This window comes from Streptomyces zhihengii (assembly GCF_016919245.1).
Lineage (GTDB): Bacteria > Actinomycetota > Actinomycetes > Streptomycetales > Streptomycetaceae > Streptomyces > Streptomyces zhihengii.
On record NZ_JAFEJA010000001.1, the window covers coordinates 2447672 to 2563014 of the forward strand.

Below are 115343 nucleotides of genomic sequence, written 5' to 3' on the forward strand. Positions count from 1 at the left end.
TGATGGGCTGTCGCTCATCCCCCCATTGTGGACGCAGAAGCTGTCCGTCCCGACAGGGTGTCCCCCGCTCGTGGGACCGGAATGCTACGTACTGCCGGATCCCGCGTCGGTGAACTGCTTCCACTGGGCCTCGACGATCTCCCGCGGGACGCCTCCGACGTCCTTGGTGCCCAGGTAGTCGGCGCGGAAGGAGAGGGTGGTCGGGCCGGACCGCACGACGGTGAGGTATTCGTACAGCCTCCGATCGCTCTTCACGTCCTCGATCGTGATGCGGAAGGCCTTCGCCTCGTCCCCGAGGGCGGGGGCCTCGGCCGGTTCGACGGAGAGCACCTTCGCGCGGGCGAGGGTGCGCACCTCGGTGAAGCCGCCGGCGCAGGACTCCCCCGCGGCGGCGAGGTCGCGCAGGACGGCCGCCGCGCCGTCGCCCTCGTAGGTGCGCAACTGGACGAGGACGCCGATGCCTGCGGCCTCCTCGGGGATGTCGGCCTGCCGGTGGGCCTCGGCGACGGGGTCGTGGGCGGTGGCGCCCCGCGCGAGGCTGACCAGCGGCTGGCAGGAGGCGGGGTCGGCGGTGTAGTTCTCGCTGAACGGGGGCTCGTCGGGCGCGCGCACGGCGTAGGGGCCGATGCGCCGTCCGTCGGCGAGCGCCGCGTTCTCCAGGCCCTGCGCGGCGGGCGGGGCCTGGTCGGGGGCGGGCGCGGAGCCGGCCGGGCGCTCGGGCTCCGGGCCGCCGCCGTCGCCGCAGGCCGCCGTCATCGCCAGCATCCCGGCGACGGCGACGCCGGTCACCCGGCGGCCGGTCCGGGCCGTTCCCCTGCCGAACATCCGTGCCCCGTTCCCCTGGTGTCCCTGGTCGTCCGGCGTCACCGCGAGGTGATCGCCGGACGATTGTGGGCCACCCGCCCTCAGGCCCGCCAGGCTTTCCGCAGATCCGCGAAGGCGTCGTGGAAGCCGGGGAAGGTCTTGCGCACACAGCCGGGGTCGTCGTACGTGATGCCGGGGGTGCGCAGTCCGGTGACCGCGAAGGACATCACGATGCGGTGGTCGCCGTGGGTGGCGATCTCCGCGGCGCGCGGGGTGCCCGGCTCGGTCTCGATCCAGTCGGGGCCGGTGCGCGCGGTGACGCCGAGCCGGGTCAGGTTCTGGGCGCAGGCGTCGAGCCTGTCGCACTCCTTGACCCGGGTGTTGGCGACGTCCTCGATGCGGACCGGCCCGTCGGCGAAGGGCGCGATCCCGGCGAGGGTGGGCATCGTGTCGGAGATGTCGCGCATGTTGACGGTGAGGCCGGCGAGCCGCTCGGGGCCGCGGACGGTGGTGGCGTCCTCGGTGATCCGCACCTCGGCCCCCATCCGGCGGAGCACCTCGGTGAAGCCGATGTCGCCCTGGAGGGCGCCGGTGCCGAGACCGGGGACGGTGACCTCGCGGCCGGGCGTCAGGGCGGCCGCGGCGAAGAAGTAGCTCGCCGTGGAGGCGTCCGGCTCGACGGCGTACGTGGTGGCGCGGTATCCGCCGGGCGGCACGGTGAACACGTCGCCCTCGCGCGCCACCTCGACGCCGAAGGCGCGCATCATCGCGAGGGTGATCTCCACGTAGGGCGCGGACACCAGGTCGGTGACGGTGATCCGCAGGCCCTCGGCGGTGAGCGGGCCGAGCATCAGGAGCGCGGTCAGGTACTGGGAGGACTGGCCCGCGTCCAGGGTGAGTTCGCCGCCCTCGATGCCGTGGGCGGCGATGGTCAGCGGATGGTGTCCCTCGGCGCCCTCGTGGCGCAGGTCGACGCCGAGGGTGCGCAGCGCGCCGGTCAGCGGCCCGAGGGGGCGGCGGCGCATCTGGGCCGAGGCGTCGAAGCGGTAGGTGCCGGACGCCCCGGCGGCGGCGAGGGTGGGCAGGAAGCGGGCGGTGGTGGCGCCGTCGCGGCAGTGCACGTCGGCCTCGGCGGCGGCCGGCCCCTCGGGCCTGCCCTCGATGTGCCAGGCGCCGGGTGTGCGTTCGATCCCGTACCCGAGTGCGCGCAGTCCTTCGGCGAAGCCTTCGGTGTCGTCCGAGGCCAGGGGCCGCAGCAGCGTGGTGGTCCCGTCGGCGGCCGCCGCGAGGAACAGCGCGCGGGCGGTGACGGACTTGGAGCCGGGGATGTCGATGACGGTCACGTGCGCCCATGCTGCCGTCTCGGGCGCACGCGGGCGGGGCGCGTCCAGTGTGTGGACGCGCCCCGCGCGGTGGCCCCGGTGTCCGGGGGGCGGGGCCGGACGGCCCCGGCGGTCAGGGGATGGGGCGGTGGACGTTCTCCCGGGCGGAGGGGCCGGGGGTGGCGTCGGCGATCCAGGGGCCCTCGCTGCTGGGGTCGACGATGCCGGCCTCCAGCCAGGTGTAGGTGCCGGACAGCACGCCCTTGACGATTCGGTGGTCGATGTCGTCGGTGTTGGACCACAGCCGGCCGAACAGCTCCTCGGTCCGCAGCCGGGACTGGCGGCAGAACACGTCGGCGAGCTGGTACGCCTCCCGGCCGTGGTCGCCGCCGGCGCGCAGGTGCTCGGCCCGCACGCAGGCGGCGCTCATCGCGAAGAGCTCGGCGCCGATGTCGACGATCCGGCCGAGGAAGCCCTGCTTGGTCTCCATCCGGCCCTGCCACCGGGACATGGCGTAGAACGTCGAGCGGGCGAGCTTGCGCGAGGTGCGTTCCACGTACCGCAGATGGGCGGCGAGGTCGGGGTGCCCGGAGGGGTGGAACTCGCCGTAGGTGCCGGGGAGCTGCCCCGGCCCGGCGACGAGCCTGGGCAGCCAGCGGGCGTAGAAGGCGGCCGCGTTCGCGCCGGCCCTGGCCTTGTCGGCCATGGGCTTGTCGGGGTCGATGATGTCCCCGGCGACGGCGAGGTGGGCGTCGACCGCCTCGCGGGCGATCAGCAGGTGCATGATCTCGGTGGAGCCCTCGAAGATGCGGTTGATCCGCAGGTCGCGGAGCAACTGCTCGGCGGGGACGCCGCGTTCGCCGCGGGCGGCGAGCGATTCGGCGGTCTCGAAGCCGCGTCCACCGCGGATCTGGACCAGTTCGTCGGCCATCAGCCAGGCCATCTCGGAGCCGTACAGCTTGGCGAGGGCGGCCTCGATGCGGATGTCGTTGCGGTCCTCGTCGGCCATCTGCGACGAGAGGTCGAGGACGGCCTCCAGGGCGAAGGTGGTGGCGGCGATGAAGGAGATCTTGGCGCCCACCGCCTCGTGCCGGGCGACCGGCCTGCCCCACTGCTCGCGTTCCGCGGACCATTCACGGGCGATCTTCAGACACCACTTGCCGGCTCCGACGCACATCGCGGGCAGCGACAGCCGGCCGGTGTTGAGGGTGGTGAGGGCGATCTTCAGGCCGGCGCCCTCGGGGCCGATCCGGTTGGCCGCGGGCACCCGGACCCGGTGGAAGCGGGTGACGCCGTTCTCCAGTCCGCGCAGGCCCATGAAGGCGTTGCGGTGCTCGACGGTGACGCCCTCGCTCGACGCCTCGACGACGAAGGCGGTGATGCCGCCCTTGTGTCCGTCGGACTTCGGCACCCGGGCCATCACGACGAGGAGGTCGGCGACCACGCCGTTGGTCGTCCACAGCTTCACGCCGTCGACGATGTAGTCGTCGCCGTCGGGGACGGCGGTGGTGGCGAGCCGGGCGGGGTCGGAGCCCACGTCGGGCTCGGTGAGCAGGAAGGCCGAGATGTCGTGGCGGGCCAGGCGGGGCAGGAAGGCGTCCTTCTGCTCCTGGGTGCCGAACTGCTTGAGCGGCTGGGGCACGCCGATGGACTGGTGCGCCGACAGCAGCGCGCCCACCGCGGGGCTCACCGAGCCGACCAGCGCGAGGGCCTTGTTGTAGTAGACCTGGGTGAGGCCGAGGCCGCCGTACCGGGGGTCGATCTTCATGCCGAGCGCGCCGAGTTCGCGCAGTCCGTCGATGACGTCGTCGGGGATCCGGGCGTCCCGCTCGATCCGCGCGCCGTCGATCCGCGTCTCGCAGAAGCGGCGCAGCCGGGACAGGAACTCCTCGCCGCGCCGGGTGGCCTCGCCGGTGGGCAGCGGGTGCGGATGGATCAGGTCGAGCCGGAAGCGTCCGAGGAAGAGTTCCTTGGCGAAGCTGGGCTTGCGCCAGCCCTGTTCGCGCGCGGCCTCGGCGACCTCGCGTGCTTCGCGTTCGGAGACCTTGGGCGCGGCGGGGTCCTTGTGGGCCGCGGTGCCCGGGGCGGTGTCGATCGGCTTGTCGGGTGGGGCGGACATGAGGGTCACCTCGCCGCGAGTCGGGGGATCTGCCGGGGCGTCGATCAGTCGGTGCTACTCGTTCGTACTACCCGAATACGGGCACCACCACCAGCCTGCCTACGGCACCCGGGGCATGCCGGAGCGGCCGGAGCCCCCGCACATCGGGCTCCGGCCGCTCCGGCAGTCGGGGTGTCGCGTCCTACAGCGCCAGGCCGGTGAGGACCAGCACCCGCTCGTAGGTGTAGTCGTCCATCGCGTAGGCGACGCCCTCGCGGCCGACGCCGGACTGCTTGGCGCCGCCGTAGGGCATCTGGTCGGCGCGGTAGGAGGGGACGTCGCCGATGATCACGCCGCCGACCTCCAGGGCGCGGTGGGCCCGGAACGCGGTCTGCAGGTCGTGGGTGAAGACGCCCGCCTGGAGTCCGTACGGGGAGTCGTTGACGGCGGCGAACGCCTCGGCCTCGCCGTCGGCCCTGGCCACGCCGAGGACCGGCCCGAAGACCTCCTCGCGGGCGAGGGTGGTGCCGGCCGGGAGGTCGGCGAGGACGGTGGGGGCGTAGCTCGCGCCGTCGCGGGTGCCGCCGGTGAGCAGCTTGGCGCCGTCGCGCACGGCCTCGTCGACCCATGCCTCGACGCGCCGGGCGGCGTCCTCGCTGACCAGCGGGCCGACGTCGGTCGCGGCGTCCGACGGGTCGCCGGTGACCTGGGCCTCGACGGCGGCGACGATCTTCGGGAGCAGGCGGTCGTAGACGCTCGCGTCGGCGATGACCCGCTGCACGGAGATGCAGGACTGGCCGCCCTGGTAGTTGGAGAAGGTGGCGATGCGGCTCGCCGCCCGGTCCAGGTCGTCCTCGCTCGACCAGTCGGCGAGGACGACGGCCGCGCCGTTGCCGCCGAGCTCCAGCGTGCAGTGCTTGCGCGGCACCGAGTCCATGATCGCGTAGCCGACCGGGCCGGAGCCGGTGAAGGAGATGACCGGCAGGCGCTCGTCCTGGACGAGGGCGGGCATGCGGTCGTTGGGGACCGGGAGCACCGACCAGGAGCCGGCGGGCAGCTCGGTCTCGGCCAGCAGCTCGCCCAGGATCAGCGCGGAGATCGGCGTGGCCGGGGCGGGCTTGAGGATGATCGGGGCGCCGACGGCGATCGCGGGGGCGACCTTGTGGGCGCTGAGGTTCAGCGGGAAGTTGAACGGGGCGATGCCGAGGACGACGCCCCTGGGGACGCGGCGGGTCAGCGCGAGGCGCCCTTCGCCGCCGGCGTCGGTGTCGAGGCGCTGGGCCTCTCCGCCGTTGAACCGGCGGGCCTCCTCGGCGGCGAACCGGAAGACGGACACGGCACGGCCGACCTCGCCCCTGGCCCACTTGACGGGCTTGCCGTTCTCCGCCGAGATCAGCAGCGCGATCTCCTCGGTGCGCTCCGCGAGCCGCTTCGACACGTGGTCGAGGGCGGCGGCACGCACGTGCGCCGGGGTCGCGGCGAACTCGTCGAGCACGGCGTGCGCGGCCGCGACGGCCTCCTCGACCTGGGCCTCGGTGGGCACCGAGACGCTGCCGACCAGGCGGCCGTCCCAGGGGGAGGTGACGTCGAAGGCGGTCTCGCCGGTGGCCTGGCGGCCGGCGAGCCAGAAGGCGTGGGTGGAAGTCATGTCGCGGATTCCGGCCCTTCCATGGGGTGGGGAGTGTGCTGTCGCGTCGTTCACTGCACACGGTAGGGCCGGGACCGGGCCCGGTCGTTTGTCCGGGGTGGAGTGGTCACGGCCCGGGCCTGGCCCGATTGGCACGTCCGGGGGCGACCGCACGCACACGGCGGCGGCCGGTACCGGGGCACACCCCGGTACCGGCCGCCGCGCGCGGGGTCAGCGCCTGCCGAGCAGGGTCCGCCACCAGGAGCGGCGGGGCGCGGGCGCCGCGACGGGCGGCGGCACCGGCACGACCGGCGCGGTCGCGGGCAGCGGCTGGGCGCGGCCCGGCGCGGCCGCGGGGTCCGCTCCCTCGCCCCGGCGTCCGACGGACCGGGGGGTGAACTGGGCGGGCAGGTTGTTGAGGCGGCTGGAGATCAGCGACTGGGTGATGCTCAGGTCGGCCTCGGAGACCGCGAGCCGGAGGTCGGGCAGGCGCGCCATCAGGGTGTCGATGCCCGTGTCGGCGATGGCCCGGCCGATGTCCTGGCCGGGGCACTCGTGGGGACCGCTGCTGAAGGCGAGGTGGGACCGGTTGCCGTGCACCGGCGCGCCGAGGTCGGGGCGGATCTCGGGGTCGACGTTCCCCGCGGCCAGGCCCAGCATGACCAGGTCGCCGGCCTTGATCTCCTGCTCGCCGAGCCGGGTGTCCCGGCGGGCCCACCGGGCGGCGCCCACGGCGAGCGGCGGGGCGTCCCACATGACCTGGTCCAGGGCGTCGGGCAGGGTCATGGTGCCGCCGGACAGGTTCGCGCGGAACCTGCGGTCGGTCAGCAGCATCCGCAGCGTGTTCGCCACGAGGTTGGTGGTGTTCTCGTGGGCGGCGACGATCGCGTGCCGCAGGTGCTCCATGACCTCTTCGTCGCTGAGCGCCGACTCGTGGGCCAGCAGCCAGCTCGCGAAGTCGTCGGCGGGCTTCTCCTTGCGGCGCTTGACCAGGTCGGACATGACGGTCAGCACGTACTGGTTGCTCTGGAGCGCGGTCTCGGTGCCCTTGACCATGTCGCGCACGGCCGCGCCGAGCGGCAGCGCGTCCTCCTCCGGGACGCCGAACTGCCGGGCGAGCACCAGGACGGGCAGCTTCTGCGCGAAGTCCGCGACCAGGTCGGCGCGGCCGGCCTTGGCGAACTCGTCGACGAGCTGGTCGGTGTAGCGGACGACGTAGCGGCGCACCCCGTGGCGGTTGAACCGGGCCAGGCTGTCCGTCACGGCCGCGCGCAGCCGGGCGTGCTCCTCGCCGTCCGCGAAGACCAGCAGCGGCTGCCACGCCGTGACGGGCAGCAGCGGCGAATCGGCGGACAGGCGTATGTTCCATATCCGCGAGTCGCAGGACCACAGCGACGGCGTGCGCATCACCTCCAGGTTCTCCCGGTGGCCGAGCACGAACCAGGCCCGGACGTCGCCGGGGAGGAGCACCGGCGCGACCTGGCCGTGCTCCTTGCGGAGGGTCTCGTAGAGGGCGTACGGCATGTCCGCCTCGGGCCCGTACATCCGCCGCGGCCCGGCTCCCCCGGCGTGCGCCGGGCACCCCGGCGGCGGGAGGGTGTCGCCGTAGGGGCCGGCGGGGTCTGACATGGGGGTGGACACGAGGCCTCCAGGAAGCAGCAACGTGGACATCGGCGATCGCCTGCCGACCGGGTGGACACCCTCCGGCCGGTCCGTGACCACCGGCCGGCTGCCCGAGGCCCCCGGTACGGGACAAGGGGGTGCCCGCACACGCCGTGTGCGCGATTCTCGTGCACACGATCGAGAAGCAGGAGCGCCCGCAGCATACCCACCCGCGGCGGCCCCGCGGTGATCGGCACTGTCCCGAACTGCTGCTCCCGGATGGCCGGTTGTCGACCGCACCGGCGGCGCCGCGGCGGAAATCCCCTACGACGCGCTCCGGTTCGCGTCCGCCCCCGGCGGGGCGCGGGGAACGGCGGCGGCGCCCGGGTGCCGACGACCGGACGGAGCCCGGCCACCAGCGCGGCACCGTCCACCGCGATCGGCCGGGCCGGCGGCTCGCCGGGGACAGGTGAGCCGTGCGGCACGGGGTCGACGGGGTCGACGGGGAGCGGGCCCGCTGTCAGCGGGCGGGGCGGGCGTCCTGGGACGACTTCAGGGCGAGCCAGAGCTCCATCCGGACGTCCGGGTCGTCGAGGGAGCGGCCCAGGATCTCCTCCACACGGCGCATCCGGTAGCGCAGCGTATGGCGGTGGACGCCGAGATCGGCGGCAGCCGCGTCCCACTGCCCGTGCCGGGAGAGCCAGGCCCGCAGCGAGGCGACGAGATCGCCGCGGCCGGTCGCGTCGTGCTCGTACAGCCCGCGCAGCATGCCGTCGGCGAAGGCACGCACGGCGTCGTCGGCGAGCAGCGGCAGCAGGGAACCGGCCGCCAGTTCCTCGTGCTCGACCAGGGTGCGGCCCCGGCGGCGGGCCACCGACAGGGCCTGCTCCGCCTGCCGGTACGCCCCGGCCGCGGCCGGGGCTCCGGTGGGCGCGGACAGCCCGGCGACGACGCCGGACTCCTCGGCGTCCGTCTCCCCCCAGGCATCGGCGCAGTGGGCCGCCACCGCTCCCCCGTCGGCCGCCAGCACCACCAGGCGGCCGTCGAGCTCGGGCACGGCGAGCACCGGTTCCCCGGACCGCGCCGCGGCCGACTCCAGCGCCTCGGCGAACGCCTGCACCGGCGGCCCGGCGGCGTCGGGGGCGGGCGGCTCTGCGGGCGAAGGCTCGGCGACCAGCACCCGGAAGGGCGCGTCGAGCAGAGCGCCGTACAGATCGCCGGCGACCGCGCGGGCGATCTCCTCCTGCCCGGCGAACAGCAGCCGCAGCACCGCGGCGCCCAGCCGCTGCTCGGCGGCCTGGAGCGAGCGCGAGCGGGCGGTGGTCAGGGTGAGCAGGGCGACCGCCGAGTGCACGGCGTAGCGCTCCGCGGTGCCGAGCGGCGCGCCCGTCCCGACGGCGAGCGCCCCGCGCACCCGCCGTCCGGTGCCCAGCGACTGGAGCTCGACCCGGTCGTCGCCCTCGTCCCCGCCGCCGACGACGGCGCTCGCGGGCGCGGTCCGCTCCCGCAGCCGCGCCACGTCGCCGGTGAAGCGCAGGGCCCGCCGCGCCGCCCACTCCGGGGCGGCCGCGACGACCGCGCCCGAGGCGTCGTACAGCGCCGCCCAGCCGTCGAGCTGGGTCGCGAGACGGGCCACCACCGCGGCCGGGCCCTCGGCGAGCGCGGCCCGGGTCATCTCCCGCTGCGCCTCGAACCCCGCCGTCACCGAGCGGTACTGGTCGGCGGCGATGGCCGCCGACACGGCCTTGGAGATCGCCAGGAAGGGAGTGCGGCGGGGCACGGCGAGCAGCGGCAGGCCCTCCGCCTCGGCCGCCGCCACGAGCGCTTCGGGGATGTCCTCGTAGTAGACGCCGATGCCGAAGCCCAGCCCCACCACGCCCGCCCCGACCAGGCGGCGCACATAGCGGCGCATCGCCTCGGCGTCCTCGGCGTCCAGGGTCATGGCGGTGACGAGCAGCAGCTCCCCGCCCTCCATGTAGGGCACCGGGTCGGCGAGCTCGCTGACGTGGGCCCAGCGCACCGGTGTCTCCAGCCGGTCCTCCCCGGCGCGCACGGTGAGCTTGAGCGCCGAGTGCTGGACGAGCGAGGCGAGGGTGGGCGGCATGGGACCTCGTGACCTTCGAGGGGGTGCGCGGGAGCACGCGGATTGCGCCGTCCCGTAGGAACGGCCTCCCCCGATTCTGCCAGGACGTAGCAGTCGCGGCGTCCGGGCCGGGACGGCGCGCTCGGCGCCGTCGCGCGTCCGCTCCCGGCCCGGCCGGACGGCGCGGTCGGCGCGTCCGCTCCCGGCCGCGGTCAGGTGCGCAGATCCACCAGGAGCGGCGGGGCGTGCTCACCGCCCACGCTGGTCAGCGACAGCACCGCGTGCCCGGCGGGCACCGCGTGGGCCAGGTCGGACGCGGACCAGCGGGCCCGCTCGACCTCGCGCACGGTGACCGCCTCGGCCGTCGCGGCCCGCCCGGTGACCAGACGGCGCATCATGTGCAGCGCCTTGGTCAGCGGCTCGTCGGAGATGATCTGCCGGTTGGTGACGTCCCGCGTCTGCACCCATTCGGTGCCCCAGGTGTCCGCGAACCGGTTGCCGTCCCAGGGGGCCAGGCCGGCGAAGGCCATCCGGCAGCCGACGGCGCCCAGCAGCGGCCCGCGCAGCGGCTCCGGAACGTCCTCCAGCGAGCGGAGCGCGAACACCACCCCGGCGTTGGCGGTGCGCAGCCGCTGCACCGAGCGCACGCAGTCGGCGGTGACCGTGTACGAGGCGTCGTCCAGCACCAGGCAGGCGAAGAGCGACCGGTCGTCGCGGGTGAGGGCGGCGTCCGTGAACTGGGCGAGCACCAGCCGCGCGATGATCCGCGACGCCTCCGCGTGGCCCCGCTCGGGCAGGTCGACACGGACCCGCAGCGGGTGCTCGATGGCCCTCAGGGAGAACCGGCGCCCGCTTCCGTCCGTGCGGAAGAAGCCGGAGAAGGCGGGCCGGTCGAGGAAGGCGATCCGCTCGGCGAGCAGGACGCCGATGTCGTCGCCGCGGGTGGACTGGCGCTCGCGGGCGTCGAGTTCGCGCAGTTGCGAGGCCTCCCCCGCGTCCCGCAGCGCGGTGCGCAGCGCGTCGAGCGCGGCGGGCGCGCCGCCGAGCAGCTCGCGCAGGTCGGGAATGCCGGGGAAGTGGCCGTGGACGCACCGGTAGGGCCCGATGAGCTGGGCGAGCGCGGTGGCGGCCCGGCGGCTGTCGCCGCCCGGCAGCGTGGCGGCGAGGTCGCCGACGAGCGCCTCGGCGAGTGTCCGGGCCGCCTCGTCCGGGTCCTCGGCGCCACCGTAGAGGTCGAGGTCGTGGGTGGTGTCCGGGCGGCCGACGGAGACCACGAGGTCGAAGGCGTCGTCGGGGGCCACCGCGGAGCCCTGGGCGGTCACCGCCACCACGGCGGCCCGGTTGGCGAGCGCCAGCAGGCACAGCGACTCGACCACGGGCCGCACCAGCCGCACGCTCTTGCCCGACCCGGAGGGGCCGACGGCCAGCAGCGAGGTGCCGAGCAGCGCGGGCTCCAGGGCGACGCCGGTGGTGCGCCGGGCGTAGGGGTTGCGCGCGTCGTCGACCGCGGTGCCGATCCTGACCTGGCCGGTGGCCAGGTCGTGGGTGGCCGTGCGCAGCGGGAGGTCGCGCAGCCCGGAGGGGTGGGCGCAGGCGGCGGGGCCGAGCCTGCGGACGGTGTCGGAGAAGGCGGCGAGCCGCTCGGGCCGGGCGTGGACACCCTGCCAGGCGCGCCGGATCCGGGCGTAGTCCACGTCGCCGAGCGCCCCCGAGCGGGTGGCCTCGCCCAGCACCGCGGCCGCATCGGCGAGACCGGCCCGGTGGATCTCGGGCCACTCGGCCGGATCCGACTCGGGCTCGGGCAGCGGGGCCGCCCCGTCGCGGGCGTCGAGCCGCCGCCGCACCGCGGGCCAGGTGCCCACCCGGCCGACGGCGGCGACGACGGCGGCCACCAGGAGGACGTAGTAGACGTTGGACACCCAGGTCAGCCAGGACGTGCGCGGCATCTCCCGCCACACCCCGGGCAGCAGCACGAACAGAGGCCACAGCAGCACCCCGTACCGCTGCCAGACCTCGCGCCAGTTCCCGACCCGGCCGAAGGCGTGGGCGAGCAGGGCGAGGACGAGGGCGTTGTAGAGGTAGGTCGCGGCGACGTACAGCTCGACGTAGGAGCTGGTGGCGGACCGCCAGTCCTCGGGGACGAGCCACAGCATCGGCAGCAGCCACCACTCGTCGACGAAGATCCACCAGCCTTCGAGGTAGCCGTTCCAGAGCAGCGACCACACCAGCCAGCCGCACAGGTACGCGATGAAGGCGCCGCTGAAGAGCTGGCGTGCCGGGACGAGTTCGGGCGCCTCCTGGGGGCGCTCCTTGTGTCCGAACCGCCAGATGCCCGGTGCCGCCGCGGGCCGCGGGGTGCGCAGCCACTGGGCGACGGCCGGGCGGGTGAGGGGGGCGTGGGCGGGGCGCGCGGGGGCGCCGGGGGGCCCGGGCGGGGCCTGGGGCGCGCCGGGTGCCTGCGGCGGCGGGCCGGCCGGGCGCGGCACGGGGTTGCGTGTGCCGCGCGCGTCGAATGTGCCTTCGGATTCCATGAACCGCTGCCCCCTGACCAGCCAGGCCCGCTCTCTGTGCACGGCCAATCTAGTGCCCATCGGCGGGGAGTTCACCGATCTCGGGGGCGGGGGTGGGTCGGCCGGGGTGTGGGGCCCCGCGACGGCCGGGGTGTGCGGCCCCGCGGCGCCCGGTGGTCGCGGCACGGCCCGCGGCCGTGTCCCACGCGCCGGACGGGCCGAACAGCCCCTTGGCCGTCGCGGACAACGACGCGGACCGCAACACTCCCGATCGGCGCATGCCCCCGCCCCCTCGGCGCGCCTAGCCTGCGGAGAAAGAGACAAGCGTCCGGATACACCCCCCAGGAGCCCCGCATGACCGCTATCCCGCAGGAGCGCCGCGTCGTCACCGCCATCCCCGGCCCGAAGTCGCAGGAGCTTCAGGCCCGCCGTACGGCCACGGTCGCCGGCGGTGTGGGGTCCGTGCTGCCCGTGTTCACGGCCCGCGCGGGCGGCGGGATCATCGAGGACGTCGACGGCAACCGGCTGATCGACTTCGGCTCCGGCATCGCCGTGACCTCGGTGGGTGCCTCCGCCGAGGCCGTCGTGCGCCGCGCCTCCGCGCAGCTCGCCGACTTCACCCACACCTGTTTCATGGTCACCCCCTACGAGGGCTACGTGGAGGTCTGCGAGGCCCTCGCCGAGCTCACGCCGGGTGACCACGCCAAGAAGTCCGCGCTGTTCAACTCCGGCGCCGAGGCCGTGGAGAACGCGGTCAAGGTGGCGCGTTCGTACACCGGCCGCCAGGCCGTCGTCGTCTTCGACCACGGCTACCACGGCCGCACCAACCTGACGATGGCGCTCACCGCGAAGAACATGCCGTACAAGCACGGCTTCGGCCCGTTCGCGCCCGAGGTCTACCGCGTGCCGGTCGCCTACGGCTACCGCTGGCCCACCGGTGCCGAGAACGCCGGCGCCGAGGCGTCCGCGCAGGCCATCGACATGATCAGCAAGCAGGTCGGCGCGGAGAACGTCGCCGCGATCATCATCGAGCCGGTCCTCGGCGAGGGCGGCTTCATCGAGCCCGCGAAGGGCTTCCTGCCGGCGATCGCCGAGTTCGCCAAGGAGAACGGCATCGTCTTCGTCGCCGACGAGATCCAGTCCGGCTTCTGCCGCACCGGCCAGTGGTTCGCCTGCGAGGACGAGGGCGTCGTCCCCGACCTGATCACCACGGCCAAGGGCATCGCGGGCGGTCTGCCGCTCGCCGCCGTGACCGGCCGCGCCGAGATCATGGACGCCGTGCACTCCGGCGGCCTGGGCGGCACCTACGGCGGCAACCCGGTGGCCTGCGCCGGCGCGCTCGGCTCCATCGAGACGATGAAGGAGCTCGACCTCAACGCGAAGGCCCGGCGCATCGAGGAGGTCATGAAGGGCCGCCTCGCCACGATGCAGGAGAAGTACCCCGCCATCGGCGACATCCGCGGCCGCGGCGCCATGATCGCGATCGAGCTGGTGAAGGACCCGGCGACCAAGGAGCCGGACGCGGCGGCGGCCGGCGCGCTGGCCAAGGCGTGCCACGCCGAGGGCCTGCTCGTGCTGACCTGCGGCACCTACGGCAACGTGCTGCGATTCCTGCCCCCGCTCGTCATCGGCGAGGACCTGCTGAACGAGGGACTGGACATTCTCGAGCAGGCGTTCGCGGGCGTCTGACCGGGGACGACGGGGACCGACTGTGAAGAACGTGTGGGGGGCCGATGGCGGGATGGGAATCCGTCTGTCGGTCCCCCCGCGCTCTGCCGTACGGTCGGTGCAGATGAGAGAAACACCCGCCTCGCGGGAGACCGCGGGCGGTGCCGGGCCGGAGCCTCCCCAGCCTCGACCCGGTCGTGCCATCGCGCACACCGCTGGAGCCTCACGCTCCGGAACTCCTCACCGATCGGATGGCCGCCCGCCCCACACCCCCCGGGGCGCGCGGCAAACCGGTCCGGCCGGCCGCACCGGAACCACCCCCCCTGTTCCGGTGCGGCCGGCCTCTCGGCGTTCCCGGGCGGCGGTCGCCGCCGTCTGCGGCGCCCTCTTCGCCCTGATCACCTGGCAGGTGGTGGCCCACGGCCCGCTGCGCGACGCCGACGAGCGTCTGGGCCGGGCCGTCTTCCGTGTCGTGCCCGACGCGCTGACCCAGCCCCTGGCCGATCTGGGCGGCATGGCCGTCGCGCCGCCCGTGCTCGCGCTCGCCGCCGGCTGGGTGCTGTGGCGGGGCCGCGAGTGGCTGCGGGCGGGCGCGGCGCTGCTGGCGATGGCCGCGGTCCCGGCGCTGGTGGCGCCGCTGAAGCTGCTGATCGCGCGGCCCGGGCCGCTGGAGCCCGGCACCGGGTGGTACCCCTCGGGCCACACGGCCACCGCGATGGTCGCCTACGTGGCGGCCGCGATGCTGATCTCCCCGTACACCCGCCGGCGATGGCCGATGCCCGTCGCCGTGGTGCTCACGGTGGCGACGGGCATCGGGCTGGTGCTGCGCGGCTATCACTGGCCGCTGGACGTCCTCGGAAGCTGGTGCCTCTTCGGTGCCGTGCTGGTGGTGCTCGGCTCCCTGGGGAGCGGCTCCGCCGGGGTCAGCTCCAGCGGTAGGCGTCGAAGTTCTTCGAGAACTCGTACTGGTTGAAGCGGTCCCAGTTGATGGACCAGGTCATCAGTCCGCGCAGCGCGGGCCAGGTGCCGTGGGTCCGGTAGGACCCGCAGTCGGTGCCCTTGGTCAGGCAGTTGAGCGCCTTGTTCACCTCGGCCGGGGTGGTGTGCCCGTTGCCGGCCTGGGTGGACGCGGGCAGGCCGATGGCGACCTGCTCGGGGCGCAGGGCGGGGAAGACCCTGCTCTGGTCGCCCGCCACGGGGAAGCCGGCCAGCAGCATGTCCGTCATGGCGATGTGGAAGTCCGCGCCGCCCATGGAGTGGTACTGGTTGTCGAGGCCCATGATCGGGCCCGAGTTGTAGTCCTGGACGTGCAGCAGGGTGAGGTCGTCGCGCAGGGCGTGGATGACCGGGAGGTAGGCGCCGGCGCGCGGGTCCTGGCCGCCCCAGGGGCCCGAGCCGTAGAACTGGTAGCCGAGCTGGACGAAGAACGTCTCCGGGGCCATGGTCAGCACGAAGTCGGAGCCGTAGCGCGCCTTGATGGTCTTCACGGCGGAGATCAGGTTGACGATCACCGGCGACGTGGGGTTGCGGAAGTCGGTGTCGCCGGTGTTCAGCGACAGCGAGTGGCCCTCGAAGTCGATGTCGAGTCCGTCGAGTCCGTACTCGTCGATGATCTTCGACACGGAGGTGACGAAGGCGTCGCGGGCGGCGGTGGAGGCGAGCTGGACCTGGCCGTTGGCGCCGCCGATGGAGATGAGGACCTTCTTGCCGGCGGCCTGCTTGGCCTTGATCGCGGCCTTGAACTCGGCCACCGACTCGACGTTCGGGCATTCGCTCACGGGGCAGAGCGAGAAGCGGATGTCGCCCGAGGTGGCGGAGGTCGGCTCGCCGAAGGCGAGGTTGATGACGTCCCAGGAGTCGGGCACGTCGGACATGCGGGTGTAGCCGGAGCCGTTGGCGAAGCTGGCGTGCAGATAGCCGACGAGGGCGTGGGCGGGAAGCTCGGCGCCGCCGCCGTCCCCGCCGCCCGTCGCGGTGGTGACGCTCACGGCGGCCGACTTGGCGGACTCGCCCGCCTCGTTGACGGCGGAGACCTGGAAGCTGTAGGCGGTGGCGGCGGTCAGGCCGGTGACGGTCGCGGAGGTCCCCGTGACGGTGGTGACCCGGGTGCCGTTGCGGTAGACGTGGTACGAGCCGGCACCGGAGGACGCGTTCCAGCTCAGCGGCACGGAGGTGGTGCCGGGGGTGCCCGCGCGCAGGTTGCCGGGCGCGGCCGGGACGGTCGCCGGGTCGCCGCCGGGGCCCACCAGCGAGATGTCGTCGGCGTGGTAGGCCGGGGTGCCGTACCAGCCGTGGGTGTAGAGGGTGACCGAGGTGGTCGAGGGGCCGGTGCGGAAGGTGGTCGTCAGCCTCTGCCAGGTGGACGCCGAGGGGGTCCAGGTGGAGACGTCGGTGGTCCCGGTGCCGGAGGCGCCGAGGTAGACGTAGCCTCCCTGCACCCAGCCGCTGAGCGTGTAGGCGGAGTCGGGCTTCACGGTGACCGTCTGGGAGCACCGGGCGTTGTCGCTGCCGGCCGGGGTGGCCTTGAGCGCCGAGACGCCGCCGTGGACGGGTGAGGAGACGGCGGCGCCGCTGCCGGCGGTGCAGCTCCAGCCGGTCAGGCCGGCTTCGAAGCCGCCGTTGCGGGCGAGTTCGGCATCGGCGGCGGTTGCGGACGTCGCCGTGGCGACGAGCGCCGACGCGGCGAGGGCGGCTGCCGTCAGGGCAGCACTGAGTCTGGTGCGGTGCACAACTGCCTCCGGACATGGGGGTGATGGAGAGGTGCGGCGGCCACAACATGGTCCAGACCAATCCGGTTGTCAAGACCTCTGGCAGCCGCCCCTCACCGTCCCCCGTCCGTGTCGCGCTCCGCGCGGGCCACCACGGCGGCCGCCTCGTGCATCGCGAGCTCCAGCAGCGCAGGGTCGTTGAGCGTGCCCGATCCGTCCGGCACGACCAGCCAGCGCACCTTGCCCACGCTGCGCCCGGGGTACGGCACGACGATCCAGGTGCCGCGGCCGGCCGTGCGGATGCCGGTGCCCATCCAGCGGCCCGCCGTGCCGGGCGGGACGAAGAAGCCGAGGCGCGATTCGCCGAAGTCGGCGAGCACCGGCCCCGGCCTGCCGACCAGCCGGTTCAGCACGTCGAGGGTGGGGTGGCCCAGCCCGCCGGGCAGGATCAGGACGTCCCAGCGCCTCCCGGCGGGCAGCAGCGTGATCCGGTGGGGGCTGCGCTTCCACTCCCGCAGACAGGTCTGCGGGTCCGGCGCGGCTCCCGCGAGCCACTGAGCCGCGTTCCTGGCGCCCGAGCCACTCATCGTGGTCTCCATTCCGTGGGGGGACGGTGTTTCCACCCAGGGAGAGCGCGCCGGGCCCCGGCTATGACGCGACTTCCGCGCGCTCTTCGGAAAAGATCGGCGGCGAAACGGAGCACGTGTGCGCGCCGGGGAGCCCGGGAGGCCGTACGAGCACGGGCAAGGGGAGCCCCGTCAGCCGTACGAACCCGGGCCGGGAGCCCGTCAGCGGTGCGAGCCCGGGCCCGGGAGCCCCGTCAGCCGTCGGAGCGCGGGCCCGCGAGCCCCGTCAGCTGTCGAAGCCCAGGCCGAGCCGGTCCATGGCCTTCAGCCACAGGTTGCGCCGGCCGCCGTTGGCGTCCGCCCGGGCCAGCGACCACTTGGTGAGTCCGATGCCCGCCCAGGCGACCGGTTCCGGCGGGAACGGCAGCGGCCTGCTGCGCACCATCTCCAGCCGGGTGCGTTCCGTCGGCCGGCCGGCGAGCAGGTCGAGCATCACGTCGGCGCCGAACCGGGTGGCCCCGACGCCGAGCCCGGTGTACCCGGCGGCGTACGCGACCCGGCCGCCGTGGGCGGTGCCGAAGAAGGCCGAGAAGCGTGAGCAGGTGTCGATCGCCCCGCCCCAGGCGTGCGAGAACCGGACCCCTTCGAGCTGCGGGAAGCAGTGGAAGAAGTGCTCCGCCAGCTTGAGGTAGGTCTCCGGCCGGTGGTCCATCTCCGCGCTGAGCCGGCCGCCGTACGGGTACACGGCGTCGTAGCCGCCCCACAGGATGCGGTTGTCCGCGGTGATGCGGAAGTAGTGGAACTGGTTGGCGCTGTCGCCGAGCCCCTGGCGCCGCCGCCAGCCGACCGACGCCAGCCGCGCGGCGTCGAGCGGCTCGGTCGCCAGCGCGTAGTCGTACACCGGCACGGTGTACGGGCGCACCCGGCGGACCAGCGACGGGAAGACGTTGGTGCCCAGCGCGACCCGGCGCGCGAAGACCCTTCCGTAGGGGGTGCGGACGGCCATCCCGGGCCCCGAGCGGACCAGTTCGAGGCCGGGGGTGTTCTCGTGGATCCGGACGCCGAGGTCCAGGCACGCCCGCTTCAGGCCCCAGGCGAGCTTCGCCGGGTGCAGCATGGCGACGCCGTGCCGGTCCCACAGGCCGCCGAGGAAGGTGGGCGAGTCCACCTCGGCGCGCACCTCGTCCCGGTCCAGCAGCTCCATGCCGCCGAGGCCGAGGCGGGTGGCCGCGTCGTGCAGTTCCCGCAGTTCGCCGAGGTGGTGGGGCTCGGTGGCCACGTCGATCTCGCCGGTGCGCTCGAAGTCGCAGTCGATGCCGTGGCGGGCGACGGTGTCCTCGATGGCGTCGAGGTTGCGGGCGCCCAGGTCCTCCAGCACGGCCAGCTCACCCGGCCAGCGGGCCAGCCCGTTGCCGAGACCGTGGGTGAGGGAGGCCGCGCAGAAGCCGCCGTTGCGGCCGGACGCCGCCCAGCCCACCTCGCGGCCCTCGATCAGCACCACGTCCCGTGCCGGATCGCGCTCCTTGGCCAGCAGCGCGGTCCACAGGCCGCTGTAGCCGCCGCCCACCACGAGGAGGTCGCAGTGCTCGGTCGCGGTGAGCGCGGGCAGGGCGGCGGGCCTGCCGGGATCCTCCAGCCAGAAGGGGACGGGCTGTGCGTCCGCCAGGGACGCGGCGAAGGGCATGGCTGCTGGGGCCATGGTTCCCACTCCTCGTGAGCGATGCGGTGTGCGGTCGGGCCGGCGGCCTCTCGTCCGGATCCTGACGGGCCGGTCCGCCGGAATCCAGGCGAAACGCCCCGGGCCTGCCGTCCGGATCCAGGCGAAACGCCCGGGGCCTGCCGTCCGGATCGGGGCGATCGCGTGCCCCGGTCCGGACGGAGCTGCTTTCGCGGCACGCCCTAGCGGGCGGTCTTCCTCCGGCGGTTGCCGATGAGCTGTCCGGCGACCACGACCAGGACGGCGACGGCGAACATGGCGGTGCCGATCACGTTGATCTGCACCGGTGTGCCGCGCTGCGCCGAGCCCCAGACGAACATGGGGAAGGTGACCGTGGAGCCGGAGTTGAAGTTGGTGATGATGAAGTCGTCGAAGGAGAGCGCGAAGGCGAGCATCGCGCCGGCCGCGATGCCGGGCGCGGCAATCGGCAGCGTGACCCGCAGGAAGGTCTGCACGGGGCCCGCGTACAGGTCGCGCGCCGCCTCCTCCAGACGTGGGTCCATGGACATCACCCGGGCCTTGACGGCGACCACGACGAAGCTGAGGCAGAACATCGTGTGGGCGATGAGGATGGTCCAGAAGCCCAGCTCGACACCGAGGTTGAGGAAGAGTGTGAGCAGCGAGGCGGCCATGACCACCTCGGGCATCGCCATCGGCAGGAAGATCAGCGAGTTGACGGTGGAGCGCGCCCGGAAGCGGTAGCGGACCAGCGCGAAGGCGATCATCGCGCCGAGGACGGTGGCGCCGATCGTCGCCCAGAGGGCGATCTGCAGCGACAGGGCGAGCGAGGCGCACATGTCGGCGACGCCGCACGGGTCCGTCCACGCGTCGGTGGAGAACTGCTGCCAGGAGTAGTTGAACCGGCCGGCCGGCTTGTTGAACGAGAAGACCATCACGACGATGTTCGGGACGATCAGGTACGCGAGCGTGAGCAGGCCCGCGACGACCACGACGTTGCGCCTGAGCCAACGCATCAGACCAGGTCCTCCGTTCCCGCCCGGCGGATGTAGACGGTGACCGTGACCAGCACGACCGCCATCAGGATGAACGACAGCGCGGCGGCCGTCGGGTAGTCCAGGACCCGCAGGAACTGCGACTGGATGACGTTGCCGATCATGCGGGTGTCCGTCGAGCCGAGGAGCTGGGCGTTGACGTAGTCGCCGCTCGCCGGGATGAACGTGAGCAGGGTGCCCGAGACGACGCCCGGCATGGACAGCGGGAAGGTGACCTTCCGGAAGACCGTGGAGGGCCGGGCGTAGAGGTCGCCGGCCGCCTCGTGGAGGCGGGGGTCGATCCGCTCCAGGGAGGTGTAGAGGGGCAGGATCATGAACGGGAGGAAGTTGTAGGTCAGACCGGTGACGACGGCCAGCGGCGTGGCCAGCACCCGCTCCCCCTCGGTCATCCCGAGCCAGCTCGTGATGTCGAGGAAGTGGATCGCGTTGAGGAACTCCACCACCGGGCCGCCGTCCGCGAGGATCGTCTTCCAGGCGAGCGTGCGGATCAGGAAGCTGGTGAAGAACGGCGCGATGACCAGCACCAGCAGCACGTTGCGCCAGCGGCCCGCCCGGAAGGCGATGAGGTAGGCGAGCGGGTAGCCGAGCAGCAGGCAGAGCACCGTGGCGGTGCCCGCGTACAGCAGCGAGCGCAGGAACTGCGGGTAGTACTCGGTCAGCGCGTCCCAGTAGGTGGCGACGTGCCAGGTGACCTCGAAGCCCTTCTCCAGCGAGCCGGTCTGCACCGAGGTCGACGCCTGGTAGACGAGCGGCAGCGCGAAGAAGACGAGCAGCCACAGGATGCCCGGCAGCAGCAGCCAGTACGGCACGAGCCGGCGGCGCATCGACGTCCGGTGGACCACGGGCTCGGCGGGGGCCGCCGGCGGGGCCTCGGTGACGGTCACGGCGTCTCCTCCACCGACTCCGTGCCGGCCGTGATGTCCTGGGCGGCGTCGAGGCCGAAGGTGTGCTCCGGGTCCCAGTGCAGGACCACCTCGGCGCCGGGCCCGAGGCCGGTGTGCTGCCCGGTGTTCTGGGCGTAGACCTCGATGGCCTTGCCGGCCGGGCTCTCGACGAGGTACTGCGTGGAGACGCCGATGAACGAGGAGTCCACGACGCGGCCGGTGACGGTGTTGCGTCCGGCGGCCACGGCGTCCTGCTCGCCGGCGGGCGCCAGGGAGATCTTCTCCGGGCGGACGCCCACCAGCAGGCGGCCGCCGGCGCGCGTGCCCTCGGGACAGCGTCGCCGCGGCAGCCGCAGCGTGGTGCCGCCCGCGGAGGCGAGCACCTCGTCGCCGCCGGCGGCCGCGACCTCGGCCTCGATCAGGTTGGAGGTGCCGAGGAAGTTGGCGACGAACGTGGTCTGCGGGTTCTCGTAGAGGTCGGCGGGGGCGCCGAGCTGCTCGACCCGGCCGCCGTTCATCACCGCGACCGTGTCGGCCATGGTCATGGCCTCCTCCTGGTCGTGGGTGACATGCACGAAGGTGATGCCGACCTCGGTCTGGATGCGCTTGAGTTCGAGCTGCATCTGACGGCGCAGCTTGAGGTCGAGGGCGCCGAGGGGCTCGTCGAGCAGGAGCACCTGCGGGTGGTTGATCAGGGCGCGGGCGACGGCGACGCGCTGCTGCTGTCCGCCGGAGAGCTGGTGGGGCCGGCGCTGGGCGAAGTCGCCGAGCTGGACCAGGTCGAGCATCTCCCCGACCTGCTTCTTCACCGAGGAGACGCCGCGGCGGCGCAGGCCGAAGGCGACGTTCTCGTAGATGCTCAGGTGGGGGAAGAGGGCGTAGCTCTGGAAGACGGTGTTGACCGGCCGTTTGTGGGGCGGCAGGTCGGTGACGTCCCGCGCGCCGAGCGAGACGGTGCCGGTGCTGGGCTCCTCCAGGCCGGCGATCATGCGCAGGGTGGTGGTCTTGCCGCAGCCGGAGGCGCCGAGCAGGGCGAAGAACGAGCCCTGGGGGACGGTGAGGTCCAGGTGGTGCACGGCGGTGAAGGAGCCGTAGGTCTTGCTGATCCCGGCGAGGCGGACGTCCCCGCCCGCTGTGTTGTCAGTCATGGGTCGCGTCCCAGGTGGTGTCGGGTCGGTGGCGGTCAGGCGCCGATGAGCTTGGCGAACTTCTCCTCGTACGCCGTCTCCTCCTCGCTGCTGAGCGAACGGAAGGAGTGGGACTTGGCCGCCATGGCCTCGTCCGGGATGATCAGCGGGTTCTTCGCGAGCTCCGGGTCGATCTTCGCGAGCTCGGGGCCGACACCGGCCACCGGTGTCACGTAGTTGATGTAGGCGGCGAGCTGCGCCGCGACCGGGAGTTCGTAGTAGTAGTCGATCAGCCGGGTGGCGTTCTTCCGGTGCCGGGCCTGCGCCGGGACGAGCAGGTTGTCGGTGGCGGTCATGTAGCCGGCCGCCGGGATCGAGAAGCGGATGTCCGGGTTGTCGGCCTGGAGCTGGATCAGGTCACCGGCCCAGGCGACGCAGGCGGCGATGTCGCCCTTGTCGAGGTCGGAGGTGTAGTCGTTGCCGGTGAAGCGGCGGATCTGCTTCTTGTCGACGGCCTTCTGGAGCCGGCCGATCGCGGCGTCGTAGTCGGCGTCGGTGACCTTCTCGGGGGACTTGCCCATGTCGAGCAGGGTGAGGCCGACGGTGTCGCGCATCTCGGTGAGCAGGCTGACCCGCCCCTTGAGCGCGGGGTCGTCGAGGAGCTGGGTCATGGAGTCGACCTTGCGGCCGCCGGTGGCCTTGACGTTGTACGCGATGACGGCCGGGATACCGGTCCACGGGTAGCTGTAGGCGCGGCCCGGGTCCCAGTCGGGGCTGCGGAACTGCTGGGACAGGTTGGCGAAGGCGTGCGGCAGCAGCGAGGCGTCGAGCTTCTGCACCCAGCCGAGCCGGATCATCCGGGCGGCCAGCCAGTCGGTGACGTTGATCAGGTCGCGGCCGGTGTCCTGGCCGGCCGCGAGCTGCGGCTGGATCTTGCCGAAGAACTCGACGTTGTCGTTGATGTCCTCGGTGTACTTGACCGCGATGCCGGTGCGCTTGGTGAAGGCGGCGAGGGTGGGCCGGGTCTTCCCGTCCTCGCTGGTGTCCATGTACTCGGTCCAGTTGGAGAAGGTGAGCCGCTTCTCCGCGTCCGAGTGGTCGTCCGAGGCCGCCGCCCCGTTCTCGCGCTTGGCGGGCGGGATGCCGCAGGCGCTCAGCAGCCCGGCGCCGCCGGCGGTGAGCGCGCCGATGCCCGAGGCGCGCAGCAGCGAACGGCGGGAGAGCGCGCCCCTGCCCCCCGTCAGACTGCGCCGCATCGCGGCGATCTGGGCCGCCGAGAGGCGTTCGGCTTCGTAACTCTCCATGACGCTCTGCCCTTTCGGGTGGTTTCGGCCGCGGGTCGGGCGGCCTGACGGCTATCGGTCCCCGAAGACGGTGCGGTGCCAGTCCTTCCGGACAGCCGCCGTGTTGTCGTACATCACATGCTTGACCTGCGTGTACTCCTCGAAGGAGTACGACGACATGTCCTTGCCGAAGCCCGACTGCTTGTAGCCGCCGTGGGGCATCTCGCTGATGATCGGGATGTGGTCGTTGATCCAGACGCAGCCCGCCTGGATCTCCCGGGTGGCCCGGCCGGTCCGGTAGACGTCGCGGCTCCAGGCGGAGGCGGCGAGGCCGTAGGGGGTGTCGTTGGCGAGGGCGATGCCCTCGTCGTCGCCGTCGAAGGGCAGCACCACGAGCACCGGGCCGAAGATCTCGTCCCGGACGATCTCGCTGTCCTGGGCCGCGCCGGTGATCAGGGTCGGCCGGTAGTAGGCGCCGCGCTCCAGCTCGCCGCCGGGGGCCTCGCCGCCGGTGACGACCGTCGCGTAGCCGCGGGCGCGGTCGACGAAGCCGGCGACCCGGTCGCGCTGTGCGAAGGAGACCAGCGGGCCGAGGTCGGTCGCGGGGTCGAGAGGATCGCCGAGCCGGACGCCGGCCATCAGGTCCGCGACCGCGGCGGTGAACGCCTCGTACAGCGGCCGCTGGACGTAGGCGCGGGTGGCGGCCGTGCAGTCCTGGCCGGAGTTGATGAGGGAGCCGGCGACCGCGCCGTGGGCGGCCGCCTCGACGTCGGCGTCGTCGAAGACGACGAAGGGCGCCTTGCCGCCGAGTTCCAGGTGGAGGCGCTTGACGGAGGCGGTCGCGATCCGCGCCACCCGCTTGCCGACCTCGGTGGAGCCGGTGAACGAGGTCATGGCGACGTCCGGGTGGCCGACGAGGTGCTCGCCCGCGTCCCGCCCCGCGCCGCTGACGATGTTGACCACACCGTCGGGCAGACCGGCGTGGCCGGCCGCCTCCGCGAAGAGCAGCGAGGTGAGCGGCGTGATCTCGGCCGGCTTGAGGACGACGGTGTTGCCGGCGGCGACGGCCGGGAGGATCTTCCACGCCGCCATCTGGAGCGGGTAGTTCCACGGTGCGATCGAGCCCACGGCCCCGACGGGTTCGCGCCGGGTGTAGGAGGTGTGGTCGGCGCTGTACTCACCGGCCGACTGCCCCTGGAGATGACGGGCGGCCCCGGCGAAGAAGGCGGTGTTGTCCACGGTGCCGGGGACGTCGAACTCGGTGGTGAGCTTGATCGGTTTGCCGCACTGGAGGGTCTCGGTGCGGGCGAGTTCGCCGGCCCGTTCGGCGAGGACGCCGGCGAAGCGGTGCAGGGCGTCCGAGCGCTCGCCCGGGGTCGCGCCGGCCCAGCCGGGCAGCGCGGCGCGGGCGGCAGCGACGGCCGCGTCGACGTCGGCGGTCCCGGCGAGCTCGTAGCCGAGCACCGTCTCGCCGGTCGCCGGGTTCACGATGTCCTGGGTGCGTCCGGAGGTGCCCGGCCGCAGCCGGCCGCCGATGTACTGCGTGCCGGCGGCGAAGCGGTCCTTCACATGATCGGGGATGGCCATGACGCTCTCCGTTGCTCCAGCTCGATTTGAGTGCCGATCCTGACAGAGGGTGACCTACGCAACAAGGGATTCCGTTGTTGCCTTTTGATTACGCGACGGATTCGGTCGACCATGTGTCGGGTCCCGGGCCGAATACCGCTACGCACTGTCGGTGGCGGCTGCCAGACTCGCGTGCATGGGGAAGGAAGAGCTCGTCGAACGGGCCGCCGCAGGGCAGAGAATCAAGTACCTGCACTTCTGGGGGCACGCGCCACGCCGGGACGGCCGGATCGGGCCGAGCTGCCTCAGTCAGTGGTGGCCGTCGCCCTTCGAGGCCGGCGGCATACGCTACGCGACGGCGGAGCACTGGATGATGGCCGCCAAGGCCCGCCTCTTCGGCGACGCCGAGGCGGAGCGGCTGGCGCTCGGCGCCCGCACGCCCGCCGAGGCCAAGAAGGCCGGGCGCACGGTCCGCGGCTTCGACGAGGCCGCCTGGAAGCGGGAGCGCTTCGGCATCGTCCGCGAGGGCAGCGTGCACAAGTTCGGCCAGGACCCGGAGCTGGCCGCGTTCCTGCTGGCCACCGGTGACCGGGTGCTCGTCGAGGCCAGCCCCCTCGACCGGATCTGGGGCATCGGGCTGGCCGCCGACGACGAGCGGGCCGGGGACCCGGCGCGGTGGCGGGGCCTGAACCTGCTGGGATTCGCGCTGATGGAGGCGCGCGAGGAGCTCAGGACGCGGGGCTGAGCCCCCACGAGGAAGGCGGGGCCCGGAAGGGCCCCGCCTGGGGGACGACGCTCAGCGGGTGACGCTCAGCGGAGCTGGCCGACGACGACGCCGGGCGAGGCGCCCTTGGAGTCCCACGGGGAGTAGTCGTCGTTCGAGGCGTCGACGACCACGGCCACCAGGAGCACCAGCCCCAGCACCAGGCCGACCACACCGCAGACGATGCCGGTCACCGCCTGGCCCGGGTTGTCGGCCTCGCCCCTGCGGACCCTGCCGCGGCCCACCGCGCCGAAGATGACCGCCAGGATGCCCAGCACGATCGCCAGCGGCCACAGGCAGAACAGCGCGGTCGCGATGATGCCGAGCACCATGCCCGCGATGCCCAGGCCGTTGGCAGGCTGCTGCCCCCAGCCCTGCGGCTGCCCGCCGTAGGGCGTCGCGTAGCCGGGGTAGGCCGATCCGTACGGGTCGGCGGGGGCGCCGAAGCCGCCGGAGGTCCCGCCCGCGGGGGGCGGGGGCATGGTGGCGCCGGGGTAGCCGTAGCCGGCCGTGCCCGGGTAGCCGTACCCGGGCGCGCCGGGCTGACCGGGGGCCGGACCGCCGGGGGCGGTGGGAGGCGGCGGGACCTGCCCGGGCTCACCGGAGCCGGGCGCCCCCGGCATGTCGATCATCGTGGGCTGGTCGTGCACGCTCGGCGGCTGCTGGGGCGCGGTCCACGGCCTGTCCAGCGGCACCCGGTCCTGCGAGCTCGCGGCCGGCGGCGCCCAGGGGTCGTTCGGCTGCGGCGCGCCCGAGGGCTCCTGGTTGTCAGACATGGTTCTCCCCCAACGGTTGTCCGGCCATGCTACGGCCTCGGTCCGCCGCCCCTCCCGGCGCCTGCGATGATCTCCTCACAGGAGCGGCCCATCGCACACGGAGGAACCCGATGACCGATCTGCATCCCTTCATCGCGGGACTGCCCAAGGCCGAACTGCATGTGCACCACGTCGGCTCGGCGTCCCCGCGCATCGTCGCCGAACTGGCCGCGCACCATCCGGACTCCAAGGTCCCGACGGATCCCGAGGCCCTCGCCGACTACTTCACCTTCACGGATTTCGCGCACTTCGTCGAGGTCTACCTCTCGGTCGTCGACCTGATCCGCACCCCGGAGGACGTCCGCCTGCTGACCTTCGAGGTCGCCCGTGACATGGCCCGGCAGAACATCCGGTACGCGGAGCTGACCGTCACACCGTTCAGCTCCACCCGGCGCGGCATCGAGGAGAAGGCCTTCATGGCCGCCATCGAGGACGCCCGGCTCGCCGCCGAGCGGGAGCTCGGCGTGGTGCTGCGCTGGTGCTTCGACATCCCCGGCGAGGCCGGGCTCGAAGCCGCCGCGGAGACCGCCCGGCTGGCGGTGGACCTGCGCCCGGAGGGCCTGGTGTCGTTCGGGCTCGGCGGCCCGGAGATCGGCGTGGCGCGCCCGCAGTTCAAGCCGTACTTCGACCGCGCCATCGCCGCGGGGCTCCACTCGGTGCCGCACGCCGGGGAGACGACCGGACCGCAGACGGTCTGGGACGCCCTGCGGGAGCTGCGCGCCGAGCGCATCGGCCACGGCACCAGCTCCGTCCAGGACCCGGCGCTGCTCGCGCATCTCGCGGAGCACCGCATCCCGCTGGAGGTCTGCCCGACCTCCAACATCGCCACCCGCGCGGTGGCCGACCTCGACGCCCACCCGATCCGGGAGATGGTCGCGGCCGGGGTACTGGTCACCGTCAACAGCGACGACCCGCCGATGTTCGGCACCGACCTGAACAGCGAGTACGCGGTCGCGGCCCGGCTGCTGGAGCTCGACGAGCGCGGTGTCGCCGGCCTCGCGAAGAACGCCGTGGAGGCGTCCTTCCTCGACCCGGCGGGCAAGGCCAGGATCTCCGGCGAGATCGACGCCTACACGGACGCCTGGCTCGCCCGGTGAACGGGGGCGTGGAGCGGGCGGTGCGGCGGGTGACCGTCGTCGGCCACCGCGGCGACCCCTACCGCTTCCGGGAGAACACCCTCCCCTCGGTGCGGTCGGCCTACGAACGCGGCGCCGACAGCGTCGAGATCGACGTCCGCCTCACCCGCGACGGCGTGCCCGTGCTGCTGCACGACGACTCGCTGAAGCGGATGTGGGGGCTCGACCGGCCGCCGGGCCGGCTGACCCTCGCCGAGATCGAGTCCGCCACCGGCGGCGGTGTGCCCACCCTGCGGCAGGCGCTGGCGGAGGCGGGCGCGCACCGGGTGATGCTCGACCTGCCGGGCGCGACGACCCGTTCGGTGCGCCGGGTGGTGGACACCGTCCGCGAGTGCGGCGCGGGCGAGCGGGTGTACTACTGCGCGGGCGCGTCCACCATGCTGGCCGTCCGCGAGGCGGACCCGTCGGCCGAGATCGCGCTGACCTGGACGACCCTCGCCCCGCCCCGCCCGGTGCTGCTGGACGCGCTGCGCCCGAAGTGGCTCAACTACCGCTTCGGCCTGGTCTCCCGGGACACCGTCGAGCGCACCCGCGCCCAGGGCCTGCTGCTCTCCGCCTGGACGGCGGACACCCGGCGCACGATGCGCCGGCTGGAGGCCGCGGGCGTCGACTCGATCACGACGAACCGGGTGGACGTGCTCGGCAAGGTGCTGGACGGGGCGGCCCGCGAGCGCTGACGGCGGACCGGAACGACGGGCGAGGGCCCCGCACCCCTGAGGTGCGGGGGCCCTCGCCGTTCGTGCCCGCCCGGGCGCGGCTGCCAGTTCCTGGACACGTGTCTATGATGACTGGACAACCGTCCAGAAAGTGAAGGTGCCCGCGTGAACGCCGTCGCCACCGTCCTCGTCGCCCTGATCGCCGCGCTGCACGTCTGGATCCTCGTGGTCGAGATGTTCCTGTGGGAGCGCGGTCCGGGCCGCTCGCTCTCCGGCTTCGACGCCGGAATGGCCCGCGCGACCGCGCCGCTCGCCGCCAACCAGGGCCTCTACAACGGCTTCCTGGCCGCCGGGCTGGTGTGGGGGCTGATCGCCGCGGACCCGACGGGGTACCGCGTGCAGGTGTTCTTCCTGAGCTGCGTGGTCGTCGCGGGCGTCTACGGCGGGCTCACGGCGAACCGGCGCATCCTGCTCGCCCAGGCCCTGCCGGGCGCACTCGCGCTGGCCGCGGTCCTGGTGGCCGGGTGAGCGCGCGGCGGAGCACGGGCGGGGGCTCGGCGCCGGGCGCCGGGGGCACGGCGGGCGGCGCCCGGACCGGGCGGGGCGACGCACCCGCCGGGCGCACCGGCCCCGGCGACCCGCACGCCGAACGGAACACGGCCGGGGATCCGCCGACCCGGCGCACCGGCGCCGGCGACCCGCGCGCCGAGCGCACCCGTTCCCGGCTGCGGGCCGCGCTCTTCGAGGAGTGCGCGGGGCGTCCGCTCGACGAGGTGGGTGTGGCGGCCGTCGTCCGCCGGGCAGGGGTGGGGCGCGCGACGTTCTACCTCCACTACGGCGGCCTGGAGGAGCTCGCGGTCGACGCCTGCGCCGAGGTCGTCCGGGAGGCGGTGGACGCGCTGCACGCCTGGCGCGGCACACCGGACCCGGCCCGGCCGCCGGAGCCGCTGACCGCCTTCTTCGGGGAGCTGGCCGAGCGGGCCGCCCTCCACCGGGGTCTGCTGCGGGAGGGCGGCGGCGGCCCGCTGGGCGACCTGCTCCACCGCGAGCTGCGCGAACGCAGCCGCCGGGAGCGGGAACTCGCGGGCGCGCCCGCCCCGGAGCTGGTCGCATCGGCGGTGGCCGCGACCTTCACGGCGCTGCTGGCGGACTGGCTGCACGGCCGGATCGACGCCGACCCGGCGGCGATGGCGCACGCCGCCTGGCGCCTGCTGATCTCCCTGCACCGCACGCCCCTGCCGTGACCTGCCCGCCGGGCACCCCGCACCGGGCCGCGGCCAGGACCCGCACCCGAACGGCCCCCGCCTCCTGCGCGCGGCTCCGTTCCCGCCGGTCTCCCAACAGGCGTGCGCACAGGGCATGCTGGTCTCCGCACGGACCGCGGACACCCGGCGCACGGCGCGCCGGCCGGTCGCCTGCGGTGTGGACTCGATCACCACCAACCGTGCGGACGCGCCCGGGCCCGTCCGCACGGCGGGGGAAGGAACTCGGCACGTGACCGCACGACTTCGCACCGACGTGGCGCACAACGCCCGTGTCTGGAACTACTGGCTGGGCGGCAAGGACAACTACCCGGTGGACCGCGCGGTCGGCGACCACGTCACCGGTCTCTATCCCAGCATCGGCGAAGTCGCCCGCGCGGACCGGGCCTTCCTCCGCAGGGCCGTCACCCACCTGGCGGGCGATGCGGGCATCCGGCAGTTCCTGGACGTCGGCACCGGACTGCCGACCGCCGACAACACCCATGAGGTCGCGCAGCGCATCGCGCCCGACGCCCGGGTGGTCTACGTGGACAACGACCCCGTGGTCCTCGCCCACGCCCGTGCCCTGCTGACCGGGTCGCCCGAGGGCGCCACCGAGTACGTGGACGCCGACGCCCACCGCCCCGAGGAGATCGTCGCGGCGATGACGGGGACCCTCGACCCGTCGCGGCCGGTCGCCGTGATGATGCTCGGCATCCTCAACTTCGTCCTCGACACCGACCGGGCGCGGACGATCGTGCGCACCTTGATGGACGCCGTCCCGCCGGGCAGCCACCTGGTGCTGACCCACCCGACGCTCGAACTGGGCGGCGAGGGCAACGCCGAGGCGATGGCCTTCTGGAACGAGAACGCCAAGCCGCCGATCACCGCCCGCTCACGCGAGGAGTTCGCCTCGTTCCTGGAGGGGCTGGAGATCCTGGAGCCGGGCATCGTCGCCTGCTCCCGGTGGCGGTCCGACGGCACGGAGCCGGCGGTGGCGCAGTTCGGCGCCGTGGCCCGCAAGCCGTAGTGGGCGGACGGGGCGGGACGGAGCGGGTCCGGGGGCTCTGGGCCAGGGCGCGCGCGCTCGGCACGGCGTACCCGTGGAGCGTGGACATCGGGGTGGCGCTGATCGTGCAGGCCGCGGTGACCATGCCGTTCGTGGTGCCCCGGCCGGCCGACCAGCCGCCCGCGACCTGGGCGGCCTACGGGCTCACCACGCTGACGGTGCTGCCGCTGGTGTGGCGCCGGCGCTTCCCCCTGTCCGTGCTGGCGGCGGTGCTGGCCACGGCCGGGCTGTACAAGGTCGCGGTGGAGGGGCCGGGACAGCCGCTGCCCTACGCGGGGCTGGTCGTCGTCCACTCGGTCGCCGCCCTGTGCCCGCCGCCCCGCCGGCTGGTCGTGCTCGCGCTGCTGCCGCTGATCACGGGGGTGTCGGTGTGGCTCAACACCCGCTCGCTGCGCGAGCTGACGTTCTCGCTCTTCGTGCTGGGCGCCGCGTACGTCTCCGGGCGTCTGGCGGACGTCCGCCAGGCGTACGTCGCCGCCGTCGAGGACCGGGCCGCCGAGCTGGAGCGGGCCAACCGGATCGAGGCCGAGCAGGCCGCGGCCCGCGAACGGGCCCGTATCGCCCGCGAGATGCACGACGTCCTGTCGCACGCGGTGAGCCTGATGGTGGTGCAGGCGGAGGCGGGACCGGTCGCGGTGCGCACGGCCCCGGAGCGCGCCGAGGCGGCCTTCGACGCCATCTCGGAGACGGGCCGGGACGCCATGGCGCAGCTCCGCAGGATGCTCGGGGTGCTCAGGGACGGCGCCGACGATCCGGCCCCGCATCAGCCGCAGCCGGACGTCGACCAGCTCCCCGTCCTGGTGGAGCGGGTGCGGTCGGGCGGGCTCGACGTCTCGTACGACGTGGTCGGCGGCGCCCACCGGCTGCCCGGGGCGGCGGGGGCGACGGCGTACCGGGTGGTGCAGGAGGCGCTGACCAACGTGGTCCGGCACGCGTCCGCGCGCCGGGTCGCGGTCCGGCTCGTCAACACGGCCCACTCCTTGGAGATCACCGTCACGGACGACGGCCGGGGCCCGGCGGGCGGAGCGGCCGCCCCGCCGGTTCCGGGGCCGTCCGCCGCGGCGCCGGCGGGCCGGACGACGGCGGGGCACGGCCTCACGGGCATCCGGGAGCGGGCGGCCGCCCACGGGGGCACCGCGAGTGCGGGCCCCGGGCCGGGCGGGCGGGGCTTCGAGGTGCGCGTGGTCCTGCCCAGGGACCCCGTAGGCTCCGGCGCGGAGGTGGGGAGTTGACCCTGCGAGTGGTGGTGGCCGACGACCAGGAACTGGTCCGCAGCGGCTTCGCGATGATCCTCGACGCCCAGCCCGGCATCGAGGTGGTGGCCGAGGCGGGTGACGGGGCCGAGGCGGTCGCGGCGGTGCGCCGCCACGCCCCGGACGTGGCGCTGCTGGACATCCGGATGCCCGTCATGGACGGCATCGGGGCGTGCCGCGAGATCACGGCGGCGGGCGGCTGCCGGGTGGTGATGCTGACGACCTTCGACATCGACGAGTACGTGTACGAGGCGCTGCGCGCCGGGGCGAGCGGCTTCCTGCTGAAGGACGTGCGCCGCGACGATCTGGTGCACGCGGTGCGGGTGGTGGCGCGGGGCGACTCGCTGCTGGCGCCGTCGGTGGCCCGACGGCTCGTCGAGCAGTACACCCGTCAGGGGCAGGGCGCGCCCGGTGGCGTCCCGGCCGGTGCGGGTGCCGCCGCCGGGGCGTCGCGGCTGGACGTCCTCACGGCGCGGGAGCGGGAGACGCTGCTGATGCTGGGCCGGGGGCTGTCCAACGCGGAGATCGCGTCCCGGATGACGGTCAGCGAGCACACGGTGAAGACCCATGTGGGCAACGTGCTGGCGAAGCTCGGTCTGCGGGACCGCATCCAGGCGGTCATCTGCGCCTACGAGACCGGTCTGGTCACGGTGCCGGCTCCCCCGCTCGGGTGAGAGGGGTCGCCCGACTCCCCCGCGCGGGCGAGGAACTGACGGGGTGAAGACCGCTCGCTCCGGCGATCCGCGGGCGGCCGCGGATCAGCAGGATGAAGGTGTCAGAACGACACCGCACGGCACCGCCCCCGGATCGCGTCATGGGTCCGCCGGTGCCGCCCTCTCCTGGAGCACCCGCCATGAACGTTCGCACCGCTGTCGCCGTCTCGCTGGCCGCCGGTCTCGTCACGGGGATGTCCGTCCTCCCCGCCGCCGCCCACTCCCCCGTGTCCGCCCTCCCGGTCGCCGCCACCGCCCAGCAGCAGAGCGGCCGCGTCCTGCCCTCCCCGGGCACCGACGCGCTGTCCGCCCCGTCCGCCCCGTCCGCCCCGTTGGCCCGGTCCGCCCCCGACGTCGACGCCCTGCGGGCCGCGGTCGGCTCCGTGCGCGATCCGGCGGCCTCCGGTGCCACGGCGGCGCTCGTCCGGGTCGGCGGTGACAGCAGATGGCACGGCAGCGGAGGGGTGCACGACCTGCGGTCCGGCCGCCCGGCCGATCCCGGCGCGCGCTTCCGCGCCGGTTCGGTGACCAAGGTCTTCACCGCGGCCGCCGTGCTCCAGCTCGCGAGCGAGGGCGCCGTCGACCTGGACCGTCCCGTCCGGGCCTACCTCCCGGATCTCATCCCGGCGGCCTACGGCGGTGTCACCGTGCGGCAGTTGCTCGACCACACCAGCGGGATACCGGCCCCCGACTTCCCCGGCTCCACGGTCGAGGACTGGTACGAGAACCGCTTCGCACTGCATGACGCCCGTGCCATGGTCCGCTCGGCGACGTCCAAGGAGCGCGAGTTCGCCCCCGGCGCCCGGCAGCACTATCTCAACATCGGCTACACGATCGCGGGTCTGCTGATCGAGCGCGTCACGGGCGACACCTACGAGGAGCGGATCGCCGAGCGGATCCTGCGCCCCCTCGGCCTGCGCGACACCTATCTCCCGGGGCGGAGTCCGCGTATCCAGGGCCCCCACAACCGGGGTTACCAGATATTCGGCCTCCCGGACGGCTCCACCGAACTGCGGGACGTGAGCGTCTGGGGTGCGACGGACGGCTGGGCCGCGGGTGACATCATCTCGACGACCGCCGATCTGGAGCGCTTCACCCGGGCCCTGTTCGGCGGCCGTGTGGTGCGCGGCCCGCTGCTGGAGGAGATGTTCACCCTCCCGCGGCTGGCCGAGGGCACGGCGAGTTACAGCGTGGGGCTGACGCACTGGCGTCTCGGCGGCCGCGACGTGTGGGGCAAGACGGGCGGCCGCTGGGGGTACAACGCGGGCATGGGCGGCACCCGTGATCTGACGACCACGCTGGTCTACAGCGTCAACTCGACCGACGCCAAGGGCCAGGACCGCAGCGCGGTGGTGATGGGGCTGATCACGGGCACCTTCGGCGCACCCGACGAGGGATGACTCCCGCAGCGGGGGTTCAGGTTCCCGCGACGGCCGCAGCGGGGGCCGGCCCGGAGGCCGCCTCGCCCAGCGCCTCCAGGCGCTTGATCCTGCGGCGGACGATCTGGAGCGGGATCACCCCGAACACCCCGAAGGACATGTCGACGACCGACCACCAGAAGGGAATGCCGCGCAGGGGGCCGCAGATCAGCGCGAGCGGGATGATGCCCGCGCACGCGATCATCCCGAACTCGATCACCCAGATGTTGCGTACCGGGTCGCGGTAGGGGCCGTAGAAGGCGACGGCGATCACCAGGTGGGCGAAGGCGAGCCAGTCGGTCCCGTACAGCACGAACGGATACCGCTCGTCGGTGACTTCGAGACCTTCGCGGACTCTCTCGACCCACTCCATCAGCCCCGGCAGGTGCTCGGGCACGGGCGACACCGAGGAGCCGAGCAGCCCCTCCACCCACCGCATCTCGGTGACCAGCGGAAACGCCGTGGCGCCGCTGAGCACCAGGCAGACGACGAAGAAGACCAGCCAGACACGTATCCCCCGCACGAGGGCTTGCCGCTCGCTCATGCCCTGACCCTACGCCAGATATGAACATGTTCAAAAGTGGGTTCGCCGTATCGCGTCACGAGCGGCGCGGGCGTCACGGACGGCGTGGGCGTCACGGACGGTGCGCGGCGCGCGGGCGCCGGGGACGGCCGGCGTACGCGCCCCGCACCCGCCCGGACACACGACAGGCGGGGCGGGGGCTCCTCGCCCCCGCCCCGCCTGTCACGGGCCGCACCGCGCGCCGGCCGGGCCGCACCCCGGCCGGCCCCGGATCCCGGCCGGCGGCCGGACCTCAGCCGTCGAGCGACGTCATGACGTGCTTGATCCGGGTGTAGTCGTCGAAGCCGTAGGCCGACAGGTCCTTGCCGTAGCCGGACTTCTTGAAGCCGCCGTGCGGCATCTCCGCCACCAGCGGGATGTGGGTGTTGATCCAGACGCAGCCGAAGTCCAGCGCCTTGGACATGCGCATCGCGCGGGCGTGGTCCTTCGTCCAGACCGAGGAGGCGAGCGCGTACTCGACCCCGTTCGCCCACTCCAGCGCCTGCGCCTCGTCGGCGAAGGACTGCACGGTGATCACGGGGCCGAAGACCTCGTTCTGGATGATCTCGTCGTCCTGCTGCAGACCGGAGACGACGGTGGCGGCGTAGAAGTAGCCCTTGTCGCCGACGCGCTGCCCGCCCGCCTCGACCTTGGCGTGCGCCGGAAGCCGGTCGATGAAGCCGCTGACCTGGGCGAGCTGGTTGGCGTTGTTCAGCGGGCCGTAGAGCACGTCCTCGTCGTCCGGCGCGCCGGTCTTCGTCTCGGACGCCGCCTTGGCGAGCGCCGCGACGAACTCGTCGTGGATGGACTCGTGCACCAGGACCCGGGTCGCGGCCGTACAGTCCTGGCCGGCGTTGAAGAAGCCCGCCACGGAGATGTCCTCGACGGCCTTGGGGATGTCGGTGTCCTCGAAGACGACGACCGGCGCCTTGCCGCCCAGCTCCAGGTGGACGCGCTTGACGTCCTTGGCGGCGGAGGCGGCGACCTGGATGCCGGCGCGTACCGAGCCGGTGATGGAGGCCATCGCGGGCGTCGGGTGCTCGACCATCAGGCTGCCCGTGGTCCGGTCGCCGCAGACGACGTTGAAGACGCCCTTGGGCGCGATCGCGCCGATGATCTCCGCGATCAGCACCGTGGACGCCGGAGTGGTGTCGGACGGCTTCAGCACCACGGTGTTGCCCGCGGCCAGCGCCGGCGCGAACTTCCACACGGCCATCATCATCGGGTAGTTCCACGGCGCGACCTGCGCGCAGACGCCGACCGGCTCACGGCGGACGATGGAGGTCAGGCCCTCCATGTACTCACCGGCGGAACGGCCCTCCAGCATCCGCGCGGCACCCGCGAAGAACCGGATCTGGTCCACCATCGGAGGGATCTCCTCGGTGCGGGTCAGCTCCAGGGGCTTGCCCGTGTTCTCCGACTCGGCCGCGATCAGCTCCTCGGCGCGCTCCTCGAAGGCGTCGGCGATCTTCAGCAGCACCTTCTGGCGCTCGGCCGGCGTGGTGTCCCGCCAAGCGGGGAAAGCGGCCGCCGCAGCGTCCATGGCCGCGTCGACGTCGGCCTGTCCGGACAGCGGCGAGGTCGCGTACACCTCGCCGGTGGCGGGGTTGACGACGTCGATCGTCCGGCCGTCGGCGGCGTCCTTGAACTCCCCGTTGATGTAGTTGCGCAGACGACGCAGCTCGGTGGTCACTGTTGCCACCCCTCCTTGAGATGTCCGATGGGTGAGACACTCCACCCTAATCCGTTCTCGGACGTTTTCAACAGGCCTGACCCTCGCCAACTTCGGATTCAGTACGATCCGACGCCTTGAACGACGAATTTCATCGCTCATGACTTGCCAGACCGACGAGTCCCGGTGCAGAGTGAGCTCGTGGCCAGCCGTAGCGCAGACATCAGGAACGGGAGCGGCGGCGGACCGTCGCCGACGATCGACGCGGTCTCCCTCGCGATCATCGAGCAGCTCCAGGAGGACGGCCGCCGTCCGTACGCCGCGATAGGCAAGGCCGTGGGCCTTTCCGAGGCGGCAGTCCGGCAGCGCGTCCAGAAGCTCCTCGACCAGGGCGTGATGCAGATCGTCGCCGTCACCGATCCCCTCACCGTCGGTCTGCGGCGCCAGGCGATGGTGGGCATCCGGGTCGAGGGCGACCTCGATCCGGTTGCGGACGCGCTCACAGCCATGGCCGAATGCGAGTACGTGGTGATGACCGCGGGCTCGTTCGATCTGATGGTGGAGATCGTCTGCGAGGACGACGACCACCTGCTCGAAGTGATCAACAAGCGGATCCGCGCGCTCCCCGGCGTGCGCTCCACCGAGAGCTTCGTCTACCTCAAGCTCAAGAAGCAGACCTATATGTGGGGAACCCGATAGCCGTGAGCCAGGACCGCAGCGACCTCTCCAAGTCCGCCTACGACCACCTGTGGATGCACTTCACCCGCATGTCGTCGTACGAGAACGCACCCGTGCCCACCATCGTGCGTGGTGAGGGCACCTACATCTTCGACGACAAGGGCAAGCGCTACCTGGACGGCCTCGCCGGCCTCTTCGTGGTGCAGGCGGGTCACGGACGGCACGAGCTCGCCGAGACCGCGTACAAGCAGGCCCAGCAGCTGGCCTTCTTCCCCGTCTGGTCCTACGCCCACCCCAAGGCCGTCGAGCTCGCGGAGCGCATCGCCCACCACGCCCCCGGCGACCTCAACAAGGTCTTCTTCACCACCGGCGGCGGCGAGGCGGTCGAGACGGCCTGGAAGCTCGCCAAGCAGTACTTCAAGCTGACGGGCAAGCCCACCAAGTACAAGGTCATCTCGCGTGCGGTCGCCTACCACGGCACCCCGCAGGGAGCCCTGTCCATCACCGGTCTGCCGGGCCTGAAGGCGCCCTTCGAGCCGCTGGTCCCCGGCGCGCACAAGGTGCCGAACACCAACATCTACCGCGCCCCGATCCACGGCGACGACCCCGAGGCCTTCGGCCGCTGGGCCGCCGACCAGATCGAGCAGGAGATCCTGTTCGAGGGCCCCGACACCGTGGCCGCCGTCTTCCTGGAGCCCGTGCAGAACGCGGGCGGCTGCTTCCCGCCCCCGCCCGGCTACTTCCGGCGGGTCCGCGAGATCTGCGACCAGTACGACGTACTGCTCGTCTCCGACGAGGTCATCTGCGCCTTCGGCCGCCTGGGCACGATGTTCGCCTGCGACAAGTTCGGCTACGTGCCGGACATGATCACCTGCGCCAAGGGCATGACCTCGGGCTACTCCCCGATCGGCGCCTGCATCGTCTCCGACCGGCTGGCGGAGCCCTTCTACCAGGGCGACAACACCTTCCTGCACGGGTACACCTTCGGCGGCCACCCGGTCTCCGCCGCGGTCGGCCTCGCCAACCTCGACCTGTTCGAGAAGGAGAAGCTGAACCAGCACGTCCTCGACAACGAGGACGCCTTCCGCGCCACACTGGAGAAGCTGCACGACCTGCCGATCGTCGGCGACGTCCGCGGCAACGGCTACTTCTACGGCATCGAGCTCGTCAAGGACAAGCACACCAAGGAGTCCTTCAACGAGGAGGAGACCGAGCGCGTCCTGTACGGCTTCCTCTCCAAGGCGCTGTTCGACGCCGGCCTCTACTGCCGCGCCGACGACCGCGGCGACCCGGTCGTCCAGCTCGCCCCGCCGCTCATCTCGGACCAGCGGACCTTCGACGAGATCGAGCAGATCCTGCGCTCGGTCCTGACGGAGGCCTGGACCAAGCTGTAGCGGCACCCGGCCCCGGGCCGCCTCCCCCGGCCCGGCCCCCCGCACGTCCCGGCACACGGCCCGGGTGCATCCATCCGAGTGAGATGGACGGCACCCGGGCCGCGTGCTTCCCCGGACCCCGCCACTCGACTCCCTAGCGTGCCCAGTGACCGATCGGCCCTGACTTCGTTCCCCCGTACGGGGGTCCGGAAATCCGATCAGAACCGAGGAGTACGCATGGTCGCCCCGCCGGACAACGATGTGATCTGGGCTCGTTCCCTGCACCACGCCCATCGCGGCTCGCCGGCGCTCGTCGGCGTCTCGCTCGGAGTGCGGGAGGGCGAGATCCTCGCCGTGTGCGGTGCGCGCGGCAGCGGCAAGACCACCCTGCTGCGCTGCCTCTCCGGCCAGCTCGTCCCCCAGCAGGGCGAGGTCTGGTTCAACAGCTCGCCGGTGCACACGATGCCCCCGCTGCTGCGCGAACGGATGCGCCGCGACCGGTTCGGCTGGATCGACCCGGAGCCGGTGCTCGTCCCCGAGCTGAAGGCCTGGGAGAACGCCGCCCTCCCGCTGCTGCTGAGCGGTGTCCCCCGCCGGGCGGCCAAGACCACCGCCCTGGAGTGGATGGAGCGGCTGGACATCGGCGCGGCCGCCCAGAAGCGCCCCCACGTCCTGCTCCGCGCCGAGCAGCAGCGCGTGGCCGTGGCCCGTGCCCTGGTCACCACCCCGTCCGTGCTCTTCGCCGACGAGCCGACCGCGACCCTGCACAGCACCGACGCGGCCCACGTCCTGCGCACGGTCACCGCCGCGGTGCGCTCGCACCGGGTGACGATGGTCCTGGCCACCCACGACCCGGACACGGCCTCGGTCGCGGACCGTGTCATCACCCTCGGCGACGGCCGCCGCACCGGCACGGCGACGGTCACCGACGCGGAAGGCCGGGCCGCGTGCTCGCTCTCCGTCTAGCCCGTGGCGCCCACCCCCTGGTGCAGCTCCGCCGCCTGATGGTGGCGGCGGCGTCGGCCGGGGTCGGCTTCCTGCTGCTGTGCGCGCTGTCGTACGCGCTGTCCCATCCGGCCGACTCGGGGGCCGCCACGCTGCGGCTGCTGTGGTGCCTGGTCCCGCTGGCCGCGACGGTGTACTTCGCCGTGTCCGTCGCCCGCTCCGACCCGGGCACCCGCCCGCGGGCGGGGCTGTCAGCCGCCGGCCTCGGCCCCGCCAGGCTGGGGGTGACGGCCGCGGTGACCACGGCCGTGGCCGCGACCCTGGGCAGCGCGGTGGCCCTGCTGTTCTTCCTGCACCTGCGGGGGGACATCACCGGGCTGCCGTTCGACGGCGCCGCCGCCGACCTGCTGGCCGCAGAGGAATCGCTTCCGCTGGGCGCAGCCCTGATCCTGCTGGCGCTGGTCCCGCTGACGGCCACCGCCGCCGCCGCGGTGGCGCTCCGCCCCCGGCCCGAGGAGGCGGAGGGCGACGACGAGGCGCCCGCGCCCACACCCGCCGGGCTGCCCTGGGGCGTCGCGCTCGTCGCGGCCGGCCTCGCCGTCGAGACCTACGCGGGCGGCCGGGACTCCGGCGGCACGCTGCCGCTGCCCGGCCAGGGCGCGGGTCACCCGGCCGGCGTGCTGGTGGGGTGGACGCTGACGGCTGCGGGGCTCTGGCTGGCGGGTCCGGCGCTGACGCATCTGTGCGGTCGCCTGCTCCAGGCGTTCCGGCCGGGCGCCACCCGGCTGCTCGCGGGCCGGATCCTGATGCAGGAGGCACGCCGTGTCGGCCGCCCGCTCGGTGTGGTGTGCGCCGTCGGCTCGGGCGCGGTGGCGGCCCTCGCCGTGTACGGGGGCGTTCCGCGCCCGTGGGGGCCGCTGACGGTCCTCGGGGCGGTGCTGGTGGTGACGTGTACGACGACCGTGCTGGTGACGGCCGTGGTGGAGGCGCGGCGGGCCCGGGCGGGCATCACCGACGCGCTGCTGCGGATCGGCACCCAGGCCACCGCGCTGCGCAGGGCGGCCGTGCTGCGCGCGGTCGCGCTGCTGGTGGTGTTCGCCCCGCTCACCTGGGCGGTCGCCACGCTCGCCGCCGCGCCGCTCAAGGGCTGAGCGCACCAGCGCGGGCGCCGGCCCCGTGCCCGAAGGCCCGGGTAGGGACGGGCCCGGGCGCGGACAAGGCCGGACGCGGGCGGTCAGGCGCGGTCCAGCACCACGACGTCCGCGGGGTCGAAGGCCACCCCGACACCCGCGCCCTCGGCGGGCGCGTCCCGCAGCGGGCACTCGGCCTCCAGCACGGGGCCGTCCGCCGGGCGCAGGCGCACGGCGACCCGGCTGCCGCGGAAGGTCATCGACTCGACGACCGCGGCGAGGCCCTCGCCGGCCGGGGTGAGCCGCACCCCCGACGGCCGTACGAGCAGGGTGCGTTCGCCCTGCGGCGCGCCGTCGGGGACGGGGACCTTCCCCCAGGCGGTGGCGGCGGCGGTGCCCGTGACGGTGGCGGGCACGACGTTGTCGAAGCCCAGGAAGCGGGCGACGAACTCGGACGCCGGCCGCTGCCACACCTCCAGCGGGGTCCCCGCCTGGGCGATGCGCCCGTCCCGCATGACGACGACCCGGTCGGCGAGCGCGAACGCCTCGCCCTGGTCGTGGGTCACCGCGAGCACCGTGGTGCCCAGCCGGCCGAACAGACCGCGCAGTTCGACGACGAGGCGCTCCCGCAGACCCCGGTCGAGCTGTCCGAGGGGTTCGTCGAGCATCAGCAGCCGGGGCTCCGGGGCGAGGGCCCTGGCCAGGGCCACCCGCTGCTGCTCGCCCCCGGACAGGGACGCCACCGGGCGCCGCTCCGCGCCGGGCAGCCCGACGAGGTCCAGCAGCTCCCCCGTGCGGCGGGTCCGCTCGGCGGCCGCCGCGCCGTGCATGCGCAGCCCGAAGGCGACGTTCCCCGCGACGTCGTGCTGCGGGAAGAGCTGGTGGTCCTGGAACATCAGGCCCACGCCGCGCCGGTGGACCGGCACCCGGGTCTGGTCCGTCCCGCCGAGCAGGACGCGCCCCTCCCCGGCGGACTGGAGCCCGGCGACCACCCGCAGCAGCGTGGACTTGCCGCTGCCGCTCGGTCCGAGGACGCAGACGATCTCGTGCTCCTCGACCGCGAGGTCGACCCGGTCGAGCACGGCGCGGTCGCCGAACCGCACGGTGACGCCCTCCAGGTGCAGCAGCGTCATCAGAACTCCCCGGAGGTCTTGTCGGGACGGATGCGTTCGAGGGCGAGCAGCGCCACGGCGCAGACCGCCATCAGCACGGTGGACAGGGCCATCGCCTGCCCGTAGTTGAGCTCTCCGGGCCGTCCGAGCAGCCGGGCCACCGCGACGGGCAGGGTCGGGTTGTCGGGCCGGGCGATGAAGACGGTGGCGCCGAACTCGCCCAGCGAGACGGCGAAGGCGAAGCCCGCGGCCACCAGCAGCGCCCTGCGCACCAGCGGCAGGTCGACCTCGCGCCACGCGCGCAGCGGGGACGCGCCGAGCACGGATGCCGCCTCGCGCAGCCGGGCGTCCACGGCGCGCAGCACCGGCAGCATGATGCGGACGACGAACGGCACTCCGACGAGCGCCTGGGCGAGCGGCACGAGGATCCAGGAGGTGCGCAGGTCCAGGGGCGGCTCGTCGAGCGCGATCAGGAAGCCGAAGCCGACCGTGACGGCCGAGACGCCGAGGGGCAGCATCAGCAGCGCGTCGAAGCCCCGCACCAGCCGGCCGGCCCGCCGGGTCAGCGCCGCGGCGGCCAGCCCGCCGACGACGACGGAGATCGCGGTCGCCGCCGCCGCGTACTCCAGGGAGTTCCGGATCGCCTCGACGGGCGGGACGAGGAAGGTGCCGCCCCGGGAGTCGACCACCGTCAGGGCCCGGTAGTAGGCGAGGCCGTAGCCGCCGGGGGTGTCGAAGGACCGCTCGACGAGCACCGCGAGGGGCGCGACCAGCAGCACGAGCACGGTCGCGACGACGCCCGCGAGGAGCGCCCACTGCCCCGCGCCGCGCGGTCTGCGCGCCGTGCGGGCCGGATCGACGAGGCGCAGGGTGCTCTCCCTGCGGCGCACCGTCCGGGCGTGCACGGCGAGGATCGCGCCGACGGCGGCGAACTGGATCAGGGTGAGCACGGCGGCCGTGGGCAGGTCGAGCAGGTCGGCGGTCTGCCGGTAGATCTCCACCTCCAGCGTGGAGAAGGTGGGGCCGCCGAGGATCTGCACCACGCCGAAGGAGGTGAAGGTGAACAGGAAGACCATCAGCGCGGCCGCCGCGAGCGACGGCACCAGGGCGGGCAGAGTCACCCGGCGCCAGGCGGTGAACCGGCCCGCGCCGAGCACCCGCGCGGCCTCCTCCTGGCGGGGGTCGAGCTGCGCCCACAGGCCGCCGACGGTGCGGACGACCACGGCGTAGTTGAAGAACACATGGGCCAGCAGGATCGCCCAGACCGTGGTGTCGAGGCGCACGCCCCACAGTTCGTCGAGCAGCCCGCCCCGTCCGATCAGGGCGAGGAAGGCGGTCCCGACGACGACGGTCGGCAGCACGAACGGCACCGTCACCACCGCGCGCAGCAGCCGTCTGCCGGGGAAGTGGAACCGGGCGAGGACGTACGCCCCCGGGAGGGCGATCAGCAGGGTGAGCGCGGTGGAGGCGAGCGCCTGCCAGGTGGTGAACCAGAGCACCCGCAGGATCTCCGGCCGGCCGGCCACCTCGGCGACGCGGCCGAACTGCCACGCACCGCCGTCGTGCAGGCCGCGGCCGACGATGGCGGTGACGGGGTAGGCGAAGAAGACGGCGAAGAACACAACGGGCCCGGCCATCAGGGCGAGCCGCGCCGCGTTCCCGCGCCGGGAGGTCCTTACTTCAGGACGAGCGAGGACCACGAGCGGACCCACTGCTCACGCTTGTCGGCGATCGTCTTCGGAGCGACCGTCGCGGGCTTCTCCACGACCGCCCCGTGCCGGGTGAACAGCTCGGGCAGCTTCGCGCCCTCGACCACCGGGTTGACGAACATGTTCAGCGGCATGTCCTCCTGGAACGCGTCGCCGATCAGGAAGTCGAGCAGCGCCTTGCCGCCCGCCTCGTTCTTCGCGCCCTGGAGCAGTCCGGCGAACTCGATCTGGCGGAAGCAGGTCCCGGTCGCGACGCCGGTGGGCGCCTCGGCGGGCTGCGGCTCGGCGTAGAGGACCTCGACGGGCGGGCTGGAGGCGTAGGAGACGACCAGCGGCCGGTCCGCGCCGGCCTTCTTCCCGCCGGCCGAACCCGAGAACTCCTCGTTGTACGCCTGCTCCCAGCCGTCGACGACCTTGACGCCGTTGGCGTCGAGCTTCTTCCAGTAGTCCTGCCAGCCGGACTCGCCGAAGGTGCCGACGGTGCCGAGCAGGAAGCCGAGGCCGGGCGAGGAGGTGGCGGCGTTCTCGACGACGAGTAGGTCCTTGTACGCGGGCTTCGCGAGGTCGGCGAAGGTCTCCGGCGGCGCGAGCTTCTTGTCCGCGAAGTACTTCTTGTCGTAGTTCACGCAGATGTCGCCGGTGTCGACGGGGGTGACGCGGTGCTTCTCCGCGTCCAGCTGCACCTCGTCGGCGACCCGGTCGAGGCCCTTGGCCTCGTACGGGGTGAAGAGGTCGTTGTCGAGGGCGCGGGACAGCAGGGTGTTGTCCACGCCGAAGAAGACGTCGCCCTGCGGGGAGCCCTTGGTGAGGATCTCCTTGTTGAGCGCCGTGCCGGCGTCCCCGCTCTTGAGCACCTTGACCGTGTAGCCGGTCTGCTCGGTGAACGCCTTGAGCACGGTGTCGGACACCGCGAAGGAGTCGTGGCCGACGAGGGTGACCGTCTTGGAGGCCGTCCCGTCGCTCTTCCCGCCGTCGGATCCGCCGCCGCAGGCGGCGAGGACGGTGACGCCGAGGGCGGAGACGGCCGCCATGGCGACGGCACGGCGAAGCTGGCTGTTCATGTGGTGCTGACTCCCTACGCCGGTATGACCCGGATCAGGTCCGAGGGTCTGCGGCCGTGCCGCACTCTCAGCGCTGTGTGCGCTCCCCTGTCGGAATGTTTCGTTGTTCTTCGACGCACACGCTCATCTGTGCGAATGCACGGGCACAGTACCAGCCGGGCGCGGGGGCCCTCCGGTCACCGCTCCTGCGCGGCGAGCTGCCCGCAGGCCCCGTCGATCTCCTGGCCACGGGTGTCGCGGACGGTGACCGGCACCCCGTGGGCGGCGATGGCCTCGACGAACGCCTTCTCGTCCTCCGGCCGCGAGGCGGTCCACTTGGAGCCGGGGGTCGGGTTGAGCGGGATCAGATTGACGTGGACGCGCTTGCCCTTGAGCAGGCGGCCCAGCAGATCGCCGCGCCAGGCCTGGTCGTTGATGTCGCGGATGAGCGCGTACTCGATGGAGATCCGGCGGCCGGACTTCTCCGCGTACTCCCAGGCGGCGTCGAGGACCTCGCGCACCTTCCAGCGGGTGTTGACCGGTACCAGGGTGTCGCGCAGCTCGTCGTCCGGCGCGTGCAGCGAGACGGCGAGACGGCACTTGAAGCCCTCGTCGGCGAAGCGGAGCATCGCCGGGACGAGGCCGACCGTGGAGACGGTGATCCCGCGCTGGGACAGGCCCAGTCCGTCGGGCTCCGGGTCGGTCAGCCGGCGGATGGCGCCGACGACCCGCTTGTAGTTGGCCAGCGGCTCGCCCATGCCCATGAAGACGATGTTCGACAGCCGCGCGGGACCGCCGGGGACCTCGCCGTCGCGCAGGGCGCGCATGCCGTCGACGATCTGGTGCACGATCTCGGCGGTCGACAGGTTCCGGTCGAGGCCGGCCTGGCCGGTGGCGCAGAAGGGGCAGTTCATCCCGCAGCCCGCCTGCGAGGAGATGCACATGGTGACCCGGTCCGGGTAGCGCATCAGCACGGACTCGACGAGCGTGCCGTCGTGCAGCCGCCAGAGCGTCTTGCGGGTGGTGTCGTCGTCGCACGAGATGTGCCGCACGACCGACATCAGGTCCGGCAGCAGCTCCCCGGCGAGCTTCTCGCGCGCGGCGGCGGGGATGTCCGTCCACTGCGCGGGGTCGTGCGCGTAGCGCGCGAAGTAGTGCTGGGAGAGCTGCTTGGCGCGGAACGGCTTCTCGCCGATGGCGGCGACCGCCTCCTTGCGCTCGGCGGGCGTGAGATCGGCCAGATGCCGCGGGGGCTTCTTGACCCCGCGGGGCGCGACGAAAGTGAGTTCTCCGGGAAGCGGACGGGCCACGGTTGAGCGTCTCCTCAGGACGACGAGGTCGGGCATCCCCGAACGGACGGGGACCACGGCACCACGATGCCGACGCCAGGAGACCTCACTGGGCCATCCCCACGGCGGCAGGGACGACAAGGGCCCGCGCGCGGTGCTGCGCCACGGGCCCTTCCAGCGTACCTGCTGTCCGTCAACCGCTTCCGACGAAGAGCACCAGCAGCAGCCACACCACCGGGGCGGTCGGCAGCAGCGAGTCCAGCCGGTCCATGATGCCGCCGTGCCCGGGAAGCAGGCTGCCCATGTCCTTGATGCCCAGGTCGCGCTTGATCATCGACTCGCCGAGGTCGCCGAGGGTGGCGCTGGCGGCGACCGCCAGGCCCAGCAGCAGCCCCTGCCACCAGGTGCCGTCCTCGACCAGGAACTGCATGCACAGCGCACCCGCGGCCATGGCGAAGCCGACCGCTCCGAGCAGCCCCTCGCGGGTCTTCCCGGGGCTGATGCGCGGCGCCAGCTTGTGCTTGCCGAAGCGCCAGCCCACCGCGTAGGCGCCCGTGTCGCTGACGACCGTGAGCACCAGGAAGGTGAGCACCCGCTCCGGGCCGTCGTCCGCGGCGAGCATCATCGACACGAAGGTCGCGAGGAACGGCACGTAGAAGGCGGCGAAGACACCGGCCGTGACGTCCCTCAGATAGCCCTCGGGCGGCTCGGTCATCCGCCAGACCAGCACGGCGAGGGCGGTGAGCGCCATCGCCACCCAGGCGCCCTCGGCGCCGCGCAGATAGCCGGCGACCACCATCGCGGCACCGCCGACGGCCAGCGGCACCAGAGGTGCCTTGATCTGCTTGCGCTCCTGGAGGCGGGAGGTCAGTTCCCACAGACCGACGACGACGGCGACCGCTATCACGCCGACGAACACGGCCTTCACGAAGAACAGCGACAGCACGATCACCGCGCCGAGACCGACCCCCACCCCTATGGCCGCCCGGAGGTCGCGGCCGGCCCGCTTCTTCCGGGGCGGCTGCGGGGAGGGCGTCGGCTGCGGCGCGGCATGCGTCGGCTGCGGCGCGGGGGCGGACGGCGGGGTGGGCATGGGCTCCTGCGGATTCTCGTCGCGGAACAGGGGGCCGCCGAGCCGTGCGGCACCCCCGTCGGGGGCCTCGCGGCCGGCTCGGCCGGCGGGGCCTGGAGCGGACTGGGCGTCTCTACCTGCGTCGGGAAAGTCCGGCACGATGGGCATGGGCCGAGTCTGCTGTGCCCCGTGCCCATCGTGGGCAGGACCCGCCGGGAGGGGCCCCTGGTCGGGCGGTGGCCATGCACCGGCGTATCCCGCGCCGGGCGAGGCCCCCCAGGAAGAGTCGTTCATCAGACCTCGAGCAGCTCGGCTTCCTTGTGCTTGAGCAGCTCGTCCACCTGCGCGACGTACTTCGCGGTGGTGTCGTCGAGCTCCTTCTCCGCGCGGCGGCCCTCGTCCTCGCCGACCTCGCCGTCCTTGATCAGCTTGTCGATCGACTCCTTGGCCTTGCGGCGCACGGCGCGGATCGAGATCTTGGCGTCCTCGCCCTTGGTCTTGGCGACCTTGATGAACTCCTTGCGGCGGTCCTGCGTGAGCTCGGGGAAGACCACGCGGATGATGTTGCCGTCGTTGCTCGGGTTGACGCCGAGGTCGGAGTCGCGGATCGCCTGCTCGATGTTGCGCAGCGCGGTCTTGTCGAACGGCGTGACCACGGCCATGCGCGGCTCCGGCACCGAGAACGAGGCCAGCTGGTTGATCGGGGTCAGGGCACCGTAGTAGTCCGCCACGATCTTGTTGAACATCGCCGGGTGCGCACGTCCGGTGCGGATCGCGGCGAAGTCATCCTTGGCGACCAGGACGGCCTTCTCCATCTTCTCCTCGGCCTCGAGGAGGGTCTCTTCGATCACCACTTGCTCCTGCGTGTCTTGAGTGGGGCCCCGGCATCGGGACCGGTCCGTCGGAACCTGCGTCGCGTGTTCCCTGCACGGTGTCCGACCGGCAGGACTTTGTCCATCCCCCGGGGTGCGGCCCCCGGGGACCCCGGTCAGGCCCGGGTGTCCCGGTCGCTCACGAGCGTGCCGATCTTCTCACCGTTGACGGCCCGGGCGATGTTGCCCTCGGCGAGCAGCTCGAAGACGAGGATCGGCAGGGCGTTGTCGCGGCAGAGCGTGATCGCGGTGGCGTCGGCGACCTTGAGGTTCCGGGCGATCACCTCGCCGTACTCCAGCGCGTCGTACTTCACCGCGTCGGGGTTGGCCTTCGGGTCGGAGTCGTAGACCCCGTCGACACCGTTCTTGCCCATGAGCAGCGCCTCGGCGTCGATCTCCAGGGCACGCTGTGCGGCGGTGGTGTCGGTGGAGAAGTAGGGCATGCCCATGCCCGCGCCGAAGATGACGACGCGGCCCTTCTCCAGGTGGCGCACGGCGCGCAGCGGGATGTACGGCTCCGCGACCTGCCCCATCGTGATGGCGGTCTGGACGCGGGAGTCGATGCCCTCCTTCTCCAGGAAGTCCTGGAGGGCGAGGCAGTTCATGACCGTGCCGAGCATGCCCATGTAGTCGGAGCGCGCCCGGTCCATGCCCCGCTGCTGGAGCTCGGCGCCGCGGAAGAAGTTTCCGCCGCCGATCACGACCGCGATCTCGGCGCCGTCGCGTACGACCGCCGCGATCTCACGGGCCATGGCGTGTACGACGTCGGGGTCCACCCCCAGGCCCCCGCCGCCGGCGAACGCCTCACCGGACAGCTTCAGCATGAAGCGGCCGGCTTTCTTGCCGTGGTTGTCGTCGCCCTTTGCGGCGTCCTGATTCATGGAGATCTCCTCGTGCACATACGAAGAAGGCCATTGCCCTGGGGTCCTTGCGGTTTCCCGTACGGCAATGGCCTCCTCGTCAGATCTGCGGTCGCCCGGCGCGGACGCGGACGACTGCCTCAGACCCTACCGGGGTCCGGTGTCCGTGGCGTACGGACTCAGATGCCGACCTTGATGCGGCTGAAGCGCTTGAGGGCGACTCCGGCCTCGTCCAGGATCTGCTGGACCGTCTTCTTGTTGTCCAGCGCGTAGGGCTGGCCGAGGAGGGTGGCCTCCTTGAAGAAGCCGTTGACGCGACCCTCGACGATCTTCGGGAGGGCGGCCTCGGGCTTGCCTTCGGCGCGGGTGGTCTCCTCGGCGACGCGGCGCTCGGTCTCGACGACCTCGGCCGGGACGTCCTCGCGGGAGAGGTACTTCGGCGCGAAGGCGGCGATGTGCTGCGCGACGCCCTTGGCGATCTCGGCGTTCTCCTTGTCGAGCTCGACGAGAACACCGATCTGCGGGGGCAGGTCGGGCATGGTGCGGTGCATGTACGCGGTGACGTAGCCGTCGGTGAACTGCGCGAAGCGGTCCAGGACGATCTTCTCGCCGAGGTTGGCGTTGGCCTCGTCGACGTACGCCTGGACGGTCTTGCCGGCCTCGATCTCGGAGGCGAGCAGCGCCTCGATGTCGGCGGGGCCCGTCTTGGCGACGTGCTCGGCGAGCGCGTTGGCGACGGCCTGGAACTTGTCGCCCTTGGCGACGAAGTCCGTCTCGCACTTCAGCTCGAGGATGACACCGGCGGAGTTGTCGCCCGCGATGAGGGAGACGACGGCGCCGTTCTCGGCGGAGCGGCCCTCGCGCTTGGCGACGCCCTTCTGGCCCTTGATGCGCAGGGCCTCGACGGCCTTGTCGACGTTGCCGTCGGCCTCGTCCAGCGCCTTCTTGCAGTCCATCATGCCGGCGCCGGTGAGCTCGCGGAGCTTCTTGACGTCAGCGGCGGTGTAGTTCGCCATGAGTCTGGGTTCTCTCTCGAAGTCTGAAAGATCTACGAAGATCGGGAAGATCTACGGGTGGACGGCGGGGGCCACCGGGCCCCCGCCGTCGTCAACCGAACCTGTGCAGGTCAGGCCGTGGTTCAGGCCTGCTCGGCGTCGGCGGCCGGAGCCTCCGTGGCCTCGGCGGCCGGAGCCTCGGCGGCCGGAGCCTCAGCGGCGGGCGCCTCGGCGGCCGGGGCGTCGGCCGGCTTCTCCGCGGCGTCGTCGGCCTTCTTCTCACCCTCGAGCAGGTCACGCTCCCACTCGGCCAGCGGCTCGCCGGCGGCCTTCTCGCCCGGCTTCGAGTCGCCGGTGGCCACGCCGGAGCGGGCGATGAGGCCCTCGGCGACGGCGTCGGCGATCACGCGGGTGAGCAGGGTGACGGAGCGGATCGCGTCGTCGTTGCCCGGGATCTTGTAGTCGACCTCGTCGGGGTCGCAGTTGGTGTCGAGGATCGCGACGACCGGGATGTGGAGCTTGCGCGCCTCACCGACGGCGATGTGCTCCTTCTTGGTGTCGACGATCCAGACGGCGCTCGGCACCTTCTGCATCTCGCGGATGCCGCCGAGGGTCTTCTCGAGCTTGGCCTTCTCGCGGGAGAGGACCAGGAGCTCCTTCTTGGTGAGGCCGGAGGCGGCCACGTCCTCGAAGTCGATCTGCTCGAGCTCCTTGAGGCGCTGCAGACGCTTGTAGACGGTCGAGAAGTTGGTGAGCATGCCGCCCAGCCAGCGCTGGTTGACGTAGGGCATGCCGACGCGCGTCGCCTGCTCGGCGATGGCCTCCTGGGCCTGCTTCTTCGTACCGACGAACATGATGGAGCCGCCGTGCGCGACGGTCTCCTTGACGAACTCGAAGGCGCGGTCGATGTACGACAGCGACTGGAGCAGGTCGATGATGTAGATGCCGTTGCGCTCGGTGAAGATGAAGCGCTTCATCTTCGGGTTCCAGCGACGGGTCTGGTGACCGAAGTGGACGCCGCTCTCCAGCAGCTCCCGCATCGTGACGACGGCCATGGCCGTATCTCCTTGGGTTCTCGGTTGTGTCCTGACGCCCCGACGCGCCGTGCCACAGAAGGACCGAGGAGCGCGGCCACCGACCGCTGAGGGTCCGGTGGCGGGGCGTGCGAAGTCGACCCGGTGACCCGGATCGCCAGATGAAGTGTACGGGACCCCGGGGGCCCCGGGTGACGCCGCTGTCCACAACGGCCCGGTTGTCCACAGATCCGGACCATGATCCACTCGCGGCGGCCCGCCGGGGCACGGTTGCGCCATGAACCGCGCACTCTCCGTGCGGCGGCGCCGTGCGCCCGCCGCCCCGCGTCCCGGCTCTCCCGGGGGCCTCGCCCGCCTCGCCCGGGCGGCGCCGGCGGCCGTCCTGCTGCTGCTCGCGCTGTGCGCCGCCCCCGCCCGGGCCGGCGAGGGCCCCGCGGGGTACGGCTGGCCGGTCGGCGCGCCGCGGCCCCTGGTGGTCAGGGGCTGGGATCCGCCCGTCTCACCGTACGGGGCGGGGCACCGGGGCGTCGATCTCGCCGCGGCGGCCAGCTCCCCGGTGCGCGCCGCGGCCAGCGGGCGGGTGTCCTTCGCGGGCCCGGTGGCGGGGCGCGGCGTGCTCGTCATCGCGCTCGACGGCACGGGCGACCCGCCGCTGCGCACGACGTACGAGCCGGTGACGGCGCTGGTCGCGGAGGGCGACGAGGTCGCGGCCGGGCAGATCGTCGCGACCCTGGACGCCGGGGCGGGGCACTGCCCGGGGGCCTGCCTGCACTGGGGCCTGCGGCGCGGGGACGCCTATCTCGATCCGCTGTCCCCGCTGCCCCGGGAGCTGCTGCGCGGCGGGCCCTCCCGGCTGCTGCCGGTGTTCTCCGTGCCGCTGCCGGGCTCGGTGCGCGCCGGTGCTCCCGCCGGTCCCGTGGAAGCGGTGCAGGCGGGGCTGCTGCTGCTCACCGCGGGTGCGGCGCACCGCACGCTGCGCGCCGTCAGCCCCGTACGCCGCGCAGCGCCATCGCGACGGTGGCGTCGGCGATGGCGGACGGATCCTCGGCCGCACCCAGTTCGATGCGGCGGACCGCGGCGTCGACCATGCCCTGGAGCAGCATGGCGGACAGGCGCGGCTCGGACTGTCCCAGCTCGGCCAGGGCCTCCACGATCATCGCGATCAGGGCTCCGTGGGCGGCGCGGATCTTCTCGCGGGCCCCGGCGTCGAGTTCGCTCGCGGAGATCGCGACGACGGCCCGGTGCCGGCGGTCGCCGACAAGTTCGAGCTGGCGGCGCACATACGCCTCGACCTTGTCCTCCGGAGAGGGAGCGAGGTCCATGGCGCTCTCGATCTCGGCCGCCCACACGGGGAAGTCGACGGCGCACAGCTCCTCGACGACGGCCGCGCGGGAGCGGAAGTACTCGTAGACGGACGACCGGGCGAGACCCGTGCGCTCCGCGAGCGCGGGGAAGGTCAGCGCCTCGGTGCCGCCTTCGGACAGGAGTGAACGCGCGGCGTCCAGCAGGGCGCCTCGCTGCATCGTCCGGTGCTCGGCCACGGAGGCCGCTCGAATCCTGGGCACCCCCCCACTCTACGGATGCGGCCGCGGTACGGGGGCGTCAGCGTCCGACGTCGGCCAGCTTGGCGCGGAGCTGCAGCACCGACTTGGTGTGGATCTGGCTCACCCTGCTCTCCGTGACGCCCAGGACATGGCCGATCTCCGCGAGGGTGAGGCCCTCGTAGTAGTAGAGGGTCACCACGGTCTTCTCCCGGTCGGGCAGGGTGTTGATGGCCCGGGCGAGGAGCCTGCGCAGCTCCCGGTCCTCGGCGACCTCGACGGGATTGTCGGCGGCGGTGTCCTCCAGGGTGTCCATCAGGCTCAGCCGGTCGCCGCCCTCGCCGCCGACATGGAGGAGCTCCTCCAGCGCGACGACGTTCGCGAGCGACAACTGGCTGAAAACCGAGTGGAGTTCCTCGACGGTGACGTCCATCTCGGCCGCCACCTCCGCCTCGGAGGGCGTGCGGCGCAGTTGCGCCTCCAGGGTGGCGTAGGCCCGCTCCACCGCCCGGGCCTTCTGCCGCACCGAGCGCGGGATCCAGTCGAGCGCCCGCAGTTCGTCGATCATCGCGCCGCGGATGCGGGTGATCGCGTACGTCTCGAACTTGATCGACCGCTCGACGTCGAACTTCTCGATGGCGTCGATGAGGCCGAAGACCCCGGAGGAGACGAAGTCCGCCTGCTCGACATTGGACGGCAGACCCACGCTGACCCGGCCCGCCACGTACTTGACCAGCGGGGAGTAGTGGAGGATCAGCTGTTCCCGCAGACGCTCGTCGCCCGTGGACTTGTACGACCGCCACAGCTCCTCGAGCGAGGTGGGAGCCGATGGCCGCACGGTGCCACGGGCAGCGGGCGGCGCTGCCGCGCGGTCAGACCCGAACGTGTGCTGGCGCATGCGTTGCCTTGAGCCGTTCTGCTGTGAGGGGGCGGGGAGGGCGGCCGAGGCCGGAACCTTGCGAGCGTAGCGTGACTGCGCGGTCGCGGTGGGCGAGGCCGGAGGAACGGTCGGCGGCGGATATGCGCTCTCGCCCACACCTTCGAATCGGGGCCGACACACGGTGCACCGGCCCCTCAGGCGTCACAGACATGGCCGAGAAGGTCATCGCTTCACCCTTTCACCCGAATGCTTCAGGTCAAGCACCGCCTCGCCGCGCGTTCGAACCGCGAATCGGCCGCGGGGCCAACTTCCAGTCCGTACCGTGCCGTTCGGTGAAGCCCAGCGACTGCAGTTCGTACAGCCTGCCGAGCGCCTCGTCCTCCGGGACGCCCGCGGCCCGCGCCACCTCGCGCACGGTCGCCGTGCCCCGGCCGGGCAGCGCTTCGAGCACCTGTCTGCCGACGGGCTCCAGAACATCCCTCGGCAGCACCGGTCCCAGCCGCTCGGGCGCGAGCGCACCCATGTCCCCCACAAGCTCGACGACTTCCGCCGCGTCGGTGACGAGCACACCTTCGCCGCGCAGGAGTTCGTGCACACCGGCGGACAGCCCGCTGGTCGCCGGACCGGGGACGCCCATGACGAACCGGCCGAGCCGCCGAGCCCCTCGGGCCGTGACCAGGGAGCCGCTGCGGTACTCGGCCTCCACCACGACCGTGCCGCGGGTGAGCGCGGCGATCACCCGGTTGCGCAGCACGAAGCTTCTCTGCACTAAGTCAAGCGAGTCGATCCTTGTTGTCAGCCTGACTGGGGCCGGACGGTCGGGATGCCGAGTGGGACGGTCGACCGTTGTGCGAGTCGAGCCGCATCGGCTTGCTTGGTGCGGACAAAGGTCAAGGTCATGTCGATGCCTTCGATCTCGCCGAGCCATTGTTCCTCCTGTGCGCGCTTGCGGCGGAGGACCAGGTCCTCCTCGATCTCGGCCAGCCTCGGCAGCATCTTGGGGTTGACCTGCAGCATTGGGCATCGGATGCATGCGTGCTCGTGCTGGCAGGGGGATCCGTAGGGGCGAGCGCAGTTACCGAGTTCGACCTTGCGTTTGTCGAAGTGCTCTTCGAACTCGTCCCACTCCTCGCGGTTGACGTCGACGTACTCGTCCTCGGGACGCAGGGTTCGGCGGTGGTTGAGGAACTCCTGGTAGTGCTTGACGATGTCCTCGGCGAAGACCGCGACGTAGCCCTGAGTGGTCTGGAGATTCAGATGTCCGAGTAGGGCTGCGCCGATGTGGATCGGCAGGCCGCCGTTGACGATGTCGGTGGCGAAGAGCCTGCGGAAGTCGTGCGGTGTGAACTTGGTGCCGGCGAAGGCGGGGTTCGTTTCGGCGATCTCTTCGCAGCTGCGGCGGATCATGAGCTGAACTGTTGTCGGCGATACGACATCGTGGCGGGTTCCCAGTTGCCGTTGGAAGAGGAACGGCATGGGTTCTGACCAGGTCTTCTCGTGTCCGTCGTAGCGGCTCAAGAGGGGAATCGAGTGGCCTCTGCGGGTGTGGCGGCGGACGATCTGCGCGACGGCGTGGAAGAGCTCGGCGGACATCGGGATGACACGCTCGCGCTCGGTCTTCGAGGGGGCCACGACCAGGAGGGCGATGACCTCACCACCGGGCCGCTCGTATTGGCGAATGCTGAGGTGGGTGAGCTCAACCAGTTCCTCGACGCGGATACCGCTGTGACGCAGGATCTCAACGGCGACCCACTCCCAGAACGCGGAGTCCTCGGCCATCGACACGTGGATCAGCTCGCCGGTCTCGTGGTCGGTAACCCTCACGGCCGGCTCGGCCAAGACCTTCGCCCGGCGGCGATCCTCGCGGGAGTTGGTGCGGCTGTAGCGGCGGCCCTTGTGCTCGAACTGTTCACCCAGTGGAATCGGCCGGGCAGCTTCCAACAGGCCGGCCAGGTGCTCGTAGCGCTCCTCGACGTGCCGGACGAGAACCGGCAAAAGGGGCTGGCGAACGCGGGTGCGGTCGGCCATCCGCCGGGTGACCTCACGGCGCCGCTTGCCGAAGCCCTTCACGTCCCGGGGCAGAATCGGGCAGGGCGTCACCCACTGGGCCCACCGTTCCGGTTCACCGATGGCCCAGCTGTGGAGATCGAGGTAGAGGCCGCGGACGGCCAGCAGGACGGATTCCGCGTCCTTGCGGAGGCGGGTGCGGTCGGTTTTGCCGTCCCTCCGCCAGTACTGGATTTCAGCCCGCCACTGGTCATAGAGCTCCTGGCTGAGGTTCAGGTCGCGCTGATCGGGGTTGAGCTCTTCGATGACGGCCCAGAACAGGCTGGCCAGCTGGCGGGCCAATGCCTGAAGGGTGACGTAGTCCGTGTCCGCTCGGCGGCGAGCCAGGTAGTCGATCAGGAGCTGCCGGATCTCGACGTTCTTGATGCCGTAGGCGTCGACAAGTTCCTCGACGCTTCGCTGACCGGCGTAGGTGAAGGCCCGCAGGGTCGGGCTCGTCTCAGGCGGAAAGTGCCCCATCCTGTGCAGGATCTCCCAGGTGCCCAGGGCCGCGAACCGAGTCGTGTCCCCGTTGGCTCCATGGGTGAGCCCCAGGCGCTTGCTCTCGATCGAGTAGTGCAGCAGAGCCGAGGGAGTCAGATGCTCCATGGTGATGCCCTGCGTGGTGAGAGCGCAGGTCAGGTCGAATTTCGCGCGCTGCCGGTGCACTGCGGTCAGGTGGTGCTGAGCATCGACTACTGCGAAGAACTCGTCCAGGCGAGGGTCCTTCTGGACCTGCCGGAACGGATCGGCGTAGTCACTGAACTTGTTCGCCCGGAACCCGGGCAGCGAGGGCTGGATGATCCTCGCCACGAACGCCAACTTCAGCGCGGAGAGGAGGTCGCTTCGCTCCCAGGGTGCATCCTCGCGACCCAGGACTCTGACTGACAGGGCGTTCTCGCCGTTGAAAGCGCTCGCCTCCCATCGCTCTTGCCAGGTGTTCCCGGGCAGCGTCGCCAAGTGGCCGAAGAGAATGCGGATCGCCGCTCGGCGCTTCCCTGCCCCGGACCTCGACTCCTTCGGCCAGACCATCCCGGTCAGGTCGCACAAGTCCGCGATGCCGACCGTCGACAGGTCCCCAAGCGGCGCCGGGGGCCTCTCCGGCCGGGGTGCCGGCGCTGCTTTGGCCGAAGCCCTCGAGAACCTCGTCGGTGCCTTGACCCGCGGGGCCTCGGCGTAGTTCTGGCGCCGATTACGGACAGTGGAGACCTCGACCGTCGAGTGATCAGCCACCGAACACCGCCTTGATGTCCTCGGCGTCGTAGCCAGCGGAGAACGTGCGCTGGACCCGGGGGCGGCTGTAGTGGGCCTGCAGAGCGTCGAAGAGATCCTCCACTCGGGCATTGAGGTAGCGGCCGGTGGTCGCAAGATCGGTGTGTCGCAAGATCGCTCGGACCTGGGCGAGGGTGAGGTTCGGGTCGTTCGCCATTCGGTTCGCGGCGGTGTGCCGCAGGTCGTGCAGGGTCCAGTTCGTGCCGAGTTTCTCGTTCACCCGCTGGAAGACCCGCCGCATCGCCGAGTAGGTCAGCGGCCGGTCCGGCCCCCGCATCGTCCGCAGGACCGGCTCGTGAGCCGGCGGAAGCCCGATCGTGTCGAGGTAGGCGGCCAGGATCGTCAGGGCTTGAGGGCTCGCGGGAACGGGCTCGCGATCGTCGGTGCCCTTGGTCACCACGTAGATCATCTGCTTGGCCCAGTCGATGTCACCGGGGGTGACGCCGAGAAGTTCGCCGGCCCGGGAGCCGCTGGAGACGTAGAGCAGGATGGCCGCCCGGTCCCGGTCGCAGGTCATCGCCTCGAAGAGCTCGTCCCACATCGCGTCGGGAATGGACCGGGGGTCGGTCTGCCGAACACGCTGGCGCAAGCGGGCCCGCCGGAATTGCGGGACCGTGCCGTCCGGAGCCCTGTGTGCGAGGGCTCGGCGCTGGGCGGCTGCCTCCGGCACCGGGTTGATCAGCGGACCTCGGTTGTAGTGCCGGTGGTAGGCGTAGAAGCTGCAGATCACGGTCAGGCAGTGGTTGATCGTTGAGGGCGCGTACCCCGCCTTGAGATAGGGCTTGCCGGTGCGGGGATTCACCGAGCCGGGTCGTGGGGCGTCTGGCTTCCGCCGGCGTCGTTGGGGGTTCGGAGCCAGCCGGAGCCAGCCCACCAGCGCGGAGGCTTCCGCCTCGGTTGCCCTGTCCCAGGGGACGTCTAGGAACCACAGCAGCCGAAACCAGCGCTGGAGGTCGTACGCGTAGCTCCTGACGGTCAGCGGCCGGTTGTCGTCCAGGGTCAGACCCCGCAGGTACGGGACGACGGGAGCGACCGGGGTCCCGTCAGGCCCGAGAACGGCGTACCGCGGTATCGACTCCAGCTCGACGACCGAGCCGACACGGGGCACATCGGCCTGGCCCTCGATTAGCTGGCGGTGCAGATCTTGCAAGACACACTTCCTCGAAGACGTAGATCATCTCGCTTCATGATCAGAGACTTGGTGCAGTTAACACACCGGCTCGCGGTCGGGTGTTCCCCGGGCGGCAACTCGCTGACGAGCAGCCCCTGTCGCGCGATCCTTCCGATGAGCTCGGCGTGGCCCCTGGGGTAAGCGGTGTCGACCCCGCAGGCGAGGACGGCGACGGTGGCGCCGCCCGCCGCGAGCGCCCCTCGGTGCGCGGCGCCGTCGACCCCGAACGCGGCGCCCGACACCACCACCCAGCCCCGCTCCGCGAGACCGGCCGCCAGCGTGGTGGCCATGTGGGCTCCGTAGGGCGTGCAGGCGCGGGCGCCGACCAGGGCGACGGAGCGCAGCGCCCATCTGCGGAGATCGAAGCCGCCCCGGACCCACAGGCCGATGGGCCGGGCGTCGCCGAGGTCGTCGAGCTGGGTCGGCCACTCCGCGTCGCCCGGCACGGCGAACCTGCCCCCGGCCGCACGGGCCGCGTCCAGCCGACGGCCGGGGACGACGTCCGCCGCACGGGCCCGCAGGCCGACGAGACCGCGCGCGGAGACTCCGGGCAGCGGGGCGCCGGGCGGCTCCCCATCGGACATCAGCAGGCCCAGCAGCCCCTCGGCGCCGAACCGGCGCAGCCAGCGACCGTTCCGCTCGTCGCCGGGCTCCAGGATCTGGGTGAGCGCGGCACGCGCCACCCGCTCCCGCTCGCCACCGGCCACGGATCCGGGCCCCGCCGCGTCCTCGGCCGCGAGCGGCTCACCCCCGGCAGCCGGCGCCCTCTCGGCCGCGAGCTGGCGCACACCGGCAGCCTGCACCGCCTCGGCCAGGGGCGGCCCACCCCCAGCAGCCGGCACCCCCTCGATCAAGGGCGGCCCACCCTCGGCGACCTGCACCCCCTCGGCCACGGGCTGCCGCGCACCGGCGGCCGCACCGTCCGGCGCCCGCCCCCGGCGCACCGCACCGCCCCCCGGGGCGGGCTCTCCCCCGGCGACCGCCGTCTCCGGCCCGGGGCTCACCGCGCCGCTCCCGTCAGGGTGGCGGCGCCGCGGGCGATCCCGGTGCGCAGCTCCAGCGCGAGCGCCACGTCCACCGCCTCGGGCCGGTCGCGCCCTCGGAGGTCGGCGATCGTCCAGGCGACGCGCAGCACCCGGTCGAGGCCGCGCGCGGTGAGCAGCCCGCGCTCGATGTCGCGCTCGGCGACCGCCAGGGCCCCGGGGGCCACCGTCCAGCGGGTGCGCAGCTCATGGCCGGGGACCTCGCTGTTGACCGTCCAGCCGGTGCCCTGGAGCCGGGCCGCGGCCCGGGCCCTGGCCTCCCGCACCCGTGCGGCGACCTCCGCGGTCGACTCCCCGCGCCCGCCGCCCATCAGCTCCGAGCGGTTGACCGGCTCGACCTCGATCCGCAGGTCCACCCGGTCGAGCAGCGGCCCGGACATCCGGGCCTGGTAGCGGCGGACGACAGACGGCGGGCACTCGCAGCCCGAGCCGTGCAGGGTGTGGCGCCCGCAGGGGCACGGGTTCGCCGCGAGCATCATGAGGAAGCGGGCGGGCAGCCGCACGACGCCTCCGCTCCGGGCGACCACGACATGGCCGGACTCCAGGGGCTGGCGCAGCGCGTCGAGCGCCTTGCCGGAGAACTCGGGCGCCTCGTCGAGGAAGAGCACGCCCCGGTGGGCGAGGGAGACCGCGCCGGGCCTCGGCAGCCCGTGCCCGCCGCCGACCAGGGCCTGCATCGTGGCCGAGTGGTGCGGGGCGCAGTACGGGGCGGTGCGGACGAGGGGCTCGCCCGGCGGGAGGATGCCCGCCACCGAGTGGACCGCGGTGACCTCCAGCGACTCCCGCCGGGTCAGCGGCGGGAGCACGGCCGGCAGCCGCTCGGCCAGCATCGTCTTGCCCGCGCCCGGCGGGCCGGTGAGCAGCAGGTGGTGCCCGCCCGCCGCGGCGACCTCCAGCCCGGTGCGGGCGGTCCGCTGACCGGCGACGTCGGCCAGGTCGGGCCCGCCGCCGGTGTCCGGGGCGGCGCTCAGCCCGGTGCCGACCCCGGCTCCCGGGACCAGCAGCCCGGCGAGCGCCGGGTCGGGGCGGCCGGGGGCGACGGGCTCCTCGTCGGGCACCGGTTCGTCGGCGAGCACCGCGATGAGCTGCCGCAGGGTGCGGACGCCGAGGACGGACACCCCGGGCACCAGGGACGCCTCCCCGGCCGTCTGCTCCGGGACGACCACCTGGTCGTAGCCCGCCTCGGCCGCCGCGAGGACGGCGGGCAGCACCCCGCGCACCGGACGGACCCGCCCGTCGAGCCCGAGTTCGCCGATCAGCACCAGATCGGCGATCTGCCGGGGGTCGATCCGCTCGGCGGCGGCCAGCACCGCCACCGCCACGGCCAGGTCGAAGCCACTGCCGCCCTTGGGGACGGACGCGGGGCTGAGGCCCACCGTGAGCTTCTTCTGCGGCCACTCGGCCCCCGAGTTGACCACCGCCGCCCGGACCCGGTCACGGCTCTCGACGAGGCTCTTGTCGGGCAGGCCCACCAGGGTGAAGGCGGCCACTCCGGGCTCCAGGTCGGCCTGGACCTCGACCACCACGCCCTCGACGCCGACGAGGGCCACGGAACACGCGCGGGCGAAGCCCATCACGCCACCCCCCTGACGTGCTCCAGCACGGCGGCGCCCCTACGGGGCAGCACCACGCCCACCAGATCGACGCGGATCCCGCCCGGTGGCGCTCCCCCGTGGCGGGCCGCCCAGCACTCCGCCAGGTGTCTGAGCCTCCTGGACTTGGCGGGGGTCACCGCCGCCATCGGCTGCCCGTGGGAACCGGCCCTGCGGGTCTTGACCTCGCAGACGACGAGGACGTCGCCCTCATGGGCCACGATGTCGATCTCTCCGGCCCGTCCGCAGCGCCAGTTCCTCGCCAGCAGCCGCATGCCGGACCCGGCCAGCCGCCGGGCCGCCAGATCCTCGCCGTACCGTCCCAGTGCGCGCGTCGCGTTCATGTCGGCACCACCTCCGGCACCGACTCTGGGGCCTGGGCCCCACCCGTGTGGATCATGGAGGAAAGCCGTGGACAAGCGGCTCGCTGTGGACAACTCCGTCACCCGTGGGAGTGAAAGACGGGCGGAGACCGGCCAAAGGCCGGGGGACCTCAGCTGCTCGGGAGCTCCAGGTCGCTCTTGTTGAGCTCCTCGATGTTCACGTCCTTGAACGTGAGGACGCGCACCTGCTTCACGAACCTGGCCGGCCGGTACATGTCCCAGACCCAGGCGTCCGCCATCGAGACCTCGAAGAACACCTCGCCCTGGACCGAGTGCACCTGCATCTCGTAGTCGTTGGTGAGGTAGAAGCGGCGCTCCGTCTCGATCACGTATTTGAACAGCCCGACGACGTCTCGGTACTCCCGGTAGAGCTTCAGCTCCATCTCGGTCTCGTACTTCTCGAGGTCCTCGGCGCTCATGGCATGTTCCCCTTCAGCCTTGCGTCCCCCTATTGTGCGCCAGCGCCCCGCGCCCCTATGCGATTTCCGGGGCGAGGACCACCGGCGTACTCGGAGGTCCCTCGTCGAGCAGCGTACGCAGCAGCTCGGCGAGCCTGGTCGGGTACACCGTCTCACGCGCCGCCGACAGTTCGGCGGAGGTCCACCACCTGAGGCCGGAGACACTGCGCCGCTCCAGCTCGGTCAGCCCGGCCGGGGCGGTCTCGGTCGTCGTCGTGCGGGCGAGGAAGTACCACTCGTCCTGGTCCCAGCGGCGGCCGTCGAACGGGAAGGAGCACTGACGCCGCCAGAGCACCGGCCCGAGTTCCACCTCGGTGATCCCGGTCTCCTCGGCCAGCTCGCGCAGCGCGGCCTGCTCACGGGTCTCGTCGCCCTCCAGCCCGCCGCCCGGCGTGAACCACCAGTCGTCGGCGGGATCGGCCGGCTCGAAGCCGTGCAGCAGAAGGATGCGGTCCTCGGGGTCGAGCAGCACGACCCTGGCGACCCTGCGCCGCACCGCTGCGGCCGGCGGCTCAGGCGACACCCGCGGCCTCCGGCTTCCGGCGCGCCCGGGAGATCCGGCCGGCCACGGTCCCGTAGGCGGCACCGCCCACGATGAGCACGGCGCCGGCCAGCACCGCACCGAGCATCAGCTTCACGGGACCGGGCTGCGAGACCCCGCCCGGCAGCTCCGTGAAGGCCTCGGGACGCGCCACCATGCCGCCGTCCAGCGGCCAGGCGATCGCGTCGACACGGGCCTCGACGGCGGACCGGGGGACGGAGCCGTTGCCCGATTCCTGGAGATGGGAGCGCGAGTCCAGCGAGGTCCTGCGGTCGTCGCCCATCAGGAAGAGATGGCCTTCGGGCACCTTGGCGGTGAAGCTCTCCGCGGCCGGCCCCTCGGCGCGCAGATACGGTTCGTCGAGCTGCCTGCCGTTGACGGTCAGGCGCCCGCCGTCCCCGCAGCAGGCGACCTCGTCGCCGCCGACGCCGACGACCCGCTTGACCATGGGGAGGTTCCCCCAGTCCTTGTCGCGGAAGATCACCACGTCGCCGCGACGGACGTCCTCGCCGCCCGTCCGCTCGGCGAGCACCCGGTCGCCGACGTTGACCGTCGGGACCATGGAGTCGGTCGGGACCGTGTACGGCTGGTAGACGAGGGCTCCCCAGACGAACCCGCCGAGGAAGAGCACACAGCCGACGGCCACGGCTATGCCGGACAGCGCGCTGCCCAGCCGGCCGCCGCCGGCACCGTCACGTCCTGTACCGGCCATCCAGCGCTCCTCGGAGAGATCGGTACCCCGCTGCGTCGCGGGGATCTGCGGTCCGCGAGGCACCCTACCCGGCGGTACGGCCCCGGGTCAGCACCCGGAATCGGCCCCGGGGACCGGCGCGGGGCCCCGGGCGCCTACGCACTCGTCACCCCGGGTGCGCCGGTGACGCACGGTGGGCCGGGCGGTGTCGCCACCGGCCCGGCGCCGCCCCGCCCCGTTCAGCCGCGCGCGCCCGTGGCCCCGGCGGTCAGGCGCCGGCGGCGCCACAGCACCAGGGGCACCGCGCCCGCGAGGCCCAGGGCCGGCGGGGCGATCGCCGCGGCGGCGTCGAGTCCCGGCTGGTCGTAGGTGGCGGGCACCGGCAGGGTGGCCCAGCGGTTCAGCGGCCAGGCGACGACGACGGCTCGGCCGACGACCTTGTCCACCGGGACGAAGCCGCGGTTGACGTCCTCCATGTGGTAGCGGGAGTCCTGGGAGTTCTGGCGGTTGTCGCCCATCACCCAGATCCGGTCCTCGGGCACCTTGAACGGGCCGAAGGGCTGGTCGTCGCAGGCGGAGCTGCCGGGGTAGAGGTAGGTCTCGTCGAGGGGCTTGCCGTTCAGGATGACCGGGCCGCCCTTCTTGCACTCGATCGTGTCGCCGGCGACCGCGATGGTCCGCTTGATCAGGTCCTTCTCCTCGGCGGAGGGCATCAGACCGATGAAGCTGAGGAACTCCTGGAGGACGTTGGGCTCCGGAGTGGGCTCGCCCTCCAGCCAGCCGCCCGGGTCGTGGAAGACGACGACCTCGCCGCGCTCGGGCTCGGAGCCGAACCAGGGCGTGAGCTTGTCCACCAGCACCCGGTCACCGCGCTGGAGGGTGTTCATCATCGAATCCGACGGAATGGAGAACGCCTGCACCAGGAAGGTCTTGATCAGCAGCGCCAGCAGCAGCGCGATACCGATCAGGAGCGGCAGTTCCTTCCAGAAGGATCGCTGCTTCTTCTGTCCCGTACCGCTGCCCTCCGGCTCGTCGTCGTCACCGCCGCCCGCCGGAGCCGCTCCGCTCGCGTCCGAGGGCTGCTCGGGGAGACGCCCCGGCCTCTCCTCGGGATCGTCGTGCCCGGACCGTGCGCCGACCGCCACGTCCCCCACATCCACTCCTCACTCCGCAGGAACCGCCTGCCCCGTACAAGGAACAGGCCCACCACTCCCATAACGAGCGGGAGTTCCGCAGGGGTCGGGAGCAGGACCATTCCGTTCAGATCCTGGGAGGACACACTATGCGACGGCGCCGCCGCCGCCGGTGTCCCAACGCGCGCGCTGGGAACGGACGCGAAGGTCCCCGGTTCCTCCAGGCGGCGCCAGTGTCCCAGCGGCCAGGCGATCACCACGGCCTGCCCGACGACCTGGTCCTCTGACACGGTCCCCTGCCCTTCCTCCCTGAGGTGGAAACGGGAGTCGGCGGAGTCGGAGCGATGGTCTCCCATCACGAAGAGCCGCCCCTCGGGCACCCGGACCTCGAAGGAGATCGTCGACGGCGCGTTGCCGGGGTGCAGATAGGGCTCGTTCAAGGGTACGCCGTTGACCGTGACCAGGCCGTTCGCGTCGCAGCACTTCACGGTGTCGCCGCCCACCGCGATCACCCGCTTGATCAGGTCGCGTTCGTCGGCCGACGGCAGCAGACCGATGAAGGTGAGGACCTGCTTGACCTGCTTGACGACGACCGGGTCCTCGCCGGCCGGCTTCTCCTCGCTCGGCAGCCAGCCGCCCGGGTCCTTGAAGACGACGACGTCGCCGCGCTCGGGCCGGGAGCCGAACCACGGGGTGAGCTTGTCCACCAGCACCCGGTCCTGGATGCGGATGGTCTGCTCCATCGATCCGGAGGGGATGACGAACGCCTGGACCAGGAACGTCTTGAGCACCAGGGCGATGAGCAGGGCGACCGTGATGAGGAGGGGGACCTCCTTGACGGCGGAGCGGCGGCGCTTGCGCTTGACCTTCCTCGCGAGCCTGCGCCGCTCGGCGCGCCCGGGCAGCGAGCGGCCGCCGTCGGTGCGGCGGGTCCCGGTGGGCAGCCGGGTGTCGGCCCGATGGCCCGCCGGGCGGCCGCGGTTACCCATGCCCGCCGCCGACGACACCGCTGGGCGGGGGCACGTGCCGGAAGGCGCCGGTCGGTTCGAGTGAGGTCCAGCGCCCGGCCGGCCAGCCGATCCAGTCGGCCCGGCCGATCACCTTCTCGACGGGGACCATGCCGCCGCCCGGATCCCCGAGGTGGTCCCGGGAGTCGCTGGAGTTGCCCCGGTGGTCGCCCATGACCCACAGGCGGTTCGCGGGGACGACGATGTCGAAGGCCACCTCGGACGGCACGTCGCCGGGATGGAGATAGCCCTCGTCGACCGCCACACCGTTCACCTCGATCCTGCCCTCGTCGTCGCAGCAGACCACCCGGTCACCGCCGGTGCCCACCACACGCTTGACGAAGTCGGTGTCGGCCGGTTCGGCGAGGCCGAGAGCGGCGAGCCCCTCTCGTACTACGGAACTCACGGGATTTTCCGTCAGTTCCGCACGCACGAAGGAACCTCTGCCGTCGAAGACGACGATGTCGCCGCGGGCCGGGCGGGAGTCGGACCCGTAGGCGAGCTTGTTCACCAGGATCCGGTCCCCGACGCGGAGCGTGGGCTCCATGGAGCTGCTCGGGATCTGGAACGGCTGGACCACGAAGTGGCTGAACAGCAGCACGAACACGGTGCAGGCCACGCCGATCAGCGCGGCGGTGCGCAGGGAGAGGCGCGCCCGGCCGTCGCCGCCGCGGGCGAGCCGGGAGAAACGCGCGGAGCGCGACCCCTCCTCCGCGGCCCCCTCGTCGGGGGTGGAGGAGCGGTCGCGCTCCGGGTGCTGTGCTTCGGTGTCCATCGGGGGCAGAGCCTATCCGGCCGCCCTGTGAACACCGGACGCGCGTACGAGCTCAGCGTCCGTCCGGCCCTCGCGGGCCGGGCGGGCGACGGCTCACTTGTCGCGCTTCTCCTTGATCTTGGCGGCCTTGCCGCGCAGCTCGCGGAGGTAGTAGAGCTTCGCACGGCGGACGTCACCGCGGGTGACGAGCTCGATCTTCTCGAAGATCGGGCTGTGCACCGGGAAGGTGCGCTCGACGCCGACGGAGAAGGAGACCTTGCGGACCGTGAAGGACTCGCTCACGCCCGCGCCCTGGCGGCGGATGACGACGCCCTTGAACTGCTGGATACGGGAGCGGTTGCCCTCGATGACGCGCACGTGGACGTTCACGGTGTCGCCGGGACGGAAGGCGGGGACGTCGGAGCGCAGCGAGGCCGCGTTGACGCTGTCGAGCAGGTGAGCCATGGTGTTCTGCTTCCTCGTCAATGCCACAGGTCATCGACGGAATGTCGTGATCAGATGGGGGTGCTCACGCCGGGCGGGCGTCGTTCCCCCTGTGGCAGGGGCGCCGGCCGGACGTACAGCAGCGGCTCATTCTTCCATGAGCTCCGGCCTGCGCCAAAATCGCCCTCCGGGCTCGGGTGACCAGCCGAGCATGGAGAGGATCTCGCGGTCCTTCTTGTCGAAGCCGGCCGGGTCGCAGCGCTCGATCAGGTCGGGCCGGTTGGCCGCCGTGCGGCGGAACGCCTCGTCCCTGCGCCAGCGCGCGATCTTCCCGTGGTGACCGCTGACCAGCACGTCCGGGATCTCCCGTCCGCGCCAGACGGGGGGCTTGGTGTAGACCGGCCCCTCCAGCAGGTCGGCCATGGCCCCCGGGGCGAACGAGTCGTCGCGGTGGGACTCCGCGTTGCCCAGCACCCCGGGCAGCAGCCGGGCCACGGCCTCGGTGACGACCAGCACGGCGGCCTCCCCGCCGGCCAGCACGTAGTCGCCGATGGAGACCTCGTAGACGGGCATCCGGGTCGCGTACTCGTCCATGACCCTGCGGTCGATGCCCTCGTAGCGGGCGGGGGCGAAGACGAGCCAGGGGCGCTCGGAGAGTTCGACGGCCAGTTCCTGGGTGAAGGGGCGCCCGCTGGGGGTGGGCACGACCAGGGCGGGGCCGTGGGCCCCGGCCTCGTAGCCGCCGGCCAGCACGTCGTCGAGGGCGTCGCCCCAGGGCCCGGTCTTCATGACCATGCCGGGACCGCCGCCGTAGGGGGTGTCGTCGACCGTGTTGTGGCGGTCGTACGTCCAGTCCCGCAGGTCGTGCACACGGACGCCGAGCTGCCCCCGGGCGCGCGCCTTGCCGACCAGAGAGACGTTCAGCGGTTCGAGGTACTCGGGGAAGATCGTGACGACGTCGATCCGCATCAGGACCCCTCCTCCGAGGAGTCGCGGGCGGACTCCGAGGAGTCGCGGGCGGAGGCGATCTCGGCCTGGGTGTCGTCGATCAGACCGGGCGGCGGGGTGATGACGGCCCGCTGCTCCTCCAGGTCGATCTCGGCGACGATCTCCTCGACGAAGGGGATCATGACCTCGCTGCCGTCGGGCCGTTCGACGATGAACAGGTCCTGCGACGGGAGGTGGCTGATCTCGGTGATCCGGCCGATCTCCGTGCCGTCGGCCAGGACCACGTCGAGGTCCATGAGCTGGTGGTCGTAGTACTCCTCGGGGTCCTCGGGAAGCTCCTCCGGGTCCACCGCGGCGATCAGCAGGGTGTTGCGCAGCGCCTCGGCGGCGTTGCGGTCGGCCACGCCCTCGAAGCGCAGCAGCAGCCTGCCGCTGTGCACCCGGCCCGCCGCGACCGTCAGCGGGCCCGCGCCCGCGGGGTCGGTGGCCAGCACGGCGCCGGGGCCGAGCCGCAGCTCCGGCTCGTCCGTGCGCACCTCGACGGTGACCTCGCCCTTGATGCCATGGGCGCGTCCGATCCGCGCCACCACAAGCTGCACGCTTGCCACTCCTTCGGTTCTCCCGGACGGCCGGCCCGGCCCGTGCGACACAGCGGCGACGGAGGGCGCGGCCACCGGTACGGCGTAGACGACGACGGGCCGGGGCGGGCCCTGGAGCCCTCCCCGGCCCGAGCCGGTGCTGCGACCGGCCCCGGGGCTGACCCCGGGCCGGTGTTCCACTTCAGATCAGCTGACCTGGTCCACGTCGACGAGGTCGACACGGATGCCACGGCCGCCGATGGCGCCCACGACGGTGCGCAGGGCGCGCGCGGTGCGGCCGTTGCGGCCGATCACCTTGCCGAGATCGTCGGGGTGCACCCGGACCTCGAGTACGCGGCCGCGGCGCAGATTGCGCGAGGCGACCTGCACATCGTCCGGGTTGTCGACGATGCCCTTCACGAGGTGCTCGAGAGCCTCCTCGAGCATGCTCAGGCCTCGGTCGACTCGGCGGGAGCGGCCTCGGCCTCGTCCGCCTTCTTGTCGGCCTTCTTGGCCTTCGGCGTGATGGCCTCGCCCTTGGCGTCGTCACCCTCGATGGCCTTGGCGAAGGCGTCGAAGGAGGCGCGCTTGTCTTCCTTGGTGGCCGGGGCCAGCAGCGGCTTCTCCGGGGCGGGCAGGCCCTTGGCCTTCTGCCAGTCACCGGTGAGCTTCAGGATGGCGAGGACCGGCTCGGTCGGCTGGGCGCCGACGGACAGCCAGTACTGCGCACGCTCCGAGTCGACCTCGATGCGCGAGGGGTTGTACGTCGGGTGGTACAGCCCGATCTCCTCGATGGCCCGGCCGTCACGGCGGGTACGGGAGTCGGCGACGACGATGCGGTAGTGGGGCTGGCGAATCTTGCCGAGACGCTTCAGCTTGATCTTGACTGCCACGGGAGTGGTGTCTCCTGGTCTTGACGTGGTTGGGCACAACGAGATGCCACGTGGGGTTGCGGTACTCGGGTGCCCGATGGACGCGTCAGCCGGAGGCGAGAGGGTTCCTGTGCGGCTGTCGAGTACAGCTAGCCATTGTGCCACACGTGCGCAGGGGCTCTTCACCCGCCCGGCACGGCCGTCGCCCCCGTCGGCGACACCGGGGCCCGGCGGGTGGAGCGCTCGCCGCGCCCGCCCGCTCAGCTCGCGGCGCCGACGACGTCGGGGATACGGAAGGGCTTGCCGCAGCCGCCGCAGACGATGGGCGCCTGGGCGAGGACGGACGGGACGACTCTGACGTTGCGGCCGCAGTCGCAGACGGCCTTCACCCGCACCCCTCCGCCGGAGGAACCGTGCCGTGCGGCAGGCCCCCGGAAGGAGCGCTTGGTGTCGGACGCCGTCGCGGCGGTGTGCGCCTTGAGTGCGCGCTGCAGCCGCTCGATGGTGGGGCGGTACCGCCGCTTGGCCTCGGGGTTGAGCGTGACCAGGGAGAAACCGCTGCTCGGGTGCGGCTCCTCGGGGTGGTCGAGGCCCATCTCCTCGGCGATCGCGAGGAATCGGCGGTTGTGGTAGCGGCCGGCGCGCGAGGTGTCGCGGACTCCTCGCGCGGCGGCGATGCCGTGGACTGCCTCGTGGAGCAGTCGCTCGAAGGAGAGCTCGGCGCCGCAGGCGGACGAGGACTCTCCGATCAGGGACTCTGGCGCGGCCAGATCCGGCAGTTCGGGGTGGTACCGCTGAATGTCGGCCCACGCCTGTGCCAGCTCTGCGGCGAGAACAGGTGGTGTCGTGCTCACGTCGTGACAACGAGCCGGAGGGCTCCCGGGTTCCATTCCGGGGCATCGCAAATATTTTGCACGTACCCGTCAGTTCGCTGCCGATGCCGCCGAGGGGGGCGGGTGGGCGGATCCCCGGAGAAGGCGCACAGCTCACACCAAGGTGGTGCGTAACCGTCCGATCACGCTCCGGTGCGCGCACTCGGGGGCGCGCGGTTCGTCTCGCACGCCCCCGTCGGTACTCAGTAGGCGCGCGCCACGAGGGCGACGGTACCGGGGGCGTCGTCGGCGTCGGGCACCGACCCGTCCTCGGCCACCAGACAGCGCACCGAGACCGCCTGCTCGGCGAGCTTCGCCTCGCCCTCCTCGCCCAGCACCGCCCAGGGGATCCGCGCCCAGCCGCCCGCCACGGCCGCCTCGGCGGCCTCGGCCACCGTGGCGACGTCGGCCGTACGCGACTCGCGGCGGTGGCGTGACTGCTCCAGCAGCAGGGCCTGGTCGTCGTCGAGGACCTTGGGCAGCAGGGCGGTCAGCGCGTCGGCGGGGACCGCCTCCTTGCCGCCGGGGATGCGGCGGACCAGCATCGCGGTGCCCGCCTCCAGGTCGCGCGGCCCGATCTCGATCCGCACCGGCACGCCCTTGAGCTCCCAGTCGACCGCCCGGCGTCCGAACGGGGTGTCCACCCGGTCGTCGACGTGGACGCGCAGCCCGGCCGCCCTGAGCGTGTCGCCCAGCTCCCGGACCCGGGCGACCGACTCCTCTCCCTTGATCGCCATGACCACGACCTGGACCGCCGCCAGCCGCGGCGGCACCCGCAGGCCGTTGTCGTCGCCGTGCGACATGATCAGGCCGCCGACCATCCGGGTCGAGGTGCCCCACGAGGTCTGCCACACCAGTTCCTGCCGGCCGTCGGCCGTCAGGTAGCGGGTCTGGAAGGCCTTGGCGAAGTTGGTGCCGAGCTCGTGGCTGGTGCCCATCTGGAGCGCCTTGCCGTCGCCCATCATCCCTTCGAGGGTGAGGGTGTTGATCGCCCCGGCGAAGCGCTCCCTCGGGGTCTTGCGGCCGAGCACCACGTCGATGCCGAGCACGTTGACCATGAAGTCCGCGTACACCTCGCGGTGGATGTACGCGGCGTAGTCGCGGGCGTCCTCGTAGGTGGCGTGGGCGGTGTGGCCCTCCTGCCAGAGGAACTCGGTGGTGCGCAGGAAGACCCGGGGGCGCATCTCCCAACGGACCACGTTGGCCCACTGATTGATCAGCAGGGGCAGATCGCGGTAGCTCTGCACCCATTTCGAGAAGTAGTCGTTGATGATCGTCTCGGAGGTCGGCCGCACCACGACCGGCTCCTCGAGCTCCTTGCCGCCGCCGTGGGTGACCACCGCGAGTTCGGGCGCGAAGCCCTCGACGTGCTCAGCCTCGCGAGTCAGGTAAGACTGGGGGATGAAGAGCGGGAAGTAGGCGTTCTGAGCGCCCGCGTCCTTGATGCGGGCGTCCATCTCCTGCTGCATCCGCTCCCACAGGCCGTAGCCGTACGGTCGGATGACCATGGTGCCGCGCACCGGGCCGTTGTCCGCCAGTTCGGCTTTGTTGATCAGGTCCTGGTACCAGCGCGGGAAGTCCTCCGCCTGGGGTGTCAGCACAGGTGTCTTGGCCATGGCGCGCATGGTACGGCGACATGGGACCGGGACGGGAATCGGCCATGTGACCCGGGGCGCACGCACCGGGCGCGCAAGCAATGCCGCACAACCCCTGGACGCGGGGGCGCCCGCGCAGTTCCCTGGCATACGGAAGGCGCGGCACGAACGCACCAGGGGCCTGTCCTTCGGGGCACAACCGACTCTCACGGCGGAATGGGGCGTATTGATGGCATCCACGCTCGTCCGGAACCGGCACCGCACGGCGTCGGCGTCCTCTCCTCAGGCTGTACAAGCGGACCGGTCCGCTCCGGCGGGGCACGACTGCCCGGACGTCCTCGCCCGGGCACGGGCCAGGGACTGGGCCGAGATCCAGGAGCGCATGCTGGTGCCGCTGTACGAGGCGGTGTACGAACGGCTGGAGGTCGGCGCCGGTTCCCGGCTGCTCGGTCTCGGCTGCGGCTCGGGCCTCGCCCTGCTGATCGCCGCGGCGCGCGGTGCGGCGGTGACGGGCACCGAGAGCGACCCCGGCAGGCTGGACCTGGCCCGGGAGCGGATGTCCGCCTCCGTCCCGCCGTCCGCTGACGCCCGGCTGGCCGCCGGGACGGACGCCGTGCACGACCCCGGGCGCCCCGCGTGGAACCTGATCACCGCCTTCCAGCCGATCGGCGGCGGCGCGGGTGACGCCCAGTGGCTGGAGGAGGCCCTGCGCGAGGCCGTCGCCGGCGCGGAGCGCGGCGCCGCGGTGGTGCTCACCGGCTGGGGACCGCCCGAGCGCTGTGCCACCTCCGGCGTGCTGCGGGTGGCGCACAAAGGCCGCCCGGGCAGGGCGAGCGGGCCCGCCTCCCCGCGGGACGGCCTGGAGGACGTGGCCGCACGCGCGGGCCTGCGGCCGGACGGCTCGGGCCGGGTCGCCTGCCCCTTCGGCTACGCGGACGCGGACAGCGCGGTGCGCGGGCTGATGTCCACCGGCCTGTACGACGCGGCGGCGCGCGAGAGCGACGCCGACCAGGTCGCCAAGGAGATCGCCGAGGCGCTGCACCCGTACCGCAGGCCCGACGGGACGGTCTGGATGCCGAACGTCTTCCGCTACCTGATCGCCCGCGTCCCCTGAGCAGCCCCCCGGGCCGCCGGGGCGGTGCCCCGGCGGCCCGGGGACACGGAAGGGGCCCGGCGACACGGAAGGGGCCCGGGGACCGGTGACGGTCCGCGGGCCCCTTCCTACGGGCCGGTGCGGGTGCTCAGCCCATGAACTTCTTGAACTCGTCGGGCAGTTCGAAGTCCTTGCCCGGCTCCCCCGCCGGCAGCCCGAACGCGCCGCCGCCCTGCTGGGCCTGCTCGCGCCGTGCCGCGGCCTCGGCCTCCTCGGCCTTGCGCTTCATCGGGTTGCCGCTCTTGCGCTTGCCCTTGGCCTGCTTCTGCTGCTTCTTCTGCCGGCCGGGGCCGCCGCCCATCCCCGGGATGCCGGGCATCCCCGGCATGCCGCCGCCCTGGGCCATCCGCGACATCATCTTGCGCGCCTCGAAGAAGCGCTCGACGAGGTTCTTCACCGCGCTGACGTCGACACCGGAACCGCGGGCGATACGGGCACGGCGGGAGCCGTTGATGATCGTCGGATCCGTGCGCTCGCCCGGGGTCATCGACTTGATGATCGCGGCCGTGCGGTCCACGTCGCGCTCGTCGATGTTGTTGATCTGGTCCTTCATCTGGGCCATGCCCGGCAGCATGCCGAGCAGCTTGCTGATGGAGCCCATCTTGCGGACCTGCTCCATCTGGGCGAGGAAGTCGTCGAGCGTGAACTCCTTGCCCTTGCTGCTCGCCAGCTTGGAGGCCATCTTGGCGGCCTCTTCCTGGCTGAAGGTCTGCTCGGCCTTCTCGATCAGCGAGAGCATGTCGCCCATGCCGAGGATGCGGGACGCCATGCGGTCCGGGTGGAACGCGTCGAACTCGTCCAGCTTCTCGCCGTTGGAGGCGAACATGATCTGCTTGCCGGTGACGTGCGCGATGGAGAGCGCGGCACCGCCCCGGGCGTCGCCGTCGAGCTTGGAGAGGACCACGCCGTCGAAGCCGACGCCGTCGCGGAACGCCTCGGCGGTGTTGACCGCGTCCTGACCGATCATGGCGTCGACGACGAAGAGGACCTCGTCGGGCTGGACGGCGTCGCGGATGTCCGCGGCCTGCTCCATCAGCTCCTGGTCGATGCCGAGCCGGCCGGCGGTGTCGACGATCACGATGTCGAACTGCTTGGTGCGCGCGTACTCGACGGAGTCCTTGGCGACCTGGACCGGGTCGCCGACGCCGTTGCCCGGCTGCGGGCCATAGAAGCCGACGCCGGCGCGCTCGGCGACGACGGAGAGCTGGGTGACGGCGTTGGGGCGCTGGAGGTCGCAGGCGACGAGCAGCGGCGAGTGGCCCTGGCCCTTCAGCCAGAGGCCGAGCTTTCCGGCCAGGGTGGTCTTGCCCGCGCCCTGGAGGCCGGCGAGCATGATCACGGTCGGCGCGGTCTTGGCGAACCGCAGACGCCGGGTCTCCCCGCCGAGGATCCCGACCAGCTCTTCGTTGACGATCTTGACGACCTGCTGGCTGGGGTTGAGCGCCTTGGAGACCTCGGCGCCCAGCGAGCGGGTCTTGACCTGCTTGATGAACTCCCGGACGACGGGCAGGGCGACGTCGGCCTCGAGCAGGGCGATGCGGATTTCGCGGGCCGCGCCGTCGATGTCGGCCTCGGACAGGCGCCCCTTGCCACGCAGGTTCTTGAAGGTCGCTGAGAGGCGATCGGAGAGAGTGTCGAACACGGCGGCGTCGGTCCTCAGGAGTCGGGGGCGTTGGATCGCCCTCCAGGGTATCCGGCCGCGCGGCGCAATCGTCCTCGCCTGCCGGATCCGGCTGACCGCGGGCACCGTGGAGGCCCCGCGCGAGGGGCGGGGGGGCGGCGGGCCGTGGGCCCGTCCCGCCCCCGTGCCGCTCAGCGCAGCGCTTCCTCCACGCTCCCCGCGAGCGCCCTGGCCGCCGTGTCTCCGAGCGGCACACCGTCGGTCCCGGTCACGTAGAACGCGTCCACGGCGTTCGCTCCCAGCGTCGAGACGTGCGCGCTCCTGACCCGCACCGCGGCCCCCTCCAGCGCGCGGCCGATCCGGTGCAGCAGCCCCGGGGCGTCGTGGGCGCGGACCTCGATCACGGTGGCGAGCCGGGAACCGGCGGGTGCCACGGTCACCCGCGGCGGCGGGGCGGTGATGCCCCGGCGCCGCGGATAGGCCGCCTCGCGCTCCGCGAGGCGGCCGCGGATGTCCAGCGAGCCGTCGAGGACCCGCACGAGGTCGGCCCGCAGCCGGGCGGCCTGCGGCAGGGAGCCGTACTCGGCGGCGACCCGCCAGTTCAGCACCAGCACCGACGTCTCGCCGGCGCCGGTGGGCAGCTCCACGGCGCGCAGGTCGGCGGCGCGGACGGTCAGCCGGTGCAGGGCGAGCACGCCGGCGACGGCGGGCAGCACGCCCTGCTGGTCGGGCAGGGCGATGAGCAGCTCCACGCCGACGGGTTCCGGTTCGCCGTCCTCCGCGGGCGCGGGCGGCTCGGTGTGCAGGGCGAGCACGGGCTCGCCGGTGCGCAGCGCCTCCATGGCGAGGCGTTCCTGTTCGGCGCTGGGGGCGGCCTGCTCCGGGTCGGCGGGGGTGTCGCCGGCGAGGACGGCGGCGGCCCGGCGCACCAGGTCGGCGACGAGCGAGCCGCGCCAGGAGGACCAGGCGGCGGGCCCGGTCGCGAGGGCGTCCGCCTCGGTGAGGGCGTGCAGCAGCTCCAGCGTGCTCGCCGAGCCGACCGCCTTGGCGACGGACTCGACGGTCGCCGGGTCGTCCAGGTCCCGCCGGGTGGCGGTCTCGACGAGCAGCAGATGCTGCCGTACGAGGGTGGCGACGACGCCCACGTCGGCCCGGTCGAAGCCGATCCGGGCGGCGATGTCCCGGGCGATCGTCTCGCCGACCTCGGAGTGGTCGCCGGGCCAGCCCTTGCCGATGTCGTGCAGCAGGGCGGCGACGAGCAGCAGGTCGGGGCGGCCCACACGGCGGGTGAGCGCCGACGCCTTGACGGCGGTCTCCACCAGGTGGCGGTCGACGGTCCAGGTGTGCACGGCGTTGCGCTGCGGCCGGCAGCGGACCCGCTCCCAGTCGGGCACCAGCCGGGTGACGATCCCCTCGGCCTCCAGGGCCTCCCAGACGGGGACGGTCGCCTCTCCGGCGCCGAGCAGGGTGACGAGCTGCTCGCGGGCCTCGGCGGGCCACGGCACGGGCAGCGGCGGGGCCGCCTGGGCGAGGCGGCGCACCGCGTACCGGGAGACCGGCAGCCCGGCCTGGGCCGCCGCGGCGGCGGCGCGCAGCGGCAGCACGGGGTCGCGGTCGGGCCGGGCGGTGCGGGCGAGCACGACCTCGCCCTCCTGCTCGACGACCCCTTCGGCGAGCGGGGTGCGCTCGGGCTGGGGAGCCCGTCCGCCGCTGAGCATGGCGCGCAGCCTCGGCCGCACGGCACGGGAGCGCAGCACGCGGCCCACCTCGCGCCAGGTGACGTCGCCGGCGTAGGAGACGGTCCGCGCGGCCTCGTAGACCTGGCGGAGCAGGGCGTCGGCGTCGAGCAGGCCGAGCTCGGCGGCGACCTGGTCCTGTTCCTGGAGGGCGAGGCGGTCGGTGGCGCGGCCGGTGGACAGATGGAGGGCGTCGCGGACGTCCAGGAGGACGCGCCGGGCCTCGGCGAGGCCCTCGCGGGGGGCGTCGGCCAGCCAGGAGGCGGCGACGGCGCCGAGGGCGGTGACGTCCCGGAGGCCGCCGCGGGCCTCCTTGAGGTCCGGTTCGAGGAGGTACTGGAGCTCGCCCTGGCGCTCGGCGCGCTCGCGGCACAGGGCGTCCAGCTCGGGGAGCCGCCGGGGGGCCTGGTTGCGCCAGTCGGCGAGCACCGAGGTGCGCAGGGCGGCCACCAGGCCGAGGTCGCCGGCGACGGGCCGGGCGTCGAGCAGGCCGAGCTGCACCTTGAGGTCCTCGGCCGCGGTGCCGCGGGCCTCGGCCGGGGTGCGCACCGAGTGGTCGAGGGCGAGGCCCAGGTCCCAGACCGGGTACCAGATGCGGTCGGCCAGCGCGGCGACGGCCGCGGGGTCGTTCCCGTCGTGGAGGAGCAGCAGGTCGAGGTCGCTGCGGGGGGACAGCTCGCCGCGCCCGTAGCCGCCGACGGCGACCAGGGCGGCCCCCCTGACACCGGTGTCCGCCGCGGCGGCGGCGTACAGGCCGGCCAGCCAGTCGTCGGTCAGCCGGGCGAGGGACGCACGGCGCGACGGCCCGGACCGCTCCTTCTCCGAGAGAAGGCGCAGCCGGGCCGCCGCGTATCCGCCGGGTCCCGAGTCTTCCGTTCCATGGGTCACATCGAGGCTCGTCACTCCGGCGGCTCCTTTTCGGTGCCCGCCCGCCCCCGGGGTGTCCCCGGGGGCGGGCGGAGGGCGTCGTCGCTTCCTACAGGGCGTCCGGACCGCGCTCGCCGGTGCGGACCCGCACGGCGGTGTCCACCGGGACGCTCCAGACCTTGCCGTCACCGATCTTGCCGGTCCGGGCGGCCTTGACGATCACATCGACGAGCTGTTCGGCGTCGTCGTCCTCGACCAGCACCTCGATGCGGATCTTGGGGACCAGGTCGACGGTGTACTCCGCGCCGCGGTAGACCTCGGTGTGGCCGCGCTGCCGGCCGTAGCCGCTGGCCTCCGTGACCGTGAGCCCCTGGACGCCGAAGGCCTGGAGGGCCTCCTTGATCTCGTCCAGCCGGTGCGGCTTCACGACTGCGGTGATGAGCTTCATGCGTCCACCTTCTTGGATTCTGCCGCGGCCGCGGTGTCGACCGGTGCGGGTACGGCCTTGCGGGAGGCGGCACCGCCGCCCGCGCCGCTGAAGTCGTACGCGGTCTCGGCGTGCTCGATCTGGTCGACGCCGGAGACCTCGTCGTCCTCGTCGACCCTCATGCCGATCGTCTTGTGGAGGACGAGGGCGAGGAGGGCGGAGACCACCAGAGAGTAGGCCAGGACCGCGAAGACGCCGATGGCCTGCTTGCCGAGCTGCTCCAGGCCGCCGCCGTAGAAGAGGCCCGCGGCGTCGGACTGGACTCCGCCGGTGGCGAAGAAGCCGACCAGCAGGGAGCCGATGACACCGCCGACGAGGTGCACGCCGACGACATCGAGGGAGTCGTCGTAGCCGAACTTGTACTTCAGGCCCACGGCCAGGGCGCACACCAGACCGGCGATGGCACCGACCGCGATGGCGCCGAGCGGGGAGACGGAGCCGCCCGCCGGGGTGATGGCGACCAGGCCGGCGACCGCGCCGGAGGCCGCGCCGAGGGTGGTGAAGGCGCCGTGGCGGATCTTCTCGTAGAGGAGCCAGGCGAGCATCGCGGCGGCGGTGGCGACCTGCGTGTTGACGAACATCACCGCGCCGACGCCGTCGTCGTTGCCGAGCCAGGAGCCGGCGTTGAAGCCGAACCAGCCGAACCACAGCAGACCGGCGCCGAGCATCACCAGCGGGAGGCTGTGCGGGCGCATCGGGTCCTTCTTGAAGCCGACGCGCTTGCCGATGACGAGGATGACGCCCAGCGCCGCGGCGCCGGCGTTGATGTGGACGGCGGTGCCGCCGGCGAAGTCGATGACGCCCATCTCGAACAGCCAGCCGCCCGAGCCCCACACCCAGTGCGCGACCGGGAAGTAGACGACGGTCACCCACAGGGCGATGAACAGCGCCCAGGCGGTGAACTTGACGCGGTCGGCGAGGGCGCCGCTGATCAGCGCGGGGGTGAGCACCGCGAACATGAGCTGGAAGACGGCGAAGACGTAGACCGGGATGGTGTAGCCGTCCCACAGTTCGGTCACGCCGATGCCGCTGAGGCCGACGTAGTCCGCGCTCCAGCCGATGAGCGAACCGGAGTCGGTGCCGAAGGCGAGGCTGAAGCCGTACAGCACCCAGAGGATGGTGACGATCCCGAGGCTGATGAAGCTCATCATCAGCATGTTCAGGGTGCTCTTGACGCGGACCATGCCTCCGTAGAAGAAGGCGAGGGCCGGTGTCATGAGCATCACCAGGGCGGAACAGATGAGCATGAACCCTGTGTTGGCGGCAGACAGCTCGGGAGCGTCTGCGGCAAGGGTCGAGATGCCTGGGGGCATCGGCGTCTCCTCGTCGTCGTGCGGCCGCGTGCGGGCGGAGCCGGGCGGTAGAGCGGGCCGGTTATGCGCCATGAGATTCGCGCAGCGCGGTTTCCGCCGATGCCGCTCGATGTTTCGCGGCCGTGACGAAGGGGTCCTGCGTGTTACGTCGCCATGAACGTCCTGATCGTCCGGGGGGCCCGGACGTACCATCTGCCCACATCACCAACCGGCCGCGGCGCCCACTCCGGTGACTTGGCACGGGGGGAGCCGAGTCGGTCTGTCGGGGTGGGGGCCGCGGCCGGGGTGTGCCGCCCGTCCGCGCGCTCCGCGCGGACGGGCCGTCCGTCGCTCAGACCGCCTCCGCGGTCTCGGGGAGCTGGGCGGTGAGCCGGTCGGTGAACTGGAGGACCTCGGCCACGTCGCCGAAGTCCCGGGCCGCGGTGTCGACCGTCTTGCGCAGCCGGGTGTTGACCCGCTCGGAGCGGACCTTGCGGGCGATGTCGAGTGCCTGGCCGGCGAAGGAGGTGGCCGCCTCCGGCTCCCGCTTCAGCAGGTGCACGGTGGCCATCCCGATGAGGTTGAGTGCGTACGACCGCTGGTGCTCGTGGTCCTGGCTGAAAAGGTCCACCGCGCGCTCCATCACGGGCTCCGAGAGGGAGGCGTAGGTGGGGCTGCGGCCGGCGACGTAGGCCAGGTCGCGGTAGGAGTGGGCGTTCTCGCCATTGAGCTCGGCCTCGGAGAAGAAGCGGATCCAGTCCGGCTCCGGCTCGCCGTCGAAGCCCGCGTCGGCGAAGGTGTCCTCGGCCATACGGACCGCGCGTCTGCACTTGCTGGGCTGGCCCATGTTCGCGTAGGCGCGGGCCTCCATCGCATACAGCATCGCCTGGGTGCGGGAGGTGGCGCAGTCACGGCTGCCGTACTGGGCGAGGTGGATGAGCTCCAGGGCGTCGTCCGGCCGCCCCAGATGGATCATCTGACGGCTCATCGACGACAGGATGTACGAGCCGAGCGGCTTGTCGCCCGCCTCCTTCGAGGCGTGCAGGGCGAGCACGAAGTACTTCTGCGCGGTGGGCTGGAGGCCCACGTCGTAGCTCATCCAGCCCGCGAGCTCGGCCAGTTCGGCGGCGCAGCGGAAGAGGCGGCGCTCGGTGGCGGCCGGCTGCTGCTCCTGGAGCAGGTCGGTGACCTCGTGGAGCTGGCCGACGACGGCCTTGCGGCGCAGTCCGCCGCCGCACTGCGCGTCCCACTGGCGGAACATCGCGGTGGTGGACTCCAGCAGGTCGAGCTCGGGGCCGGAGAGCCGGGCGGGACGGCGGGACGGGGCGGGGACCGCGGCCCCCGGGGGCCCCTGCTCGCCGCCCGGGGACGGGACCAGCCAGCGCTGCATCGGCTCGACCAGCGCGGGGCCGGCCGCGAGGGCGAGGGAGGTGCCGAGGAAGCCCCGGCGGGCGAGCATCAGGTCGCTGCGCGAGAACTCGCTGAGCAGGGCGACGGTCTGCGGCCCGGCCCACGGCAGGTCCACCCCGGACACGGAGGGCGCCTGGTGCGCGGTGCGCAGCCCCAGGTCCTCGACGGCGACGACGCTGCCGAACCGTTCGGAGAACAGCTCGGACAGGATCCGCGGGATCGGCTCGCGGGGCTGCTCGCCGTCGAGCCAGCGGCGGACCCGGGAGGTGTCCGTGCTGATGTGGTGGGCGCCCATCTGGCGCGCCCGCCGGTTCACTTGGCGCGCGAGCTCGCCCTTCGACCAGCCGCTGCGCACGAACCACGAGCTCAGCTGTTCGTTGGGGCGCTTGCCGGTGTTCGTACCGTCTGCGCCGCTGCCGCTCACTCGACTGCCCCCATCCGTCGGACCCTTCGCCCGAACCGCTACCAGAATGCCGTGCGTCACGGCCCCCGGCAGCCCTCCTGCACACAGCAAGCCTTTCGGGTTGCCCCGGGCATACCCGCCGGCGCGGTGCAATTGCAGGTTCGTGCACCGAACGTAATCCTACGATCACGTGCCCGGCGAGTGGGATTGCAGAAACGCCACCATTCGCCACCCCTCCGGGTGAACTCATGTACGGGCAGGCGCGATTCACTTGACACGGCACGATCCGGGGATGGCGGACCGTAGCGCGCGGGGGCGCGTGTCGTGGGCCGCACGCCCTCCCGGACATCCGCGCGCCGCAGGAGACCCCGCACGCCCTGCGACGGAGCGTCACCAGAACGCTCCGGGTCGTAACCACCGGCGCACTCGACCCGTTGGAGGGGGCATGGGCTTCACGATCGGCGGCACCCGGGGAATCGGCCACATCAGGCCCGGCTCCAGACGCCGCGGGCGCACGGCGGAGGCCACCGTGGTGGCCGAGTACACCGGACTGTGGGGCTGGCCGGTGGTCCCGGGCGCGAGAGCGTCCGCCGGCCGGTGCTCCTGCGGCGACGCGGGGTGCGCGGCGCCCGGCGCCCACCCACTGGACTTCGCCGGCGAGGTGCCCGCGGGGTCGACGCTCGACGAGGCCGGCCGGGCGTGGTCCGCGGTGCCCGGCGCCTCGCTGATGCTCCCCGTGGGCCGGGCCTTCGACGTCATCGACGTCGCGGCGCCCGCGGGCCGGCGGGCGCTGGTGCGGATGGAGCGCATGGGCCTGCGCCTCGGTCCGGTCGCGGAGACACCGGACGGCCGCGCCCACTTCTTCGTGGCGCCGGGCGCGGCGGCCGGCCTGCCCCGGCTGCTCTACCGGATGGGCTGGGACGACGCCGACCTGGATCTGCGCTGCCTCGGCCAGGGCGACCACATCACGGCCCCGCCGTCGGACCGGGGCGGCCTGGGCCCGGTGCGGTGGCTGCGCGCCCCCTCGCTGGACACCGCGACGGCGCCGCCGGAGGCCCGGCTGCTGCTGGGCACCCTCGCGTACATCTGCCACCGCTCGGCCGGCTGACCACCCGCGCCGGCCGCTCCCCCGGCCCCGCGCCACGAGGAAGATCCCGCACCACGGCGAAAGTCCCGGCACCACGACGAAGGCCCCGGGACCACGGCGAAGGCCCCGTCGCCGGCTCGCGCCGGCCACGGGGCCTTTCGTGCGGACGGTGCCGTCAGTCGCCGATGAGGGCGTCGACGAACGCCTCGGGCACGAACGGCGCCAGGTCGTCCGCGCCCTCGCCCAGCCCGATGAGCTTCACCGGCACGCCCAGCTCCCGCTGGACGGCGACGACGATGCCGCCCTTGGCGGTGCCGTCGAGCTTGGTGAGCACGATGCCGGTGATGGCCACGACCTCGGCGAAGACCCGGGCCTGGACCAGTCCGTTCTGCCCGGTGGTGGCGTCGAGCACCAGCAGCACCTCGTCGAGCGGACCGTGCTTCTCCACGACGCGCTTGACCTTGCCGAGCTCGTCCATGAGGCCGGTCTTGGTGTGCAGCCGGCCGGCGGTGTCGATGAGCACGACGTCGGCGCCCTCGGCGATGCCCTCCTTGACCGCGTCGTAGGCGATCGAGGCGGGGTCGCCGCCCTCGGGGCCGCGGATGGTCCGCGCGCCGACGCGCTCGCCCCAGGTCTGGAGCTGGTCGGCCGCGGCGGCGCGGAAGGTGTCGGCGGCGCCGAGCACCACGGACCGGCCGTCGGCGACGAGCACCCGGGCGAGCTTGCCCGTGGTGGTGGTCTTGCCGGTGCCGTTGACGCCGACGACCATCACGACGCCCGGGGTGTCGGTGCCGCTCTCGGTCCGCACCGCGCGGTCGAGGTCCGTGCCGACCAGGGTCAGCAGTTCCTCGCGGAGGAGCGTGCGCAGCTCGTCGGGGGTGCGGGTGCCGAGGACCCTGACGCGCTCCCGCAGGCGCTCGACGAGTTCCTGGGTGGGGGCGACGCCGACGTCGGCGGTGAGCAGGGTCTCCTCGATCTCCTCCCAGGTGTCCTCGTCGAGGTGCTCGCGCGACAGCAGCGTGAGCAGCCCCTTGCCGAGGGAGTTCTGGGAGCGGGCGAGGCGGGCGCGCAGCCGGACCAGCCGGCCGGCGGTCGGCTCCGGGATCTCGATCTCGGGCGCGACGGGCTCGGCGACGACCGGGTCCTCGACGGCGGCCGGGGTCTCGACGGCCTCCTCGGCGGTCGGGAGGCCGACCTCCTCGACGGTGCGGCGGGATTCGTCCCGCGGTGTCTCCGCCTCGTCGCCGACATGCGGTTCGGCGGGCGGAGCGGTGATGGTCGGCGTGCTCGGCGGCGCCGAGGGCGGCAGCTGCTTCTTCCTGCGGCTGCTGACCACGAGTCCGCTGATGGCGCCGATCGCGACCAGGGCGATGACTACAGCAAGGATGACGATTTCCATGGTCCGTCCAGTATGCGTGACGCCCCTGGAGGGGCTTCGCTTCCCCGGCGGCGGCCCGCCGGGCACCCTCTACGGGGTATGACGCGGGCTGCCCCGGCTCACGCGCTGAGCCGGGGCAGCCAGAGGATCGGGGCAGCGGGGATCAGCCCATCTCCTCCAACGCCTTGCCCTTGGTCTCCTTCACGAACTTGAGCACGAAGGGGATGGAGAGCACGGCGAAGACCGTGTAGATGATGTAGGTGCCGGACAGGTTCCAGTCGGAGAGGCTCGGGAAGCTGGCCGTGATGGCCCAGTTCGCGATCCACTGGGCGGACGCGGCGACACCGAGCGCGGCGGCGCGGATCCGGTTGGGGAACATCTCGCCCAGGAAGACCCAGACGACGACGCCCCACGAGAGCGCGAAGAAGAGGACGAACACATGGGCGGCGACCAGGGCGACCACGCCCTGGGTCTCCGGGAGCTTGCCGTCCACCAGGTCGGCGGAGAAGGCCCACGCCTCGAAGGCGAGCGCGATCGCCATGCCGACGGAGCCGATCAGGGCGAGCGGCCGGCGGCCGATGCGGTCGACCAGGACCATCGCGATCACCGTGCCGATGATGTTGATGATCGACGTGGTGAAGGAGAAGAAGAAGGAGTCGGTCGGGTCGATGCCCACGGACTGCCAGAGCGTCGCCGAGTAGTAGAAGGCGACGTTGATGCCGACGAGCTGCTGGAAGACCGAGAGGCCGATGCCGATCCACACGATGGGCAGGAAGTAGAACTTGCCGCCCAGCAGGTCCTTGAACGTGGACTTGGTCTCCCGGTGCATCGCGTGCTCGATCTCGGCGACACGGGCGTCCAGGTCGACGTTCTTGCCCTCGACCTCCTCCAGGACCTCCTTGGCCTTGGCGCGCTTGCCGACGGAGATGAGGAAGCGCGGCGACTCGGGGATCGCGAAGGAGAGCAGTCCGTAGAGGACGGCCGGGACGACCATCACGCCGAGCATCCACTGCCAGGCCTCCAGGCCGCCGATCTCACCGCGCTGCTCGCCGTCGGCGATCTGGAGGATGCCGTAGTTGACGAGCTGGGAGACGGCGATGCCGATGACGATCGCGGCCTGCTGGAAGGAGGCGAGCCGGCCGCGGTAGGCCGGCGGGGAGACCTCGGCGATGTAGGCGGGGCCGATGACCGAGGCCATGCCGATCGCGAAGCCGCCGATGATGCGCCACATCGCCAGGTCCCACAGGGCGAACGGCAGTGCGGAGCCGACGGCGCTGACGGTGAAGAGGACGGCGGCGATCTGCATGCAGCGGATGCGGCCGATGCGGTCGGCGATCCGGCCCGCGGTGGCGGCGCCGATGGCGCAGCCGATCAGGGCGATGGCGATGACCTGGGCGAGGGTGCCGGATCCGATGTCGTACCGGTCGCGGATGGCCTCGACGGCGCCGTTGATGACGGAGCTGTCGTAGCCGAAGAGGAATCCGCCCATCGCGGCAGCCGCCGTGATGAAGACGACATGCCCGAGGTTCTCGGGATGGGCCTGGCGGGCACCCGATCCCGGGGGCTGCTCAGTGCTGGTCACGTGTACTCCTGGGGCCACCGGCAGCTTCGCCGGGCGTGGGGGGCGAGCCCTTCAAGTGGCGCACAACTTCAGGCCGCCCACCACTTGAAGGTAAAAGCAACGTTGCAGAGAATATGCCTTCAAGTTTCGAAGTCAAGAGGGGGTCAGGTATCCGTTTCACCAAGAACCTGACGCCATTGGTTTCAAGTGTTGAAGATGGGGCTTTCTCAGAGAGCGTCTGCCCCCGCTCACCCGATGCACTCCCGCGGGCATCGGGACGAACCCCCGCGGCGGCCCTTCAGCGCAGGCGCTGGCTGATGACCTTGGAGACGCCGTCGCCCTGCATCGAGACGCCGTACAGCGCGTCGGCGACCTCCATCGTGCGCTTCTGATGGGTGATCACGATGAGCTGGGAGCTCTCCTGGAGCTCCTGCATGATGCGGATCAGCCGCTGGAGGTTGGTGTCGTCGAGCGCCGCCTCGACCTCGTCCATCACATAGAACGGGCTGGGCCTGGCCTTGAAGATCGAGACCAGCATCGCCACGGCCGTCAGCGAGCGCTCCCCGCCCGACAGCAGCGACAGCCGCTTGACCTTCTTGCCCGGCGGACGGGCCTCCACGTCCACGCCCGTGGTCAGCATGTTGTCCGGGTCGGTGAGGACGAGCCGCCCCTCGCCGCCCGGGAACAGCCGGGAGAACACGCCCTCGAACTCGCGGGCGGTGTCCCGGTACGCCTCCGTGAACACCTGCTCCACCCGCTCGTCGACCTCCTTGACGACCTGGAGCAGGTCGGCGCGGGTCTTCTTCAGGTCCTCCAGCTGTTCCGACAGGAACTGGTGGCGCTCCTCCAGCGCGGAGAACTCCTCCAGGGCCAGCGGATTCACCTTTCCGAGCTGCTGATACGCCCGTTCGGCCGACCTCAGCCGCTTCTCCTGCTCGGCACGCACGAACGGCCGCGGCAGGTTGCGCGGATGCTCCGGGTCCTCCGGCAGCTCCTCGCCCTCCGCGGGCGGCGAGGGCGGCACGGGCTGCCCGGGACCGTACTCGGCGACCAGGCCCGCGGGCTCCACGCCCAGCTCCTCCAGCGCCTTCGTCTCCAGCTGCTCGATCCGCAGCCGCTTCTCCGCACCGAGCACCTCGCCCCGGTGCACCGAGTCGGTCAGCTTGTCGAGCTCGGCCTTGAGGTCGCGGCCGGCGCCGCGGGCGGCCGTCAGCTCCGTCTCGCGTTCCGCCTTCGCGGCCTCGGCGGCGGCCCGCTCGGCCTCCGCCCGGACCAGCGACACCTCGACGTGCGCCAGAAGCTGACGGGCGCCGCTCGCCACCGCGCCCGCGACCTGGGCCTCGTGGCGCATCCGGGCCCGCAGCTGCTCGGCACGGGCCCGGGCCTCGCGCTCGGCGCGCGCTCCGCGGTCGAGGGCGTCCGCCCGGCCCGCGAGACCCTTCACCCGCTCCTCGTGGGTGCGGACCTGGAGGCGCGCCTCCATCTCGGTCTGCCGCGCGTTGGCCCCGTCGGCGGCGAGGCGGTCGCGCACATGGGTGTCCGGCTCCTCCTCCACGGGCGTCTCCTCGGCCACCAGCAGACGCTCGGCCAGCTCCTCGGCCTCCTCCCGCGCCCGCTCCAGCGCCTCCAGGGCGCGCGCGGCGGCGGCCCCGGCCCGTTCCGCCTCGCCCGCGGCGCCCCTGGCCTGGCCCGCGAGCCTGCCGAGCTGCCCCGAGACGCTCGACTTCTCGCGTTCACCGGCCCGCCTGCGCTCCCCCAGCTCGTCCACGAGCGCCGCGGCGGTGTCCCGCCGGCCGGCGGCCTCCCGCTGGGCCCCGGTCAGTTCCGCGCACAGCGCGTCGAGCCGTTCGAGCTCGGCCGCCGCCTCGTCGACGGAGGCCTGCACCTCCAGCAGGCTCGGCGCACCGGCCGAACCGCCCTGGGCGAAGTGGGCCCCGACGACATCGCCCTCGGCGGTGACGGCGGTCAGCTCCGGCCGGGCGTGGACCAGGTCCTCGGCGTCCTCCAGGGTGCCGACGACGACCATGCCGCGCAGCAGTCGGCGCACGGCGGGCATCAGCTCCCCGGGCCCGGCGACCAGCCCCGCAGCGTACGGGTGCCCTCCCGGCTCCTCCCCCGGCGGCGGGTCCTCGCCGGATCCGGCGCCCGCGAGCAGCATCGCCGCCCTGCCGCCGTCCTGCTTGCGCAGCAGCCGGATCGCCTCCGCCGCCGTGCCCGTGCCGGTGACCGCGACCGCGTCGGCCGCGGAGCCGAGGGCCGCGGCGACCGGGATCTCGTACCCCGGTGTCACGGTGAGCAGTTCCGCAGCCGGACCGAGCAGCCCGCCCAGCCGGTCGCCGGCCCCGAGCAGCACGCCTGTGCCGTCCTTGCGGCGCAGACCGAGCGCGAGGGCCTCGCGCCGGGCGGCGACCGCGGCACGGCGGCGCTCGGCCGAGGTCAGCTCCTCGCGTGCGCCGGTGAGGGCCGCCTCCGCCGCGGCCAGGTCCCGCTTGGCCGCCTCGTGTTCGCCGGCGAGGGCCGAGTCGTCCGCGTCCAGCCCGTCGACCTCGGCCTTGAGCTCCTCGTACTCCTCCTGCGCCGAGGCCGCCCGCTCCTGGGCCTCGTCCCGGGCGGCGGCCAGCCGGTCGATCTCCGCCTGCGCCGAGGCCGCGCGCGAACGGGCCGCGTTGACCTGCCCGTTCAGCCGGGCCAGCCCCTCGCGCCGGTCGGCGATGGACCGTGCGACGTCCCTGAGCCTGCGCTCCTCCACGGTGAGCTGCCGCTCCAGCTCGGCACGGTGCGCCACCGTGTCCTCCAGGGCGTGCTCCGCCGCCTCCAGGGCCGCGGTCAGCTCGGCCTCCTGCTCCCGGACGCGGGCGGCCTCCCGCTCCATGTCCTCCGGGTCGCGTCCCCGGCGCTCCTCGGCGGGCCGGTCGGTGGCGCTCCTGACGCGGGCGTCGGCGAGGGAGACGGTGCCGCGGACCCGTTCGGCGAGCTGGGAGAGGTCGTAGTAGTTCTGCTGCGCGCGCGTCAGACGCGGTGCCAGCCGGCGCACCTCGTCCTCCAGCGCCGCCTCCCGCGCCAGGGCCGCCTTCAGTTCGGCCTCCGCGCTCTCCTTGCGCCGCTTCAGCTCGGCCTCGTCGGCGATCTCCGAACGCAGCGCCTCGCGCATCCGCACGAGGTCGTCGGCGAGGAGGCGCAGCCGGGCGTCGCGCAGGTCGGCCTGGATGACGGCGGCCCGCCGGGCGACGGCCGCCTGGCGTCCCAGCGGCTTGAGCTGGCGCCGGAGTTCGTCGGTCAGGTCCTGGACGCGCGCCAGGTTGGCCTGCATCGCGTCCAGCTTCCGCAGCGCCTTCTCCTTGCGCTTGCGGTGCTTGAGGACTCCGGCGGCCTCCTCGATGAAGGCGCGCCGGCCCATCGGGTCCGCGTGCAGGACGGAGTCGAGCTGGCCCTGCCCGACGATCACGTGCATCTCGCGGCCGATGCCGGAGTCGGAGAGCAGGTCCTGGATGTCGAGCAGCCGGCAGGTGTCCCCGTTGATCTGGTACTCGCTGCCGCCGTTGCGGAACATGATCCGCGTGATGGTGACCTCGGCGTACTCGATGGGCAGCGCGCCGTCGGAGTTGTCGATGGTCAGCGAGACCTCGGCCCGGCCGAGCGGGGGCCGCCCGGTCGTCCCGGCGAAGATGACGTCCTCCATCTTGCCGCCGCGCAGGGACTTCGCGCCCTGCTCGCCCATGACCCAGGAGAGCGCGTCGACCACGTTGGACTTGCCGGATCCGTTCGGACCGACGACACAGGTGATGCCCGGTTCGAAGCGCAGCGTCGTGGCGGACGCGAAGGATTTGAACCCGCGCAGGGTCATGGCCTTGAGGTGCACGCCGCCGGACTCTACCTTTCACTCACGGTTTCACCGCTGAACGCGCAGGGCACATCATGCGGTAAGGACGCACGCACGGGGGGTGGCACTGGCGGGCAGGCGGGGGCGGCAAAGAAAGAAGGGACGCCTATGGCGTCCCTTGCATATCCTGGTGCGCGGTGAAGCTCCGGCAGCGCCCTGGCTCAGGTGAGAGCGGGCTCCGCCTGAGGCACGTCGATGTCGATGCCTTCGAGCAGCGACTCTGCCGGGTGCTGAGCGACGGCGGCACTGAGCGCGTCCTTCTCGGACTGGATCCGTACGAGCTCGGATTCCAGGTCCTGGACGCGCTGCTGAAGCCGTCGCATCTCGGCGAGGAGTCGCGGGTCGGAACCGCCGACGTAACCGAGAAGCGCCTTTGCCATGATGGATGGTCCTCCACAATGAGTGACCGACCGATGCGGTGCGGTGTGGGTCGTGAGGGATTCGCACCCGCGGTTCCGGCTGTGCTGATTGTCCTGCTCCGAGCCTGCGATCGCACTGCCGGACAGCTGTGGTGCGCGGGGATTCCAGCGTCTCACCAAAAAGTTTGACGGTCAACACGATCACGCCCCGTATCGGCGGGCGGCCCGGGGGCGTACGGCCGCTGGGAACGCGGCGTGGCCTGACCTTCGGGGCCCTGGGGGCGTGGCGATCATCTTTCCCGCCGCAGCCTGGCACGACAAGCCCTTCTTGGCAACCACCAGGCGCTTTCCTCTTCCGGCGAACGCCCCAGGAGGTCACCGAGCGTCCTTCGGGGACCCCCGGAGAGCGATCGGACGGGGTCCCGCTCAGCGGATCGCGAAGTCCGGATAGCCGCCCCGGGGCGTGTCCCAGATCTCAGTGACGCCGTCGACGCGTCCGGGTGTGTCGGCGGAGCGCAGCCAGTCCAGCAGACGGTGGCAATTCTCACGTGGACCCTCCGCGACGACCTGCACGCGGCCGTCGTCGAGGTTCAGCGCGAAGCCGCGCAGGGCTCCGATGGCCATGGCGTTCTCCCTGGTGAACCAGCGGAAGCCCACTCCCTGTACCCGGCCGCGTACCCACGCGGTGAGGCGCGCATCGTCGTTCATGAGTGCACGGTAACCGGCCAATTGCGGACGGATCACATCGCCCCCGGGGCCCCATGGCGTACAGTCCGGACGCACTGAGCTCACTCGTACGGGTGAGCTCATGACGATGTAGGGCGGCACCGACGACGGCGCCGCGAACCAGGAAGGCACAGCAGATGGGTCGCCATCGACGCTCAGCGGGCGCCCCCGTCCCCGCGGAGCACACGGACGGGTCGGCACGCCGGCACCGTGGCGCACGCCGGAAGCGGGCGGGCCTGCCCGTGAAGACCGGGCTGCTCGGCGTCTCCGCCGCCCTGGCCGTCGGCGCCGTGGCCGTCACCACCGGACTGATACCGGGCGGTGACACCTACACCATCGGCTCCTCCGGCAGCGACTCCCCCGCGGAGATACGCGGCGAGGGGCCCTCCCGGCTCCAGACCCAGGGCGGGGCGAGCGCCTCCCCCTCCGACGAGGCCACCGCCTCGCCGAGCCGCACGGCCGAGCCCTCGCGGAGCCCGTCGAAGTCCCCCTCGGAGAAGCCCTCGGCGACGCCGTCGAAGAAGCCCGCCGAGAAGACCGAGCGGCCCGCGAAGCCGTCTCCCGAGGCGAAGCGCACCACTCCGGCGCCCTCGCGCGAGAAGGCGCCCGCGCCCAAGCCCTCGGTCGAGCGCCCCGCCCCGACCACCGAGGCCCCCTCGGGCGCCACGGCCGCCGAGACCGCCGTGCTCCGGCTGGTCAACGAGGAGCGCGCGCAGGTCGGCTGCGCGCCGGTCACGGCGAGCACCTCGCTGTCGAACCTGGCCCGCGCCCACTCCGAGGACATGGCGGCCCGAGGCTTCTTCGACCACACCGACCCGGACGGCGCCACCCCGTGGGACCGTGCCGAGAAGGCGGGCGTCTCCGGCCTGGGCGCCGAGAACATCGCCCGCGGCCAGGCGGACGCCGGAGCCGTGATGAACGCCTGGATGCAGAGCGAGGGCCACCGCGCGAACATCCTCAACTGCGACTTCACGACGATGGGGGTCGGTGTCCACATGGGCGACGGCGGCCCGTGGTGGACCCAGAACTTCGGCTACTGAGCACGGCCGCACACCTTCGCGCGCACCGCGGGCCCGGGACGTCGTCCCGGGCCCGCGGTGCGTCTGCGTCCGCACGGAGCGCGGTGCGCGGTCAGTGCACCGAGAAACCCCCGTCGACGAAGATCGACTGGCCGGTGACGTAGGCGGAGCCGCGGCCGGCGAGGAAGACGACCGCGCCGGCGAAGTCCTCGGGGACGCCGTTGCGGCCGATCATCGTGCGGGCCGCCAGCGCCTCGATCTTCGCGGTGTCCGACTGGAGCCGGGCGTTGAGCGGGGTGAGGACGAAGCCGGGGACCAGGGTGTTGCAGGTGACGCCGTGCGGGGACCAGGCCTCCGCCTGGGAGCGGGCCAGGGATTCGAGGCCGCCCTTGGAGACGCCGTAGACGCCGCTGTCGACGAACGCCCGGTGCGCCTGCTGGGAGGTGATGTGGATGATGCGTCCGAAGCCGCGTTCGGCCATGCCCGGTCCGAAACGCCGGCTCAGCAGATGGGGCGCCTCCAGGTTCACGGCCATCGTGGTGTCCCACACCTCGTCGTCCACCTCGCCCATGGGCGGACGCAGGTTGATGCCCGCGTTGTTGACGAGGATGTCGGGCTCGCCGAAGACCGCGGCCGCCTCCTCGGCCGCCGCGCGCACCCCGTCCCGGGTGCTGAGGTCGGCGCTCACCCAGGCGGCCCGGCAGCCCTCGGCCGTCAGTTCGTCCACGGTGGCGACGAGTTCGGCCTCCCTGCGCGCCACGATCACCACGCTCGCGCCGGCGCGGGCGAGGGCGCCGGCGATGGCCCGGCCGATGCCTGAACTGCCGCCCGTGACCAGGGCGACCCGGCCGTGGAGGCCGAAGAGTTCGGAGAGGTAGTTCTGCGAGGTCATGCCCCGCACCCTAGACGGCGGCCGGCGCGCGGTCGGAGGTGGGCGCCCGGTCAGGCGGCGGGACGCGGGGCGCGCTGGCAGCGCGGGCAGAAGTAGCTGGAGCGGTTCATCCAGGAGCGGCGCCGCATCACCGTGGCGCAGCGCCGGCAGGGCTCGCCCTCGCGTCCGTAGGCGTCCAGCGAACGGTCGAAGTAGCCGGACTCGCCGTTGACGTTGACGTACAGGCTGTCGAAGGTGGTGCCGCCCACGGCCAGCGCGGCGGTCATCACCTCGCGCACATGGCCGAGCAGTTCGGCGGAGCGGGGCCGGGTGAGGCCGGCGGTCGGGCGGTCGTAGTGGAGCCGGGAGCGCCACAGCGCCTCGTCCGCGTAGATGTTGCCGACGCCGCTGATGAGGGACTGGTCGAGGAGGGCGCGCTTGACGGTCGTCCGGCGGGCGCGCAGCGCGCGGTGGAAGGCCTCGTCGTCGAAGAGCGGGTCGAGCGGGTCGCGGGCGATGTGCGCGATGACGTCGGGCAGGCCGTCGGGGGTGTTGTCGTGCACCGACAGGCCGCCGAAGGTGCGCTGGTCGACGAAGCGCAGTTCGGTGCCGAGGGCGTCGTCGAAGCGGAGGCGGATCCGCAGGTGCTTCTCGTCGGGGGCGTCCGGCGGCTGCACCAGGAGCTGCCCGCTCATGCCGAGGTGGGCGAGGACGGAACTGCCGGTGTCACCCAGCGGGAGCCAGAGGTACTTGCCGCGTCGGCGGGCGTCCGCGATCCGGTGGGACCGCAGCCGGGCGGCGAAGTCCTCGCCGCCCGCGAGGTGGCGGCGGACGGCGCGCGGATGCAGCACCTCGACCTCGGCGATCGTGCGTCCGGCGACCCAGGCGGCCAGACCGCGGCGGACGACTTCGACCTCGGGCAGCTCGGGCACAGGTCTCCTCGGTCGTGACGTTCGGTGTTGCTCCGAGCCTACCGCCGCGGGCCGGGGCTCCGGCGGGCAGCGGTGAGGCCCCCCGCCGGAGCGGGGGGCCTCACCGGACGACGCGTGCGGAAGGGGGCGTCAGGCTGACGCCCGGTCCGTCGGCACGGAGGCGGCAGAGGTGTCGGCGGCCTCTTCGCCCGGTGCCTCGTCCGTGGCGGTGCCGTCGGCGACCGCCTTGGCGCGCTCGTCCGCGGCGGCACGGATCTCCCGCCACGCGGACTCGGCAGCCTGCTGTTCCGCTTCCTTCTTGCTGCGGCCGGTGCCGGTGCCGTACGAGACACCACCGACGCGGGCAGCAGCGGTGAAGGTCTTCTCGTGGTCGGGTCCGGTCTCGGTGACGAGATACTCCGGCACACCCAGCCCCTCGGAGGCGGTGAGCTCCTGGAGACTGGTCTTCCAGTCCAGGCCCGCACCGAGGTTGGAGGACTTCTCGATCAGCGGGTCGAAGAGCCGGTGGACCAGCTCGGACGCCGCTTCGAGGCCCTGGTCGAGATAGACCGCGCCGATCACCGCTTCCAGGGTGTCGGCGAGGATGGACGCCTTGTCCCGGCCGCCCGTGCCCTCTTCACCCCGGCCGAGCCGGATGAACGAGCCGAGTTCGAGGCCGCGGCCGACCTCCGCCAGCGCACGCGAGTTGACCACCGCGGCCCGCAGCTTGGCCAGCTGGCCCTCGGGCAGGTCGGGGTGGGTGCGGTACAGCGTGTCGGTGACCACCAGGCCGAGCACGGAGTCCCCGAGGAACTCCAGACGCTCGTTGGTGGGCAGACCGCCGTTCTCGTACGCGTACGAGCGGTGGGTCAGCGCACGCACCAGAAGGGCGGACTCGAGCTGGTAGCCGAGCCGCCCTTCCAGAAGCGTGTGGGACGAGGCTGCGTTGACTTCCTTCACTGCGTCTGCCGTCTTCTTGGCATGGGACAGTTCAGACATCGGGCCTCTCACCAGCCGCTCAGACCTCGAGGACCTGGCGCTTGTTGTAGGTGCCGCAGCTCGGGCACGCGATGTGCTGCAGCTTCGGCTCCTGGCAACGCTCACACGAAACCAGGGTGGGGACCGCAGCCTTCCACTGCGACCGGCGGTGGCGCGTGTTGCTGCGCGACATCTTCCGCTTCGGAACAGCCACGGCTACTTCTCCTGCTTCTCGTCGACGCCCGCTTCGGCGCCGCCCATGTTGTCCTTCTCGCCGTCCTGAACGGTCTCGGCGAGTCCTTGCAGTGCCGCCCAACGGATGTCGACGGCGTCATGGTGGTGGTCCGGGTTGTCGTTCAGGTTGATTCCGCATTCGGAACACAGACCCGCACAGTCCTCCCGGCACACCGGCTGCATCGGCAGTGCGAGCACCACCGCGTCACGCAGCACGGGCTCGAGGTCGAACATGCCGTCCTCGAGATAGAGAACGTCCTCGTCCTCGTCACCGTCGGCGGGCTCCGCTGCGCGGCCCCGCTCGTCGGCTTCGGGGTAGGAGAACATCTCCTGGAAGTCCGCGGCGACATCGAGGCGCAGCGGCTCCAGACACCTTACGCACTCCCCCTCGGCACTCGCACGGGCGGTCCCCGTGACGAGGACCCCTTCCATGACGGACTCGAGACGGAGGTCCAGCTCCACCGGCTTGCCCTCGGGCACTCCGATGACCCCGTCGATCCCGAGGACAGCCGGGGGGCCGGGTGCGTCCACCGTGCGGGAGAGGCGCTGGAGCGCACCGGGCCGCCGTCCCAGCTCGTGCGTGTCGAACACGAGAGGGTTGCGGTGGTCGAGGCGCGTGCTCACGGCTCTTCCTGCTTTCGGATCGTGGGGAGGGGGCCGGCCCGCCTCGCGTGGCGAGCGGGCAGCCGGGATCGCGGAACTACGCGCGACCGAAGAGCCAGGATACGCCAACGGCCGCCGTAGACCCAATCCGGACCGGTGGGCGGCCCGCGGAGGTCAGCGGCCCTGTTCGTAGCGGCGCAGCTGCTCCATGTCGATCATGCTCGTGTCGAAGAGGCTGGTCTCGTCGAGTGCCGCGCCCTGCTGCGACTGCTGGTGGGCGCCCGGGTCCTGCCGGGGCGGCGGCGGGTACGCGTACGGGTCGGCCTGGCCGTAGCCCTGCCCGTAACCCTGCTGTCCGTAGTCCTGCTGTCCGCCGTAGGTGCCCTGTGACGCGTACGGGTCCTGCTGCCCGTACCCGGCGTAGACGTCCTGCTGCTGTCCGTAGCCCGCCGCGTAGGGGTCGTGCTGGGCGGGGATCGCCGGCTCGGCGGCCGGGGCTGCCGGATAGGGCGCGTACGGCTCCTGCCGCTCGGGCTGCGGCGTGTACGGCTCCTGCCGATCCGGCTGGGCCGCGTACGGCTCCTGCCGATCCGGCTGCGGCGCCTCGGCGATCTCGGCGAGGCCGGCCAGGTAGTCGGCGTCGCTGGTGTGCACCTGGCCTCCGGCGGCGTCCTGCGCGGCCATGTGGGCGCCCAGGTCGTCGGAGGCGATCCGGCCGTGCAGCTTCTGCCGGCCGCGGCCCACGGCGTCCAGCGTCTTGGACAGGACGGCCTCGAAGGCGCCGAGCTTGGCGTCGACGTAGTCGTCGGCACGCGCGATGAGCGTCCGCGGGTCGCTGCTGTGCTCGGGGGCGTCCTCGTCGGCGTAGCCCTGCTCGTCGAGGCCGGGGCCCCGGCCGAGGAGCTTCTCGCGGCCCCGGTCGACGGAGCCGATGGTCTTGGTGAGGACGACCTCGAAGTTCGCGAGCTTGGAGTCGACGTAGTCGTCCGCCTCGGAGCGGATCTCCTCGGCCTCCCGGCGGGCGTCGGCGAGGATGCGGTCCGCCTCGTCCCGGGACTGGCGGGCGACCTGGGTGTCCGAGACGAGGGAGCCGCGCTCGGCGTGGGCGGAGGAGATGATCCGCTCGGCCTCCTGCCGGGCCTGCTCCACCATCTGCTCACGGCCGCCGATGAGCTCCTGCGCCTGGGCGAGCGATCCGGGCAGCGCCTCGCGCACCTCTTCCAGCAGGGCGAGCAGCTCGGCACGGTTGACCACGCAGGAGGCCGACATGGGCATCGACCGGGCGCTCGCGACCGTCTCGACGATCTCGTCGAGCTTCTTCTGCACATCCACGGTGGTTCGCCACTCTCTCCGCTGATCCAGGCCTGGGTGTCCGGCGACGGACGGGACGACTGTACGGCCAGTCGCCCGCGCTCCGACAGCGGGTGACGCCCCGTCAGGTGCGCGGGCGGGTCAGCCCCGCGAGCCGAGCCGCTCGACCAGGGCCCGGTGCACCGGCTCGGGCAGCAGGTGGGAGACGTCGCCGCCCCAGGCCGCGACCTCCTTCACCAGGCTGGAGGAGAGGAAGCTGTACGTCGGGTTCGTCGGGACGAAGAGCGTCTCGACGCCGGACAGCCCGTTGTTCATCTGGGCCATCTGGAGTTCGTAGTCGAAGTCGCTGACGGCCCGCAGCCCCTTGACGATGGCGGGGATGTCGCGCTCCTTGCAGAAGTCCACGAGCAGGCCGTGGTGGGACTCCACGACGACGTTGCCGTAGTCGCTCGTCACCTCCCGGATGAGCGCCATGCGCTCGTCCACCGTGAACAGGCCCTGCTTGGACTGATTGATCATCACCGCGACGTGTACGACGTCGTACAGCTTGGAGGCGCGGGCGATGATGTCGAGGTGTCCGTTGGTGATGGGGTCGAACGACCCCGGACAGACTGCGCGGCGCAACTGATGTCCCTCGCTCTCCGGTCCGGTCATGGTGCGTCTTCGCACGTAGAGGCGGCGCGACCGTACCAAAGCGTGCCCTCGCCGTAGCGACGGGCCCGCACCGCGTCGAAACCGGGCGGCCAGTCGAATTCCCCGCCTCTGGTGCTGCGCTCCACGGTGGCGATCGCATCGTCGGCGAGCCAGCCCCCACGGCGGAGTGTGAGCAGAATCTCCCGAAGATCGTCGTCCGTGACGGCGTACGGCGGGTCCAGGAAGACGATGTCGTACGGCTGCTCGGGGGCCGGTCCCGCGACGACCTGTTCGGCCCGGCCGGCCCGTACCTCGGCCCCGGGCAGGCCGAGCGCGCGGACGTTCTCCCGCACGGTGCGGGCGGCCCGGGCGTCGGCCTCGACGAGCAGCGCGTGGACGGCGCCGCGGGAGAGCGCCTCCAGGCCGACGGCGCCCGATCCGGCGTAGAGGTCGGCGATCCGCGTCCCGGTGAGCGTGCCGAGCTGCGCCTCCCAGCTGGAGAAGAGGCCTTCCCGGGCGCGGTCGGAGGTGGGGCGGGTGCCGTTGCCCGGCGGCACCGCCAGGCGGCGTCCGCCGGCTGCACCGGCGATCACGCGGGTCATGGAGGGCCTTCCTGTGGGCTCGTGCTGCTCAGTGGTGCCCCCAGTGTCCCCCAGCGGCCCGCCGGAGCACCGTGCGGTGCCCCGGGGCCGCCGGAACCGTCAGCCCTTGTCGAGGTACTGCTCGCGCTCGGCGTCCAGCAGGGCGTCCAGCGCCGTCCGCAGACCGGGCAGGCTCTCCAGCCCCGGGTCCGCGCGCACCACGGCGGTGGCCTCCTCCCGGGCGGCGGCGATGACCTCCTCGTCCTCGATGACGGCGAGCATCCGCAGACTGGAGCGCACGCCGGACTGGGCCTGGCCGAGCACATCGCCCTCGCGGCGCTGCTCCAGGTCGATCCGGGAGAGCTCGAAGCCGTCGAGGGTGGCGGCGACCGAGCCGAGCCGGGCACGCGCCGGGCTCGCCTCGGGCATCTCGGTGACCAGCAGGCACAGCCCCGGGGCGGAGCCCCGGCCGACCCGGCCGCGGAGCTGGTGGAGCTGGGAGACGCCGAAGCGGTCGGCGTCCATGATCACCATGGCGGTGGCGTTCGGCACGTTCACCCCGACCTCGATGACGGTGGTGGCGACCAGCACGTCGGTGTCGCCCGCGGCGAACCGGCGCATCACCGCGTCCTTGTCCTCCGGAGCCATCCGTCCGTGCAGCACCTCGACGCGCAGGCCCGCGAGCGGGCCGGCGGCAAGCTGTTCCGCGACCTCCAGGACCGCGAGCGGTGGGCGCTTCTCCGCGTCGTCGCCGGACGGCTTCTTCCCTGCCGCCTTCTCGTCCTCGTCGTCGCCGATACGCGGGCAGACGACGTACGCCTGGTGGCCGCCGGACACCTCCTCGCGCACCCGCTCCCAGGCGCGGGACAGGAAGTGCGGCTTGTCGGCGGCGGGCACCACATGGCTGGCGATGGGCGAACGCCCGGCGGGGAGCTGGTCGAGCACGGAGGTCTCCAGGTCGCCGAAGACCGTCATCGCGACCGTGCGCGGAATGGGCGTGGCCGTCATCACCAGCAGATGCGGCGGCTGCTTGCCCTTGGAGCGCAGCGCGTCGCGCTGCTCGACGCCGAAGCGGTGCTGTTCGTCGACGACGACCAGGCCCAGGTCGTGGAACCTGACCTTGTCCTCGATCAGCGCGTGGGTGCCGATCACGACCCCGGCCTCGCCGGTGACCAGGTCGAGGAGGGCCTGGCGCCGGGCTGCGGCGCCCATGGAGCCGGTGAGCAGCACCACCTTGGTGGCGTGCTCGGCGCCGCCCAGCATGCCGCCCTCGGCGAGCTCGCCCATCATCTCCACGATCGAGCGGTGGTGCTGCTGGGCCAGGACCTCCGTCGGCGCGAGCATCGCGGCCTGGCCGCCCGCGTCGACGACGGCGAGCATGGCGCGCAGCGCGACCATCGTCTTGCCCGAGCCCACCTCGCCCTGGAGGAGGCGGTGCATCGGGTGCTCGGTCGCGAGGTCGTCGAAGATCTCCTTGCTGACCTTGCGCTGGCCGTCGGTGAGGGTGAACGGCAGGCGGGCGTCGAAGGCCTCCAGCATGCCGCCGGGGACGGGGCGCCGGGGCACGGCGGGGAGCTGGGTGTCCGCGAACCGCCTGCGGGCGAGGGCGACCTGGAGGACGAACGCCTCGTCCCACTTGAGGCGGTCCCGCGCCTCGGCGATGTCCGCCTTGGTGCGCGGCCGGTGGATCTTCCGCAGCGCCTCGGGGAGCGGGACCAGGCCCCGGCCGTCGCGGAGGGCGGCGGGCAGCGGGTCGACGGCCTCCGCGGCCCGGTCCAGGACGGCGTCGACGGCCTTGGAGATCTTCCAGGACTCCAGCTGCTTGCAGGCCGGGTAGATCGGGATCTGCCGGCCGGCGAAGGCGTCCACGGCGTCGGCGGCGCTCGCCTCGCCCGACAGCGGTTCGTAGGCCGGGTGGGAGAGCTGGAGCTTGCGGTTGAACAGGGAGACCTTGCCGGCGAACATCGCGCGGGTGCCGGGCAGCAGGTCCTTCTGGGGCTTGTGCACCCCCTTGCCGAAGAAGACGAGCTGGAGCCGGCCGTAGCCGTCCGTGATGGTCACCTCCAGCCGTCTGCCGCGGCCCTGGTTGAACGTCAGCACCCGGGCGTCGGCGACCTGGGCGACCACGGTGACGTGCTCGTCGAGGGGCAGTTCGGCGAGCGAGGTCAGCTCGCCGCGCTCCGCGTACCGCCGGGGGTAGTGGTGCAGCAGGTCGCCGAGGGTGTGGAGGTCGAGATGCTCGGCCATCACCTTGGCGGTGGCGGCTCCGAGCGCGTTCTTGAGTGGTTCGTCGAGCGCGGGCACGCTCTCCATTGCACACCACGGCACCGACACCCGTCCCGCACCTGTGGACGGCCGCGTCCCGGCGGGCGGGTGCCGGGGCCGCTACTCCACGCCGATGAGCAGCGGCGCGGCGCCGCCGCCCTCGTAGGTCAGGGTGTCGACCGCGAGGTAGTGCTCGCGCACATGGGACTCCAGCCGGGCGGCCAGCTCCCCGGGTGTGCCGTCGCCGAGGACCAGGGTGACCAGTTCCCCGCCGGAGGAGAGCATCCGGTCCAGGACCGAGACGGCCGTGGCGGTGACGTCCTGGCCGATGACCGCGACGTCCCCGTCGATGAGGCCGAGGACGTCGCCGGCCTGGCACACGCCCGCGGAGGTCCACGACTGTCGTTCCGCCACGGCCAGTTCGGCGCAGCGGGTCGCGCCGGCCGCCGCGGTCATGGCCACCACGTCCTCGTCGAAGCTGCGGTCGGCCTCGTGCACGGCGAGGGCGGCGAGCCCCTGGACCGGCGAGCGGGTCGGGATGAGGGCGACGCGCACGCCCTCGGCGCGGGCCTGTTCGGCGGCGGCCGCCGCGGTGTGCCGCAGCAGCGGGTCGTTGGGCAGCAGCACCACCTCGCGGGCGTGCGCCCGGCGGATGGCGTCGACCAGTTCGCCGCTGGCCGGGGGCTCCCCGGGGCGGGTGGGCACGGTGGTGGCGCCGGCCTCGGCGCACAGCACGGGGAGGCCGGCGCCGGGGACGACCGCGACGACCGCGCGCTGGGCCTGCTCCCGGACGGTGGGGACGGCGTCGGCGCCGAAGTGGGTGATCCGGATCCGGTGGGGGCGGCCGGCCTCGACGCCCGCCTCCACGGCGGCGCCCGCGTCGTCGACATGGACGTGCACGTTCCACAGGCCGTCGCCGCCGACGACGACCAGCGAGTCGCCGAGCGCGTCGAGCCTCGCGCGCAGTGAGGTCATCGCGCCGTCGTCGGCCTCCAGCAGGTAGATGACCTCGAAGGCGGGCCCGGCGGTGTCGCAGGGGCCGGGGTCCGGGGGCAGCGGCCTGGCCGTCCGCCCCGTGCCCCAGGCGGGCGGCGCCTCGCCGCACACGGCCTCCACCAGGGCGCCGAGCACCGCGAGCAGGCCGCGGCCGCCGGCGTCCACCACCCCGGCGCGCTCCAGCACCGCGAGCTGGCCGGGGGTGGCCTCCAGGGCGGCGCGTGCTCCGGCGTAGGCGGCACGGCAGACGTCGGCGGGCTCCCCGCCGCTCTCGCCGGCGGCGTCCGCGGCGGCGGAGGCGACGGTGAGGATGGTGCCCTCGACGGGGTGGGCGACGGCTTCGCGGGCGAGTTCGGCGGCCCGGCGCAGCGCTCCCGCGAGGTGGTCGCCCGCGGCGAGGCGCTCGGCCATGCCCCGCAGGAGCTGGGCCAGGATGGTGCCGGAGTTGCCGCGGGCGCCGATCAGGGCGCCGTGCGCCATCGCGCGGACCGCGTCGGCGGACGACGGGGCGCCGTCCCGGGTCTCGTGGGCGGCGAAGACCGCCTCGACCGCCTGGGCGGCGGACTCGGCCGTGAGGTAGAGGTTGGTGCCCGTGTCGCCGTCGGCGACCGGGTAGACGTTGATGGCGTCGATCTCCTCGCGTTCCCTGCCGAGGGCCTGGAGCGTCAGCGAACACCAGATGCGTACCGCTGCGGCGTCCATCGTCCGGTGCACCTGGTGGTCCTCCTCGGTCGGCCGTGCGGGCCGTGGGCGGCGGGCTGCCTGGCAGCGTAGCGGCGGCCCTGACCAGGGGCCGGGGCGGGGCCGGGGCGACCCGTGGTAGTTTCGTATCTCCGAAGCAGTCGTTGTATGCTGCTCCGGTTGCCCGATGAGAATCGGGACTTTCCCCGGCAGGCCACTTCAGATCACACTGATTCCGGCACGCCGGATTTCACTGTAAGTGCATCTGAAGTCTTTGGAGTGACCCGTGGCTGCCAACTGCGACGTCTGCGGCAAGGGGCCGGGCTTCGGCAACAACATTTCGCACTCGCACCGCCGTACGTCTCGTCGCTGGAACCCGAACATCCAGCGTGTGCGTGCCGTGGTCGGTCGGACGCCGAAGCGGCTCAACGTCTGCACCTCGTGCATCAAGGCCGGCAAGGTCTCGCGCTAAGTGATGCTCCCCGCCTCGGCGGGGAAGATCCCGCCGACGTTTCGTCGTAGCGCAGCCCCTGCGGTTGCCTTGAAAAGCCGGTCCACCTCGGTGGACCGGCTTTTTGCCGTTCCCGGGGCCTTCCGGGCCCCCGTTGCCGGAGCCTCCCGGGAGGGAGACGTCAGCGGCTCCGCCAGCCGTGGTCGACCGGTCCGATGCCCGAGCCGAGCGCGAATCCGGCCGCGATCGCCCCGGTGACGTACTCCTTGGCCTCGCGCACCGCGTCGGGGACGGAGAGTCCCTTCGCGAGGCCCGACGCCACGGCGGAGGCGAGGGTGCAGCCCGTGCCGTGGGTGTGGCGGTTGTCGAGGCGCGGGGCGCGCAGCCAGTGCTCGGCGGTGCCGTCGGTGAGCAGGTCGACGGCGTCGCCTTCGAGGTGACCGCCCTTGATCAGGGCCCAGCGCGGCCCAAAGCCGAGCACCGCGTCGGCGGCCCGGCGCATCCCGCTCTCGTCGCGCACCTCGATCCCGGTGAGCTGCGCCACCTCGTCGAGGTTGGGGGTGGCCACCGTCGCCACCGGCAGCAGTTCCCCGCGCACCGAGTCCAGGGCGGAGGCCGCGAGCAGCGGGTCGCCGTGCTTGGAGACGCCGACCGGGTCGACGACCACGGGCACCGGGGTGCCGGCGAGCAGTCCGGCGACGGTGGAGACCAGCGCCGCGGACGAGAGCATGCCCGTCTTCACGGCCTGGACGCCGATGTCGTCGACGACGCTGCGGTACTGGGCCGTGACGGCCTCCACGGGAAGCTCCCACGCGCCCTGGACGCCCCGGGAGTTCTGGGCGGTGACGGCGGTGAGCACGCTCATGCCGTGCACACCGAGGGCCAGCATCGTCTTCAGGTCGGCCTGGATGCCGGCACCGCCGCCGGAGTCGGAGCCGGCGACGGTGAGCACACGCGGGGGTATCTGCATGCCCGCGAATCTACTGCCCGCAGGTCAGCGGCCGGGCGGCCGGTTCCCGTCCTCGATGTCGCCGAAGTGGTCCCAGCCGCCCTTGTTGGTCCAGGGGGCGCCGTCGACGGTCACCTGCGGCAGCGCCGACGGGTTGAGCACCTCGCCGATCACCTTCCAGCGGGCGGGGAGTTTGGCGTCCGGCGGGAAGGTGGCGACGATCGCGTGGTCCTCGCCGCCGGTGAGCACCCACTGGAGCGGGTCGACGCCGACGGCCTGGCCGATGTCGCTCATCTGCGAGGGGATGTCGATCAGCCCGGAGCGCAGGTCGATGCGGACCTTGCTGGCCTCCGCGATGTGGCCCAGGTCGGCGACGAGTCCGTCGCTGATGTCGCACATGGCGGTGGCGCCGAGACCGGCCGCGGCCGGGCCCGCGTGGTACGGCGGTTCGGGCCTGCGGTGGGCCTCCACGAAGGCCCGCGGCGAGCGGAAGCCGCGGGACAGCACGGCGTGGCCGGCGGCGGACCAGCCGAGCCAGCCGGTGTAGGCGACGACGTCGCCGGGCCGGGCGCCGCCGCGGGTCACCGGCTCGTGGTTGCGCAGATCGCCGAGCGCGGTGATGGCGACGGTGATCAGGTCGCCGCGGACGACGTCACCGCCGACCACGGCCGCGCCGGCGACCTGGCACTCGTCGCGGATGCCGTCCATGAGCTCGGTGGCCCAGGTGACCGGCAGTTCGGCGGGCACGACGAGGCCGAGGAGCAGGGCCGTCGGCACGGCGCCCATGGCGGCGATGTCGGCCAGGTTCTGCGCGGCGGCCTTGCGGCCGACGTCGTAGGCGGTCGACCAGTCGCGGCGGAAGTGGCGTCCTTCCAGCAGGATGTCCGTGCTCGCCACGACCCGCCGGTCGGGTGCGGAGACGACGGCGGCGTCGTCGCCGGGGCCGATCCGTACCGCCGGGGTGGAGGTGAGCCGGGAGGTGAGCTTCTCGATGAGCCCGAACTCCCCCAACTCGCCCACAGTGCCCTTCACCGAGGTTCACCTCTCCGTGTGTCCGTGGTCCTCACGGGCGCGGCCGCGAGCCGTCGCTTGCGGTCGCGGGCCGTCACCGCCCTGGGTACCGTCAAGGGATACGTCAACTTCTGTTCTGTGTACGCCACGCTGCGGGCGGCGTCCGCCGCGAGGGTCTCCCCGTGGCCCGCGGCAACGCGATACCGTGGCGACCCTTCTCCTTGGGATCTCCCCACCGACGGTAGGGGCCATGATCCTGCTGCCGCCCTGGAGGCTCCGTGGTACAGGCGTACATCCTCATCCAGACCGAAGTGGGCAAGGCGTCGATCGTCGCCGAGACCATCGGCAAGATCCCCGGTGTGATCCAGGCCGAGGATGTGACCGGACCGTACGACGTGATCGTGCGCGCGCAGGCCGACACGGTCGACGAGCTGGGGCGCATGGTGGTCGCCAAGGTCCAGCAGGTGGACGGCATCACCCGCACTCTGACCTGCCCGGTCGTCCACCTGTAGCCCCCGTCTACGCTTGGCCGGTGACGTCCTTCGCCCGCCGGTCCCTCGCTCTGTCCGCAGCCGTGCTCGCCCTGGCCGCCGCGGGCTGTTCCTCAACCGACGCGGCCGCGCAGGTCGCGGTTCCCAGCCCCCCGGCCGGGGAGGCCGCGCTCTGCCGTGCCCTGCACGACGCCCTTCCGGAGTCGGTCGCGGGGCACGGGCGCCAGGACCCCGAGCCCTCGTCCGAACTGACCGCCGGGTGGGGCGGTGCGGCGATCGTACTGCGCTGCGGTGTGCCCCGGCCCGACCGGATGAGCGATCCGCAGGCGCAGGGCATCGAGGTCGACGGAGTGGGCTGGATGCTGGAGGAGCGGGACAGCGGGCCGCGGTTCACCACCACGTACCGCGAGACCTATGTCGAGGTGACCCTGGGCGAGCAGTACCTGCACGACGCGAGCCCCCTGACGGAGCTGGCCGGTCCCGTCGCCCGGACGGTCCCGGCCTCGCTCTGACCCGCGGGATCCGTCGTAGGGACGGCCCCGGCCTCGATCCGGCCCGCCGGTCCCGTCGCCGGGACGGCCCCGGCCTCGATCCGGTGCGCCGGTCACGCAGCGGACCCTCCCGCTCCGACCCGGCGGGTTCCGCCGGGTCAGCGCAGGCCGGTCGGGCGCCGCAGGGCCGCCTGGATCAGCCGGTCGACCAGCTCGGTGTACTCGACGCCGCTCTCCTGCCACATGCGCGGGTACATGGAGATCGGCGTGAACCCGGGCATGGTGTTGATCTCGTTGATGACGAAGGAGCCGTCCTCGGTGAGGAAGAAGTCCGCCCGGACCAGCCCCTCGCAGGACGCCGCGTCGAACGCCGCGACCGCGAGTCGCCGCACCTCCTCGGTCTGCTCCGCGGTCAGCGGGGCCGGCACCAGACCGGTGGCCGAGTCGATGTACTTGGCCTCGAAGTCGTAGAAGTCGTGCGAGGTCACGGGCGGGATCTCGGCCGGGACGCTGGCCCGCGGACCGTCCTCGAACTCCAGCACGCCGCACTCGATCTCGCGGCCGCGCAGCAGCGACTCCACCAGGATCTTGGGGTCGTGGCGGCGGGCCTCGGCGATCGCGTCGTCGAGACCGGCGAGCGAGTCGACCTTGGTGATGCCCATGGAGGATCCGCCGCGGGCGGGCTTCACGAAGAGCGGCCAGCCGTGCTCGCCCGCGAAGTCCACGATCTTCTTCCGCGCGGCGGCCGGGTCCAGCTCCCACTCACGGGGGCGGACCACCTCGTAGGGGCCGACCGGCAGACCGAAGGAGACGAAGACCCGCTTCATGTACTCCTTGTCCTGGCCGACGGCCGAGGCGAGGACGCCCGAGCCGACGTAGGGGACGCCGGAGAGCTCCAGGAGCCCCTGGAGCGTGCCGTCCTCGCCGTAGGGGCCGTGCAGCATCGGGAAGACCACGTCGACCTCGCCCAGCGCCTTCGGCACCACGCCGGGCTCGCTGTAGACGACCTCGCGGCTGCCGGGGTCGACGGAGAGCACCACGCCGCCCTCGTCCGACTCGGCCAGCTCGTCGACGCTGGGGGTGCGGCGGTCGGTGATCGCCATCCGCTCGGGCTCGTCGGCGGTCAGCGCCCACCGGCCGTCGCCGGTGATGCCGATCGGCAGCACGTCGTACTTGGTGCGGTCGATGGCGCGCAGCACGGCGCCGGCCGTGACCACGGAGATCCCGTGCTCGGAGCTGCGGCCGCCGAAGACGACGGCGACGCGCGGCTTGCGGAGCTGCTGTTCGGGGCTCTGGGGGAGGTTCTCGGTGCTCATATCGCGATGAGACTACCCGCTGGTTCGAACGGAGTCAGCGCCGCTCGGGCTTGGCAGCGCGGGACATCAGCTCCTTGAGGGCGACGACCGGCGGCTTCCCCTCGTGGACGATGCCGACGACCGTTTCCGTGATGGGCATGTCGACTCCGTGCCGCCGCGCCAGGTCGAGCACCGACTCGCAGGACTTGACGCCCTCCGCGGTCTGCCGGGTGACGGCGATCGTCTCCTGGAGCGTCATCCCGCGGCCGAGGTTGGTGCCGAAGGTGTGGTTGCGGGAGAGCGGGGAGGAGCAGGTGGCCACCAGGTCGCCGAGGCCCGCGAGTCCGGAGAAGGTGAGCGCGTCCGCGCCCATGGCGAGCCCGAGACGGGTGGTCTCGGCGAGGCCGCGGGTGATCAGCGAGCCCTTGGCGTTGTCGCCGAGGCCCATGCCGTCGGCGATGCCGACGGCGAGACCGATCACGTTCTTCACGGCGCCGCCGAGTTCGCAGCCGACGACGTCGGTGTTGGTGTACGGGCGGAAGTAGGGGGTGTGGCAGGCGGACTGGAGCCGCCGGGCGACCGCCTCGTCGGTCGAGGCGACGACGGCCGCGGCCGGCATCCGGGAGGCGATCTCCTTGGCGAGATTGGGCCCGGTGACGACGGCGACGCGCTCGGACGGCACCTTGGCCACCTCCTCGACGACCTCGCTCATCCGCTTCGCGGTGCCGAGCTCGACGCCCTTCATCAGGGAGACCAGCACGGTGTCCGCGGCGAGCTCCGGGGTCCAGGCCGCGAGGTTGCCGCGCAGGGTCTGGGAGGGGACGGCGAGGACGGTGAAGTCGGCGCCGGCCAGGGCCTCGGCCGCGTCGGTGGTCGCCCGCAGCCCGGCGGGCAGCTCGATGCCGGGGAGGTAGTCGGGGTTGGTGCGGGTGGTGTTGACCGCCTCGGCGAGTTCGGGGCGGCGGCCCCACAGGGCGACCTCGCAGCCCGCGTCGGCGAGGACCATCGCGAACGCGGTTCCCCAGGAGCCCGTTCCGAGTACGGCGGCCTTGACGGGCGTGGTCACTTCGCTCCCTCTCCGGCGGCCTTGCGACGCTGCTCGGCACGAGCCTCGCGCAGATCGTACGGCTTCGCGGGCGCCGACTCCCCGCGGATCTCCTCCAGCAGGGCGGTGATCGCGGCCATGATCTCCTCGGTCGCCTCCCTGAGCACCTCGGGCGTCGGCTCCTTCCCGTAGAACCGGTCGAGGTCGACCGGCGGACCGGCCTGCACCTGGAGGGTCTTGCGGGGGAAGAAGCTGAACCTGTTCTCCTTGGCGTACGGCGGCATCGCCAGGTTGGCGCCCCACTGGGCGACCGGGATGACGGGCGCCTGCGTCTGGAGCGCGGCGCGGGCGACACCGGTCTTCCCGGTCATCGGCCACATGCCCGGGTCGCGGGTGAGGGTGCCCTCCGGGTAGAAGGCGACGCATTCCCCGCGTTCGACGGCCTCGACGGCGGCGCGGAAGGCGCCGACGGCGTTCGACGACTCGCGGTAGACGGGGATCTGGCCGGTGCCCCGCAGCATGAGCCCGACGCCGGGGGCCTTGAACAGGGCGGCCTTGGCCAGGAACCGGGGCACCCGGCCGGTGTTGTACTGGAAGTGCCCGTAGGAGAACATGTCCAGGTACGAGTTGTGATTGATGGCGGTGATGAATCCGCCGTCGGCCGGAATGTGTTCCATTCCCCGCCAGTCCCGCTTGAACAGAAGCAACAGCGGCGGCTTTGAGATGACCGCTGCCAGGCGGTACCAGAAGCCGATTCTACGGCGGGACACTCGGACACCTTCCTCTACGACGGGCGATGCCCGTCCGCTGGGGGTCAAGTGTCGCCCCAGGCCCCTGGTCTGTCGAGGACACCGTACGCCTCACCGCCGCCACCCGGACCGCTGGCCCATCCGCGCCGGGGGACACAATGGGCCCCGATGCGCACGGACCCAGAGCCCACCACGGACACGGAGCCGGTCGCCGGCTGGTCCGTCGTCGTGCCCCTGAAGCCCCTGGCCCTCGCCAAGAGCAGGCTCGCGGGCGCCGTCGGCGACGCCCTGCGGCCCCGGCTCGCCCTGGCGTTCGCGCAGGACACGGTGGCCGCCGTGCTGGCCTGCGCCGCGGTCCGGGATGTGGCCGTCGTCACGGACGACCCGGTGGCCGCCGCCTCGCTCGCCGCCCTCGGCGCCCGGATCGTCCCGGACGCGCCGGGCGCCGGGCTGAACGCCGCCCTGGAGCACGGCGCCCGGGCCGTCCGCGCCCTGCGTCCGCGTGCCGCGGTGGCGGCGCTCAACGCGGATCTGCCGGCATTGCGGCCGCGGGAATTGGCGCGGGCCCTGACGGCCGCCTCGGCATTTCCCCGGGCATTTCTGACGGATGCCGCGGGAATCGGCACGACTTTGCTGTGCGCACTGCCGGGGACGGAATTGCGCCCCGCATTCGGCGGTCCTTCGCGCCGCCGGCATTTGGCGTCGGGGGCCGCGGAAATCATGTCCGGGGCGCTGGATTCCGTACGCAGGGACGTGGACACCGGGGCCGATCTGGCGGCCGCGCTCGCGCTGGGGGTGGGCCCGCGCACGACGGGGGTGGCGGCCGGCCGCACCGCGGGCGCCTGTGCCGGGGAGGCCGCCCCCGCGCCGCCCGGCACGGCCTGAGGGACGGACGGCGCCGGGCGCGGGGATCCGGGGCTCCGCGCCCGGACCGGGCCCGCCGGGACCCGGCGGAAGGCCCCTAAACTGGGGGCCATGCAGGCCACCTCGTACACCTACGACGCCGGGACCCGCAGCGGAAGCGTGCTGCTCGACGACGGGACACCGGTGCCGTTCGACGCCGCCGCGTTCGACGCGGGCGGGCTGCTGCTGCTCCGGCCCGGGCAGCGGGTGCGGATCGAGACCGAGGGCGAGGGCGAGGCCCGCCGGATCACCCTGGTGACGCTCCAGACCTTCTGAACGGCCTGCCGAACGGCCCGGACGGGCGTACCGCCCAGGACGGAACACGGCGCGGGCCGGTCTCCCCGAGGGGAGACCGGCCCGGCGCGTGAGTGGCCCTGATTGCCTGTGCCGCTTACTTCTTGCGGGCGGTGGTGGCCTTCTTCGCGGTGGTCTTGCGCGCCGTCGTCTTCTTGGCGGGCGCCTTCTTGGCCGTGGCCTTCTTCGCGGGAGCGGTCTTGGCCGTGGTCTTCTTGGCCGCGCTCTTCGCCGTGGTCGCCTTCTTGGCGGTGGCGGTCTTGGCCGTGGTCTTCTTCGCGGCGGTGGTCTTCTTCGCCGCCGTGGTCTTCTTGGCCGCCGTCTTCTTCGCGGCGGTGGTCTTCTTGGCGGCGGCCTTCTTCGCCGTGGCCTTCTTGGCGGCGGCCTTGGCCGTCGTACGGGTGGAGGAGCCGCCCGAAAGGCTGCCCTTGGGCGCCTTCTTGACGGAGACCTCGCCGCCCTTGGGGAGCTTCTTCGAGCCGCTGACCAGGTCCTTGAAGCCCTGACCTGCGCGGAACCGCGGAACGGAGGTCTTCTTGACCCGGACACGCTCGCCCGTCTGCGGGTTGCGGGCGTAGCGGGCGGGGCGGTCGACCTTCTCGAACGAGCCGAAGCCGGTGACCGAGACCCGGTCCCCGCCGACAACCGCCCGGACGATCGCGTCAAGCACCGCGTCGACAGCCTCCGCGGCCTGCTGACGGCCGCCGAGCTTGTCGGCAATCGCTTCTACGAGCTGCGCCTTGTTCACGTCTTCCCCTTCGGAGACATATGGCCGGAACGATTGCGTCCAGGCGTTTTCGCACGTTAGGCAGATATATACCGCAAATCAAACACGAAACGGGCTAATCACCCTAGTGCCGCAACGAAGTCGACCGTGGCGGAGTTCTCTGCGGTCAGTCACCTCGAGGGAATCGGCCCTCGTCGAGGTCCTTCATCAACAGATCCAGACGCCTTGCCGCGTCCGGGAGATCGTGCTTTGCCGCCGCCGTGACGACGAGCAGCTTCCGGGACAGCGCCATCCTTACGCCCTCCGGGACTTGCAGTGCGCGCACCCGTGAGTGCGCTTCCTTCAATCGGGCCGCGACCGCCTCGTAGAGCTCGAGTTGGCTGTCACGTTCCATGCACCGATTGTGCCATCTGTGACTAGTTGTCGCCCGAGGGGGTCTCAACAGACGACTGCGCCCCCCACCGGTGGGTGAGGGGCGCAGTCGGGGAAAAGCGCTGATCAGACCTGCACGGTGCGCGGTTTGAAGGCGGGCCTCGCCGCTTCGTAGGCGGCGATGTCCGCTTCGTTCTGAAGGGTGAGGCTGATGTCGTCGAGGCCGTTCAGCAGGCGCCAGCGGGCGTTCTCGTCGAGCTCGAAGTCGGCGGTGATTCCGGGGGCGATGACCTGACGCTTCTCGAGGTCGACCGTGATCTCGACGGTCGGGTCGGTCTCGGTCAGCTCCCAGAGCGCGTCGATGACCGACTGCTCCAGGACCACGGTCAGCAGGCCGTTCTTGAGGGAGTTGCCGCGGAAGATGTCGGCGAACCGGGCGGAGAGCACGGTCTTGAAGCCGTAGTTCTGCAGCGCCCAGACGGCGTGCTCGCGCGAGGAGCCGGTGCCGAAGTCGGGGCCGGCGACCAGGACCGACGCGCCCTGGCGTTCGGGGCGGTTCAGCACGAACTCGGGGTCCTTGCGCCAGGCCTCGAACAGCCCGTCCTCGAAGCCGTCGCGGGTGACCTTCTTCAGCCAGTGCGCGGGGATGATCTGGTCGGTGTCGACGTTGCTGCGGCGCAGCGGGACGGCCCGGCCGGTGTGCGTGGTGAAAGCTTCCATGTTCCTCAGACCCCCGCGGGCGTAGAGACGTCGGCGTCGGACAGATCGGCCGGGGAGGCCAGATGGCCCAGCACCGCGGTGGCGCCGGCGACCTGGGGCGAGACCAGGTGGGTGCGGCCGCCCTTGCCCTGCCTGCCCTCGAAGTTGCGGTTGGAGGTGGACGCGGAGCGCTCACCGGGAGCCAGTTGGTCCGGGTTCATGCCCAGGCACATGGAGCAGCCGGCGTGCCGCCACTCGGCACCGGCCTCCTTGAAGACCTTGTCGAGCCCTTCCTCGACGGCCTGGAGCGCCACCCGGACCGAGCCGGGGACGACCAGCATCCGCACGCCGTCCGCGACCTTGCGGCCCTCGAGGATCGAGGCGACCGAGCGCAGGTCCTCGATGCGTCCGTTGGTGCAGGATCCGACGAAGACGGTGTCGACCCGGATGTCGCGCAGCGGCTGCCCGGCGGTCAACCCCATGTACTCCAGGGCCTTTTCGGCGGCCAGGCGCTCCGACGCGTCCTCGTACGAAGCCGGGTCGGGGACGTTCGCGCCCAGCGGGGCGCCCTGGCCCGGGTTGGTGCCCCAGGTGACGAACGGGGACAGCTCGGCGGCGTCGATGAACACCTCGGCGTCGAAGACCGCGTCGTCGTCGGTGCGCAGCGTGCTCCAGTACGCGACGGCGGCGTCCCAGTCCTCGCCCTGCGGGGCGTGGTCGCGGCCCTGGAGGTAGTCGAAGGTGGTCCGGTCGGGGGCGATCATGCCCGCGCGGGCGCCGGCCTCGATCGACATGTTGCAGATGGTCATCCGGGCTTCCATCGACAGCTTCTCGATGGCGGAGCCGCGGTACTCCAGGACGTAGCCCTGGCCGCCGCCGGTGCCGATCCTGGCGATGATCGCCAGGATCAGGTCCTTGGCGGTCACGCCCTCGGGCAGTTCGCCCTCGACGGTGATGGCCATGGTCTTCGGGCGGGCCATCGGCAGCGTCTGGGTGGCCAGCACGTGCTCCACCTGGGAGGTGCCGATGCCGAACGCCAGCGCGCCGAAGGCGCCGTGGGTGGAGGTGTGGGAGTCGCCGCAGACCACCGTGGTGCCGGGCTGGGTCAGGCCGAGCTGGGGGCCGACCACGTGGACCACGCCCTGCTCGACGTCACCGAGCGAGTGCAGACGCACACCGAACTCGGCGCAGTTCTTGCGCAGCGTCTCCAGCTGGGCGCGCGAGACCGGGTCGGCGATGGGCTTGTCGATGTCGAGGGTCGGGGTGTTGTGGTCCTCGGTGGCGATGGTGAGGTCGAGACGCCGCACCTGCCGGCCGCCGAGCCGCAGGCCGTCGAACGCCTGGGGGCTGGTCACCTCGTGCAGCAGGTGCAGATCGATGAAGAGGAGGTCGGGCTCGCCCTCGGCGCGCCGGACGACATGGTCGTCCCAGACCTTCTCCGCGAGTGTCCTACCCATCGCTTTCCCTCCGGCCGGCTGTGCCGCCGGCGCAACTAGAGATCGTGTGCAACGCCCATGGGTCCCGGGTTGCCACTACAGCGTGACAAGTTCCATGGAAATTTGAACTTGCGTTTCACAGAGTGAGACGCGAGTATCGTTGCATGGACAACTCTAGCGGCGTCGGCGTCCTCGACAAGGCAGCCCTTGTCTTGAGCGCCCTGGAGTCCGGGCCGGCCACCCTCGCGGGTCTGGTGGCGGCCACGGGACTCGCACGACCCACGGCTCACCGTCTGGCCGTGGCACTGGAACATCACCGTATGGTCGCCCGCGACATGCAGGGCCGGTTCATCCTCGGTCCGCGGCTGTCGGAGCTCGCCGCCGCGGCGGGCGAGGACCGGCTGCTCGCCACCGCGGGCCCCGTGCTCACGCATCTGCGCGACGTGACGGGCGAGAGCGCGCAGCTCTATCGCCGGCAGGGCGACATGCGGATCTGCGTCGCGGCGGCCGAGCGCCTGTCCGGACTGCGGGACACCGTGCCGGTCGGCTCCACGCTCACCATGAAGGCCGGGTCCTCCGCGCAGATCCTGATGGCCTGGGAGGAGCCCGAGCGGCTGCACCGCGGCCTGCAGGGCGCCCGCTTCACGGCGACGGCCCTGTCCGGCGTACGGCGCCGCGGCTGGGCCCAGTCGATCGGCGAGCGCGAGCCGGGCGTGGCCTCGGTGTCGGCACCGGTCCGCGGACCGTCCAACCGCGTGGTCGCCGCCGTCTCGGTCTCCGGACCGATCGAGCGCCTCACCCGGCACCCGGGCCGTATGCACGCCCAGGCGGTCATCGACGCCGCCGCCCGCCTGAGCGAGGCCCTGCGCCGCTCCGGCTGATCCCCATACGTCCACGTCCGGCCGGCCCCTTCAACGCCGCAGGGGCCGGCCGGAGGTGTGTCCGGGGCCTTGCGGGGCGGGTGGCGCGCGCCGGGCCCTCCACCGGGTCCGCGGGGCGTGACGGGTGCAGCATGGAAGTACCTGCGGAACGACGGAGGTGCCGAGACGATGGCCGAGTTCATGGACGTACACCGCGGCATGAAGGGCATCACCAGTGATCAGCTGATGGAGGCGCACCGCGCGGACCTCGCGATCGAGGGCGAGGAGAACGTGCACTTCAAGAAGGCGTGGGCGGATCCCGAGACGGGCACCGTCTACTGCCTGTCCGAAGGGCCCTCGGCGGACGCCGTGCGGCGCATCCACGAGCGCACAGGCCACCCCGCGGACGAGATCCACCCGGTGCCGCTCACCGTGTGACCCCGCCCAACTGGTGCCGCGCGCACGGCGGATGGAGGCGATCACCGTACGAGATGCCCCTGCGGGACGGCCGCGCGCCGCGTGATGGCGCGACCACGGCGGGTACCGCATCCCGGGGAGCTCCCGGGAACGCCGAAGGGGCCCTTCTGACGAAGGGCCCCTTCGGACTCGTACCCCCGACCGGATTCGAACCGGCGCTACCGCCTTGAGAGGGCGGCGTGCTAGGCCGCTACACAACGGGGGCAAATCTTCGATCCCGCGAGGGGATCCGCTGGCCTACCAGGACTCGAACCTAGACTAACTGAACCAGAATCAGTCGTGCTGCCAATTACACCATAGGCCACTGGTGGTGTAGACCAGTTGGTACCCCCGACCGGATTCGAACCGGCGCTACCGCCTTGAGAGGGCGGCGTGCTAGGCCGCTACACAACGGGGGCCCTAGCGATCCTGCATCGACGTCGTCGAGGAGCGACCTCGAGACCTCGCGGGAAGGATCTGTACCCCCGACCGGATTCGAACCGGCGCTACCGCCTTGAGAGGGCGGCGTGCTAGGCCGCTACACAACGGGGGCTTTGCAGATGAGCTCTGCGAGCTGGCCTACCAGGACTCGAACCTAGACTAACTGAACCAGAATCAGTCGTGCTGCCAATTACACCATAGGCCACCAAAACGCAACCCCCGGTGGGGATCTTGTTCGGGTTTGCGCTTCCGGTTTCCGGCCTTTCGGCCCGCTCCCCTTGGCGCAGGAAGAACATTACCCGAAGGTCGACGGCGCTCCAAAACGGGTATCGCCGCGCAGCAGCGGGGCGAGCTGGTCGAGGCCGGTGATCCGGGTGAGTTCGGGTCTGCCGCCCACCTGGGCCCGGTCGAGCCAGATCCCGGTCAGACCCGCCTCGGTGGCCCCCCGGGCGTCGATGTCCGGCTGGTCCCCGACGTACGCCACCTCCTCCGGGGGCAGCCCGATGGCCTCGCACGCTGCGAGGAAGGCGCCCGCCTCCGGCTTGGAGACCCCGAGTTCCACGGCGCAGACCACGGCCTCGAACCGGTCGAGGACCCCGAGGGTGCGCAGCTTGCGCTCCTGGTTCGCCAGGCTGGAGTTGGAGAGCACGGCGTGACGGTAGTCACGCGCGAGGAGGTCGAGCACGGGCAGCGTGTCGGGGAAGAGCGCCCAGGCGGCCTCGTAGTGGGCGATGTGCCGCCCGAACCACTCCCCGGCCTCGTCGTCGGTCATGCCCGGCGCGCCCAGGAACTCCCGCACCCGGTCGCGCCGCTGCCCCTCGAAGTCGGTCAGCCCGGCGGCGACCCGCGCCCAGTGCACATCGGTGATCCGCTTCCACGCGGCGAGTGCCTCCTCGACGGACGCGTAGCCGTCGGGCAGGCCCACGTCCCCCAGGTGCCGGCTCATGCCGACGCGGTCGGCGTTCGCGTAGTCGAAGATCGTGTCGTCGATGTCCCAGAGGACTGCGCGGATCGGCATACGACGACGGTACCGCCGGGCAGGTCACCGGCCGGGGGTCCGGGGGGGGGCGCCCCCGGGACATGCAGCGTCGATGTCCCGGAGCACGGCGCGGATCGGCATACGACGACGGTACCGCCGGGGAGGTCACCGGCCGGGGGTCCGGGGCGCGGGGTTCGCCGGGGTCAGCCGGTCTCCTCGCCCTCCGCGGGGACGACGAAGAAGTCCGTGACGAAGCAGGTGACGGCGCCGTCCGCGTCGCGGCCGACCCAGGTCGGGTAGGCGCCGTCGCCCCAGCCGGACATGAAGGCGATCAGGTTGTGGCCGGTGTCCTTCGCGGTGACGGTGTGCGGGCCGAGGTAGGAGTCGCCGCCGGCGTCGAAGGCGTCCCAGAGCGGGCCCTCGTCGCCCACGCAGTCGGGGAAGGACTCGTCGCAGGCGGCGTCGTAGAAGCAGCCGGTGCCGGCGTCCACCCCGTACGCGAAGAACTCGTCGTCCGCGAGCTCGGCCGGGTCCTGGCCTGCCTGGTGGGCGATCTCCCAGGTGACGGGTGCGGTGGCGGTGATCACCAGGCGGGCGGCGGCGATCCGCAGATGGGGCTCGTCGGCCGGCGGCTCGTCGGGCTCGGCGAGGGTGGCGACCGCGCACTCGACGGCGTAGCGGCCCGGCGGGACCTCGGCGGTGAACGGCTCGGACTCGCCGGTGCCCAGGGAGACGAACGGGTCGCAGGCGACGACCCTGCCGCTGGGGAGCCACAGCTCACCGGCCGGCACGACCGACATCTCCCCCGTGAGCCCGGATTCCTCGGTGAAGCGGCTGCCGGGCGTGAAGTGCCGGGAGAAGTCGGGTGCGGGCATGGGCATGCTGGTCCCCCAGGGAGCCGTGACGATCGGGATCGCCCCGAACACTAGCCCTGTGCCCGGGCAACGCCGAAGGGGCGGCAGCCACTTCGGCCACCGCCCCTTCCGGACGCGCTCAGGCGGCGAGCTTCGCCAGCGCCGCGTCGATGCGGGCGAGGGTCTTCTCCCTGCCCAGGATCTCCAGGGACTCGAAGAGCGGCAGGCCGACCGTGCGGCCGGTGACGGCCACCCGGACCGGGGCCTGGGCCTTGCCGAGCTTGAGGCCGTGGGCCTCGCCGGCGGCCAGGACGGCCTCCTTCAGCGACTCCGGGCTCGACCAGTCGGCCGCGTCCAGCTTCTCGCGGGCGGTGGTCAGCAGGGCCGCCGGCTCGCCCTTCATCGCCTTGGCCCAGGACGCCTCGTCGTCGACCGGCTCGTCGAGGAAGAGGAAGTCGACGTTGGCGGTGATGTCGGAGAGGACGGTCAGCCGCGTCTGGGCGTGGGGGGCGATGGCCTCCCACTTCGCGCGGTCGAACCGCTCCGGCGCCCAGTTCGCGTGCGGGGCCCGGAGCCAGGGCTCGCACGCCTCGGTGAACGCCTTCACGTCCAGCATGCGGATGTGGTCGGCGTTGATGGCCTCGGCCTTCTTCAGGTCGAAGCGCGCCGGGTTGGCGTTGACGTCGGCGACGTCGAACTTCGCGATCATCTCGGGGATCGTGAAGACGTCCTGGTCGGCGGAGAAGGACCAGCCGAGCAGCGACAGGTAGTTGAGCAGGCCCTCCGGGAGGAAGCCGCGCTCGCGGTAGATGTTGAGGGACGCCTGCGGGTCGCGCTTGGAGAGCTTCTTGTTGCCCTCGCCCATGACGTACGGCAGGTGGCCGAAGGCGGGGATCTCCTTGGCGACGCCCAGCTCGATCAGCGCCTTGTAGAGGGCGATCTGGCGGGGGGTGGAGGAGAGCAGGTCCTCGCCGCGCAGGACGTGGGTGATCTCCATCAGGGCGTCGTCGACCGGGTTGACCAGCGTGTACAGCGGGGCGCCGTTGGCACGCACGATGCCGTAGTCCGGGACGTTGTCCGGCGTGAAGGTGAGCTCGCCGCGGACCAGGTCGGTGAAGACGATCGGCTCGTCGGGCATCTTGAAGCGCACGATGGACTCGCGGCCCTCGGCCTCGTACGCGGCGCGCTGCTCGGCGGTCAGGGTGCGGCACGTGCCGTCGTAGCCGGAGGGCTTTCCGGCGGCGCGGGCGGCGTCACGGCGGGCTTCGAGCTCCAGCGCGGTGCAGTAGCAGTGGTACGCGTGACCGGCGGCGATGAGCTTGGCGGCGACGTCCTGGTAGATGTCCATCCGCTGCGACTGGCGGTACGGCGGGTGCGGGCCGCCGACCTCCGGGCCCTCGTCCCAGTCGAGACCGAGCCAGCGCAGCGAGTCCAGGAGCTGCTCGTACGACTCCTCGGAGTCACGGGCCGCGTCGGTGTCCTCGATGCGGAAGACCATCGTGCCGCCGGTGTGCCGGGCGTAGGCCCAGTTGAACAGCGCGGTGCGGACGAGGCCCACATGGGGGTTGCCGGTCGGGGAGGGACAGAAACGGACGCGGACGGGTGCGTTAGCCACGCTTGATCACCTTGTTGGTGAGAGTGCCGATGCCTTCGATGGTGACGGCGACCTCGTCGCCGGCGTTGAGCGGGCCGACCCCCGCGGGGGTGCCCGTGAGGACGACGTCGCCGGGGAGCAGCGTCATCGCCTCGGTGATGTGCACGATCAGGTCCTCGACGGAGCGGACCATCTCGCTGGTGCGGCCGAGTTGCCGCTGCTCGCCGTTGACCGTGCACTGGATGACGGCGTCAGCCGGGTCGAAGTCCGTCTCGACCCAGGGGCCGAGGGGGCAGGACGTGTCGAAGCCCTTGGCCCGGGCCCACTGCTTCTCACGGCGCTGCGCGTCACGCGCGGTGACGTCGTTGGCGCAGGTGTAGCCGAAGATCACGTCCTT

The 115343-nt window shown here is 72.6% G+C and carries 104 protein-coding genes, 5 tRNA genes, 4 pseudogenes and 1 riboswitch (2 of these 114 running past the window's edge); of the genes and pseudogenes, 26 read left to right on the plus strand and 87 right to left on the minus strand.

The features are described 5' to 3' along the window. The 8 genes from dxr to JE024_RS09970 all read right to left on the minus strand — a co-directional run. Positions 1-18, minus strand: partial view of a 1-deoxy-D-xylulose-5-phosphate reductoisomerase gene (gene dxr, locus JE024_RS09935; RefSeq protein WP_205373237.1) — the 5' end (the start) only. Its footprint begins 1254 nt before the window's first position; 18 of the gene's 1272 nt are visible here — the first part of the coding sequence; it begins with the start codon at positions 16-18; its stop codon lies off the left edge, out of view. Positions 19-84: 66 nt separating this feature from the next. Beyond that, positions 85-825, minus strand: a complete 741-nt coding sequence (locus tag JE024_RS09940) for a hypothetical protein (RefSeq protein WP_205373238.1) — start codon at positions 823-825, stop codon at positions 85-87. Between the two features lie 80 nt (positions 826-905). Continuing rightward, positions 906-2147: a 3-phosphoshikimate 1-carboxyvinyltransferase gene (gene aroA / locus JE024_RS09945; RefSeq protein WP_205373239.1), complete on the minus strand. Its 1242-nt coding sequence runs from the start codon at positions 2145-2147 to the stop codon at positions 906-908. Positions 2148-2259: 112 nt separating this feature from the next. After that, a complete protein-coding gene (locus tag JE024_RS09950; RefSeq protein WP_244882736.1) occupies positions 2260-4245 on the minus strand; it encodes an acyl-CoA dehydrogenase family protein in 1986 nt (661 codons plus the stop codon). Between the two features lie 181 nt (positions 4246-4426). Next, positions 4427-5872, minus strand: coding sequence for an aldehyde dehydrogenase family protein (locus tag JE024_RS09955; protein WP_205373240.1), 1446 nt, complete (start codon positions 5870-5872; stop codon positions 4427-4429). 210 nt (positions 5873-6082) lie between these two features. Further along, entirely contained in the window at positions 6083-7480 is a 1398-nt protein-coding gene (locus JE024_RS09960; RefSeq protein ID WP_205373241.1) for a cytochrome P450, read from the minus strand. 493 nt (positions 7481-7973) lie between these two features. Then, a complete protein-coding gene (locus JE024_RS09965; RefSeq protein WP_205373242.1) occupies positions 7974-9557 on the minus strand; it encodes a PucR family transcriptional regulator in 1584 nt (527 codons plus the stop codon). Positions 9558-9748: 191 nt separating this feature from the next. Then, positions 9749-12067 carry a type IV secretory system conjugative DNA transfer family protein gene (locus JE024_RS09970; protein WP_205373243.1) on the minus strand — a complete coding sequence of 773 codons (2319 nt, stop codon included), beginning with the start codon at positions 12065-12067 and terminating at the stop codon, positions 9749-9751. Between the two features lie 333 nt (positions 12068-12400). Between JE024_RS09970 and gabT the strand changes: the two genes are divergently transcribed. Together gabT and JE024_RS09980 are read left to right on the plus strand one after the other, a co-directional pair. Further along, positions 12401-13735: a 4-aminobutyrate--2-oxoglutarate transaminase gene (gene gabT / locus JE024_RS09975; RefSeq protein WP_205373244.1), complete on the plus strand. Its 1335-nt coding sequence runs from the start codon at positions 12401-12403 to the stop codon at positions 13733-13735. Between the two features lie 103 nt (positions 13736-13838). Continuing rightward, positions 13839-14687 (plus strand): phosphatase PAP2 family protein, encoded by an 849-nt coding sequence (locus tag JE024_RS09980; protein ID WP_205373245.1) that lies wholly within the window; start codon positions 13839-13841, stop codon positions 14685-14687. Here the strand turns inward: JE024_RS09980 and JE024_RS09985 are convergent. The 8 genes from JE024_RS09985 to JE024_RS10020 form a co-directional block, all read right to left on the minus strand. Beyond that, positions 14638-16443, minus strand: a complete 1806-nt coding sequence (locus JE024_RS09985; RefSeq protein ID WP_205373246.1) for a chitinase — start codon at positions 16441-16443, stop codon at positions 14638-14640. The genes JE024_RS09980 and JE024_RS09985 overlap by 50 nt on opposite strands. A 92-nt stretch (positions 16444-16535) precedes the next feature. Further along, positions 16536-17009 (minus strand): hypothetical protein, encoded by a 474-nt coding sequence (locus JE024_RS09990; RefSeq protein WP_205373247.1) that lies wholly within the window; start codon positions 17007-17009, stop codon positions 16536-16538. A 265-nt stretch (positions 17010-17274) separates the two neighbouring features. Next, positions 17275-18687, minus strand: coding sequence for an NAD(P)/FAD-dependent oxidoreductase (locus JE024_RS09995; protein ID WP_205373248.1), 1413 nt, complete (start codon positions 18685-18687; stop codon positions 17275-17277). Positions 18688-18887: 200 nt separating this feature from the next. Then, positions 18888-19679, minus strand: a complete 792-nt coding sequence (locus tag JE024_RS10000) for an ABC transporter permease (protein WP_205373249.1) — start codon at positions 19677-19679, stop codon at positions 18888-18890. Next, the gene (locus JE024_RS10005) at positions 19679-20602 is read right to left on the minus strand and encodes an ABC transporter permease (RefSeq protein ID WP_205373250.1); all 924 of its coding nucleotides are present in this window, start codon (positions 20600-20602) and stop codon (positions 19679-19681) included. The genes JE024_RS10000 and JE024_RS10005 overlap by 1 nt, the downstream gene beginning before the upstream one ends. Further along, entirely contained in the window at positions 20599-21750 is a 1152-nt protein-coding gene (locus JE024_RS10010) for an ABC transporter ATP-binding protein (protein WP_205373251.1), read from the minus strand. Before JE024_RS10010 ends, JE024_RS10005 begins: the two co-directional genes overlap by 4 nt. A gap of 35 nt (positions 21751-21785) precedes the next feature. Next, a complete protein-coding gene (locus JE024_RS10015) occupies positions 21786-23033 on the minus strand; it encodes an ABC transporter substrate-binding protein (RefSeq protein ID WP_205373252.1) in 1248 nt (415 codons plus the stop codon). Positions 23034-23084: 51 nt separating this feature from the next. Further along, positions 23085-24599, minus strand: coding sequence for a gamma-aminobutyraldehyde dehydrogenase (locus JE024_RS10020; RefSeq protein ID WP_205373253.1), 1515 nt, complete (start codon positions 24597-24599; stop codon positions 23085-23087). A 175-nt stretch (positions 24600-24774) separates the two neighbouring features. Between JE024_RS10020 and ybiA the strand changes: the two genes are divergently transcribed. Continuing rightward, positions 24775-25323 carry a riboflavin biosynthesis intermediates N-glycosidase gene (gene ybiA / locus JE024_RS10025; protein ID WP_205373254.1) on the plus strand — a complete coding sequence of 183 codons (549 nt, stop codon included), beginning with the start codon at positions 24775-24777 and terminating at the stop codon, positions 25321-25323. Positions 25324-25388: 65 nt separating this feature from the next. On the opposite strand, the gene JE024_RS10030 is transcribed toward ybiA, so the two are convergent. After that, on the minus strand, positions 25389-26117 hold the full coding sequence (locus JE024_RS10030) for a DUF4190 domain-containing protein (protein WP_205373255.1): 729 nt from the start codon (positions 26115-26117) through the stop codon (positions 25389-25391). Between the two features lie 110 nt (positions 26118-26227). On the opposite strand from JE024_RS10030, the gene JE024_RS10035 reads away from it, so the two are divergent. From JE024_RS10035 to JE024_RS10070, 8 genes are all read left to right on the plus strand, one after another. Beyond that, entirely contained in the window at positions 26228-27253 is a 1026-nt protein-coding gene (locus tag JE024_RS10035; RefSeq protein ID WP_205373256.1) for an adenosine deaminase, read from the plus strand. Between the two features lie 8 nt (positions 27254-27261). Next, positions 27262-27969 (plus strand): glycerophosphodiester phosphodiesterase, encoded by a 708-nt coding sequence (locus JE024_RS10040; RefSeq protein ID WP_372449860.1) that lies wholly within the window; start codon positions 27262-27264, stop codon positions 27967-27969. Positions 27970-28113: 144 nt separating this feature from the next. Then, complete coding sequence (locus JE024_RS10045; RefSeq protein WP_205373257.1) at positions 28114-28476, plus strand: DUF1304 domain-containing protein; 363 nt, start codon at positions 28114-28116, stop codon at positions 28474-28476. 197 nt (positions 28477-28673) lie between these two features. Continuing rightward, positions 28674-29192 (plus strand): TetR/AcrR family transcriptional regulator, encoded by a 519-nt coding sequence (locus JE024_RS10050; RefSeq protein WP_205376478.1) that lies wholly within the window; start codon positions 28674-28676, stop codon positions 29190-29192. 250 nt (positions 29193-29442) lie between these two features. Beyond that, positions 29443-30219, plus strand: coding sequence for an SAM-dependent methyltransferase (locus tag JE024_RS10055; RefSeq protein WP_244882742.1), 777 nt, complete (start codon positions 29443-29445; stop codon positions 30217-30219). A gap of 80 nt (positions 30220-30299) precedes the next feature. Then, the gene (locus tag JE024_RS10060; RefSeq protein WP_205373259.1) at positions 30300-31490 is read left to right on the plus strand and encodes a sensor histidine kinase; all 1191 of its coding nucleotides are present in this window, start codon (positions 30300-30302) and stop codon (positions 31488-31490) included. After that, positions 31487-32185 carry a response regulator transcription factor gene (locus JE024_RS10065; RefSeq protein WP_205373260.1) on the plus strand — a complete coding sequence of 233 codons (699 nt, stop codon included), beginning with the start codon at positions 31487-31489 and terminating at the stop codon, positions 32183-32185. Before JE024_RS10060 ends, JE024_RS10065 begins: the two co-directional genes overlap by 4 nt. 179 nt (positions 32186-32364) lie before the next feature. Next, a complete protein-coding gene (locus JE024_RS10070) occupies positions 32365-33624 on the plus strand; it encodes a serine hydrolase domain-containing protein (protein ID WP_205373261.1) in 1260 nt (419 codons plus the stop codon). Positions 33625-33640: 16 nt separating this feature from the next. On the opposite strand, the gene JE024_RS10075 is transcribed toward JE024_RS10070, so the two are convergent. Continuing rightward, positions 33641-34186, minus strand: coding sequence for a hypothetical protein (locus tag JE024_RS10075; RefSeq protein WP_205373262.1), 546 nt, complete (start codon positions 34184-34186; stop codon positions 33641-33643). A gap of 271 nt (positions 34187-34457) precedes the next feature. Next, on the minus strand, positions 34458-35897 hold the full coding sequence (locus tag JE024_RS10080) for a gamma-aminobutyraldehyde dehydrogenase (protein WP_205373263.1): 1440 nt from the start codon (positions 35895-35897) through the stop codon (positions 34458-34460). A gap of 180 nt (positions 35898-36077) precedes the next feature. On the opposite strand from JE024_RS10080, the gene JE024_RS10085 reads away from it, so the two are divergent. From JE024_RS10085 to JE024_RS10100, 4 genes are all read left to right on the plus strand, one after another. Further along, a complete protein-coding gene (locus JE024_RS10085; protein WP_205373264.1) occupies positions 36078-36575 on the plus strand; it encodes an Lrp/AsnC family transcriptional regulator in 498 nt (165 codons plus the stop codon). Further along, complete coding sequence (locus JE024_RS10090) at positions 36560-37948, plus strand: aspartate aminotransferase family protein (RefSeq protein WP_205373265.1); 1389 nt, start codon at positions 36560-36562, stop codon at positions 37946-37948. Before JE024_RS10085 ends, JE024_RS10090 begins: the two co-directional genes overlap by 16 nt. Positions 37949-38164: 216 nt before the next feature. Next, on the plus strand, positions 38165-38893 hold the full coding sequence (locus JE024_RS10095; RefSeq protein WP_205373266.1) for an ABC transporter ATP-binding protein: 729 nt from the start codon (positions 38165-38167) through the stop codon (positions 38891-38893). Then, positions 38875-40023, plus strand: a complete 1149-nt coding sequence (locus JE024_RS10100) for a hypothetical protein (RefSeq protein WP_205373267.1) — start codon at positions 38875-38877, stop codon at positions 40021-40023. Before JE024_RS10095 ends, JE024_RS10100 begins: the two co-directional genes overlap by 19 nt. An 83-nt stretch (positions 40024-40106) precedes the next feature. Here JE024_RS10100 and JE024_RS10105 read toward each other — a convergent pair whose 3' ends face one another. The 9 genes from JE024_RS10105 to rpsB all read right to left on the minus strand — a co-directional run bounded on the left by JE024_RS10105 (position 40107) and on the right by rpsB (position 50006). After that, a complete protein-coding gene (locus JE024_RS10105; RefSeq protein ID WP_205373268.1) occupies positions 40107-41135 on the minus strand; it encodes an ABC transporter ATP-binding protein in 1029 nt (342 codons plus the stop codon). Beyond that, the gene (locus JE024_RS10110; RefSeq protein WP_205373269.1) at positions 41135-42751 is read right to left on the minus strand and encodes an ABC transporter permease; all 1617 of its coding nucleotides are present in this window, start codon (positions 42749-42751) and stop codon (positions 41135-41137) included. The genes JE024_RS10105 and JE024_RS10110 overlap by 1 nt, the downstream gene beginning before the upstream one ends. A gap of 38 nt (positions 42752-42789) precedes the next feature. Beyond that, the gene (locus tag JE024_RS10115; protein ID WP_205373270.1) at positions 42790-43884 is read right to left on the minus strand and encodes a thiamine ABC transporter substrate-binding protein; all 1095 of its coding nucleotides are present in this window, start codon (positions 43882-43884) and stop codon (positions 42790-42792) included. Further along, positions 43879-43983, minus strand: a riboswitch (TPP riboswitch). Its footprint overlaps the gene before it by 6 nt. Before the next feature lie 77 nt (positions 43984-44060). Continuing rightward, positions 44061-45173: a dual-specificity RNA methyltransferase RlmN gene (rlmN, locus tag JE024_RS10120; protein WP_244882743.1), complete on the minus strand. Its 1113-nt coding sequence runs from the start codon at positions 45171-45173 to the stop codon at positions 44061-44063. 172 nt (positions 45174-45345) lie between these two features. Beyond that, positions 45346-46518, minus strand: coding sequence for a phosphatidate cytidylyltransferase (locus tag JE024_RS10125; RefSeq protein ID WP_205373271.1), 1173 nt, complete (start codon positions 46516-46518; stop codon positions 45346-45348). After that, complete coding sequence (gene frr / locus JE024_RS10130) at positions 46518-47075, minus strand: ribosome recycling factor (RefSeq protein WP_205373272.1); 558 nt, start codon at positions 47073-47075, stop codon at positions 46518-46520. The genes JE024_RS10125 and frr overlap by 1 nt, the downstream gene beginning before the upstream one ends. A 137-nt stretch (positions 47076-47212) precedes the next feature. Next, entirely contained in the window at positions 47213-47977 is a 765-nt protein-coding gene (gene pyrH / locus JE024_RS10135; protein ID WP_205373273.1) for a UMP kinase, read from the minus strand. A gap of 158 nt (positions 47978-48135) precedes the next feature. Beyond that, positions 48136-48972, minus strand: a complete 837-nt coding sequence (gene tsf, locus JE024_RS10140; protein WP_205373274.1) for a translation elongation factor Ts — start codon at positions 48970-48972, stop codon at positions 48136-48138. Between the two features lie 122 nt (positions 48973-49094). Beyond that, on the minus strand, positions 49095-50006 hold the full coding sequence (gene rpsB / locus JE024_RS10145; RefSeq protein ID WP_205373275.1) for a 30S ribosomal protein S2: 912 nt from the start codon (positions 50004-50006) through the stop codon (positions 49095-49097). 256 nt (positions 50007-50262) lie between these two features. On the opposite strand from rpsB, the pseudogene JE024_RS42090 reads away from it, so the two are divergent. Then, positions 50263-50733, plus strand: a pseudogene (locus tag JE024_RS42090) (peptidoglycan DD-metalloendopeptidase family protein); the annotation flags it as partial. Positions 50734-50968: 235 nt separating this feature from the next. Here the strand turns inward: JE024_RS42090 and JE024_RS10155 are convergent. The 21 genes and pseudogenes from JE024_RS10155 to proS form a co-directional block, all read right to left on the minus strand. Next, complete coding sequence (locus JE024_RS10155) at positions 50969-51526, minus strand: TetR/AcrR family transcriptional regulator (RefSeq protein ID WP_205376480.1); 558 nt, start codon at positions 51524-51526, stop codon at positions 50969-50971. 61 nt (positions 51527-51587) lie between these two features. Next, positions 51588-52424: an RNA polymerase sigma factor WhiG gene (whiG, locus tag JE024_RS10160; protein WP_205373276.1), complete on the minus strand. Its 837-nt coding sequence runs from the start codon at positions 52422-52424 to the stop codon at positions 51588-51590. A gap of 238 nt (positions 52425-52662) precedes the next feature. Further along, positions 52663-53163: pseudogene (locus JE024_RS41020) on the minus strand (DNA-processing protein DprA); the annotation flags it as partial. Positions 53164-53201: 38 nt separating this feature from the next. Continuing rightward, a complete protein-coding gene (locus JE024_RS41025; protein ID WP_244882747.1) occupies positions 53202-55685 on the minus strand; it encodes a tyrosine-type recombinase/integrase in 2484 nt (827 codons plus the stop codon). Next, entirely contained in the window at positions 55678-56874 is a 1197-nt protein-coding gene (locus JE024_RS10170) for a tyrosine-type recombinase/integrase (RefSeq protein ID WP_205373278.1), read from the minus strand. The genes JE024_RS41025 and JE024_RS10170 overlap by 8 nt, the downstream gene beginning before the upstream one ends. A gap of 59 nt (positions 56875-56933) precedes the next feature. Further along, positions 56934-57683: pseudogene (locus JE024_RS10175) on the minus strand (DNA-processing protein DprA); the annotation flags it as partial. 212 nt (positions 57684-57895) lie between these two features. Continuing rightward, complete coding sequence (locus JE024_RS10180; RefSeq protein WP_205373279.1) at positions 57896-59512, minus strand: YifB family Mg chelatase-like AAA ATPase; 1617 nt, start codon at positions 59510-59512, stop codon at positions 57896-57898. Beyond that, positions 59512-59874, minus strand: coding sequence for a YraN family protein (locus JE024_RS10185; RefSeq protein WP_205373280.1), 363 nt, complete (start codon positions 59872-59874; stop codon positions 59512-59514). The genes JE024_RS10180 and JE024_RS10185 overlap by 1 nt, the downstream gene beginning before the upstream one ends. A 149-nt stretch (positions 59875-60023) precedes the next feature. Continuing rightward, entirely contained in the window at positions 60024-60332 is a 309-nt protein-coding gene (locus JE024_RS10190) for a DUF2469 domain-containing protein (protein WP_055510545.1), read from the minus strand. Positions 60333-60387: 55 nt separating this feature from the next. Further along, positions 60388-60894, minus strand: a complete 507-nt coding sequence (locus JE024_RS10195; protein WP_205373281.1) for an NUDIX hydrolase — start codon at positions 60892-60894, stop codon at positions 60388-60390. Further along, a complete protein-coding gene (gene lepB / locus JE024_RS10200; protein WP_205373282.1) occupies positions 60884-61624 on the minus strand; it encodes a signal peptidase I in 741 nt (246 codons plus the stop codon). Before lepB (JE024_RS10200) ends, JE024_RS10195 begins: the two co-directional genes overlap by 11 nt. A gap of 218 nt (positions 61625-61842) precedes the next feature. Next, on the minus strand, positions 61843-62748 hold the full coding sequence (gene lepB, locus JE024_RS10205; RefSeq protein WP_205373283.1) for a signal peptidase I: 906 nt from the start codon (positions 62746-62748) through the stop codon (positions 61843-61845). Next, positions 62642-63725, minus strand: a pseudogene (gene lepB / locus JE024_RS10210) (signal peptidase I). Before lepB (JE024_RS10210) ends, lepB (JE024_RS10205) begins: the two are co-directional and overlap by 107 nt. Next, on the minus strand, positions 63718-64518 hold the full coding sequence (lepB, locus tag JE024_RS10215) for a signal peptidase I (RefSeq protein ID WP_205373284.1): 801 nt from the start codon (positions 64516-64518) through the stop codon (positions 63718-63720). The pseudogene lepB (JE024_RS10210) and the gene lepB (JE024_RS10215) overlap by 8 nt, the downstream one beginning before the upstream one ends. A gap of 93 nt (positions 64519-64611) precedes the next feature. Continuing rightward, complete coding sequence (rplS, locus tag JE024_RS10220) at positions 64612-64962, minus strand: 50S ribosomal protein L19 (protein WP_205373285.1); 351 nt, start codon at positions 64960-64962, stop codon at positions 64612-64614. A 126-nt stretch (positions 64963-65088) separates the two neighbouring features. Next, a complete protein-coding gene (trmD, locus tag JE024_RS10225; RefSeq protein WP_205373286.1) occupies positions 65089-65910 on the minus strand; it encodes a tRNA (guanosine(37)-N1)-methyltransferase TrmD in 822 nt (273 codons plus the stop codon). Then, entirely contained in the window at positions 65910-66488 is a 579-nt protein-coding gene (gene rimM / locus JE024_RS10230) for a ribosome maturation factor RimM (protein ID WP_205373287.1), read from the minus strand. The genes trmD and rimM overlap by 1 nt, the downstream gene beginning before the upstream one ends. Before the next feature lie 186 nt (positions 66489-66674). Continuing rightward, positions 66675-66914: an RNA-binding protein gene (locus JE024_RS10235; RefSeq protein ID WP_003958958.1), complete on the minus strand. Its 240-nt coding sequence runs from the start codon at positions 66912-66914 to the stop codon at positions 66675-66677. Between the two features lie 2 nt (positions 66915-66916). Continuing rightward, positions 66917-67360 (minus strand): 30S ribosomal protein S16, encoded by a 444-nt coding sequence (rpsP, locus tag JE024_RS10240; RefSeq protein ID WP_147988342.1) that lies wholly within the window; start codon positions 67358-67360, stop codon positions 66917-66919. A gap of 239 nt (positions 67361-67599) precedes the next feature. Then, positions 67600-68229, minus strand: a complete 630-nt coding sequence (locus JE024_RS10245; RefSeq protein ID WP_205373288.1) for a hypothetical protein — start codon at positions 68227-68229, stop codon at positions 67600-67602. A gap of 185 nt (positions 68230-68414) precedes the next feature. Then, positions 68415-69827 (minus strand): proline--tRNA ligase, encoded by a 1413-nt coding sequence (gene proS / locus JE024_RS10250; RefSeq protein WP_205373289.1) that lies wholly within the window; start codon positions 69825-69827, stop codon positions 68415-68417. A 208-nt stretch (positions 69828-70035) separates the two neighbouring features. On the opposite strand from proS, the gene JE024_RS10255 reads away from it, so the two are divergent. Then, on the plus strand, positions 70036-70920 hold the full coding sequence (locus JE024_RS10255; protein ID WP_205373290.1) for an SAM-dependent methyltransferase: 885 nt from the start codon (positions 70036-70038) through the stop codon (positions 70918-70920). Between the two features lie 127 nt (positions 70921-71047). On the opposite strand, the gene ffh is transcribed toward JE024_RS10255, so the two are convergent. The 5 genes from ffh to nsdA all read right to left on the minus strand — a co-directional run bounded on the left by ffh (position 71048) and on the right by nsdA (position 78796). Next, the gene (ffh, locus tag JE024_RS10260) at positions 71048-72601 is read right to left on the minus strand and encodes a signal recognition particle protein (RefSeq protein WP_205373291.1); all 1554 of its coding nucleotides are present in this window, start codon (positions 72599-72601) and stop codon (positions 71048-71050) included. 170 nt (positions 72602-72771) lie between these two features. Then, complete coding sequence (locus tag JE024_RS10265) at positions 72772-75219, minus strand: [protein-PII] uridylyltransferase (protein WP_205373292.1); 2448 nt, start codon at positions 75217-75219, stop codon at positions 72772-72774. Between the two features lie 73 nt (positions 75220-75292). Continuing rightward, positions 75293-75631, minus strand: coding sequence for a P-II family nitrogen regulator (locus JE024_RS10270; protein ID WP_005311372.1), 339 nt, complete (start codon positions 75629-75631; stop codon positions 75293-75295). After that, positions 75628-76983, minus strand: a complete 1356-nt coding sequence (locus JE024_RS10275) for an ammonium transporter (RefSeq protein ID WP_205373293.1) — start codon at positions 76981-76983, stop codon at positions 75628-75630. The genes JE024_RS10270 and JE024_RS10275 overlap by 4 nt, the downstream gene beginning before the upstream one ends. Before the next feature lie 331 nt (positions 76984-77314). Further along, on the minus strand, positions 77315-78796 hold the full coding sequence (nsdA, locus tag JE024_RS10280; RefSeq protein ID WP_205373294.1) for a transcriptional repressor NsdA: 1482 nt from the start codon (positions 78794-78796) through the stop codon (positions 77315-77317). A 424-nt stretch (positions 78797-79220) separates the two neighbouring features. Here nsdA and JE024_RS10285 point away from each other — a divergent pair, with 424 nt between their 5' ends. Beyond that, positions 79221-79883, plus strand: a complete 663-nt coding sequence (locus JE024_RS10285) for a bifunctional DNA primase/polymerase (protein WP_205373295.1) — start codon at positions 79221-79223, stop codon at positions 79881-79883. Positions 79884-80037: 154 nt separating this feature from the next. On the opposite strand, the gene ftsY is transcribed toward JE024_RS10285, so the two are convergent. The 5 genes from ftsY to JE024_RS10310 form a co-directional block, all read right to left on the minus strand. Continuing rightward, positions 80038-81261, minus strand: coding sequence for a signal recognition particle-docking protein FtsY (ftsY, locus tag JE024_RS10290; RefSeq protein ID WP_205373296.1), 1224 nt, complete (start codon positions 81259-81261; stop codon positions 80038-80040). Between the two features lie 142 nt (positions 81262-81403). Continuing rightward, a complete protein-coding gene (locus JE024_RS10295) occupies positions 81404-82822 on the minus strand; it encodes a sugar porter family MFS transporter (protein WP_205373297.1) in 1419 nt (472 codons plus the stop codon). Between the two features lie 277 nt (positions 82823-83099). Beyond that, the gene (gene smc / locus JE024_RS10300; protein WP_205373298.1) at positions 83100-86660 is read right to left on the minus strand and encodes a chromosome segregation protein SMC; all 3561 of its coding nucleotides are present in this window, start codon (positions 86658-86660) and stop codon (positions 83100-83102) included. A 182-nt stretch (positions 86661-86842) separates the two neighbouring features. Next, on the minus strand, positions 86843-87061 hold the full coding sequence (locus JE024_RS10305; RefSeq protein WP_205373299.1) for a hypothetical protein: 219 nt from the start codon (positions 87059-87061) through the stop codon (positions 86843-86845). A 405-nt stretch (positions 87062-87466) separates the two neighbouring features. Beyond that, complete coding sequence (locus tag JE024_RS10310) at positions 87467-87748, minus strand: acylphosphatase (RefSeq protein ID WP_205373300.1); 282 nt, start codon at positions 87746-87748, stop codon at positions 87467-87469. Positions 87749-87903: 155 nt separating this feature from the next. Here JE024_RS10310 and JE024_RS10315 point away from each other — a divergent pair, with 155 nt between their 5' ends. Beyond that, positions 87904-88806 (plus strand): CAP domain-containing protein, encoded by a 903-nt coding sequence (locus JE024_RS10315; RefSeq protein ID WP_205373301.1) that lies wholly within the window; start codon positions 87904-87906, stop codon positions 88804-88806. Positions 88807-88897: 91 nt separating this feature from the next. Here the strand turns inward: JE024_RS10315 and JE024_RS10320 are convergent, their stop codons facing one another. The 10 genes from JE024_RS10320 to fakA all read right to left on the minus strand — a co-directional run bounded on the left by JE024_RS10320 (position 88898) and on the right by fakA (position 98870). Next, the gene (locus JE024_RS10320; protein ID WP_205373302.1) at positions 88898-89677 is read right to left on the minus strand and encodes an SDR family NAD(P)-dependent oxidoreductase; all 780 of its coding nucleotides are present in this window, start codon (positions 89675-89677) and stop codon (positions 88898-88900) included. 50 nt (positions 89678-89727) lie between these two features. Next, entirely contained in the window at positions 89728-90588 is an 861-nt protein-coding gene (gene mutM, locus JE024_RS10325; protein WP_205373303.1) for a bifunctional DNA-formamidopyrimidine glycosylase/DNA-(apurinic or apyrimidinic site) lyase, read from the minus strand. A 129-nt stretch (positions 90589-90717) separates the two neighbouring features. Next, on the minus strand, positions 90718-91566 hold the full coding sequence (rnc, locus tag JE024_RS10330; protein WP_205373304.1) for a ribonuclease III: 849 nt from the start codon (positions 91564-91566) through the stop codon (positions 90718-90720). 19 nt (positions 91567-91585) lie between these two features. Next, positions 91586-91759: a 50S ribosomal protein L32 gene (rpmF, locus tag JE024_RS10335; RefSeq protein ID WP_003965982.1), complete on the minus strand. Its 174-nt coding sequence runs from the start codon at positions 91757-91759 to the stop codon at positions 91586-91588. A gap of 2 nt (positions 91760-91761) precedes the next feature. After that, a complete protein-coding gene (locus JE024_RS10340) occupies positions 91762-92403 on the minus strand; it encodes a YceD family protein (protein WP_205373305.1) in 642 nt (213 codons plus the stop codon). 153 nt (positions 92404-92556) lie between these two features. Next, positions 92557-93714 carry a DivIVA domain-containing protein gene (locus JE024_RS10345; RefSeq protein ID WP_205373306.1) on the minus strand — a complete coding sequence of 386 codons (1158 nt, stop codon included), beginning with the start codon at positions 93712-93714 and terminating at the stop codon, positions 92557-92559. 120 nt (positions 93715-93834) lie between these two features. Then, on the minus strand, positions 93835-94317 hold the full coding sequence (coaD, locus tag JE024_RS10350; protein ID WP_205376482.1) for a pantetheine-phosphate adenylyltransferase: 483 nt from the start codon (positions 94315-94317) through the stop codon (positions 93835-93837). Between the two features lie 26 nt (positions 94318-94343). Then, on the minus strand, positions 94344-94928 hold the full coding sequence (gene rsmD / locus JE024_RS10355; protein WP_205373307.1) for a 16S rRNA (guanine(966)-N(2))-methyltransferase RsmD: 585 nt from the start codon (positions 94926-94928) through the stop codon (positions 94344-94346). A 99-nt stretch (positions 94929-95027) separates the two neighbouring features. After that, on the minus strand, positions 95028-97220 hold the full coding sequence (gene recG / locus JE024_RS10360; protein WP_205373308.1) for an ATP-dependent DNA helicase RecG: 2193 nt from the start codon (positions 97218-97220) through the stop codon (positions 95028-95030). 72 nt (positions 97221-97292) lie between these two features. Next, positions 97293-98870, minus strand: coding sequence for a DAK2 domain-containing protein (gene fakA, locus JE024_RS10365; RefSeq protein ID WP_205373309.1), 1578 nt, complete (start codon positions 98868-98870; stop codon positions 97293-97295). Positions 98871-99135: 265 nt separating this feature from the next. Here fakA and rpmB point away from each other — a divergent pair, with 265 nt between their 5' ends. Next, entirely contained in the window at positions 99136-99321 is a 186-nt protein-coding gene (gene rpmB / locus JE024_RS10370) for a 50S ribosomal protein L28 (protein WP_003957616.1), read from the plus strand. Positions 99322-99481: 160 nt separating this feature from the next. On the opposite strand, the gene thiD is transcribed toward rpmB, so the two are convergent. Further along, complete coding sequence (gene thiD, locus JE024_RS10375) at positions 99482-100270, minus strand: bifunctional hydroxymethylpyrimidine kinase/phosphomethylpyrimidine kinase (protein WP_205373310.1); 789 nt, start codon at positions 100268-100270, stop codon at positions 99482-99484. 24 nt (positions 100271-100294) lie between these two features. Continuing rightward, complete coding sequence (locus JE024_RS10380; RefSeq protein WP_205373311.1) at positions 100295-101281, minus strand: thiamine-phosphate kinase; 987 nt, start codon at positions 101279-101281, stop codon at positions 100295-100297. 257 nt (positions 101282-101538) lie between these two features. Here JE024_RS10380 and JE024_RS10385 point away from each other — a divergent pair, with 257 nt between their 5' ends. Together JE024_RS10385 and JE024_RS10390 are read left to right on the plus strand one after the other, a co-directional pair. Next, a complete protein-coding gene (locus JE024_RS10385) occupies positions 101539-101772 on the plus strand; it encodes an Lrp/AsnC family transcriptional regulator (RefSeq protein ID WP_147988317.1) in 234 nt (77 codons plus the stop codon). Positions 101773-101792: 20 nt separating this feature from the next. Further along, positions 101793-102263, plus strand: coding sequence for a DUF3515 domain-containing protein (locus JE024_RS10390; protein WP_205373312.1), 471 nt, complete (start codon positions 101793-101795; stop codon positions 102261-102263). 137 nt (positions 102264-102400) lie between these two features. On the opposite strand, the gene JE024_RS10395 is transcribed toward JE024_RS10390, so the two are convergent. The 3 genes from JE024_RS10395 to JE024_RS10405 are packed head-to-tail and all read right to left on the minus strand — an operon-like array spanning position 102401 to position 105352. Beyond that, positions 102401-103558, minus strand: coding sequence for a D-alanine--D-alanine ligase family protein (locus tag JE024_RS10395; RefSeq protein ID WP_205373313.1), 1158 nt, complete (start codon positions 103556-103558; stop codon positions 102401-102403). 34 nt (positions 103559-103592) lie between these two features. Then, the gene (locus tag JE024_RS10400; protein ID WP_205373314.1) at positions 103593-104603 is read right to left on the minus strand and encodes an NAD(P)H-dependent glycerol-3-phosphate dehydrogenase; all 1011 of its coding nucleotides are present in this window, start codon (positions 104601-104603) and stop codon (positions 103593-103595) included. Continuing rightward, on the minus strand, positions 104600-105352 hold the full coding sequence (locus JE024_RS10405; protein WP_205373315.1) for a lysophospholipid acyltransferase family protein: 753 nt from the start codon (positions 105350-105352) through the stop codon (positions 104600-104602). The genes JE024_RS10400 and JE024_RS10405 overlap by 4 nt, the downstream gene beginning before the upstream one ends. Before the next feature lie 147 nt (positions 105353-105499). Here JE024_RS10405 and cofC point away from each other — a divergent pair, with 147 nt between their 5' ends. Continuing rightward, positions 105500-106216 carry a 2-phospho-L-lactate guanylyltransferase gene (gene cofC, locus JE024_RS10410; protein WP_205373316.1) on the plus strand — a complete coding sequence of 239 codons (717 nt, stop codon included), beginning with the start codon at positions 105500-105502 and terminating at the stop codon, positions 106214-106216. Positions 106217-106306: 90 nt separating this feature from the next. Then, positions 106307-106510, plus strand: coding sequence for a hypothetical protein (locus JE024_RS10415; RefSeq protein WP_187742587.1), 204 nt, complete (start codon positions 106307-106309; stop codon positions 106508-106510). 115 nt (positions 106511-106625) lie between these two features. On the opposite strand, the gene JE024_RS10420 is transcribed toward JE024_RS10415, so the two are convergent. The 4 genes from JE024_RS10420 to leuC form a co-directional block, all read right to left on the minus strand. Then, positions 106626-107276: an HU family DNA-binding protein gene (locus tag JE024_RS10420; RefSeq protein WP_205373317.1), complete on the minus strand. Its 651-nt coding sequence runs from the start codon at positions 107274-107276 to the stop codon at positions 106626-106628. 145 nt (positions 107277-107421) lie between these two features. Beyond that, positions 107422-107649, minus strand: coding sequence for an SCO5555 family protein (locus tag JE024_RS10425; protein WP_187742585.1), 228 nt, complete (start codon positions 107647-107649; stop codon positions 107422-107424). 104 nt (positions 107650-107753) lie between these two features. Then, on the minus strand, positions 107754-108347 hold the full coding sequence (gene leuD / locus JE024_RS10430; protein ID WP_205373318.1) for a 3-isopropylmalate dehydratase small subunit: 594 nt from the start codon (positions 108345-108347) through the stop codon (positions 107754-107756). A gap of 5 nt (positions 108348-108352) precedes the next feature. Next, a complete protein-coding gene (gene leuC / locus JE024_RS10435; protein WP_205373319.1) occupies positions 108353-109783 on the minus strand; it encodes a 3-isopropylmalate dehydratase large subunit in 1431 nt (476 codons plus the stop codon). 143 nt (positions 109784-109926) lie between these two features. On the opposite strand from leuC, the gene ndgR reads away from it, so the two are divergent. After that, positions 109927-110643: an IclR family transcriptional regulator NdgR gene (gene ndgR / locus JE024_RS10440; RefSeq protein WP_147988306.1), complete on the plus strand. Its 717-nt coding sequence runs from the start codon at positions 109927-109929 to the stop codon at positions 110641-110643. Between the two features lie 168 nt (positions 110644-110811). After that, a complete protein-coding gene (locus JE024_RS10445; protein ID WP_205376483.1) occupies positions 110812-111060 on the plus strand; it encodes an SCO4226 family nickel-binding protein in 249 nt (82 codons plus the stop codon). Between the two features lie 171 nt (positions 111061-111231). Here the strand turns inward: JE024_RS10445 and JE024_RS10450 are convergent. The 9 genes from JE024_RS10450 to JE024_RS10490 all read right to left on the minus strand — a co-directional run. After that, positions 111232-111304: transfer RNA gene (locus JE024_RS10450), tRNA-Glu, on the minus strand. A gap of 27 nt (positions 111305-111331) precedes the next feature. Continuing rightward, a tRNA-Gln gene (locus JE024_RS10455) sits at positions 111332-111403 on the minus strand. Between the two features lie 18 nt (positions 111404-111421). Beyond that, positions 111422-111497 (minus strand) — tRNA-Glu (locus tag JE024_RS10460). 61 nt (positions 111498-111558) lie between these two features. Then, positions 111559-111631 (minus strand) — tRNA-Glu (locus JE024_RS10465). A 21-nt stretch (positions 111632-111652) separates the two neighbouring features. Next, positions 111653-111724, minus strand: a tRNA-Gln gene (locus tag JE024_RS10470). A gap of 90 nt (positions 111725-111814) precedes the next feature. Continuing rightward, on the minus strand, positions 111815-112537 hold the full coding sequence (locus JE024_RS10475) for an HAD family hydrolase (RefSeq protein WP_205373320.1): 723 nt from the start codon (positions 112535-112537) through the stop codon (positions 111815-111817). Positions 112538-112701: 164 nt separating this feature from the next. Then, on the minus strand, positions 112702-113379 hold the full coding sequence (locus JE024_RS10480) for a DUF4241 domain-containing protein (RefSeq protein WP_205373321.1): 678 nt from the start codon (positions 113377-113379) through the stop codon (positions 112702-112704). Positions 113380-113491: 112 nt separating this feature from the next. Beyond that, entirely contained in the window at positions 113492-114967 is a 1476-nt protein-coding gene (gene gltX, locus JE024_RS10485) for a glutamate--tRNA ligase (RefSeq protein WP_205373322.1), read from the minus strand. Beyond that, positions 114960-115343: the end of a fumarylacetoacetate hydrolase family protein gene (locus JE024_RS10490; protein ID WP_205373323.1), read on the minus strand. Its footprint extends 390 nt past the window's final position; the window shows 384 of its 774 coding nt (coding positions 391-774); the start codon falls outside the window, past its right edge; it ends in the stop codon at positions 114960-114962. The genes gltX and JE024_RS10490 overlap by 8 nt, the downstream gene beginning before the upstream one ends.

Excerpts from the sequence above, each read along its gene's own strand:
- JE024_RS09980 (WP_205373245.1), top strand. The coding sequence starts at position 13,839 with ATGAGAGAAACACCCGCCTCGCGGGAGACCGCGGGCGGTGCCGGGCCG.
- cofC (WP_205373316.1), top strand. The coding sequence starts at position 105,500 with ATGCGCACGGACCCAGAGCCCACCACGGACACGGAGCCGGTCGCCGGC.
- rpsB (WP_205373275.1), bottom strand. The coding sequence starts at position 50,006 with ATGGCCGTCGTCACGATGCGGGAGCTGCTGGAGAGCGGCGTCCACTTC.
- trmD (WP_205373286.1), bottom strand. The coding sequence starts at position 65,910 with ATGCGGATCGACGTCGTCACGATCTTCCCCGAGTACCTCGAACCGCTG.
- JE024_RS10415 (WP_187742587.1), top strand. The coding sequence starts at position 106,307 with ATGCAGGCCACCTCGTACACCTACGACGCCGGGACCCGCAGCGGAAGC.
- JE024_RS10180 (WP_205373279.1), bottom strand. The coding sequence starts at position 59,512 with ATGGGCTTCGCCCGCGCGTGTTCCGTGGCCCTCGTCGGCGTCGAGGGC.
- JE024_RS09990 (WP_205373247.1), bottom strand. The coding sequence starts at position 17,009 with ATGAGTGGCTCGGGCGCCAGGAACGCGGCTCAGTGGCTCGCGGGAGCC.
- JE024_RS10320 (WP_205373302.1), bottom strand. The coding sequence starts at position 89,677 with ATGACCTCGCAGAACTACCTCTCCGAACTCTTCGGCCTCCACGGCCGG.
- ftsY (WP_205373296.1), bottom strand. The coding sequence starts at position 81,261 with ATGGAAATCGTCATCCTTGCTGTAGTCATCGCCCTGGTCGCGATCGGC.
- JE024_RS10475 (WP_205373320.1), bottom strand. The coding sequence starts at position 112,537 with ATGCCGATCCGCGCAGTCCTCTGGGACATCGACGACACGATCTTCGAC.
- JE024_RS10245 (WP_205373288.1), bottom strand. The coding sequence starts at position 68,229 with ATGGAACCCGGGAGCCCTCCGGCTCGTTGTCACGACGTGAGCACGACA.
- JE024_RS09965 (WP_205373242.1), bottom strand. The coding sequence starts at position 9,557 with ATGCCGCCCACCCTCGCCTCGCTCGTCCAGCACTCGGCGCTCAAGCTC.
- JE024_RS10305 (WP_205373299.1), bottom strand. The coding sequence starts at position 87,061 with ATGGCAAAGGCGCTTCTCGGTTACGTCGGCGGTTCCGACCCGCGACTC.
- JE024_RS10070 (WP_205373261.1), top strand. The coding sequence starts at position 32,365 with ATGAACGTTCGCACCGCTGTCGCCGTCTCGCTGGCCGCCGGTCTCGTC.
- pyrH (WP_205373273.1), bottom strand. The coding sequence starts at position 47,977 with ATGAATCAGGACGCCGCAAAGGGCGACGACAACCACGGCAAGAAAGCC.
- JE024_RS10095 (WP_205373266.1), top strand. The coding sequence starts at position 38,165 with ATGGTCGCCCCGCCGGACAACGATGTGATCTGGGCTCGTTCCCTGCAC.
- rsmD (WP_205373307.1), bottom strand. The coding sequence starts at position 94,928 with ATGACCCGCGTGATCGCCGGTGCAGCCGGCGGACGCCGCCTGGCGGTG.
- JE024_RS10275 (WP_205373293.1), bottom strand. The coding sequence starts at position 76,983 with ATGCCCCCAGGCATCTCGACCCTTGCCGCAGACGCTCCCGAGCTGTCT.
- JE024_RS10015 (WP_205373252.1), bottom strand. The coding sequence starts at position 23,033 with ATGGAGAGTTACGAAGCCGAACGCCTCTCGGCGGCCCAGATCGCCGCG.
- JE024_RS10000 (WP_205373249.1), bottom strand. The coding sequence starts at position 19,679 with ATGCGTTGGCTCAGGCGCAACGTCGTGGTCGTCGCGGGCCTGCTCACG.
- gabT (WP_205373244.1), top strand. The coding sequence starts at position 12,401 with ATGACCGCTATCCCGCAGGAGCGCCGCGTCGTCACCGCCATCCCCGGC.
- JE024_RS10105 (WP_205373268.1), bottom strand. The coding sequence starts at position 41,135 with ATGACGCTGCTGCACCTGGAGGGCGTCACCGTGCGGTTCGGCGACCGC.
- JE024_RS10190 (WP_055510545.1), bottom strand. The coding sequence starts at position 60,332 with ATGAGCGCCGAGGACCTCGAGAAGTACGAGACCGAGATGGAGCTGAAG.
- leuD (WP_205373318.1), bottom strand. The coding sequence starts at position 108,347 with ATGGAAGCTTTCACCACGCACACCGGCCGGGCCGTCCCGCTGCGCCGC.
- JE024_RS09995 (WP_205373248.1), bottom strand. The coding sequence starts at position 18,687 with ATGGCCCCAGCAGCCATGCCCTTCGCCGCGTCCCTGGCGGACGCACAG.
- JE024_RS10315 (WP_205373301.1), top strand. The coding sequence starts at position 87,904 with ATGGGTCGCCATCGACGCTCAGCGGGCGCCCCCGTCCCCGCGGAGCAC.
- leuC (WP_205373319.1), bottom strand. The coding sequence starts at position 109,783 with ATGGGTAGGACACTCGCGGAGAAGGTCTGGGACGACCATGTCGTCCGG.
- JE024_RS09950 (WP_244882736.1), bottom strand. The coding sequence starts at position 4,245 with ATGTCCGCCCCACCCGACAAGCCGATCGACACCGCCCCGGGCACCGCG.
- JE024_RS10395 (WP_205373313.1), bottom strand. The coding sequence starts at position 103,558 with ATGAGCACCGAGAACCTCCCCCAGAGCCCCGAACAGCAGCTCCGCAAG.
- JE024_RS10480 (WP_205373321.1), bottom strand. The coding sequence starts at position 113,379 with ATGCCCATGCCCGCACCCGACTTCTCCCGGCACTTCACGCCCGGCAGC.
- lepB (WP_205373284.1), bottom strand. The coding sequence starts at position 64,518 with ATGGACACCGAAGCACAGCACCCGGAGCGCGACCGCTCCTCCACCCCC.
- JE024_RS10035 (WP_205373256.1), top strand. The coding sequence starts at position 26,228 with ATGACCGATCTGCATCCCTTCATCGCGGGACTGCCCAAGGCCGAACTG.
- rnc (WP_205373304.1), bottom strand. The coding sequence starts at position 91,566 with ATGTCTGAACTGTCCCATGCCAAGAAGACGGCAGACGCAGTGAAGGAA.
- recG (WP_205373308.1), bottom strand. The coding sequence starts at position 97,220 with ATGGAGAGCGTGCCCGCGCTCGACGAACCACTCAAGAACGCGCTCGGA.
- JE024_RS10235 (WP_003958958.1), bottom strand. The coding sequence starts at position 66,914 with ATGCTCGAGGAGGCTCTCGAGCACCTCGTGAAGGGCATCGTCGACAAC.
- JE024_RS10270 (WP_005311372.1), bottom strand. The coding sequence starts at position 75,631 with ATGAAGCTCATCACCGCAGTCGTGAAGCCGCACCGGCTGGACGAGATC.
- rplS (WP_205373285.1), bottom strand. The coding sequence starts at position 64,962 with ATGGCTCACCTGCTCGACAGCGTCAACGCGGCCTCGCTGCGCTCCGAC.
- JE024_RS10010 (WP_205373251.1), bottom strand. The coding sequence starts at position 21,750 with ATGACTGACAACACAGCGGGCGGGGACGTCCGCCTCGCCGGGATCAGC.
- JE024_RS10110 (WP_205373269.1), bottom strand. The coding sequence starts at position 42,751 with ATGGCCGGGCCCGTTGTGTTCTTCGCCGTCTTCTTCGCCTACCCCGTC.
- fakA (WP_205373309.1), bottom strand. The coding sequence starts at position 98,870 with ATGGACGCCGCAGCGGTACGCATCTGGTGTTCGCTGACGCTCCAGGCC.
- lepB (WP_205373282.1), bottom strand. The coding sequence starts at position 61,624 with ATGGCCGGTACAGGACGTGACGGTGCCGGCGGCGGCCGGCTGGGCAGC.
- JE024_RS09970 (WP_205373243.1), bottom strand. The coding sequence starts at position 12,067 with ATGGAATCCGAAGGCACATTCGACGCGCGCGGCACACGCAACCCCGTG.
- proS (WP_205373289.1), bottom strand. The coding sequence starts at position 69,827 with ATGGCCAAGACACCTGTGCTGACACCCCAGGCGGAGGACTTCCCGCGC.
- JE024_RS10445 (WP_205376483.1), top strand. The coding sequence starts at position 110,812 with ATGGCCGAGTTCATGGACGTACACCGCGGCATGAAGGGCATCACCAGT.
- JE024_RS10310 (WP_205373300.1), bottom strand. The coding sequence starts at position 87,748 with ATGAACGACGATGCGCGCCTCACCGCGTGGGTACGCGGCCGGGTACAG.
- JE024_RS09940 (WP_205373238.1), bottom strand. The coding sequence starts at position 825 with ATGTTCGGCAGGGGAACGGCCCGGACCGGCCGCCGGGTGACCGGCGTC.
- JE024_RS10125 (WP_205373271.1), bottom strand. The coding sequence starts at position 46,518 with ATGAACGACTCTTCCTGGGGGGCCTCGCCCGGCGCGGGATACGCCGGT.
- JE024_RS10255 (WP_205373290.1), top strand. The coding sequence starts at position 70,036 with ATGGCATCCACGCTCGTCCGGAACCGGCACCGCACGGCGTCGGCGTCC.
- ybiA (WP_205373254.1), top strand. The coding sequence starts at position 24,775 with ATGGGGAAGGAAGAGCTCGTCGAACGGGCCGCCGCAGGGCAGAGAATC.
- JE024_RS10185 (WP_205373280.1), bottom strand. The coding sequence starts at position 59,874 with ATGAACGCGACGCGCGCACTGGGACGGTACGGCGAGGATCTGGCGGCC.
- thiD (WP_205373310.1), bottom strand. The coding sequence starts at position 100,270 with ATGCAGATACCCCCGCGTGTGCTCACCGTCGCCGGCTCCGACTCCGGC.
- ndgR (WP_147988306.1), top strand. The coding sequence starts at position 109,927 with ATGGACAACTCTAGCGGCGTCGGCGTCCTCGACAAGGCAGCCCTTGTC.
- whiG (WP_205373276.1), bottom strand. The coding sequence starts at position 52,424 with ATGCGCCAGCACACGTTCGGGTCTGACCGCGCGGCAGCGCCGCCCGCT.
- JE024_RS10020 (WP_205373253.1), bottom strand. The coding sequence starts at position 24,599 with ATGGCCATCCCCGATCATGTGAAGGACCGCTTCGCCGCCGGCACGCAG.
- JE024_RS10115 (WP_205373270.1), bottom strand. The coding sequence starts at position 43,884 with ATGAACAGCCAGCTTCGCCGTGCCGTCGCCATGGCGGCCGTCTCCGCC.
- JE024_RS10425 (WP_187742585.1), bottom strand. The coding sequence starts at position 107,649 with ATGGAACGTGACAGCCAACTCGAGCTCTACGAGGCGGTCGCGGCCCGA.
- JE024_RS09960 (WP_205373241.1), bottom strand. The coding sequence starts at position 7,480 with ATGTCAGACCCCGCCGGCCCCTACGGCGACACCCTCCCGCCGCCGGGG.
- JE024_RS10285 (WP_205373295.1), top strand. The coding sequence starts at position 79,221 with ATGGGCTTCACGATCGGCGGCACCCGGGGAATCGGCCACATCAGGCCC.
- JE024_RS10075 (WP_205373262.1), bottom strand. The coding sequence starts at position 34,186 with ATGAGCGAGCGGCAAGCCCTCGTGCGGGGGATACGTGTCTGGCTGGTC.
- JE024_RS09955 (WP_205373240.1), bottom strand. The coding sequence starts at position 5,872 with ATGACTTCCACCCACGCCTTCTGGCTCGCCGGCCGCCAGGCCACCGGC.
- JE024_RS10030 (WP_205373255.1), bottom strand. The coding sequence starts at position 26,117 with ATGTCTGACAACCAGGAGCCCTCGGGCGCGCCGCAGCCGAACGACCCC.
- tsf (WP_205373274.1), bottom strand. The coding sequence starts at position 48,972 with ATGGCGAACTACACCGCCGCTGACGTCAAGAAGCTCCGCGAGCTCACC.